Source organism: Qipengyuania vesicularis (assembly GCF_019711415.1).
GTDB lineage: Bacteria > Pseudomonadota > Alphaproteobacteria > Sphingomonadales > Sphingomonadaceae > Qipengyuania > Qipengyuania vesicularis.
The window spans coordinates 559631-673908 of the sequence record NZ_JAIGNJ010000001.1; the positions used below are offsets into that span (position 1 = coordinate 559631).

A 114278-nucleotide genomic window follows, 5' to 3' on the forward strand; every position below is an offset into this window, starting at 1 on the left:
CGTCCTCGGGATCGCGGAAGGCGTGCACCGCCCCGATCGCGGGCGTATCCTCGCGCGAGGCATCGACCGCGCCCCAGGCGATATGGTCATGCCCGTCGACATCGGTCAGCCGCTCGATCACCCAGTCGGGCGGGGTCCGCGCGCCGGAGAAGAAGCGCAGGTAGCGCGACTGCGCACTCATCTGCGCGATCCCCAGCCGCATCCGCTCCCCGTCATCCTCGCGGATCGTGCGGATGCAGACGGGATGCCCGTTCTCGAGCCGCGTGTGGATGGTGATGTCCTGGGGCCGCTTCATGAGTAGCCACATACCACATCTGCGCGTGGGTAAAGGGGGCGGTGAAAGAAGGCGGAGCCCCGCTCGCGCCGCTATTCCTCTTCCTCGTCGAATTCCTCGACAATCCCCGCCTCGGCCAGCACTTCCTCGCGGATGCGTTCGTAGACCGGATGCCCGGGCACGATGAGGCGCACGTCCTCGCGGTATCGGCTGCGATAGGCGAGCATGAAGCAGAGCAGCGAATTGGCGCGCGGGTTGGACATCCCCTCGGCAATCGCCCGCTCGGCGGCACAGTCCTCCAGCCGCCAGAGCCCGTATTCCGCCGCCTCGTCCCAGGCCTCCGCAAACCCCTCCGCCCCGGGGAGCTTCCGCAGCTTGTAGAGCGCCTCCATGCTCTTCCCGATGGAGCGCGCCGCCTGCACGACGATCCCGGTGGCCGCGAGCGTGGAGACGAACTGCCGCTGGAGGTCGGGCGTGATCGAATTGCGGCGGGGCTGTTTGTGGATGTAGGGCGCAAACGCGAGGAGGGGATCGTCGTCCTCGGGCTCGTCACCGATATAGGCAACGGCGGAGGTGGCCTGGCGGGCGATCTTGCGAGTGCTTTCGGTCATGGCCCACCGCAGGTTGCAAATTTCCGGCAAGTAGGAAAAGAATTTCGCGATACAAAGAGACCGGGGTCGCCTCAGAAACGAGGGGACAGAAATTGAAACTTCCGAATAAAGAGCAGAGCGAAGTTCTGAAGAACTTAGTTGCGGCAGCGGCGCTCATCGTTGGTGGCGGATGGACCCTTTACCAATGGAACACCATTTTTCCTAAGCAAGATGCCGACGTAAAGCAGGCTGCATCAACAGTTCGAACAGACGTTTCTGGGAGTTTCGAGTTGTCGACAGGGGGGATGGGCCTACTTGAAGTTTCTGATGAGGGCGAGAGTGGTGGCTCGAACGGGGTCGGAAATCTCTACTTCTATTGCTCAGAAAATCCGAGATCGCCACTAACAGCGAAGATCCCGTTCTTTGGGACGCTCAACCTGAAAAGTGCGAGCAAGATTCCAGTCATGGCTCGGATAGATACGATAGAAGTCTCAAAACTGGCTGTTACTAAAGTCCAGTTCTCTGCCCAAAGCGTGACTGATCCATCGGCCTCCGCCTTGCCGTCAACGGTTGTAGCGACACTTGACGACGATGACGTGTTTCTTGGCGGCCTTCGGGAGAATCGTGTCGAAGCTGGTCAAGAAATCAAGGCGGCGATGGCCTTCGAGACTACGATCCCCATTGGCTGTAGTCCCTTTACGAACATGCTGCTTGTACAAGCGAATATTTCACTGCGACCGATTGACCCGGTTAGCGGTGATATCGGCGATAGTGTGAACAAGGTGTTCGTGAGTAACTGCCAAATTGCGCACTATGGCGAGATCGAATGCAATGTCGACGGACCCGAGGCACTTGGTCAGTAGAGGCTTTGGACGCTTTTTACTTGCAGACGGCAGCAGCTACTCAGTCAGAATGATCTAGGCCAGTTGCAGTTCGATAAGGTGGTCTCACCGAGCCGCTCGCAAGCCAAGGAGCGTAGACGCGTTTCGTCCGGCGTTTGAAGGCGAAACAAGAGGATCGAGACTAGAAAACAGCCCTTGGCTGGAGATTGCTGGTAGCCGGCCAACGCAGGTGACAGGGAAAGACGAGGGGGGCATTCGCCGAAGGACACGCACTCTCAACGGGATAACCAACTCCAAATATTGACGAATTTTCCGTGGAGAGGTGAGGGATTCCGGTTGCAAATCTGACTGAGCAGAAGAATTGATCCTCGGCTTGCATCAGTTTTGAGGAATGAAATGAAAACGTGGGATGAAGACCTCTTTGACCGTCGCCCCCTTGCGAGGGATCTTATCTCCTATTGTGATTCGGTTGCCAAGAATGGGATGCTAATTGACGGTGATCGCTCGATCGTAGTTGCGGTTGATGCGGATTATGGAATCGGAAAGACATACTTCCTGCGTGGGCTCCAGTTGGAATTGGGAGGTAAGCAACCGGTCGCATACATCGATGCTTGGAGTAGCGATCTCTTGGATGATCCGCTGACTGCAATTGCTTCGGTACTCAGGAAATCGGTGGAGCCTCTGATCGCGCAAGACGATGACGTGAAAAAGCGGTGGGTCGAGTTTGCTTCGAAGACCGGCAAAGTTATGGCCATCGGTGGCAAGGGGTTGCTCAAAAGGGGAGCTCAATTGGCTATCACCGGCGGTGCTGTAGAAGGCATCTCCGAGGTTTGGACTGGCGCCTCCGAGGATGAACTTGAAGATGTCCGGGAAGAAATCGATAAAGCTGTCGAAGATGCAATCGACGATATGGATGAGGAGCTTAAAGCGCTGAAATCCAACAAGCTGGTCTCGACTAGGATTGCGGAGTTCGAAATTGGCGTTGCCGCGATCGAAGATATGAAGCGCTCATTGACAGCCCTAGTCTCTTCGTTAGGCAGCGAGAAAGAAGAAAGGGTCGTTTACATAATTGTCGATGAGTTGGACCGCTGCCGTCCATCCTACGCGATCAAATTTCTGGAAGAAATAAAGCATCTATTTGGTGTACCGGGTGTCGTGTTCATTTTAGGAGTTAACTCTGATCAATTGGGGAAAGCGGTTTCGGGCATTTATGGTGATCAGTTTGATGGTGAGGCGTACCTCAAGCGCTTCATAGACCGAAAAGTTGTTCTCCCCTTTCCGTCGTTGAATGCCTTAGTTTCGAAGCTTTATGGCGATTTGACGGGCACCGAGCGCCTAAAATTCCCAAAGATGAATGACAGCAGCAAGAAGCAGATGGGTCCTACCGATTATTTGGCAAATCTCCTCGAGTTTCATGAAATTTCGCCCAGGGAGACCTTCAAATTTTTTGACCTTCTGCAAACGTCCATGATCCTAATTGGGGATCAGGATATCGAGGCGATCTTTCTGACCGAGGTAATATGCGATCATTTGACTGGCCTTCATGACAAAGTTGGAAGATCTTGGTCGTTTGGGTACGGAAACGATTTCGGCCAGTTCAATTGGATCGAAGCTGACCCCGCAGTTGCTACCATCAAGAGCATTTACGGACTTGGCGAACGCGAGGCTCTGAAGCAGGCCGGACAATCCGAAGATCCTATGTATGAATATCTGTCATGGTTTCTCGGTGGTCCGAGAGTGCGATCCTCTCCGACCTCTTACCGAAAGCTAATGAACGACGTTGCTGCGATAGCTGCACAAGGCTGAGCCCCCCTTTCCCTTGACCAATCCCCCCTCCCGCACTAAGTGCGCGCCCATCCGGCGTAGGATTCGTCCAACGGGCTGATTTGACGCTGGCCAGATAGAGCTGAACATTGCCGGTCATGACCCGGGGGCCTGTCGCAGATGCGACGAGGCTCTTTTCTATTGCAGCGAACCTCATGGATCGCTCGGGGCAGCCGTCAAAGTAACCCGGTGGCCGTGTGGGCCGATGGGTGGAGCGTTTCAGGCTCGCTCGTACATGATCCTCCGCGCAGGCGGAGGTCTCAGGCCGCTGGCGCTTCGCCCGATAGCCTGAGGTTCCCGCCTCCGCGGGAAATCACGAAAAGAGCGAACCCGATACACCACCCGATCACCCGCTAGTCGCCGCCATCCAAACGGTGAAGAGAGAACTCATGCCGACTATTAACCAGCTGGTCCGCAAGGGCCGCGTTCCGCAGAAGGCCAAGAGCAAGGTCCCTGCGATGGAGCAGAACCCGCAGAAGCGCGGTGTCTGCACGCGTGTTTACACGACGACCCCGAAGAAGCCGAACTCGGCACTTCGTAAGGTTGCCAAGGTTCGCCTGACGAACCAGCGCGAAGTCATCTCCTACATTCCGGGCGAAGGCCACAACCTGCAGGAGCACAGCGTTGTGCTTATCCGCGGCGGCCGTGTTCGCGACCTTCCCGGCGTTCGCTACCACGTCCTTCGCGGCGTGCTCGATACGCAGGGCGTCAAGGATCGCAAGCAGTCGCGCTCGAAGTATGGCGCGAAGCGTCCGAAGTAATCTACGGGACTAGGAGATAATCAATGTCACGTCGTCGTCGTCCCGAGAAGCGGGAAATCCTGCCTGATCCCAAGTTCAATGATCAGGTCCTTTCGAAGTTCATGAACAACCTGATGTATGACGGCAAGAAGGCCGTTGCCGAAGGTATCGTCTACACCGCGCTCGACACTGTCGAAGCCAAGGCGAAGTCGAACCCGGTCGAGCTGTTCCACGCAGCGCTCGAAAACATCAAGCCGCAGGTCGAAGTGCGTAGCCGCCGTGTCGGTGGTGCGACGTACCAGGTTCCGGTTGAAGTGCGCCCCGAGCGTGCCCAGGCGCTGGCTATCCGCTGGCTGATCGGTGCGGCTCGCGGTCGTCCTGAAACGACCATGGCTGCACGCCTGTCGGGCGAGCTGATGGATGCTGCGAACAACCGCGGCAACGCCGTCAAGAAGCGCGAAGACACGCACCGCATGGCGGACGCGAACCGCGCCTTCAGCCACTACCGCTGGTAATTTTAACGGGGGGCTCGCCCCTCATGGAGACTTAACATGGCACGCGAATATCCGCTCGAGCGGTACCGCAATATCGGCATCATGGCTCACATCGATGCCGGCAAGACCACGACTACCGAACGTATCCTCTACTACACCGGCAAGTCCTACAAGATCGGCGAAGTCCACGACGGCGCTGCGACCATGGACTGGATGGAGCAGGAGCAGGAACGCGGCATCACGATCACCTCGGCTGCCACGACCACGTTTTGGACCGCTGAAGATCCGACCAAGGATCCGATGAGCTCGCCCGAAGAGATGCGCGAAGGCATGCCCAAGCACCGCATCAACATCATCGACACCCCCGGCCACGTCGACTTCACCATCGAAGTCGAACGCTCGCTCCGCGTCCTCGACGGTGCTGTTGCAGTTTTCGACGGCGTCGCCGGCGTTGAACCCCAGTCCGAAACCGTGTGGCGCCAGGCCGACAAGTACGGCGTCCCCAGGATGTGCTTCGTCAATAAATTGGACCGCACCGGTGCCGACTTCTATTACTGCGTCCAGTCGATCATCGACCGCCTCGGCGCGAACCCGCTGGTTCTCTATCTCCCGATCGGCGCGGAGAGCGATCTCCAGGGTGTTGTCGACCTCGTCAACAACCGCGGCATCGTGTGGCAGGCTGAAGACCTCGGCGCAAAGTACGAGTTCGTCGAAATCCCCGCCGACATGGCCGACAAGGCTGCCGAATACCGCGAGAAGCTGATCGAGACCGCCGTCGAACAGGACGACGATGTCATGGAAGCTTACCTCGAAGGTGAAGAGCCCGATGCGGCGACGCTCAAGCGTCTTATCCGCAAGGGCACTATGGCGCGCGACTTCGTTCCCGTGCTGTGCGGTTCGGCGTTCAAGAACAAGGGCGTCCAGCCCCTGCTCGACGCGGTTGTCGACTACATGCCGTCGCCGCTCGACGTTCCGGCCATCAAGGGCGTCCTGCCCGACAGCGACAAGGAAGACACCCGTCCGTCGTCGGACGAAGCCCCCTTCGCTGCGCTCGCGTTCAAGATCATGAACGACCCGTTCGTCGGCTCGCTCACCTTCACCCGTATCTATTCGGGTCACCTCACCAAGGGTTCGGTCCTGAACTCGGTGAAGGACAAGAAGGAAAAGATCGGCCGCATGCTGCTGATGCACTCGAACAACCGCGAGGACATCGATGAAGCATTCGCCGGCGACATCGTCGCTATCGCAGGTCTCAAGGAAACCACCACCGGCGACACGCTGTGTGCGTCCTCCGCTCCGATCATCCTCGAGCGTATGGAATTCCCCGAGCCGGTGATCGAGCTTTCAGTCGAACCGAAGACCAAGGCCGACCAGGAGAAGATGGGCGTCGCCCTCAACCGCCTGGCTGCCGAAGATCCGAGCTTCCGCGTCAGCACCGACCACGAGTCGGGCCAGACGATCATCAAGGGCATGGGCGAGCTTCACCTCGACATCCTCGTCGATCGCATGAAGCGTGAGTTCAAGGTCGAAGCAAATGTCGGCGCACCGCAGGTCGCTTATCGCGAATACCTCGGCAAGTCGGTGGACGTCGATTACACCCACAAGAAGCAGTCGGGTGGTTCCGGTCAGTTCGGCCGCGTGAAAGTCAAGGTCACCCCGGGTGAGCGCGGCCAGGGCTTCGTCTTCGAAGACAGCATCAAGGGCGGTAACATTCCGAAGGAATACATCCCGGCCATCGAAAAAGGCTTCCGCGAGCAGGCCGAAAGCGGCCACCTTGTCGGCTTCCCGATCATCGACTTTACTGTCGAACTTTACGACGGTGCTTACCATGACGTCGACTCGAGCGCGATTGCGTTCGAAATTGCTGGTCGTGGTGCAATGCGCGAAGTCGCCGAACGTTCGGGCATCAAGCTGCTCGAGCCGATCATGAAGGTTGAAGTCGTGACGCCCGAGGATTACCTCGGCGACGTCATTGGCGACTTGAACTCGCGTCGTGGCCAGATCCAGGGCACCGACACGCGCGGCAACGCACAGGCTGTCGAAGCCAACGTGCCGCTCGCGAACATGTTCGGCTACGTGAACGAGCTGCGTTCCTTCACCCAGGGACGTGCTCAGTACTCGATGCAGTTCAGCCACTACGACGAAGTTCCGGCGAACGTGGCACAGGAAGTCAAGGAGAAGCTTGCGTAAGGCAGCTTCACCGTCTAGGGGCGGCGCCTGATTCCGCGGGCGCCGTTTCCATCCCGCAGAAATTCACATTCAAGTTAGAGGTTATTGGAAAATGGCGAAGGAAAAGTTCGAGCGTAATAAGCCGCACGTCAACGTTGGCACCATCGGCCACGTCGACCACGGCAAGACCACGCTGACCGCAGCAATCACCAAGGTTCAGGGTTCGGCTGTCGATTTTGCAAACATCGACAAGGCTCCCGAAGAGCGTGAGCGCGGCATCACCATCTCGACCGCACACGTCGAGTATGAAACCGACGCACGTCACTATGCACACGTCGACTGCCCGGGTCACGCCGACTACGTGAAGAACATGATCACCGGTGCAGCCCAGATGGACGGCGCCATCCTGGTTGTGAACGCAGCTGACGGCCCGATGCCGCAGACCCGCGAGCACATCCTGCTTGCCCGTCAGGTCGGCGTTCCGGCCCTCGTGGTCTACATGAACAAGGTCGACCAGGTCGACGACGAGGAAATCCTCGAGCTCGTCGAACTGGAAGTTCGCGAACTGCTCAGCTCGTACGACTTCGACGGCGACAACATTCCGATCATCAAGGGCTCGGCTCTGGCCGCTCTTGAAGGTCGCGATCCGGAAATCGGCGAAAACTCCATCAAGGAACTGATGGAAGCCGTCGATACCTACATCCCGACCCCCGACCGTCCGGTCGACAAGGACTTCCTGATGCCGATCGAGGACGTGTTCTCGATCTCGGGTCGTGGTACGGTTGTCACCGGCCGTGTCGAGACCGGCGTCGTGAACGTTGGCGACGAAGTCGAAATCGTCGGCATCAAGGACACCACCAAGACGACCGTTACCGGCGTTGAAATGTTCCGCAAGCTGCTCGATCGCGGCGAAGCTGGCGACAACATCGGTGCCCTGATCCGCGGCGTCGGCCGTGACGAAGTCGAGCGTGGCCAGGTTCTGGCGAAGCCGGGTTCGGTTACGCCGCACACCGAGTTCAGCGCAGAAGTCTACGTCCTGTCGAAGGACGAAGGCGGCCGTCACACGCCGTTCTTCGCGAACTACCGTCCGCAGTTCTACTTCCGCACCACCGACGTCACCGGCGAAGTGATCCTTCCCGAAGGCACCGAGATGGTGATGCCGGGCGACAACGTGACGATCGACGTCAAGCTGATCGCTCCGATCGCCATGGACCAGGGTCTGCGCTTCGCAATCCGCGAAGGCGGCCGCACGGTCGGCTCGGGCGTTGTTGGCTCGATCAAGAAGTAAGCTCTCAGCTGAAACTTTCAGGGGCCCGTCCTCCCGTTAGTGGAGGGCGGGCCCTTCGCTTTAAGTGTGAGCGGAAAAACCGGCAGAAATGCACGGTTCGCCGCACCCGATGAATGCCGGTTCAGGCTGGCGGAAATCGGGGGTTGCCAGAAGGGGGTCTCCCCCGTATATGCGCGCCCACAGACGGGGATTCGTCCCCGGCACGAGAAATTCATGGAAGGTCGCCCGCTCCGGGAAACCGGGCTCACAAGTGGGGTCAGACCTTTCTTTTTGTTTGCGGGCCACCCGCTGGTCCGCTTGGCTCTTTCGCATCGGTGTAGGTAATGGAAGCACAGAATATCCGCATTCGCCTCAAGGCGTTCGACCATCGCGTTCTCGACCAGGCAACTGGAGAGATTGCAGACACCGCGCGTCGCACGGGTGCCCTTATTCGTGGTCCCATTCCCATGCCGACGCGTATCGAGAAGTTCACCGTGAACCGCGGCCCGCACATCGACAAGAAGTCGCGCGAGCAGTTCGAGGTGCGCACCTACAAGCGGTTGCTCGACATCGTGCAGCCCAACGCCCAGACCGTCGACGCCCTTATGAAGCTCGACCTCGCTGCTGGCGTGAACGTTGAAATCAAGCTCGCCTAAGCGCCTTTGATTTCGGTCCTCCTGCCGGACTGTAAACGGCAGGGAAGTTTCAGGGGCACTCGATAGCCCCGCCGGATCGCAGGATCTGGCAAGACATCGGGATACCGCCGGGCAATCGCCCGGGACTGCGTCCCCCGTCTGCTTCCTTCGGGAGGCAATCAGCCCGGACGGGGGCACGCATCGCACAATCGGGCTGGCATGCACCTTGGGGATGAGCTCCTTGGTGCCTCTGTTGAGGAGTTTGACGATGCGCACAGGCGTTATCGCAAAGAAAGTCGGGATGACCCGCCTCTTCCAGGAGGACGGACGGCACGTACCCGTGACCGTTCTTTCGCTGGAAGACTGCCAGGTCACCGCACATCGCACGGAAGACCGTGACGGCTATTATGGCGTCCAGGTCGGTTCGGGCGAAGCGAAGCAAAAGAATGTGAACAAGCCGCAGCGCGAAGCCTTTGCCAAGGCTGAAGTCGCGCTGAAGATGAAGGTCGGTGAATTCCGCGTGGACAGCGAAGAAGCCCTGCTTCCCGTTGGTGCCCGCATTTCGGCCGAACACTTCGTCGCAGGCCAGAAGGTCGACATTACCGGCCACACCCAGGGTAAGGGCTTTGCCGGCGCCATGAAGCGTTGGGGCTTCGGCGGTCTGCGCGCCACCCACGGTGTTTCGATCTCGCACCGCTCGCACGGTTCGACGGGTAACCGTCAGGACCCGGGTCGCGTGTTCAAGGGCAAGAAGATGGCTGGTCACATGGGTGACCGCCAGCGCACCCAGCAGAACCTCGAGATCGTGCGTACCGACGCCGATCGCGGCCTGCTCTTCGTCAAGGGTTCGGTCCCGGGCGCGAAGAACGGCTGGCTGATGGTTCGCGACGCTGTGAAGGTCGCCATGCCTGAGAACCTCCCGTTCCCGGGTGTGATGCGCCGCAACGAAGACGAGTTCAAATCGGAAACTGCCGATGCGGGCCTCATCGAGAGCGCAGCAGAACACGAAGTCGGCACCGAGGTCTCCGCTGAGCAGCAGGAAAAGCTGATGCAGCAGCAGGAATCGGGTGCGGACGCCGAAACCACCACCGACGGTGCGGCCGATGCTGCGACCGAAGGTGAAAGCAAGGAGTCCTGATCGTGAAGGTCAAGGTCCAGAAAATCGACGGCAAGGCGTCGGGCGATATCGAGCTGAACGACGATGTGTTCGGCGTCGAGCCGCGCGCCGACATCCTGCACCGCGTTGTCACCTGGCAGCTCGAGAACCGTCGCGCCACCGCACGCCCCACGCGTGAGCGTTCGGACGTTGCCCGCACGGGCAAGAAGTTCGGTCGCCAGAAGGGTTCGGGCGGCGCACGTCACGGCGATCGTGGTGCTCCGATCTTCATCGGCGGTGGTAAGGCTCACGGTGCGCGCAAGCGTGACTTCGAGCAGTCGCTCAACAAGAAGATCCGTGCGCTCGGTCTCAAGATGGCTCTTTCGACCAAGGCAAAGGACGGCCTCGTTGTCGTCGACAGCCTTGAGCTCAAGGATGCCAAGACCAAAGCGCTCAAGGGTCACTTCGACAAGAATGGCTGGGCAGGCAAGGTCCTGATCATCGACGGCGAAAGCGTGAACGACGGCTTCAAGAAGGCCGCCGGCAACCTGCCGGGCGTGAACGTCCTCCCCGCGATGGGCGCCAATGTCTACGACATCCTGAAGCACGACACGCTGGTCCTCACCAAGGACGCGGTCGCGAAGCTGGAGGGCCGTTTCAATGGCTAAGAAGCAGGCAATCGAAGCCCGTCACTACGACGTGATCCTCGCACCGCACATCACCGAAAAGTCGACCCTGGCTTCGGAGAACAACGCGGTCGTGTTCAAGGTCGCAGGCGACGCCACCAAGCCGCAGATCAAGGAAGCGGTTGAAGCGATCTACGCTGACCAGAAGGCCAAGGTCGTCTCGGTCAACACGATCAACGTGAAGGGCAAGACCAAGCGCTGGAAGGGTAAACCTTACAAGCGCAACGACGTGAAGAAGGCGATCGTCACTCTCGCTGAGGGTTCGATGATCGACATCACGGAAGGTGTGAGCTGATGGCACTCAAGAACTACAAACCGACGAGCCCGGCGCGCCGTGGTCTCATCCTCGTCGACAAGTCGGGCCTGTACAAGGGCAAGCCCGTCAAGTCGCTGACGGAAGGCAAGCGCAAGACCGGTGGCCGTAACAACAAGGGCCATGTCACCTCGCGTGGCATCGGCGGCGGTCACAAGCAGAAGTACCGCTTCATCGACTTCAAGCGTCGCAAGTGGGACGTCGAAGGCACCGTGGAACGGATCGAATACGATCCCAACCGCACCGCTTTCATCGCACTCGTGAAGTATGACGACGGTGAGATGGCCTACATCCTCGCTCCGCAGCGTCTCGCTGTCGGCGACAAGGTCATCGCGGCTGAAAAGACCGACACCAAGCCCGGCAATGCCATGCTGCTCGGTCAGATGCCGGTCGGCACCATCTGCCACAACGTCGAAATGAAGCCCGGCAAGGGCGGTCAGATCGCACGTTCGGCAGGTGCTTATGTGCAGCTGGTCGGTCGTGACCGGGGCATGGTTATCGTGCGTCTCAACAGTGGCGAGCAGCGTTACCTGCGTGCCGACTGCATGGGCACCGTTGGCGCCGTGTCGAACCCGGACAACCAGAACCAGAACCTGGGCAAGGCCGGTCGTCGTCGCTGGATGGGCATCAAGCCGCTTACGCGCGGTGTCGCCAAGAACCCGGTCGACCACCCGCACGGTGGTGGTGAAGGCCGCACCAGCGGTGGCCGTCACCCGGTTACCCCGTGGGGCAAGCCGACCAAGGGCGCCCGCACGCGCAAGAACAAGCAGACGGACAAGATGATCATCCGTTCGCGTCACGCCAAGAAGAAGAGGTAATCCGACATGGCTCGTTCCGTCTGGAAAGGTCCGTTCGTCGAACTCAGCCTTCTGAAGAAGGCCGAAGAGGCGCAGGACGCCAACAATGCCAAGCCGATCAAGACCTGGTCGCGCCGCAGCACGATCCTCCCTCAGTTCGTCGGTCTCACGTTCAACGTGTACAACGGCCACAAGTTCATCCCCGTATCCGTTTCGGAAGAAATGGTCGGCCACAAGCTCGGTGAATTCGCGCCCACGCGCACCTTCCCGGGTCACGCTGCCGACAAGAAGGGCAAGCGCTGATGAGCAAGCAGAAAGCACCCCGTCGCGTCGCCGACAACGAGGCTCTGGCTGTGGGCACCACCATTCGTGGTAGCGCACAGAAGCTGAACCTGGTTGCCGAGCTCATCCGCGGCAAGAAGGCCGAAGAGGCCCTCAACATCCTGGCCTTCTCGAAGAAGTCGATGGCCAAGGATGCCACGAAGGTTCTCGCTTCGGCGATTGCCAACGCGGAAAACAACCACAACCTCGATGTCGACTCGCTGGTCGTCGCTGAGGCTTCGGTCGGCAAGTCGATCACGATGAAGCGCTTCCACACCCGTGGACGCGGCAAGTCGACGCGCATCCTGAAGCCGTTCAGCCGCCTGCGCATCGTCGTCCGCGAGCAGGAAGAGGCGTAAGATGGGCCATAAGAGCAATCCGATCGGTCTGCGCCTGCAGATCAACCGCACCTGGGACAGCCGCTGGTACGCCGAAGGGCGTGACTATGCCAAGCTGCTGGCCGAGGACATCGAGATCCGCAAGTACATCCTCGAGAACGCAGCCCAGGCCGCTATTTCGAAGGTTGTGATCGAACGTCCGGCAAAGCTGTGCCGCGTGTCGATCTATGCTGCGCGTCCCGGCGTCATCATCGGCAAGAAGGGCGCGGACATCGAAAAGCTGCGCGCCAAGCTGGCGACCATGACCGAAAGCGAAGTGAAGCTGAACATCGTCGAAATCCGCAAGCCGGAAGTCGATGCCAAGCTCGTCGCCCAGGGCATCGCCGATCAGCTGATCCGCCGTGTGGCATTCCGCCGTGCGATGAAGCGCGCCATGCAGTCGGCCATGCGCCTTGGTGCCGAAGGCATCAAGATCATGTGTGGCGGCCGTCTTGGCGGTGCGGAAATCGCGCGCGTCGAACAGTATCGTGAAGGCCGCGTGCCGCTGCACACGCTGCGCGCCAACATCGATTACGCTGAAGCTGAAGCGCTGACCGCTTACGGCATCATCGGCATCAAGGTGTGGGTCTTCAAGGGTGAGATCCTCGGCCACGACCCGACCGCGCAAGACCGTCTCATGATGGAATCGCAGACGTCCGGCGTCCGTCCGGCTCGCTGATTGCAGGTATAGGAAAGAACCATGCTGCAACCGAAGAAAACCAAGTACCGCAAGGCGTTCAAGGGCAAGATCCATGGCAACGCCAAGGGCGGCACCACGCTCAACTTCGGCTCGTACGGGCTGAAGGCTCTCGAGCCCGAGCGTATCACCGCGCGCCAGATCGAAGCGGCTCGCCGCGCGATCACGCGTCACATCAAGCGCCAGGGTCGTCTCTGGATCCGCGTTTTCCCCGACGTGCCGGTTTCGAAGAAGCCTGCTGAAGTCCGTCAGGGTAAGGGCAAGGGTTCGGTCGAATACTGGGCCGCTCGTGTGAAGCCGGGCCGCATCCTGTTCGAACTCGACGGCGTTGCCGGTCCGCTGGCTGCCGAAGCGTTCAGCCGCGCAGCCATGAAGCTGCCGGTGAAGACCAAGGTCGTGGCCCGCCTGGGCGACACCTCGCACCTCGGAGGCGAATAATGAGCAAGATCGAAGATCTGCGTCAGAAGAGCGACGACCAGCTGGACGAAGAGCTGACCACGCTGAAGCGTGAGCAGTTCAACCTGCGTTTCCAGGCTGCGACCAACCAGCTCGAAGCCCCGGCGCGCATCCGTGAAGTCCGTCGTTCAATCGCCAAGATCAAGACCCTGCAGGGCGAACGCGCCCGTGCAGCGGCAGCCAAGGCGTAAGGAGTAGACCATGCCCAAGCGTATCCTTATCGGCACCGTCACCTCCGACAAGACCGACAAGACCGTAACCGTGCTCGTCGAGCGTAAGGTGAAGCATCCCCTCTACGGGAAGATCATCCGCCGTTCGAAGAAGTACCACGCCCACGACGAGAAGAACGAGTACGCCCTCGGCGATGTCGTTCGTATCGAAGAAACCAAGCCGATCTCGAAGACCAAGACCTGGATGGTCAAGGACCGCGTGACGGCAGGCGGAACCCAGGCTGTCGAGGCCGACCTCGAAGTCGAAGCCGCAGGCAACTGACGTTTTAGGAACTGCCGGGCACTTGTCCCGGCAAGCCAAGAGAAGGAACCGGATCAATGATCCAGATGCAATCCAATCTCGACGTCGCGGACAACAGCGGCGCAAAGCGCGTCCAGTGCATCAAGGTACTGGGCGGCTCCAAGCGCCGCACCGCGTCCGTCGGTGACGTGATCGTGGTTTCCGTGAAGGAAGCCCAGCCGCGCACGAAGGTGAAGAAGGGCGATGTCCATCGCGCTGTCATCGTGCGCACGAAGAAGGACGTACGCCGCCCCGATGGCAGCGTGATCCGCTTCGACAGCAACGCCGCGGTTCTCGTCAACAAGAGCGAAGAACCCATCGGCACCCGTATCTTCGGCCCGGTCGTCCGCGAACTGCGCGGCCGCGGCTTCATGAAGATCATCTCGCTTGCTCCGGAGGTGCTCTAAGATGGCATCCGCTAAGATCAAGAAGGGTGACACCGTCGTGGTCCTGTCCGGCAAGGACAAGGGCAAGACCGGCACCGTGTCGAAGGTCAGCCCCAAGGACGGCAAGATCGTCGTCGAGGGCGTGAACATCGCCGCACGTCACCGCAAGCCGACCCAGCAGAACCCGCAGGGCGGTATCGATCGCTTCGAAGCGCCGATGCCGATCAGCAAGGTTGCTGTGGCCGATCCCAAGGATGGCAAGCCCACCCGTGTCCGCTTCGAAACCTCGAAGGACGGCAAGAAGGTGCGCGTAGCCGTAAAGAGTGGGGAGACCATCGATGGCTGATTACACCCCCCGTATGAAGCAGCGCTATGACGACGTGATCGTCAAGGCGATGACCGAAAAGTTCGGTTACAAGAACCGTCTTGAAGTCCCGAAGCTGGAAAAGATCACGCTCAACATGGGCGTTGGCGAAGCCAGCCAGGACAAGAAGAAGGTCCAGGTAGCTGCAGAAGAAATGGCGCTGATCGCCGGCCAGAAGCCGGTTATCACCCGCGCGAAGAAGTCGATCGCACAGTTCAAGCTGCGCGACGGCATGCCCATCGGCTGCAAGGTGAACCTGCGCCGTGACCGCATGTACGAATTCCTCGACCGTCTCGTGACCATTGCAATGCCCCGCATCCGCGACTTCCGTGGCCTCAACGCCAAGTCGTTCGACGGTCGTGGCAACTATGCAATGGGCCTGAAAGAACAGATCATCTTCCCCGAAATCTCTTACGACCAGATCGAGAAGGTTCGGGGCATGGATATCATCATCACCACCACGGCGAAGACCGACGAAGAAGCACACGAGCTTCTGAAGCTGTTCGGCTTCCCGTTCCCGGCTGAAAAGTCGGAAGAGAAGGAGGCGGCGTGAGCCGCTTCCGGATCGCAGGATAAGGAAGGAACTTAAGTCCAATGGCGAAACTGAGTTCGATCAACAAGAACGAGCGTCGCAAGAAGCTCGTGAAGCAGTACGCGGACAAGTATGCGAAGCTGAAGGCTATCGCTAATGACGAAAGCTTGGACGAAGGTGAGCGCCTGATCGCCCGCCTCAAGATGGCCGAGCTTCCGCGTAATGCGAACCCGACCCGCGTGCGCAACCGCTGCGCCACCACCGGCCGCCCCCGCGGCTACTACCGCAAGTTCGGCCTCAACCGTATCGAACTGCGTGACCTCGGCAACAAGGGCCTGATTCCGGGCCTCACGAAGTCGAGCTGGTGAGGTAAAGACAGATGGCTATGACCGATCCCCTGGGTGATATGCTCACCCGTATCCGCAACGGCCAGCAGGCGAAGAAGGACAGCGTCCTTTCGCCCGCTTCCAAGCTGCGTGCGAACGTCCTCGAAGTGCTCCAGCGCGAAGGCTACATCCGTGGCTACAGCGATGATGCATCGGGCAAGCACCCGCAGCTGCGGATCGAACTGAAGTATTTCGAAGGCGAGCCTGCGATCAAGCATGTCGCTCGCGTCTCCAAGCCTGGCCGCCGCGTCTACGCGGGTTCGAAAGAACTCCCCGTCGTGCGCAACGGCCTCGGCATCACCATCGTCTCGACGCCGAAGGGTGTGCTTTCCGACGCGGAAGCCCGCACCGAAAACGTCGGCGGCGAAGTGCTGGCGGAGGTGTTCTGATGAGCCGCATCGGCAAGAAGCCGGTAGCGATCCCCAGCGGGGTCACTGCCAATATCGAGGGCGACACGCTTTCGGTCAAGGGTCCCAAGGGTACCTTGACCATGGGTTTGTCGGATCTCGTGACCTACAAGCTCGAGAATGACGAAATCACCGTCACTCCGGCCAATGACACGCGCCAGGCTCGCAACCACTGGGGTATGCAGCGTACGCTCGTGTCGAACCTGGTCGAAGGCGTGACCGAGGGTTTCACCAAGGTTCTCGAAATCAATGGTGTCGGCTACCGTGCACAGGCGCAGGGCAAGAAGCTCAAGCTTCAGCTCGGCTACTCGCACGACGTCGATTTGGACGTTCCCGAAGGTATCGAGGTGAAGACCCCGGACCAGACGACTGTCGAAATCAGCGGTTCCGACAAGCAGGCCGTGGGCCAGTTCGCGGCGAATGTCCGCAAGTGGCGCAAGCCCGAACCCTACAAGGGCAAGGGTATCAAGTATCGCGGCGAGTATATCTTCCGCAAGGAAGGGAAGAAGAAGTAAGATGGCAAAGCTTTCTCTTTTCGAACGTCGCCGTCGCCGTGTCCGCACCGCTCTCAAGAGCCGTGCCGGCGGCAAGCCCCGCCTCTCGGTGCACCGCACCGGTAAGCACATTTACGCACAGGTCATCGACGATGCGGCCGGCAAGACCGTCGCTTCGGCTTCGACCCTCGGCGTGAAGGGCTCGGGCGCGAATGTCGATGCCGCCAAGCAGGTCGGCACCGATATCGCGGCTGCCGCCAAGAAGGCAGGCGTGACTACCGTCGTGTTCGATCGTGGCGGTTTCCTGTTCCATGGCCGCGTCAAAGCGCTGGCCGACGCCGCTCGTGAAGGCGGGCTGGAGTTCTGATGATGGCTGACGAAAACAAGACCGAAAACGCAGAAGCGCAGACTGAAGAAAAGGTTGCGACTGCGGAAACCGAGCATGCTGTGACCAAGGAAGAGCCGGCCATCGCCGATACTCCTTCGGAAGCCGCTGCCAACCAGGATCCCGCACAGGGTGCCGAAGGCCAGCCGCGCCAGCGTGGCGGCCGTGGCGGCAACCGTGACGGTGGCCGTGGCCGTGGTGGTCGCGACAACCGCCGGAACAACCGCCGTGAGGAAGAAGACGACGGCATCATTGAGAAGCTCGTCCACATCAACCGCGTCAGCAAGACGGTGAAGGGCGGTAAGCGCTTCGGTTTCGCTGCACTCGTGGTCGTGGGTGACGGCTCGGGCCGTGTCGGCTTCGGCAAGGGCAAGGCCCGCGAAGTGCCGGAAGCGATCCAGAAGGCTTCGGCCGCTGCGCGCAAGAAGATGATCCGCGTTCCGCTGAAGGAAGGTCGCACCCTCCATCACGACGGCAACGGTCGGTTCGGCGCCGGGAAGGTCACCGTGCGTACGGCGCCTCCGGGTACCGGTATCATCGCCGGTGGTCCGATGCGTGCCGTGTTCGAGAGCCTCGGCGTTGCCGACGTGGTGACCAAGTCGGTCGGCACCTCGAACCCCTACAACATGATCCGCGCCACCTTCGACGCACTGACCGACCAGACTTCGCCGAAGTCGGTTGCCCAGCGTCGCGGCAAGAAGGTTGCAGACCTTCTCGGTCGCGGTGGTGCTTCCGAGGCAGAGGCTGAAGCCGACGCCGCGGCAGTCGTGGAGTAATTACGATGGCCAAAGCAAAAACCATCAAGATCAAGCAGATCGGTTCGCCGATCCGCCGTCCCGAAGGCCAGCGCAAGATCCTCATCGGTCTTGGCCTGAACAAGATGCACAAGGTCGTCGAGCGTCAGGATACTCCTGAAGTGCGCGGCGCCGTGGCCAAGGTCCCGCATCTGGTGACGATCGTCGAAGACTAAGGTCTTCACGAGATTACAATTTGACGGGGGCGGCCTGCTGCTTTAGCGGGCCGCTTCCATTTTACAGCGCGAACCAAAGCGAAAGCGAGTGCAGACTATGAAACTTAACGACATCCGCGACAATCCCGGCGCCCGCAGGGAGCGCATCCGTGTCGGCCGTGGCATCGGCTCGGGCAAGGGCAAGACCGGCGGCCGTGGCCAGAAGGGCCAGAAGAGCCGTTCGGGCGTCGCCATCAAGGGCTTCGAAGGCGGCCAGATGCCGCTTCACATGCGCCTGCCGAAGCGCGGCTTCAACAACCCGTTCGGCAAGGATTATGCCGAAGTGAACCTGGGCATGGTCCAGAAGTTCATCGACGCGAAGAAGCTCGACGCCAAGAAGGACATCGACCACGCAGCACTGAAGGCCGCTGGCCTCGCACGTGGCGGCAAGGACGGCGTCCGTCTCCTCGGCAAGGGTGAACTCAAGGCCAAGGCCAAATTCGTAGTCGCCGGTGCCTCGAAGGGCGCCATCGAGGCGGTCGAAAAGGCTGGCGGTTCGGTCGAAGTGATCGCCAAGGGCGAAAGCGAAGCCGAAAAGAAGGCCAAGCGGACCGAAGCCAACAAGGCCAAGAAGTCCAAATAATTTGATGGAAATCGGGGAGCGGGGTTCGACAAAGGTCATCCCGCTCCCTATCTGTCCGGTCTAAGCCGGGACGGGCCGGCGACAAACCAGGATCGAAGGCGACCAATGGCATCAAGCGCCGATAGTTTTGCGAGCAACATCAGTCTCGCCAATTTCTCCAAGGCCACCGAGCTGAAGAACCGCATCTGGTTCACTATCGGGGCGCTTATCGTATTCCGCTTCCTGAGCTTCGTGCCGCTGCCGGGTATCAATGCCCGCGCGCTGAGCCAGCTTGCCGACCAGACCCAGGGCGGCATCGTGGACATGTTCAACATGTTCACCGGCGGCAGCCTCGAGCGCATGAGCCTCATCGCACTCGGCGTCATGCCCTACATCACCGCGTCGATCGTGGTGCAGATGGCCTCGGCCCTGCATCCCACGCTCGCCGCGCTGAAGAAGGAAGGCACTGTCGGGCGCCAGAAACTCAACCAGTACACCCGTTACGGCACGGTCTTCCTGTGCACGATCCAGGGCTGGTTCCTCGCCGCCGGCCTCGAAAGCTACGGTGCATCCTCCGGCATCGCGGCCGTGGTCGACCCGGGCTATATGTTCCGCGTGGGCGCTGTCATCAGCCTCGTGGGTGGCACGATGTTCCTGCTGTGGCTGGGCGAGCAGATCACCAGCCGCGGCATCGGCAACGGCGTTTCGCTGATCATCATGGCGGGCATCGTCGCCCAATTCCCGACCTTCGTCTCGAACATGGCTTCGGGTTACAGCGAAGGCTCGATCGCAACCGGCATCCTGCTCGGCTTCATCGTGATGGTCGTCGGCCTGATCCTGCTGATCAGCTTCTTCGAACGCGCGCAGCGCCGCCTGCTGGTCCAGTATCCCAAACGCGCCACGCAGCGCGGCATGATGCAAGCCGACCGTTCGCACCTGCCGCTCAAGCTCAACACCGCCGGCGTGATCCCGCCGATCTTCGCCAGCTCGCTTCTGCTGCTGCCGCTGACGATCACGCAGTTCGCCGGCAATTCGCTCGATCCTGAGGGCGGAGTTGGCGGTAGCTTCAGCACCGTGCTGCAATACCTCCAGCACGGTCAGCCGCTCTACATGTCGCTGTATGCGATCGGCATCATCTTCTTCTGCTTCTTCTACACCGCCGTGGTCTTCAACCCTGAGGAAACGGCCGACAATCTGAAGAAGAATGGCGGCTTCATCCCGGGCATCCGTCCGGGCAAGCGCACCGAGGAGTATCTCGATTACGTCCTCACTCGCATCACCGTGATCGGCGCGATCTACCTGACGTTCGTCTGCGTGGTGCCCGAGTACATGATCGCCCAGACCGGCGTTCCGCTGTTCCTTGGCGGCACCAGCCTGCTGATCGTCGTGAACGTCACCGTCGATACGATCAGCCAGATCCAGTCGCACCTGCTGGCACACCAGTATGGCGATCTCATCAAAAAGGCTAAGTTGAAGGGCCGCCTGCGTTAAGGCAGGACATCCGGGCAAGGGGACCTTACTCGATGGATATCATTCTTCTCGGCCCTCCGGGCGCAGGCAAGGGGACGCAGGCGCAGCGCCTGGTCGAGCATCACGGAATGCTCCAGCTGTCGACCGGCGACATGCTGCGCGAGACGCGCAAAGCCGATACCGAGCTGGGCCGCAAGGTCGCAGACATCATGGATTCGGGTGGACTCGTTTCCGACGACATCGTGTCGGCGATGATCGATGCCAAACTCGAAGACATGGGTCCCGACGTCGGAGCCATCTTCGATGGGTATCCGCGCACCGCAGCGCAAGCTGACCAGCTGGATGCGATCCTCGCCAAGCATGGCCGCAGCCTCGACCACGTGATCGAACTCGAAGTGAACGAGGACGCTCTGGTCGAGCGCATCACCGGACGGTTCACCTGTGCCAATTGCGGTGCGGGCTACCACGACACCTTCAAGCAGCCCAAGGTGGAGGGCGTGTGCGACGAATGCGGTTCGACCGAGTTCAAGCGCCGTCCTGACGACAACGAAGAGACGGTCCGTCACCGCATGTCGGTCTATCGCAACGAGACTGCGCCTATCCTCCCCGGCTATGAAAAGCGCGGGATCGTGAAGCGCGTGGACGGCATGGGCGCGATCGACGAAGTCACCCACGCCATCGACGCAATTCTTTCCTGAGCCTTCCCAAGTCCGCGCCGCGACCTTAGAAGTCGGGCGTGATCCGGGAGGGAAGCATGAGAAACTCGATTGTTCTGGCCGCGGCGCTCGCCATGGGTGCGAGCATGCCCTTGTCCGCCGAAGTGGTGGAGCAGGGCGAGGCGGCATTTGTCACACGTGACAGCGCCACGGTTGCCGCGACCCCGCGGCAGGCCTGGCTGGCGCTGATCAAGCCGGGCGAGTGGTGGAACGACAGCCATACCTGGTCGGGTGATGCCTCCAACATGACGCTGGTTCCTTCGGCGGGAGGTTGCTTCTGCGAGAAAATCCCGGGCAGCGGCGATATCCCGCTCGATGGCAGTGTCGAGCACATGGTGGTGATTCAGGCCTCGCCTGATCGCGCCTTGCGCATGAGGGGCGCTCTCGGCCCGCTCCAGGCGGTTCCAGCCATCGGCATCCTGACGATCACGCTCGAAGAGGTCGAGGGCGGGACCAAGATTGGCTGGGAGTACAACGTTGGCGGGGTCTCCGGCTTTCCGATCGAAACAATCGCCGCGGCAGTCGACGGTGTCATGACACAGCAGCTGCATGGCCTTCGCGACCAGCTTGGCCCGCTCGAAACCGACGAGGACAGCGAAGCTGACGAGGGCGAAGACGAAGTCGGGAAAGAGGACGAGAGCGAGGATTAACGCCGGGCTTTTGACCCGGGGCCGAGCCTGTTGTATGCCGGACTTGAAACCCGCCAGAGACCGCCCATATCGGCGGCCTCGGCTGTTTGCGTGCGCTGGAGGTTGACGCTTCGGGCGAATCCTACTAAGCGCGCCCTTCATTCGATATTTCGGTAAGTCCGGCAGGCGGCAGCCCAATTGCGCGCCATCCGGGCTTTTTGCGCTAGCTGCGTCCGGCAATATCAATGAAAACAAAGCGTTGAGATGGGGTCCCGCTTCAAGAGACCCTGTGGAGCATGGAGAATTAAGTGGCTCGTATTGCCGGGGTAAACATCCCCACAAACAAGCGCGTTATCATCGCGCTCACCTATATTCACGGAATCGGCCGTACCACGGCTGTCCAGATCGCCGACAAGCTCGGTATCGATCACGCGCGCCGTGTGCAGGACCTCACCGACGAGGAAGTGCTGCGTATCCGCGAGACGATCGACGCCGATCATACCGTCGAGGGTGACCTTCGTCGCAACACTGCGATGAACATCAAGCGCCTGATGGACCTCAAGTCCTATCGCGGCCTTCGCCATCGTGCCGGCCTGCCCGTTCGCGGCCAGCGCACCCACACCAACGCCCGCACCCGTAAGGGCAAGGCCAAGCCGATCGCCGGCAAGAAGAAGTAAGCCTCGGCTAGTCCGAGAGCTTTTCCCTTCTTGAGAATATAGAGGAAGATACATCATGGCACGCGAACCCGGCCGCGTTAGGCGCCGCGACAAAAAGAACATTTCGAGCGGCGTTGCGCACATCAACGCCAGCTTCAACAACACGATGATCACCATCACCGACGCACAGGGCAATGCCATCAGCTGGTCCAGCGCCGGCATGATGGGCTTCAAGGGCAGCCGCAAGTCGACTCCCTATGCCGCGCAGGTTGCTGCCGACGACGCAGGCCGCAAGGCCGCCGAACACGGCGTGCGCACCCTTGAGGTCGAAGTGAAGGGCCCGGGTTCGGGCCGTGAAAGCGCGCTGCGCGGTCTCGCCGCAGTCGGTTTCACGATCACCTCGATCCGCGACGTGACGCCGATCCCGCACAACGGGGTCCGTCCTTCCAAGCGTCGCCGCGTCTGATCCGTACCTGCCTGGTGGCCTGGGTTCTCTAGGTCACCGACACCCACATCGGACCGGACGCTCCTTAGAAAGAGCTCCGGTCCTGCCCGCATCCACACCAGGGGAAATCCATGTCCGTCAACATCAAGAACTGGCAGGAACTCAAGAAACCCAACACCCTCGACATCAAGGACGGTGGCGACAAGGCGCGCAAGGCGACCTTCGTTGCAGAGCCGCTCGAGCGCGGCTTTGGCCTGACGCTCGGCAACGCGCTGCGTCGCGTTCTGCTGTCCTCGCTGCAGGGTGCAGCCATCACCTCGATCAAGATCGAGAACGTGCTGCATGAATTCTCTTCGCTCGCAGGCGTGCGCGAAGACGTCACCGACATCGTCCTGAACGTGAAGCAGATCGCGCTCAAGATGGAAGGTGAAGGCATGAAGCGCCTCCAGCTCTCGGCCACCGGCCCGGGCGAAGTGAAGGCTGGCGACATCGCCGTTTCGGGCGACATCGAGGTCATGAACAAGGATCTCGTGATCTGCCACCTCGACGAAGGCGCAACGCTCAACATGGAGCTGACCGCCGACACCGGTAAGGGTTATCGTCCTGCCGTGATGAACCGTCCGGCCGATGCGCCGATCGGCCTCATCCCGGTCGACAGCCTGTACTCGCCGGTCCGCCAGGTGAGCTACAAGGTCGAGAACGCCCGTGTTGGCCAGGAACTGGACTACGACAAGCTCTCGCTGACCATCGAAACCGACGGCACCGTCACCCCGGAAGACGCCGTGGCCTACGCCGCGCGCATCCTCCAGGACCAGCTGACGCTGTTCGTCCACTTCGAAGACGGCATCCCGCAGCCTACCTCCGGTATGATCGGCCAGGCTGCAGAGCCGCAGGAAAGCGACACCAACCAGCTCAACCGTTACCTTCTCAAGAAGGTCGACGAGCTGGAACTGTCGGTCCGTTCGGCGAACTGCCTCAAGAACGACAACATCATCTACATCGGCGACCTGGTCCAGAAGACCGAAGCCGAGATGCTCCGTACGCCGAACTTCGGCCGCAAGTCGCTCAACGAGATCAAGGAAGTGCTTTCGTCGATGGGTCTGCGCCTCGGCATGGACATCCCGGGCTGGCCGCCCGAGAACATCGAGGAAATGGCCAAGAAGCTCGAACAAGAGCTGCTGGGCTAATCAGGGCAACGGCGGCGGGCCCTAACCGCCGCCAGCACTGGGCTACCTAGAACGGGCCCTTTTCGAACGAAGAAGGAAATACAATGCGTCATAAAATTGCAGGCCGTAAGCTTCAGCGTAAGACTGGCCACCGCAAGGCCCTGTTCCGCAATATGAGCGCCGCGCTCATCAAGCACGAACAGATCCTCACCACGCAGGCGAAAGCCAAGGAACTGCGTCCCTACATCGAAAAGCTGATCACGCTCGCGAAGCGCGGTGGCCTTTCGAACCGCCGTCTTGCCATGAGCAAGCTGCAGGACGAAACGCAGCTCAAGAAGCTCTTCGACGTCCTTGCGGAACGTTATTCGGACCGTGACGGCGGCTACACCCGCGTCATCAAGGCCGGCTACCGCGGCAGCGACGCGGCTGCCATGGCCGTCATCGAATTCGTCGATCGCGACGTCGATGCCAAGGGCCAGGACAGCGGCCCCGTCATGACCGACGAGGAAATGGAAGACGCGTAAGCGTAGTCCAGCCAAGAGAGACTTGAAGGGCCGGGGGAGAGATCCTCCGGCCCTTTTGCTTGCGCGCTTGACTCTTGGCCGCGTATGTCAGATATTTCTGTCATGACAGAACAAAGTGACAGGATCGAATTATCGCCCTCGATCGCCCGCTTCGTGCTGCATTGGGGCGATCTCGGAAGCCAGTGGGGCGTTAACCGCTCGGTGGCGCAGATCCATGCGCTCCTGTTCATCTCTGACGAACCCCTCAATGCCGAGCAGATCGCCGCGACGCTGGGATTGGCACGATCGAATGTCTCGAATTCGATCCGTGAACTGCTGTCCTGGAAACTGATCCAGCGCGTGCCCGTGCTGGGCGAAAGGCGCGATCATTTCACGGCGGAGGCGGACATCTGGGAGATGGCGACGCGTATCGCCCGTGGCCGCAAGGAGCGCGAGATCGACCCGGCAGAGGCCGCCCTCAAGCTTTGCAACGAGGAGGCCGCGCATGATCCGCATATCACTCCCCAGGCACGCCAGAAGCTCGCCGACATGCTCGAGTTCGTGTCGACAATGTCGCGCTGGCACGACGACATGCTCAACGTGCCCAAGGGGGCGCTCATGACGCTGATCTCCATGGGATCGGGCATCGTGAAGGTTATCGGATGGAGGCCCGGCAAAGGGCAGAAGAAATAGGGTTCAGGGAAGACCCGAGCGAAAGGGGAAGTGCGATGCAGGCGCAGCTGCAGGAAGTCGGAAGGATCGGGCCACTCTGGGGCGGCGAGGCTTACGATACGCGCTTCCGGGCCCTCGTCGGCGAAGATGCATGGCGTGGGCTGCCCCTCGCAGTCCAGCAGCGTTTCTCCAAGCGTCTCGCAGAGGCCGAGGTCGCGATTTACCCTGGCATTATCGAGGAGGTTCGCTTCAGCCGTGCTGGCTGGTTGCTGTCCCAGCTGTGCCGCCTGATCGGTGCGCCGCTCCCGCTCCACGCAGACAAGGGCGTGCCCGCCACGGTCTCGGTCAGCGAAGACGGAGCGAGCGGCGGACAGTGCTGGACGCGTATCTATGGCCGCAAGCGCGGTTTCCCGCAGGTCATCCATAGCGCCAAGCGGTTTGCCGGCAGGACGGGGCTGGAAGAATATCTCGGCCGCGGGATCGGCATGGCGCTGAAGGTCGAGGCGATCGAGGACGGACTGGAGTTCCGCAGCGACCACTACTTCCTCGACGTGGGACCGATCCGCTTGCGTCTTCCGCATTGGATCGGCCCGGGCCGCACGGTGGTCCGCCACCGCGACCAGGGCGAGGGCCGGTTCGAGTTTTCGCTCTGCCTCACGCACCCCCTGTTGGGCGAATTGGTGTACCAGTCGGGAGTATTCCGCGATGGCTGAGCCGCTCAAGGTGCTGCTCGTCGGTGCGAGCGGTGTGTTCGGATCGCGCCTCGCCGAGCTGACGGTGAAGGAACCTGGTGTCGCGCTCACGCTGGCTGCGCGCAATCTCGGGAAGCTCGAGGCGCTGGCCGCCCGACTGCCTGCGAGGGTCGGTCTGGCCCGAATCGACCGCGACAAGGTCAAGTCGGTTGACCTCGTAGGCTACGATCTCGTGATCGATGCCGCCGGACCCTTCCAGCACTCGCATACGCGTTTGATCGACGCGGCCATCGGGGCCCGGGTCGACTATCTCGACCTAGCTGACGGGCGCGAGTTTGTCGCCGCATTCGCCCGCTTCGACGGTCCGGCACGCGAGGCGGATATCTGTGCCATCACGGGTGCCAGCTCGATCCCGGCGCTGAGCCATGCCGTCCTCGACGCTATGACCGCCCATTGGCAGGCAATCGATAGGCTGCGCATCGGGATCTATCCCGGTAACCGCGCGCCGCGTGGTCGCTCGGTCGTGGAGGCAATCCTCTCCTACGTCGGGAAGCCCGTCCGCGTGTTTCGCGAGGGCACATGGCAGGAAGTCCCGGGTTGGGGCGGGCTCCACCGAGAGGACATCCCTCGGATCGGGAAACGCTGGGCCTCGGTCTGCGACACCCCCGAGCAGGATCTCCTCGTCGCGCGCTACAAGCCGCGGCAATCGGCCGAGTTCTTTGCTGGGCTGGAGATTGGCCTGCTGCACCTCGGCCTGTGGCTCTGCTCGCTGCCCGTAAGGTGGGGATGGCTGCGCAGCCTCAGGCCCTTCGCTTGGCCCATGCTCAAGCTGGCAGAGCTGGTGAGGCTGGCCGGATCGGACCGCGGCGCGATGACGGTGCGGGCGGAGGGCATCGATGGCGCCGGACATGAGGTGACATCGCGCTGGACGCTCAGGGCGGATGAGAACCGCGGGCCCTATGTCCCCGTCCTTGCCGCGCTCGGCATGATACGGCGCTTCCGTGATGGAGCCGCCCCGGAAGCTGGCGCTCACGTGTGTTCGGGCTTCCTTTCGCTCGAGGATTTTGCGGAGGACATGCGCGAACTTGGGATGGAGAGCTGGTGGAGCGAGGGTTCGCAATTGGCAGATCGGCGGGCCGGTATCGATGAGAGGCGAGTCGCTTGATGTTCAGAAAAAGGGCGGGGTGGCTGAACAAGCGTCAGCAATTTCACGCCATTTGGCGGCGAATCTTTTAGCCTAGGGATTGGGGGATGGAGATCTAACCATCGGAAATTGAGGGGGAAATTACGTTCAGAAAAATACACCATAAGCTGAACGTGGGCTGCAACCCAAATTCAGCGTTATCTCACCACGAGCCGCCTAGAACCTCAATCAACCGAGGCAATCCCGCCACGGAGGACATGAGGAGAGCTACCATGCTCAACAACATCAAGACTTTCGCGAAAGGTGGGATCGCGACGGCAACTGTTGGTGCAATGGCACTCGCAGGCGCTACTCCCGTTCAAGCTGGCGACCGTCACCGCGACCGCGACGGGATCTCTGCCGGTGACGTGATCGCTGGCGCAGTGATCATCGGCGGTATTGCTGCAATTGCCAGCGCTGCAAGCAAGAAACGTGATCGCGACTATTATCGCGACGGTCGCTATTACCGCGATGGACGCTACTATCGCGACGGGCGCGAGTATCGTGACCATCACTATCGCAATCGTGGTAATCCGCGGGCAGCTGTCGAACGCTGTGTCCGTGCTGCCAAGAAAGATGCTCGTCGCTATGGTGGATATCGCTGGGCCCAGGTGACCGAGATTCGCGATGTGAAGGACACGCGCTATGGTTGGCGCGTGAAGGGCCGGATCGTCGTCGATGGTCATCGTGGCAGTCGCTATGACCGCTACGACCGTGGCAGCCGCTACGACCGCTATGACCGTTACGATCGCTACGACCGCCGCGACCGCTGGAGCGACCGGGATGGCGGCAAGTTCACCTGCTACATCGAACGCGGCCGCGTGAACCACGTCGACTTCAAGGGCATTCGCGGCCTCCGCTAAGCCCTGTTACCAACCACACCAGAGGCGGTCCGGGTCGAACCCGGGCCGCCTCTTCTCTTGCACCGGTTCAGCCCCGTGAAATGCGGCGAAGCGCAAGGACTGAGGCACTATCAGACGACTCGCGCCAGGTGGGGGTGCGGGCAAACGGGGACCGGCCAATGCCGACTATCAAGAACCTTGCCGCTGCGCCTGCCATGATCGCAGCGCTTTCGCTTGCCGCAACGCCTGCCGCTGCTGCCGAGCTTCCGCAAATCCGCCAGGCACCGACCTTCGCGGTGCCGGCCCTCGATCAGGCGATCGAGGATGCGCAAACTGCTGAGAAGCACCGCCATCGCCGTTATCACCGCTATCGCCACCACCGCCGCGGCCCGGGGCTGGGCGACGTGATTGCCGGCGTCTTGATTGTCGGCGCGATCGCCCATGTTGCGAGTTCGGCTTCGCGCAATGATCGCCGCGACAGGGATCGGGATCGCGATTATCGCCGCGATGTCCGCTGGGACGATGGCCGCGGGATCGATCGCGCAGTGGGCATGTGCATCGACGCGGTCGAACGCGATGTCCGTGTCGAAACCGTGGATCGTGTCGACCGCACCGCGCGTGGCTGGCAGGTCGCCGGCACCGTTTACAATGGCGATGGATTTACCTGCCGCATTGGCGAGAACGGCCGGATCGAAGACATCGATTACGGTCGTGGCGGCGCGCGCTACGATGACGATGATCGCAACGACGATGACGACCGCTACGAGGATATCGACTATCGCTCGGACCCTGATGTCGAGGACCGGCAGTGGGACGATGACCGCTATGCATCCGAATGGACCCGCGTGGACCAGGGTGCCGCACAGCGAACTGACCAGCCCGCAGCTGCCTATCCCGGCGGTCCGGTGGAAGGCGAAGAAATCGACGCTGACCTCGAAGTGGGAACAGGTTATCCCGGCGCAGACACCTAGTCCGTCTTGTCGGCCCGCTCGTCATACGAGGGCAGGGCGAGATTGAACTGGATCGCGGCGAGGCGCAGGGCAAACCCTGCCAGCGCGGCTGCGATCCAGACCCACCAGCGCGTCAGGCCGGCAAGGTCGCCTATCACCGTTATGCTGGCTGAGAAGGCGGCTGCGGTAACATAAAGTTCCGGACGCATCAGGATCGAGGGACGCCCGGCGAGCACATCACGGATGATGCCGCCTGCTGTACCAGTAATGACGCCCATGAGGATCGCTGGAACAGGCGGGACCCCATACTGGAGCGCCTTGGCCGCACCGAGTACGGCATAGGCGGCAAGCCCGGCTCCGTCTGCGATGGACAGGAACTTGCCTTCCCACCAACGAGTGGGGGTGAACCAGGCAAAGAGCGCAACTCCCAGACAGATCGCCGCGACCCAGGGATCGGCAATCCAGAACACGGGCGCACCGATTAGCAGGTCTCGGATTGTGCCGCCGCCCACGCCCGTGATCAGCGCGAAGAAGGAAAGCGTGACCAGCGTCTGCTTCTCCTTGGCGGCCACCAGCGCTCCGGTAAGGGCAAAGATGGCCACACCAGCTAGATCGAGCCAGTCGAGGACCGGGGTGAGGATTTCCGCGTTCACGCGCTCGCCTGCACGCGAGCCTTGCGGCGTCGGAACATCAGGATGCAGCCGAGCAAACTGCCGAGGACGCCGAGTCCGGCGAAGAGGATCAGGATCGGGTGGCTCGTATCCTCGCGCGTTTGCAGGTCCATGATGTGGAGGCCCCACATGAAATCAAAGGTCCGCCACCATTCGGTCCGCACGGCCTCGATCTCGCCGCTCTCGATGCCGACATAGACATGCGTGCCGTCGGCCAGCGCCACCTGCCAGACCGGGATCGGTCGGCGGAAATCGAAGGGGACGGCCTCGGCTTCGAAACGGGTTGCGTTGACCACTTGGTCACCACCGTGGATGGCCCTTTCCACGATCATCCGCGCCTCGATTTCGGATAGGGGAGACATCTTGGCACCATTGGCCCGGAAGCGTTCGCTGGTCCCGTCCATATAGGTAATGCGCGTGACGGTTTCCCCACGCTCGACCTGTGTGGTGACGCTGCGAACAGGCGCGGTGCTTTCCGAAGGCAGCGAAACAGAGATATTGGTGTCACGCGGAAGCGCCAGCTCGGCGACGTCCTTGCGCAAATGATTGCCGCGCACTTCCTCGATCGGCTTGATGACCATGATCAGCCCGGTCACCGTCCACATGAGCACCGGCACACCGACCAGCCAGCCCAGCCAGATGTGCCACTTCGCGAACTTCTGCATCACGCGCTGCTGCGCCATTCGAATGTGCTCCCGTCCAGTTGCCCGTGCATGGGCAGCTTCGCTCAGGAGTGCAATACCCGCCCGATTTCCTCCGCAGCTTCGATGCAGGCGAGGTCCGACCAGCGGGGACCCATTACCTGCATGCCGCAAGGCAGGCCGCCGCTCTCGCTGATGGGGAGGACGGTGGCGGGCAAATTGGGGAAGGTGGCAAGGCCCGCCCAGCACAAGCCGGCGGCGCCCGGCACGTCCTGCGAGTTGATCGCAATCGTGCCGTCGAAGACGCGGCCCTCCTGATTGGGCACTGCCAGGACCGGGGCGGGCGGTGCGAGTACGAAGTCGTAGGTCTCGAACAGGCGCGCCCAGGCCATCTCGTTGCGGGCCTGCAGATCCAGCATGTTGAACCAATCGGTAGCGCTCGCTCGCTTGCCGTCCTTTGGCGGCGCTCCGCGGGCCATGGCGACATTGAGCATGCGCATGTAATCGCCATGCTGTTTCTCGAGATCGGGGACCAGATCGCTCGAACGCTCTACGGACACGCCAGCCCTTTCCAGTTCCGCCGCCATCGCTTCCATCGGGCCGCGCACGGCATCGTCGGTGGGACAGGAGGGGTGGTCGATCATCACCAGCACGCGGCAGTCCCTGAGCTTCTTCGATCGCTCGGACAGGGGGAAGCTGGCTGTCAGGCGCAGCAGCGTTGCAAGATCCGCCGCATTGCGCGCGAGCGGCCCTGCAATGGAGAGCGCACCATCATGCGCGCCGCGACCGGCCATCAGCGGGTGGTCGTGACCCTCCTTGCTGATCAGCCCCCAGCTCGACTTGTGTCCCCAGACGCCGCAGAAATGCGCGGGCACGCGGACCGATCCGCCGATATCCGTGCCGAATTCGCAAGGCACCATGCCGCTAGCGACCGCTGCGGCGGATCCGCCCGAGGAGCCGCCGGGCGAGCGCTCATGATCGTGCGGATTATGCGTGCGGCCATAGACCGGATTGGCCGATTGCCAGTCGGCAAGGTCGGGCGGAACATTGGTCTTGCCGAGGAGAACGACCCCCGCCTCCTTCAGCAGGCGCACCACGCGCGAATCCGCTTTGGCGATATTGTCGCGATGTGCCTCGTGACCCCAGGTCGTGGGCAGGCCTTCGATATCGAAGCTCTCCTTGATCGTCATTGGCACGCCGAAGAGCGGCTGCTTCGATTTGGCGCCTGACCTGGTCATGGCCTTGGCGGTGGCGATGGCCCGCTCAAAATCGCAGACCACCACCGCGTCGATATGCGCATCGAGTTGTTCGATCCGCGCAATAGCGGCATCGACGGCCTCCGACGGCGACAAATCGCCGCGCGCTACCATCGCTGCGGTTTCGAGCGCCCCCGGCTCGTCGGTCAGTATCGGATAGGCCATGCGATCTCCCCAGTCGGGCAGGCTTATCGCGAGGCGGACACCTTATCAATCTCGTCCTCCTCGTCTCTGGCAGTGTGGGCTAGTCCCAGAGCCAGTCCGTAACCGAGGATGGGCGCTGCGCCGTATCCGATGAGGACGCTTGGGTAGTTGTTCATGAGCGAGAGGATGGTGAAGCCGAAGAGACTGCCGGCAAGTGCGAAGCGGGTCGATCTTGGTGCCGGGATTGCGCGCAGAATGAGGAAGGAGCACGCAACGAGTGACAGGAACAGGGCCGACATCATGGCCAAGGAGAAACTGCCCGCGCTCACGAGTACGCGTTCGACGAACTCCTGGGGCGGAGGATTACCTCTCACTGCCATGACGAGCGCGGCCACGAAGCCCAAGATGCAGACGAGGCCCAAGCGCCAATCGCGCGTTACATCGTGCAGGCCTACGGCCGCGAAGACGATTGCAAAGCCAATTGCTGCATCGGGCTGGAGCAGGCCGGCGAAGATGCAAGCCAGGAGGATGGGCGCCATCGAATTCCGGTGATGGGTCATCAGCGCCAGGATCGGCGGGAGTAGGAGACTGCCGCTGTGCAGCTGGAAGGGGCCGAGCGGCAGCCACCGGTTGACGCCATCAATTGTGGGCCCTGTCACTAATGGAAGGAACAGCGCGGCCAGCATGACGATGATGACAATGCGCCTGACCTGCATCGAGGCGGGCGCGCGCAATAGGCCCGCAAACAGCAGGCCGATGGCCAAGGCCGCTGCGTTGACCAATATAAAGCGCTGAGGGGCGCCGGCGAAGTAGAGGTAGGCCAGCCCTGCCGAGGTTGGCAGGGCGAGGGCAAACAGGGCTGGCAGCCTGCTGCGCATACCTCGCCCCATGTCGCCCGCTCCTGCCTAAGTCATCAGATGTGGATCGGCTTGCCCTGAACTGCCATCGCCGCTTCCTTGACCGCTTCCGAATGCGTCGGGTGGGCGTGGCAGGTATAAGCGATGTCTTCGGATGTAGCGCCGAATTCCATCGCCTGTGCTGCCTGCGCGATCATCGTGCCGGCGACGCTGGCAATGCACCAGACGCCCAGCACGCGGTCGCTTTCAGCTTCGGCGATGACCTTCACGAAGCCATCGGGCTCGTGGTTGGTCTTCGCGCGGCTGTTGGCCATCATCGGGAACTTGCCGACTTTGATCTTGGCCTTGTCGCCGCCCATCTTCTCGATAGCTTCTTCCTGCGTCAGGCCGACGCCGGCAAATTCGGGCAGGGTGTAGACCACGCCCGGGATGATGTCGTGGTTCACGATACCCGTCTGGCCCGCAATGTTTTCAGCGCAAGCGATGCCTTCATCCTCTGCCTTATGGGCGAGCATCGGGCCGGGGACACAGTCGCCGATTGCCCAGACACCATCGACCGAGGTGCGGAAATCGTGATCGACCTCGATCTGACCGCGCTTGTTGGTTTCAAGCCCGATGTTCTCGAGGCCAAGGCCTTCCGTGTTGGGACGACGGCCGATCGAGACCAGCACGCAATCGGCTTCGAGCGTTTCCGCATCGCCGCCCGCAGCTGGTTCGAGCGTCAGCGTGGCCTTCTTCCCCTTGACGCTCACGCCGGTGACCTTGGTCTTGAGCTTCAGCTCCATGCCCTGCTTCTTGAAGATCTTGCCCGCTTCCTTGCGAACGTCGCCGTCCATGCCAGGCAGTAGTTGGTCGAGGAACTCAACCACGGTAACGTCCGCGCCAAGACGGTTCCAGACCGAGCCAAGCTCCAGCCCGATCACGCCGCCACCGATGACGACCATCTTCTTCGGCACCGATTTCAATTCGAGCGCACCGGTGGAATCGACCACGACCTGCTTGTCATTATCAACTTCGACACCCGGAAGCGGAGTGACCGAAGAGCCCGTGGCGATGAGGACGTTCTTGGCAGTGACCGTCTCGTCGCCAACCTTGACCGTATGCGCATCCTGGAAGGTGGCATGGCCCTTTTTCCAGTCGACCTTGTTCTTCTTGAACAGGAACTCGATGCCCTTGGTGAGTCCGTCGACTGCGTCGAGGCGCTGGGCATGCATCTTGTCGAGGTTGAGCTTGGGCTTCACCTCGATGCCCATGTCTTCCATCGCACCATTGGCGGCCGCGTCATAGAATTCGGACGCGTGCAGCATCGCCTTCGACGGAATGCAGCCCACGTTGAGGCAGGTCCCACCCAGCGTCGCGCGACTTTCTGCGCAGGCGGTCTTCAGTCCCAGCTGCGCAGCGCGGATCGCGGCAACATAGCCACCCGGGCCAGCACCGATGACGAGGACGTCGTAGTCGTATTCTGCCATGTTATCCCTCCGCAGGCGCGGCTTCTCCGCTGTCCTGCACACAAATCTTGAGTACTTCTTCGATCCGGGCCTGGTCGACTTGCAACTGCCCGTCCGCTTCTAGGTCTTCGGCGAACTCGTCAGCTGAACAATCGCATGCCGCACCCACGCGTTCGGCAGCGATACCCGAATTTTCGGCGATGCCTTCGCATTGCGCGAGATATTGGGTCCGGATCTCGCCCTTGATCGCTTCTCCGGCCATGTCGGTCGCCACGTCGCAGCCGGTAAGCGCGGTCAGGCTAATCAGGGTGAATACGAGCTTTTTCATGAGCTTTGCCCTTAGAGGTCGATCAGCATCCGGGTCGGATCTTCGATCGCTTCCTTGATGATCTTGAGTGCGGTCACAGCCTCGCGGCCGTCGATCAGGCGGTGGTCGTAGGACAGGGCGATATACATCATCGGGCGGATGACGATCTCGCCGTTTACGACAACGGGGCGGTCCTCGATGCGATGGAGGCCGAGGACGGCGCTCTGCGGCGGGTTGATGATCGGGGTCGACATGAGCGAACCGAACACGCCGCCGTTGGAGATAGTGAAGGTTCCGCCCTTCATGTCTTCCATCGTCAGCGTGCCTTCCTTGGCGCGCTTGCCGAAGTCCGCGATGTCCTTCTCGATACGGGCGAAACCCTTGTCCTGCGCGTCTCGGATAACCGGAACCACGAGGCCATTGGGGGCCGAAACGGCGACCGAGATATCGACGTAGTCGTGATAGACAATCTCGTCGCCCTCGATATAGGCGTTCACCGCGGGCACGTCCTTCAGCGCAAGGCAGGCGGCCTTGGCGAAGAAGCCCATGAAGCCGAGGCGGATGTCATGCTTCTTGGCGAAGAGGTCCTTGTACTTCGTACGCGCCTCGATCACCGCGCTCATGTCTACATCGTTGAAAGTCGTGAGCAGCGCGGCATTGTCCTGTGCGCCCTTCAAACGCTTCGCGATAGTCTGGCGCATGCGCGTCATCTTGACGCGTTCCTCACGGCGTTCGCCACTCGCAGCCGGGGCGGGAGCTGAAGCTGCAGGTGCCGGAGCCGATGCAGGCGCCGGATCGCCCTTGGCTTTGGCGGCGGCGATCACGTCTTCCTTGGTCAGGCGGCCGTCCTTGCCGGTGCCCTTGATGGTCGAGGGATCGACCCCGTGCTCGAGCACGGCGCGGCGCACCGCAGGCGACAACGTTTGCGAGGCGTCGGAGGTCGCGGCTTCGGCGCGCTCTTCCTGGCCCTCTTCACGCTGCTCGGCGGCACGCCCGGCTTCTTCGCCCTTGGCGGCAGGGGCGCCGCCTTCCTCGACGATAGCGAGCACTGCGCCGACTTCGACCGTGTCACCCACGGCAACCTTGAACTCGGTGATCACGCCGGCAACCGGCGAGGGCGCTTCGACGGCGACCTTGTCGGTCTCGAGGCTGACGATCGGTTCGTCCACCGCCACAGCATCGCCGACATTCTTCAGCAATTCGCCGATGGAGGCTTCGGTAACGCTTTCACCGAGAGTGGGGACTTTGATTTCAGTGGCCATGATGGTTGCTTTCCTCTTCGGGCCTAAATCAGTTGCTGTCGCCGCCGTTCAGGCCGAGCGCGATGTTCACGAGCGCTTCCTGCTGGACTTGGTGGCGGCTGGCATAGCCGGTGGCGGGCGATGCGGCGACTTCGCGACCGGCGTAGGTCGGGCGCATGCCCTTCTTGCCGGCTTTTTGGGCCGCTTCCTCGATCAGGCGATCGACGAAGAACCACGCGCCGTTGTTCTTCGGCTCTTCTTGGCACCAGACGATTTCTTCCAGATTGGTCATGCGCTCGATACGCACGGCCAGCGGTTCGCCGGGGAAGGGGTAGAGCTGTTCGATGCGCACGATGGACACGTCCTCGAGCTCCGCCTCGTCGCGCCGCTGCATGAGGTCGTAGGCCACCTTGCCGCTGCACAGGACCAGACGTTTCACCTTCTTGTCGTCGATGTCCTTCATGTCGGACTTGATGCGCATGAAGTGATGGTCGCCCATGAACTCCTCGGCACTCGACTTCGCCAGCGGGTGGCGGAGCAGCGACTTGGGCGTCATGATGACCAATGGCTTGCGGAACGGGCGCAGCATCTGACGGCGAAGCACGTGGAAGTAGTTCGCCGGCGTGGTGATGTTGCAGACCTGGATATTGTCGTTCGCGCACAGCTGCAGGAAGCGCTCGAGCCGCGCGGAACTGTGTTCCGGGCCCTGACCTTCGTAGCCGTGCGGCAGGAGCAGCACGAGGCCGTTCGCGCGCAGCCATTTCACTTCGCCTGCCGCAATGAACTGGTCGATCATGATCTGCGCGCCGTTGGCGAAATCGCCGAACTGCGCTTCCCACATGACGAGGCTCTTCGGGTCCGCCATCGCGAAGCCGTATTCGAAGCCCAGCACGCCGTATTCGGACAGCGGGCTGTCGTAGACCTCGAACTTGCCGTGCGGCAGCGTGGTGAGCGGAATATACTTCTGCTCGGTATTCTGGTCGACCCAGACGGCATGGCGCTGGCTGAATGTGCCGCGACCCGAGTCCTGGCCCGACAGGCGCACCCCGAAACCTTCGGTCACGAGGCTGCCGAAGGCGAGCGCTTCCCCGGTAGCCCAGTCGAAGCCTTCGCCGCTGTCGAACATCTGGCGCTTGGCATCGATCACGCGGCCGAGCGTCTTGTGGATCGTCACGTCGTCGGGGACAGTCGTCAGCGTGCGGCCGAGGCTGTCGAACAGCTTCTGGTCGATCGCGGTCTCGACATTGCGGCGCGCCGTTTCGGGATCTGCGGGCTTGTTCAGACCCGCCCAGCGTCCGCCGAACCAGTCGGCCTCGTTGGGCTTGTAATCCTTGGCGGCAGCGAACTCGTCTTCCAGGAGCTGGTCGAATTCCTTGCGCAGCGTGTCCACATCGCCCTTGGAGATCACGCCCTCGCTTTCGAGGCGCTTGGAGTAGATCTCGCTCACCCGCGGGTGCTTGCGGATCTCGTCATACATCAGCGGCTGGGTGAATTTCGGTTCGTCGCCTTCGTTGTGACCGAAGCGGCGGTAGCACCACATGTCGATCACGATGTCGCGGCCGAACTTCTGGCGGTATTCGATCGCCAGCTTGCAGGCGAAGGTCACCGCTTCGGGATCGTCGCCATTGACGTGGAGGATCGGCGCCTGGACACCCTTGGCGACATCGCTCGGATAGGGCGAAGAGCGCGCGAACTGCGGGCTGGTGGTGAAGCCGATCTGGTTGTTGATGACGAAATGCAGGCAGCCGCCGGTGTTGTAACCGCGCACGCCCGAGAAGCCGAGACACTCCCACACGATGCCCTGACCCGCAAAGGCCGCATCGCCGTGGAGGAGGACGGGCAGGACCTGCTCGTGCTTCTTCAGGTCGTCGCGGATAGCCTGCTGCGCGCGGCTTTTGCCGAGCACGACCGGGTTCACTGCCTCGAGGTGCGAAGGGTTGGGCACGAGGCTCATGTGCACGTCGATATCGTCGAAGGTACGGTCGGTGCTGGTGCCGAGGTGGTACTTCACGTCGCCCGAACCACCGACATCGTCCGGGTTGGAAGAACCGCCGGAGAATTCGTGGAAGATGACCTTGTAAGGCTTGCCCATCACGTTCGCGAGCACATTCAGGCGACCGCGGTGGGCCATTCCGTAGATGATCTCGCGCACGCCGAGCTGGCCGCCGTACTTGATCACCGCTTCGAGTGCCGGGATCATGGATTCGCCGCCATCGAGGCCGAAACGCTTGGTGCCGACGTATTTCTTGCCGAGGAACTTCTCATATTCCTCGCCGCGGATCACCGAGGCGAGGATGGCGCGCTTGCCTTCGTCGGTGAACTGGATCGTGTCTTCGGGGGTTTCGAACTTGTCCTGCAGGAAGCGGCGCTCGGTCGTGTCCGAAATATGCATGTATTCGAGGCCGACGTTGCCGCAGTAGGTCTCGCGCAGCACGCGATAGAGCTCGCCCACGGTGACCCACTGGAAGCCGAAAACGCCGCCGACATAGACTTCGCGCGCTTCCTGTCCGGCGAGCCCGTGCCATTCGAGCTTGAGGTCTTCGGGCACTTCGCGGTGCGAGAGGCCGAGCGGGTCGAGATCCGCCGCCAGATGGCCACGAACACGGTAGAGCCGCACGAGCAGCATCGCCTTGATGCTGTCGTCGGCCGCCTGTTCGATCGCCTTGGGATCGGTCGCCTTGCCCGCCTTCTCGGCAGCCACGCGCACGGTTTCGCGCATTTGCGTGGGGTCGAGCGCGGCGGTCAAATCCGCCTCGCTGTCGACCACCTGCTGCAGCCAGTTGGGATTGCCCCAGCTGGGGCCTTGTTGCGGCCCTTCCTGATCGCCCATTTCGGGCAGGAAATTCTGGCTCTCGTTACCCATTATCGTACCTTTCGGAGAAGGAGCGCTTGGCGGTTACGCCAGTTCCTTCAACATCGCGTCGAGCGTGGTGCCGAGTTCGCTGGGCGAGGGCGAGACGCGGATGCCCGCGGCTTCCATTGCGGCGATCTTGTCGTCCGCGCCGCCCTGGCCGCCCGAGACGATCGCACCTGCATGGCCCATGCGGCGGCCCGGAGGCGCCGTGCGTCCTGCAATGAAGCCGACCATGGGCTTCTTGCGGCCTTTGGCAGCTTCCTGCTTGATGAATTCGGCCGCTTCTTCTTCCGCGCTGCCGCCGATTTCACCGATCATGATGATCGACTTGGTCGCGTCGTCGTCGAGGAAGAGGTCGAGCACGTCGATGAAGTTGGTGCCGTTGACCGGGTCGCCGCCGATACCAACCGCGGTGGTCTGGCCGAGGCCAACCATCGTGGTCTGGTGGACGGCTTCATAAGTCAGCGTGCCCGAGCGCGAGACGACGCCGACGCTGCCCTTCTTGAAGATCGAACCGGGCATGATGCCGATCTTGCATTCTTCGGGCGTCAGCACGCCGGGGCAGTTCGGGCCGATCAGGCGCGAGTTCGAACCGCGCAGCGCGGCCTTTACGCGCACCATGTCGAGCACGGGAATGCCCTCGGTGATGGCGACGATGAGCTCCACCTCGGCATCGATCGCTTCGAGGATGGCGTCAGCCGCGAACGGTGGCGGCACGTAGATGCACGAAGCGGTCGCGCCGGTTTCGGCCTTGGCCTCGCGCACTGTGTTGAACTGCGGCAGGCCGATGTGGTCCGTCCCGCCCTTTCCGGGAGTCACACCCGCAACCATCTGCGTCCCGTAATCGAGCGCCTGCTGCGTGTGGAAGGTGCCGGTGTTGCCTGTCATCCCCTGGGTGATGACCTTGGTGTTCTTATCGACGAGGATGGACATTCTTCAGGCTCCTAAGTCAGTGCCGGTGTGTCTTGGCTCGGGGAATGAGCAATTTGATGGTCAAGATGGCGAGGCCGAAGGCGGTCGAGCCAAAAGCAATAAGGGCGTAAGCGAGCTCTCTCCAGGCGCCGTCGACCGCATTCACTGCCGGGTCGAGGGCCGAGACCAGGCCAAACTCTAGCGTCGCGAGAACGGCTAAGCCGACGCAGAGAAAGACGCCGGCCGTACCGATTGCAATCCGGCCATTAGCCCGGGTCGCGAGGACCCAAGCTGCAGCGCCGATCGCTGCCAGGATGAGCACAAGCTCGATCACGCCAGCGAGCTGTCCAGGCCCTTGCACGCCTCCAGCAGCTCTTCGACCGCGTCGGTCGAGACCTTGAGGTTGGCCTTCTCTTCGTCCGACAGTTCGATCTCGATCACTTCCTCGGTGCCGCCTGCGCCGATCATGGTCGGGACGCCCACATACAGCCCGTCGAGGCCGTACTTGCCTTCGACAAAGCTGGCGCAGGGCAGGATGCGCTTCTGGTCGCCGAGGTAGGCTTCCGCCATTGCGATCGCGCTGGTGGCAGGCGCGTAATAGGCCGAGCCGTTGCCGAGCAGGCCGACGATCTCGCCGCCGCCCTTGCGGGTGCGGTCGACGATTTCATCGATGCGGCTTTCCGACACGCCCTTGATCTTGGCGAAGTCGTTCACCGGGATGCCGTTGATCGTGGTGTAGCTGGTGACGGGGACCATGGTGTCGCCGTGGCCGCCGAGGACGAAGGCGTTCACGTCCTTCACCGAAACGTCGAATTCCCAGGCGAGGAAGGTGGCGAAACGCGCGCTATCGAGCACGCCGGCCATGCCGACGACCTTGTTGTGCGGCAGGCCGCTGAATTCGCGCAGCGCCCAGACCATCGCGTCGAGCGGGTTGGTGATGCAGATCACGAAAGCGTCGGGGCAGTTGTTCTTGATGCCTTCGCCGACCGCCTTCATCACCTTGAGGTTGATGCCGAGCAGGTCGTCGCGGCTCATGCCGGGCTTGCGGGGCACACCGGCGGTGACGATCACGACGTCCGCGCCAGCGATGTCGGCATAGTCGTTCGAGCCGGTGATCTTCGCGTCGAAACCTTCGATCGGGCCGCACTGCGACAGGTCGAGCGCCTTGCCCTGCGGCATGCCCTCGGCGATGTCGAACAGGACGATGTCGCCCATTTCCTTCTTCGCGGCGAGGTGGGCTAGGGTGCCGCCGATCATGCCGGAGCCGATGAGCGCGATCTTCTTGCGTGCCATGTGGGAAAAGCGTCCTTCCGAGCTTCGCGGGACGAATTATCCTGACCGCTGGTGGCGCACGCATGCCCCGCGTGGGTACGCGCGCCCGGTGTTACGCGAGGCGGCCTAGGCCCGGGGGAAGGGGATTGCAACCGTCAAAAGGTCGTAGCGGCCAACTATCTTTGCAAATGGTTTGCAATAGCAATAAGGGTGAAAAGCCGCAGCGCTATTATGGAGACGCGTGGGCGTACGCTCTGGTTCCTCCAGCGCGATATCTTCGATGATCCGGGAATGGGCGCGGGGGCTACCCTTGCTGCCGCTATCCGATCAGGTAGCTTTCGCTGGCTCCGCGCCCGGCTTCGAACCGGGTTGCTGCATTCGCATCGAGCTCGCGGCAGATGCCCACCCAATAGCGGTAGTCGTCGTCATGCGAGGCAGTTGCGGCGATCAGCGCGTTGTTGAGCGCCACCGGAACGGCCCTGAGGCCATGTTCGGCGAAATGGCGCAGCGCGGCCTTGGTCGTATCACTCATCGGTCCCGTCCCCTCCGGTCCATCGTGATCATTGGCGACCGGGCCGATTTCTCCGCGCGTCAGGATCTTCGCGATAGGCGAACGCGCGGCAGTGCGCGCAGGCGCAAAACGTACGGACATCGGCTCGGGCTCCCCATTGTTCTTGCTGGTCTTTGCCAGCGCTCCGGCTCGTTCCATCAGGTATAAGGAGAGGGTGCTAAACAAGCGTTCCGCGGCATGCTTGCAGATGTATTAAAATGTTGCTCGGGGCTTTGCGAAGCTTGCTCTCTTGCCTCAATCGGACGCCGGGCGTATTGGTCGCGCCTCGGTAAGGGTTAAGGGAACGCGGTTCGATGCCGCGGCTGCCCCCGCAACTGTAACCGGTGAGGCGCGCTCCATAGTGCCACTGTCCGAAAGGGTGGGAAGGCGGGGCGAGGCCGGTGATCCGGAAGCCAGGAGACCTGCCCCTACCAGTCGTTCGGCCGCGGGCGGGGTGTACCGATGGCAACGGGGAAGGGGCAATCCCGCCTCCTCCCGTCATGAGCGGCATAGCTTGTGACTGGAGGAAATGTGACCAAATATCTGTTTTTATTGAGTGCTTCGGCGCTGTGCGTTCCCGCGCAGGCGCTGGCACAATCCTCGACCGAGGATGCGCTGGCGGAGATTATCTCAGCGCAGGAAGGCGAACCTGTCGATTCCGGCGAGCTGGATGACGCCGGTTGCTGCTACTTCTCCGGTGAACGGATCCAGCCTTCGACCATTACAGTTACCGCCACCGGCCTCGGCACCGATGTCCGCAACACTGGTCAGGCCGTGACCGTTATCGGCTCGGACGAGATCGATGCTGTGCAGGGTGCGGATATCTCCCGCGTTCTGCAGCGTTCGCCCGGCCTTACCTTGTCGCGCAATGGCGGCACAGGCAGCTTCACCGGAGTAAACATCCGTGGGGCCAATTCCGAACAGGTGCTGGTGCTGGTCGACGGTGTGCGCGTGGCCGACCAGGCTTCCCCCGCAGGAGGATTCGACTTTGGCAATTTGCTCACCGGCACGGCGGGCAAGCTCGACATCCTGCGCGGCTCGAACAGCACGATCTGGGGTTCGGATGCCGTCGGCGGGGTGATCGACATCAGCACTCGCGCGGAAACGGGCCTGAAGGGTTCGATCGAATATGGTGCGCGTGACACGCTGTTCGCCAGCGCTGCGGCGGGCGTGGACGAGGACGGGCTCTACCTGGGCCTGACCGGCTCATGGTTCGAAACCCGCGGCTTTTCCGCCGCGGCCGACGGCACCGAGGACGACCGCTTCGAACAGTTCGCGCTCGGCGCGGTGGCCTTCGTCGACCTCACGCCCGAACTCGAGGCCTTTGCCCATGCCAATTTCAGCGAGGGCGATCTGGAAATCGACGGCTTCTCCTTCTCGCCGCCTTTCGGCCTGGTCGATAGTGACGACACCCAGAAAACGACGCGGCATTGGGGCGATGTGGGTCTGGCCTACTACGGCAACGACCTGACCCTGCGCGCGAGCTTCAGCCTGTCGGATACCGAACGAACCAATCGTACCGGCGATGGCTCGGTCAGCTTCGCCAGCGAAGGCCGCAGCGAACGGCTCGCATCTCGAGGCGAATACCGATTGCTCGGCGGCCTCGCGCTGGCGTTTGGCGGCGAACACGAGTGGAGCGATTTCGACACAAATTTCGATGCTCCCGCCGAGACCAGCACGACCGGAGCCTATGCGCAGCTCGGCTGGGTCATGGGCAATCTCGCCGCCCATCTGGGTGCGCGCGTCGACAGTCCGGAAGACTTCGATACGGTCGTGAGCTTCGGGGGCGACGTGAGCTACGGCTTCGAAGGCGACTTGCGCGTTCGCGCGAGTATCGGCGAAGGCTACAAGGCGCCTACGCTCTACCAGCTGTTCTCCGACTTCGGGAATTCCGAACTTGAACCCGAAAGCAGCACCAGCTTCGATCTCGGTATCGAGAAGGGGCAGCGAGGCAGAGGACTTCATTTCGCGCTTACGGGATTTCGCCGGGATAGCGAGGAGCTGATTGGCTTTGCCTCCTGCTTCGTCGCCACTCCTCCCGCGATCTGCAACGATGGCCGGTTCGGCTACTACGACAACACGGGCAAGGCCCGCGCACAGGGCATCGAAGCCGAGCTCGGCGCGGATATTGCCGAGGGGCTGCGGTTGTCGGGTGTCTACAGCTTTGTCGACGCCGAGGACCGCGAGACCGGCAATCGCCTCGCGCGTCGACCGCGGTACTCCGGCACGCTGTTCGCCGACTGGACCAGCGATTTCGGTTTGTCTCTCGGTGCAGACCTGCGGGTCGTTGGGGCCAGCTTTGACGAGGCAGGGAACTTCACGCGGCTCGACGGATACGAAGTGCTCGATCTGCGCGCGTCGCAGGATGTGGGCGAGCACCTCGAGCTGTTCGGCCGGGTCGAGAATGTCTTCGACGAAACCTACCAGACCGTCGCCGGATACGGCACGCCCGGACGCGGGGTATTCGTCGGCGTGAGGGCGCAGATGTGATCAGGCTGGCGCCCCTGCTCGCCATCCTGCTCGCCGGGTGCGCGCAGGGCGAAGCACGCGAGCGCACGGGGCACCATCCGACCATCGTCAGCCTCAATCCCTGCACCGACGCCATCCTCGCCGAGGTCGCTGCGCCGGGGCAACTGCTCGCAATTTCGCATTACAGCAAGGACCCGTCTTCGAGTTCGATGGAGCCGGAGGACGCGGCACGCTACCGGGCGACAGGCGGCACGGTGGAAGAAGTGCTCGCGCTCGACCCCGATGTGGTCGTGGCGAGCGCTTTCATCGGCCCTGCAACGCGCGCGGCGCTCGAAGACCTCGGCCTGCGGGTCGTGACCTTCGGCGGCACGGCGACGGTCGAGGACAGTATCGCGCAGATCCGCGAGCTCGCTGCACTGGCAGGCCGGGCGGAAGAGAGCGAAGACCTCGTCCGCGATATCGAACTGGCGCTGGCTTCGGCTTCGGTTTCCGGCCAGCCAATCGAAGCGGCACTGTGGCAGCCGGGCGGGATCGTCCCGGGCGAAGCCTCGCTGGTGAGTGACCTTCTGCGGCGCACTGGCTTCTCCAGTTATGGATCTGCGCGGGGCCTAGCGCAGGCAGACTATCTCTCGCTCGAGCAGGTCGTCGCCGATCCACCTGAAGTCCTGCTTGTCGCTGGAAACGAGGCGGGGCAGCGGCATCCCGTTCTCGACCAGATTTCGGACATGAGACGCGAAGGATTCGATACCCGCCTGATCTACTGCGGAGGCCCGACGATCATCCGCGCGGCCGAGAGGCTGGCGAAAATTCGCGAGAATGCCTCGTGAACCGCGCGACGCTTACCTTCGCGGTGCTGCTTGCGCTAGCCCTGCCGCTCTCGCTGCTCGCGGGGCGCGTGTGGATCGACCCGGCGAGCACGCCCAATGCCGCGCTGATCCTAGGGGAATTGCGCCTGCCGCGGGCGCTGCTGGCGATCATCGTGGGTGGCGGGCTGGGTGCGGCAGGCGCCGCGATGCAGGGTTACCTGCGCAACCCGCTTGCCGATCCCGGCCTGTTCGGCATCGCGCCGGGAGCAGCGCTGGGTGCGGTAGTGGCGCTGTGGTTCGGTTACACTGCCAGTGCGTGGCTGCTCCCGCTCTTCGCCCTTATCGGCGCCGGCGGGGCGATGGCGCTGCTCGCTGCGATTGCCGGACGCACCGGCGGTATTGCGCTGTTCACCCTCGCGGGACTGATGGTGGCGAGCCTCGCGGGGGCGCTCACGGCTCTGGCGATCAGCATGGCACCCAATGCCTTTGCCATGAGCGAGATCGTGCTGTGGCTCAACGGCGCGCTGACCGACCGCAGCTGGCGGGAGGTCTGGCTGGCCGCACCGCTGGTCTCGCTGGGGATCCTGCTGCTCTGGCGCACGGGCCGCTCACTCGACGCGCTGACGCTCGGGGAGCCGGTTGCGCGCTCGCTCGGCATCGATACATCGCGCCTGCTCTGGCTTCTCATCCTCGGAATTGGCCTGACCGTGGGCGCGAGTGTGGCCGTTGCGGGCATCATCGGCTTCGTCGGCCTGATCGTCCCGCATCTCGTACGCCCGCTGACCGACCGCAGGCCCTCGCAATTGATCGTGCCGAGCGCGCTCGCGGGTGCGCTCCTGGTGCTGGTTGCAGACAGCGTGGTGCGCATCCTGCCGCTGGTCACCGAACTGAGGCTCGGCATCGCGCTCAGCCTGCTCGGCGCGCCCTTCTTCCTCTGGCTGCTGCTACGCATGCGGAAGGGGCTGGCATGACGCTAGAAGCGCGCAATTTGGTGCTGACGGAGCGGCTCGCGGGTATTTCGTGTTCGCTCCAGGCGGGACAGATCACGGCAATTTGCGGACCGAATGGTGCTGGCAAGTCTTCGCTCCTGCAGGCTCTCGCAGGCTTGCTGGAGATTGATGCAGGTGAAGTTCGGCTCGACGGCGCAGCTTTGCCGTCCTCACCAGAACGCGCGCGCTGTGTAGGCTATCTACCGCAATCGCCGGAGATCGCATGGGACGTGAGCGTTCGTTCGATTGTCGAGTTGGGTCGTATTCCATGGCGCGACGCTGCAGTCGAGCCGGTCGAGGCCGCACTGGACGCGCTGGACCTTAAAGGTTTCGAGCACCGCCGGGCGCAGACGCTCTCCGGAGGAGAGCAGGCGAGGGTCCTGCTGGCGCGCGTCTTGGCAGGCGAGCCCGGTTGGATCCTCGCCGACGAACCCCTCGCAGCCCTCGATCTCGCGCATCAGGCGGCGCTGGTCGGGCATCTGCGCAAGGCTGCGCAGGCGGGTAGGGGCGTTGTAGTGGTGCTGCACGACCTTGCGGTGGCGATGAACCACGCCGACCGCGTGCTGGTGCTTAACGAAGGCAGGCTGGCCGCCGATGGCGCACCCGAAGAGGCCTTGTCCTCCGCACTGATCGGCAAGGTTTGGGGCGTCGAGACGCGCTGGCTCGGCGACGCAGGAAGGAAAGCCCTCGCGACATCCTGAGGGTCGCGGCGAGGGAAATCTATCCGCGCAAACAAAAAGGGCGGACCGCAAGGCCCGCCCTTCTTTCAGCTTTCGCTGCGCTTACTTCGTCGCGGAAGCGGGCAGCTGACCGTCCGAAACCTCGCTGTCCGAAGCCTCGTCGCCGGCAACAAGGCCGCGCGCTTCGAGCATCGGGGTCACGTCGGGCGCACGGCCCGCGAAGTTCTGGAACATCTGGAAGTAATCCATCGTCCCGCCGCGGCTGAGCACGGTGGCGCGATAATGATCGCCGTTTTCGCGCGTCAAGCCGCCGTTTTCGATGAACCACTTGCGGCTGTCACGGTCGAGCATCTCGGTCCACAGGTAGCTGTAGTAGCCTGCCGAATAGCCGGTCGGATTGCTGAAGACGTGGTTGAAGTAAGTGCTGCGATAGCGCGGCGGCACGAGATCGATCTCGAGACCGAGCTCTTCCAGCGACCGGCGTTCGAAGGCAGAAACCTTCTCCGGCGTGTCGAGCGCTGCAGCCTCTTCCTTCGACAGCGCAGCCCACTTCATGTCGAGCAAGGCGGCTTCGACCACTTCGCCGAAATCGTAACCTTGGTTGAACTTCGACGCGGCTTCGATCTTCTCGATCATCTCGACCGGGATCGGTTCGCCGGTTTCATAGTGGAAGGCGTAGTTCTTGAGGATCTCGGGCCAGGTCGCCCACATCTCGTGGACCTGGCTCGGATATTCAACGAAGTCGCGCGCCGTTGCGGTGCCCGAGAGGCTTTCGTAGCGCTGGTCGGCAAAGAAGCCGTGCAGTGCGTGGCCGAATTCGTGGAAGGTCGTATTGACCCAGTCGTAGCTCATCAACTGGACTTCGCCTTCGGGCGCCTTGGGCACGTTGAGCACATTGTAGATTACCGGCTTGGTGCCCCATTCGTGGCTCTGCTCGACGAAGTTGCTCATCCATGCGCCACCACGCTTGGAGGGGCGCTGGAACGGGTCGAAGTAGAACAGGCCGAGTTCCGAACCGTCACGGTCGAACACGGTGTAGGTCCACACGTCCGGGTGATAGGTCGGCAGGTCGGTCCGACGCTCGAAGGTCAGGCCGTAGAGCTTCTCGGCCATGTAGAACACGCCGTCTTCCAGCACCTTGTCGAGCTGGAAGTATTCCATCATCGCATCTTCATCGAGTTCGTACTGCTCGGCCTTGATGCGGTTGGCATAGCGATACCAGTCCCACGGCTTCACTTCGTAATCGCCGCCATCGGCTGCAATCGCGGCGTTGAGCATGGCTGCTTCGCGGCGCTGCGTCGCGGCGAGGGCAGGGACCATGGCTTCCATGAAGCCGAGCGCAGTTTCGGGCTTTTCTGCCATGCGATCCCACATGGTGTAGCTCGCCCAGTCGGGCTTGCCGAACAGGGCAGCCTTCTCGGCGCGCAGCTCTGCGATCTTGGCGATCAGCAAGCGCGTGTCGATGTCGGTCGTCCCGTCTGCGCGGTGATAGCTTGCCTTGAACAGCTTCTCGCGAGCGGCGCGGTTCGTCATGCTCGGCAACAGGGGCTGCTGCGTCGTGTTCTGCAGCGCGATGGCGTATTTGCCGGGATGGCCTTCCTCGTCGGCCAGATCGGCTGCGGACTTGATGTCGGCATCCGACAGGCCGGCAAGATCGCTGCGGTTGTCGAAGATGACCGGCTGGTCCGACATGGCGGCGCGTGCGGTCTGGCCGAACTCGGTGGTCAGCGTAGAAAGCTCTGAGTTGATTGCCTTGACCCGCTCACGCTGGGCTTCGGTCAGGAGGGCGCCTGCCTGGACCATGCTGTCATATGTATTTTCCAGCAGCGTCGCGTCTTCCGGCGTCATCGTCATTGCGGCGCGGTTGTCGTAGACGGCCTTCACGCGGGCGAAGAGTTCCGGATCGAGCGTGATGCTGTCGTTGTGGGCCGTCAGCTTGGGGCTGATCTCGGTGTTGATCTCGTCCAGGCGGTCGGTGGTGTTCGAACCGGTCAGGGCGAAGAACACGCGCGCTACGCGGCCGAGCATACGGCCGGACTTTTCCATGGCGACGATGGTGTTCTCGAATGTCGGCGCGGCGGGATTGGCCTTGATCGCCTCGATCTCGGCCTTGTGGATCGCCATCCCCTGCTCGAATGCAGGCAGGTAATCGTCTTCCGAGATCGCGTTGAAATCGGGCGTCTTGAACGGCAACGTGCTGTCCGACGCGAAGTATCCGGTGCCTTCGGGAATGGCGACATCGGCTGCGACGTCAGCGTCGGCGATCGGGTCCATTTCTCCTCCCGGGGCAGTGGTGCAGGCTGAAAGAAGGGCGGCTGCGGCAGTCGTGGCCAGGATGTGGGCCTTCATGATGTCTCCAATTTTCTATGCTTCTGCGATAACCAACGTTTCGCGGCACGAGTTGGTTGCATTTGCGACCAGCGGCTTGAAGCGCAAGTGAACGCTTTGCGCAAGTCGTAGTCAGGAAATGATCCGGACCAATCGACGGACGACTTCGACGGCTAGTCGATTGGCTTGCCTTCACCGCGCTCTGTCTGGTCCCGAGCGGCAATCGCCGCTTCTTCCAGCGCCTGCCGGTTTACGGTCATCACTCGCGGTCGACCGGTATCGTCAACCACCAGCCATAGCGATCCCAGTTCGAAGAATGCGCCCTGGTCCCTTTCGACGGTCATCTGCGACAGATCGAGTCTCTGCAGCATGTCCATCACGCGGTCGTCGAAGACCTCGTCGAATAGCTCTTCAACCTGATCCTCGCTCAGTTCGCGCCGCTCGCCGGTGCTGTCGATGTAGAGCAGCGGGATTCCGATCTGCTCGAGCACCCGAGCCTTGTTACCGCTTTGTGCGGCATCGCGCAGGGCGGAGATCGCAGCCTCGAACTGGCTCGGGCTGGTGCCGGTGGCGCAGGAAATGGCGCCGCCCTCCACGCTGTCGTGGGCGCGGTCGAACTCGACATCGGGTTCCTCCTGCCCGGACCACACCATCAAGAGGCAGTTTTCCGCCGGATCGGGGCTTGCCGCGGCTTCTACGGTCGCAAGCAGTTCTTCCCGGTCCGGATCAGCATCCGCAACCGGAGAGCAGGCCGAGAGAGAGCCTCCGAGAAACAGTGCATAAGTGGCGGTTCTTGCTATCATTTTCCGGCGGCAGTGTAGGTGACGACAGGTTCGTAGAGAGAACCCTCTTCGCGCAGGGTGCTCTCGTAGAGAACGTACTCTTCCACAGTCCAGGGACCAAGCGCGACATCGACGTTTCGGGAAAGGAATGGTCCGACCGGTCCAGCGGAGCTGTTGAGGCGTGCAAGGGTGATATGCGGCACGAAGGGGTGGTCCAGAGGCTCCGCCCCGGCCTTGGTGCAGATGCGGTCGATCTTGCGATGCAGCCGAACGAGCGGCTCGCACGAAGTTATCGTGGCATAGGCGATCCGCGGGACACCCTTTCGTTCGAAAAATCCGCACCCTGCGATGTGAAGCTCGAACGGTTCGAAGCGAATGGCCTGTGCGGCTTCGGCGATATCGTCGGCCCGGTGGGTCTCGATCTCGCCGATATATCTGAGGGTCAGGTGCAGCTGGTCGTCATCTTGCCAGCGGGCATTGTCGATGCCGACCATGAGGTCGAGCAGCTTCTCGCGGATTGTAAGCGGAGGGCGGATACCGAAAAAGAGGCGGTGGCTCATGGGTCATGCCCGTCGGGCGGGCCGTCTGGTGTTGGGCGGGCTCTTTGCACGACGAGCGGGCTGCGCGCCAGCCCGCTCGTGATGTTGGCTCAGGAAGATGCCGTATCGGCGGCTTCTCGCGGATCTTCGTAAGAGGCATTCATGAAGATCTTGGCCCTGCGTTCGGATCGGAATTCCAGGCCGCGCGCGACCTTACCGGCGGCATGCGTGTAGTCGAGCTCGCTGGCGATGGCTTCGTAGTCGCGCGCCTCGATTGCGGCGTTGAGGCGCGGGCTCTTCCGTTCCGAAACATTCCCGAGACCGACATTGTAGACAAGGTCGAGAAGGGCATCGAATTCGTGCTGGTGGAGCGGCAGATCCCCCACTAGGGTGCGCACGCCCCGTTCGGCAGTCGCAAGATCCTGTTCGAGGAACTCCAGTACCTGTTCGTCGCTGATCCGGTCGCCCACGCGCAGATTATCTGCCGGGCGGACCAAGTGTCCGACCCCGACCGTGGGATAGCCTGCTACGTCTCGGTAAACCGTGTAGCGCACGCCTTCTTCCTCGATCAGCGCCTGCTTGAACTCGTCGCTTGCAGATAGACGGGCGGCATTCATGCGCAAGTCTTCAGCGGGGGCAGCCACGGTGAAGCGGGTCATGTCGACGGAAGCGGCACTCTGGGTGGGTGGTGCGGTGAAAGCGGCAAGGCTCATCGCGCCCGCGCCCATCATCAGCGACGCGCGCTTGCGTGTGGAGAGCCGGGGTTTGACCTTGTACACGCTCGCCGCAGCGCGACGCGCCCGCTTCAATTCGCGCCGATGTGCGCGATGCCTGCGAATGCGGCGCAGGAAAGCGCGCGCACCTTTTTGCTGGCCTGCATGCGGGGTGGATGTCCACTTTTCGTCGTCCAGCGGCCGTCCCAGGTCCTTGAGCAGTGCCTTTAGTCGCTCGCTCTGGATCGGGGGCTGTGGTTGCGGACTGTATTGCGGATCGCGTGGCGGTGCGCCCGAAATGGCTTTGTCCTGGTCTGACATCGTGTTGTGCGCCTTCGAATCGTCTGAATTGCAGCCGGTGGAGCGCGATTTCGCTCCCCGGGAGGGCCGGTTCCGCCATTCACACGGGAATGCGCGGGTTTTGCCCTGTTTGCCTATTCAACGGTTGGATGGGCCCGATAGGTCCACGTTTCGTCGCCCCTGCGCCACATATCGCGGGCTCGGAGCGGTGGATCAGGCAGCCGCGCGGACCTGGTTGCGGCCGGCGTGCTTGGCCTCGTAGCAGGCAAGGTCGCTGCGCTGGAGTGCCTCGTCGAGTTCCTCGCCGGGATACCAGCGCGCGATGCCGATCGAGGCGGTGATCGTGGCGGCTTCGAGACCATTCTCGCGCTCGGAGAGTGCTGCGATTTTCTCGCGCAGGCCCTCGGCGAAGCTGCGAGCCTGGTCGCTGTCGATCTGGTCGAGAATGATCAGGAATTCTTCCCCGCCCAGGCGAAAACCGAGGTGCTCGTCGCCGTCCAGGTTCCAGATCTGCTCGCGGATGAGATCGGCGGTCGCCACGAGGACCCTGTCGCCTGCGCTATGGCCGAACCTGTCGTTGATGGCCTTGAAACGGTCGAGATCGATCGTGAGGATCTGGCGCTGGCCGCCACGTGCCGCGTTCTCGCGCTGTTCGAACAGCTTGCGGCGGTTGAATAGTCCGGTCAGCGGATCGCGGGCACTGAGATATTCGGCATGCGCCAGCGCCTCTGCAAGATCTTCGGACAATTGGCGGTTCTCCACCAGGACGCGCGCCGCGGCGACGATGTGGTGTCCGGCATTCTCGGAATAGACGCGGATCCCGATCACCACCAGCACGGCCACAAGTGCGATGGCCGGTTCTGCCACCTCCGGGAATACCCACAGCGAGGCGCAGACCGTCCCGCAAAAGCTGAGCAACATCGCATCGCGCGGAGCTCGCATGGCCGCCAGCGTCACAGCGATGAGCGTCACCGCGATCAGCACGGTTGCGCGCGCCATCAGCGTCGCCCCGAAGGGGGAGCCGGGCGGGGGCGGGACCAGCAGGAGGCCCAGCGTGACGCCCGTGAACGCCATCGAGACCACCATCAGCGCTTGCGGCCAGAATGGGTCGCGCTTGTGCCGGACGGAGTCGAGAAGGTGGCGTGCCGCATTGCGGGTTATGAGGAACGACAGCAAGCGCAGCGCCAGAAGGCCAAAGAAGAGGCCCGGCGCGGAGTAGAATGCGAAGGAGGCGGCCAGGATGGAGAGGGCCAGCAGGCTGGATGTCAGCGAGCGACGCTCGCGCTCGAGCATGGCGATCATTGTCTCCTGCCGAACCTCGTGCGGATCGACAGCATGCGCTCCCTCGCCGGGGCGGGGAGTGACAGGATTGGACGGTTCGGCCACGGCCTTCTCTCGAGATCTCCTTTCGTCAGGGTCGAGGTAAGCCGAAATCCTTAACAAAATGCCGCATGCAGTTAATTTTTCGCCGATCCCCAAGGAGAGCGGGGACCGGCGAATTTGTTAACATGATGGAGGGATCAGAGCACGAAGTCGCCCGCCGAAAGGTCGTATTGGCCCTCGAGCCTGATCTGGAAGTCGGCCACACCATCGCCATTGGTGTCGCCTGCGACATAGGTCGCATCGCCATCGACATAGAATGCGAGCTCGCCTGCCGTACCGCTGAAGGCGGTATTGCCGATGAAGGTGAAGGCATCATCCCCGCCGCCAATGATGGCATCGATCGCGGACAGGTCGATTACGTCGCCTTCCGACTGGTTGAAGTCCGTGATCGTGTCGGCATTGCCCATCCAACGGCCGGTATGGCCGGTCTCGAAGAGGAAGGTGTCTGCGCCGGTTCCGCCGGTAAGGCTGTCGACACTCCAGCTGCCGATCAGGACATCGTCGCCAGCGCCGCCGATCAAGACGTCGTTCTGGCCACCGCCATTGAGCGTGTCGTTGTCCGCCCCTCCATCGAGCATGTCCGCACCCGACGAGCCGACCAGTTCGTCATCGCCATCCTCGCCGAGGAGCTGGTCATCGCCCGCCTGGCCGTTGAGGAGATCGTTGTCGGCGCCGCCGAAAGCAACGTCGTTGCCATCATCGAGATAGGCCCGGTCGGTACCGTCATCGCCATGGATCGTGTCATCGCCGAGACCGCCCTTGAACAGGTCGCCGCCATTGCCGCCGACCATGACATCGTCGCCATCGCCGCCATTGAGCTGATCCCAGCCATCGCCGCCGTTGAGAGTGTCGCTACCGTCCTCACCGAAGAACAGGTCTGAGCTGCCTCCGCCAGTGATCGTATCGGCACCAGCACCGCCATGTATCATGGTAGCAGACCCGGCACCGCTCAGTACGTCATCATGCGCGGAGCCGACCAGGCGCTCGATGCTGACGAGCGTGTCGCTGCCCGCACCGACCGTGTCCTGCACTCCAGCAATGGTGAGGTCGACCGTTACACCCGAAGACGCGGAGGCGTAGCTCGCTGTATCGGTCCCGTTCCCGCCATCGAGAAGGTCGTCGCCCGCGCCGCTGGACAGCGTGTCCCAACCCGCTTCGCCATAGAGCGCATCATTGCCGTAAACGGCGTGGAGATGGTCGTTGCCGGACCCCCCATACACCGTATCGTTGGCATGGGTGCTCGATGACAGTGCGGAACCCTCGACATCGGCGTAGATGGTGTCATTCCCATCCAAGCCGCTCAGCGTCTCGTTTCCATTCGAGCCGGTGATGATGTTGGCCACCTCATTGCCCGTGAGTGTCCGGCCGTTGGCGAACAGGAACTCGCGATAGGAAAGATTTTCGAGGTTGTCGCCCAGCGTGTAGTCATAGCTGACGAGAACGGTATCGATACCTTCGCCGGCATTCTCGATGATAGTGCCGGTATCCCAGACCCGATAGGTATCGTTGCCAAGGCCGCCAATGAAAGTGCCATCCTGCCCGGTCAAGAAATTGTCCTGATCATTCCCGTGGAGCGTGCTGATCGAGCCGCGAATACTGGCTTCTTCGACGTGGATCGGAATGTAGTAGTCGCCGTTCCCAAAGAAGGAGATTCGATCGTACCCGCCATCGGCCTCCTCGACGATCGAGGTCAGGGGGCTATCAACATAGTAGTAATCGTTTCCGCCGCCGCCGACCGCGGTATCGAGCGCTTCCATCGACCGGAAATGGTTTGTGCCCTCGTTGCCGACGATCGTCTGAGCAACCCCATAAGCTTCAAAGGTGATGTCGAAAATTCCAAGTGGCGCCTCGAAATAGGGCGCGGCCACGAAGAGATAGTTGGTCGGGTTTCCGGAGTAGGATTGCGTACCGGTTCCGGGGATTACGATGTCGTTGACGTCGTCCACGTAAAAATAGGTGTACCCGGTGGTTCCGCTGCCATCGAGGACGTCGGCACCTGCTCCACCGTCGAGAATGTTCGAGCCGTTGCCGGTGGCAAAAAGCTGATCGGCATCGTCGCCGCCATAAAGCGCGTTATTGCCGTTCACATTGCCGACGAGAGTGTCCGAGCCTTCGTTGCCGTTCAGCGTTATCGTCCAAGTTGGGCTATAGACGTTGAAGCTCAGCAGGCCGCTGACATCGATCGTATCGTCACCGGCGAGCCCCGAAGCAGTGAATACTGACCCATAAACGGCCGAAATATCCATGATGTTGTCGAGTGCATTGCCGGTGAGCGCCATAGTATCGGCATCGCCGGTCACATCGACGTTCTCGACATTGTCAGGCAGGGTGTAGCTTGCCAGGCTGGTGATGACGGTATCGTCACCTTCATCGAGCCCTTCAATTACGCGATCGCCGAAGTTGTCGACGTAGTAGGTATCGTCACCAAGAAGACCGGTCATGACATCGGCACCGTCGCCACCGTCAAGAATATCGTTACCCGAGGTGCCGACCAAGTCGTCGCTGTTTGCAGGGTCCCCACCGCCGCCTCCAAGGTCAATCGAGACGATGCCCATCGTCGTATTGAGCAGTGCCTGGGTCCCATCGGGCGAGATCGCCATCTCGATCCCATACGGCAGGATATCGATGACCAACTCATTGAGCGCAATGCTGCCGTTCTCGACGATCTGCGGGCCTTCGAATTCGTCAATGGAAATGGCGTAGGTCGTGATGGTGCCGGCAAGATTATCCAGCGCGTAGAGCGTGGAACCGTCTGCACCGAAGGCGAGGGCTGCAATCTCACCACTTATGCCGTCATAGCTAACCACGGTGCCCAGAAGGTAGAACTCCTTGTCGAAGACCTTGAGCTGTCCATCGGCGAAAACGGCGATGTAGCCATCGTATGTGCTGCCGGAAACGGCATCCACGCCAGAGGAGAAGTCCAATTCTCCGGGTGCCCAAATGCTGTTGTCGGAGAAGGTAAAGCCATCGGGAGTGACAAGGCTGAACTGGCTGTCTTCCTGGCCCAGCTCGCCCACCAGCGCGATGCCGTCATTACTCGTCGGTGTAAGCGACAGCGCCGTACCATCGCCAGCCACATCGCCCAGGTCGTTCAGCGTCATGCTGCCCAGATCGAAGCTGAAAAGCGAGGCCGATGTCTCGCTGACGCTGTGGAGCGACAACAGCACTTCGCCATAATCGGAAATGGCAAGATCCGCGATACCCCGATCTTCTCCGGAAACGGCGACATCAAATGTGCCGAAGTAATATTCGCCGGTGATAATGTCGGGGCTCGTCAGGTCGAGCAGGGCGATCTGCGCGGTGGCGGTGTATCCGGCACCGGTGCCGCTTTCATTGGTCAAACCTGCGAAAGATACGACCAGAGTTGAGCCGTCAGGGGAAACCGCGATGGCGTCCAGGTCACCGCCGAGAAAGGTCTCACCAATGAGCTTGCCGGTTTCAGCTTCGTAGCTGCGGACGTAACCATCATTGCACGCCATGTGGATTGTCGAGCCATCGGGACTCAAAACCCAATTCTCGTCTGCTTCTTTCTCAATCAAAAATTCGGCCATTCTGCGTCCCTCAAGCCAAGTATAAATACGTGTTTGTCGAGGGAGTTACTGCTGAATTCTTTAAGAATGATCACCAGATTAGATGGCAAACGCAACGGGAAAGTCAGCGAAGAAGACCACACGAAAGTCTCATGGCTGAATCAATGCGCAGGACGGTCGGGCCCCCATTGGCATTCAGCGAGCGAATTCCCACTTAGTCGGCACACCTTGCCGCCACGACTGTTGGAGTGGCAGGGCCCTCGCTTGACACCAAAGAACATTTGCGGAACACGCTTCCTCCATGGCACTTACCACTATCTCCGTCCGCGGCGCGCGGGAGCATAATCTCAAGGGCGTCGATATCGACCTGCCGCGCGACAGTCTCATCGTCATCACGGGGCTGAGCGGCTCGGGCAAGTCGAGCCTCGCGTTCGACACCATCTATGCCGAGGGGCAGCGGCGCTATGTCGAAAGCCTCAGCGCCTATGCGCGCCAGTTCCTCGAGATGATGCAGAAGCCCGATGTCGAGCATATCGACGGGCTGTCTCCTGCTATCTCGATCGAGCAGAAGACCACCAGCCGCAACCCGCGTTCGACCGTGGCGACGGTGACCGAGATTTACGACTACATGCGCCTGTTGTGGGCGCGGGTGGGGGTGCCGTACTCGCCCACAACCGGCCTGCCGATCGAGGCGCAGACGGTCTCCAACATGGTCGACCGGGTGATGGCTTTGCCCGAAGGCACGCGGCTCTATTTGCTCGCGCCGGTGGTTCGCGGGCGCAAGGGTGAATACCGCAAGGAATTGGCCGAATGGCAGAAGGCGGGTTTCACCCGCGTGCGCATCGATGGCGAGATGTATCCGATCGAGGAAGCGCCCGCGCTCGACAAGAAGTTCAAGCACGACATCGAAGTGGTGGTCGATCGCCTCGCGGTGAAGGAGGGGCTGGAAACGCGCCTCGCCGACAGTTTCGAGACTGCGCTCAAGCTCTCTGATGGGCTCGCCTATGTGGACCTCGCCGATGGCGTGGTGCCGGGGCGCGAGGACGAGGCTCAAGGCGGTGGCGCGATGAAGGGCGCGGGGCTGCCCGCGAACCGCATCGTGTTTTCCGAGCGTTTCTCCTGCCCGGTTTCGGGTTTCACCATCGAGGAAGTCGAGCCGCGACTGTTCTCCTTCAACGCGCCGCAGGGGGCCTGCCCGACCTGTGACGGGATCGGCGAGAAGCAGTTGTTCGACCCGCAGCTGGTCGTGCCCAACGAAGCGCTGAGCCTGAAGAAGGGCGCCGTGGTGCCGTGGGCGAAGAGCAGCCCGCCGAGCCCCTATTACATGCAGGTGCTCGCCAGCCTCGCGAAGGAATACGAGTTCAGCCTCGAGACGCCGTGGGAGGATTTCGACAAGGAAATCCGCGAGATCATCCTCTACGGCACCAAGGGCCGCGCCATCCCGCTCACCTTCAAGGACGGGCGCAAGGAATATACGGTCAAGAAGCCCTTCGAAGGCGTGATTGGGAACCTCAACCGCCGCATGCTGCAGACCGAGAGCGCGTGGATGCGCGAGGAGCTGTCGAAGTTCCAGACCAGCCAGCCGTGCGAGACCTGCCACGGCAAGCGCCTCAATGAAAAGGCGCTGGCGGTGAAGATCGCGGGCACGGACATCGCAACGCCCACCAAGATGAGTGTCGCCGATGCGAAGGTCTATTTCCTCGCGCTGCCCGATAAGCTGAATGACACGCAGCAGCAGATCGCCAAGGCCATCCTGAAGGAGATCAACGAGCGGCTGGGCTTCCTCGACAATGTCGGGCTCGACTACCTCAATCTCGACCGGACTAGCGGCACGCTGAGCGGCGGGGAGAGCCAGCGCATCCGCCTCGCCAGCCAGATCGGCTCGGGCCTCTCGGGCGTGCTCTACGTGCTCGACGAGCCCAGCATCGGCCTCCACCAGCGCGACAATGACCGGCTGCTCGAAACATTGAAGCGCCTGCGCGATCTCGGCAATACGGTGATCGTGGTCGAGCATGACGAGGACGCGATCCGCACTGCCGACCATGTGGTCGACCTCGGCCCGGGTGCAGGCGTCCACGGGGGCGAAGTGGTGGCGCAGGGCACGCTGAAACAGGTGCTCAAGGCGAAGAACTCGCTAACCGCCGATTACCTCACCGGGCGGCGCGAAATTGCCGTCCCGCAGACCCGCCGCAAGGGCAATGGGCACAAGCTCACCGTCCACGGCGCGCGGGCGAACAACCTCCGCGACGTCACCGCCTCCATCCCGCTCGGCACCTTTACCTGCATCACCGGCGTCTCGGGCTCGGGCAAGTCGTCCTTCACCATCGACACGCTCTACGCATCCGCCGCGCGCCAGCTCAACGGCGCACGCGTGGTCGCGGGCGCGCACGACAAGGTCACCGGCCTCGAATATTGCGACAAGGTGATCGAGATCGACCAGTCGCCCATCGGCCGCACCCCGCGCTCCAACCCGGCCACCTACACCGGCGCCTTCACCCAGATCCGCGACTGGTTCGCCGGCCTCCCCGAAGCGCAGGCGCGCGGCTACAAGCCCGGCCGCTTCAGCTTCAACGTCAAGGGCGGCCGCTGCGAGGCGTGCCAGGGCGACGGCCTGATCAAGATCGAGATGCACTTCCTGCCCGACGTCTACGTCACCTGCGAGGAATGCGGCGGCAAGCGCTACAACCGCGAAACGCTGGAGGTGAAGTTCAAGGGCCACTCCATCGCCGACGTGCTCGACATGACGATCGAGGATGCGGAAGGCTTCTTCAAGGCCGTCCCCCCGATCCGCGACAAGATGCACATGCTGAACGAGGTGGGGCTGGGCTACGTCAAGGTCGGCCAGCAGGCGACCACACTGTCAGGCGGCGAGGCGCAGCGCGTGAAGCTGGCCAAGGAACTGTCCAAGCGCAGCACCGGCCAGACGCTCTACATCCTCGACGAGCCCACCACGGGCCTCCATTTCGAGGATGTCCGCAAGCTCCTCGAAGTGCTCCACCGGCTGGTGGACCAGGGCAATTCGGTGGTGGTGATCGAGCACAATCTCGACGTCATCAAGACCGCTGACCACATTCTTGATCTCGGTCCGGGCGGAGGTGTGCGCGGCGGGGAGGTTGTGGCGCAGGGCACGCCGGAGGAGGTGGCCGAGGTGACGGAGAGTTATACGGGGCAGTATCTCAAGCCGATGTTGGAGCGGCAGCGGGAGGCGGCGGAGTAGGGCCAGTTTGGTCCCGACTTCCACCTCAATTGAGTCCGATTGAGGTCACGATCAAGAAGGCCTGCCCCAAAGCTTCGTCCAAGTTGCCTTCTTCGATGTTCGCCACAAAGAGAGGCAGATCGTTCACGTCGTTCGATGCGCACAGAAGCCTTTGTTCCGGTTCGTTCTCAAAAACTGCAAGCGAGCGTTTATCGCCCGAGATGCTAACACTCAAGGCAGTCTTCGATCCCCCGATTTGGAGGTGGCCCAGCTTCCGGTAGATCTCCAGCCGAGCGAGCATGAACATCAAGGCCGCCACGCGACAGACCTTATCGGGACGCTTGGCGTTGGCCGGATAGATGCGGAAAAAATACTGGATGGAATAGAACAATGCGCGCTGATATGCGTCATGGAATTCAGCCGACGACGTGCTTTTGGCTTTCGTGGCAGCAAGTGCCACTGCAGCATCCCTATCGGCCTGGATATCGAAGGTCGCAATCCTTGCACGGCCATCAATCGCTTTCAGCAGCTGAACGGTCGAGAACTCCTGGACTCCCTGCGTTCGGTGGCGCAGCTCGTGAAGGGCAAAAAGGGAAACGGCCTCTTCGAGCGTTTCCCTTACGTCATCCTTCGTGATGCAGATCAGATTGTCGCCCAGTTGGGATTTCATGTCGTCGAGCACGTACGCGATCAATCTCGCCACCTCGACTTCGTTCAGCCGGACTTCGCCTTCAGCGATGCTGAAGGCGCCGAATTCCTCATCAATCGGCGCGATTTCGATCCTAACAAGATCGGAGAGGGCCGGTTCAAACTTCCGGCCGAGTTCAGCCTTGATGGCATCGTCTGTCGAGATGAGGTCTAGAAGGATGCTGCATGTCTCAGCAACAGCCTGGGACAGCGCTAAATCCCTTATTACGCGCTCTGCAACACCGGCTTGATTATCGTATTCGCTCACGACGCCCCCCTTTTCTGAGGCATTGAACCAGTCCCTTTCCCCCGTCCAAAGGAAGTTTCGCAGGATGGGGTTAGCACCCCTAATGGGGTCCTACAACAGGACGAACTTTCTGTTCGTCGCAAAAAAAGCACCAATTATCGCAAGGAGGGCTTGCCAAGGTGGTCCTATAGGAGGACTAAAGAAATACAATGACTCGTTTAAGGGGTCCGTCAAGCCTTTTTATATGTTGAATTTTATGTCCGTAAAAGTGGGTGCGTCTCTATGAGCAATATTACAGAACGAGGGAGTGAGGGCGCTGTACAAAATAACGCAAAAGGAAGCGCGAATCGAAAAGGTGAACGGCGCCAATATACTTTAAAAGGTGTCGAGCAGGAGGCTGTTGATTTAATGCGGCTGGCTGCTGATGCCAAGGGAATGAAAATCGGGCATTGGGTGTCCGATCGAATTAAGGATGCTGCTAAAAAGGCTCTTACTGAAAATGAAAAGCAGCGAGAACTGCTTCAAGGAGTTGTCGGGGAGGAGCGTGATACGTCTTGTCTCCGGACGCTAAGTTTTTCGGAATCCGGGATGTCTCCGGCCGAAATGGAGGAGCGACTTCGTCGTGTTGAACTTGAGATTCAAGATTTGCTCAAACAGCAACGTGATATCTTTGCGCTGATGGCTCAAAAAGCGATGAGTTAGAATTTTGACTGGCGCTTTGGGTAGAAGCGCGAGTTATTTCGCTCTGTTTGTTGGCCTTCTGGACTTCTTTGTCGGGTCCAGAAGGTCTCTCATTCCTAAATCATAGGCATCGGATGATTTCTCCGGATTACTCAGACCCACGAGGCGAACTATGAACTCGGGTTTGTTTAAGCCGACAAGCTCCGGGCGTCATACGCACGTGCGCATTGTCTCCCTCCCGGAAGCCCAAGTTGCCGGTCGGCCTTTCGTTGGCCGCGCCTCAGTACATTTGGCCAGCCAGCCGTGCGGCAGGTGCTGTACAGAAAGGCTCTTACCGGTCTAGCAGCTTGATCAATTGTAACTGCGTCGGCGCTAGTTATGGGCTGTGCCATATTCCTTCTCGATCAAGTCTTGGCTTCGTTCAATCAGGCCCCAAATCTCGATACCCTGTCCGTCTGTGAAACGGATTGCTCCAGATTGGATAAGCATCTTCCGAAGCTCGTTGTCTTCAAAGCCTCCCAAATGGTGCTGAAGGGTCTTAAATGTGCGTTGCTTCCACTTCGGGTGTTCCAAGAATTTTCGAATGACTGCTTCGGTTTGAAACTGAAGCTTAAATTCCCGCTCCATACGTTTCCTCGCTAGATGAAGACCCGTCAGCAGCGTCAAAAATGATGTCACCAACGCTGTGACAATCGTCGTAACGAACTCTCCAAACTCCAAAGTTCATCCTTTCGCCTCTGTCCTACTTGGAAGTCACCTTATAGTTGGCTCGGTTTACTGCAACTTCTTAAGGTGAACCATGAACGCTCTCGTCACTATCGAAGCCGCCCCCACCGCCGGTCCTCACGGGGAGGGGCACACCGTCTTCTCGGCCCGGCGGCAGGCCGAGTTTCTCCAGAACCTCCAACTGTTCGGCAACGTCCGGCTCGCCTGCCACACGCCACTAACCTACGCCCCCTTTCCCCTACATCAAATGATAGCGCGCCATTCTGCCAGCCTGCTACAACCCGCCCATCTCCGGACCCTGTTGTGGCTTTCCGGCGACTGAGAGAAGCTTCGGCATTGCTCCCGCCCAAGTGCATTGGAGCTGTTTCTTGCCTGACTGGCTGTTTGTAATCCTGGCCGTTTTCACAACGCTGGTGGTCGTCTCGATCTTCGGCGAGTGGCTGGTGAGCCGCCTGCGCCGCTGAGCGCGCGGCATTTCCCTCTTCCTGGCGCGCGGTGGGTCCGCGCTGTCCTACAGGGACTTTCCCGAATACATGGTCCGGTTCACTCGTTTTCTGGGCGCTCAAACGCCGCGCGGCGCACCTCCGTGCGCCTTGGGTTGGCACTTCGTGCCTACTCCGCCTTCGGCTCCGAATCCCTCGCATGTGCTCGGGCGGCCGCTTGGCCTTGCCGTCCGCTGGTCGCGGACGGAAATTGCGCTGTCCTACTTGATTGGCGCCCTATAGTTGGATCGGTTCACTCAAACCCATGAGGTGAACCATGAACGCCGTATTTTGTTTACGCCCTCAAATGCCGGGTGGCGCACGTCCGTGCGCCTTGGCTTTCGGCCTAACCGGCCGACGGGCGGTCGCCCTTGCGGTGCGCTGGTCGCGCACCGGAATTTCGCCAATCGCCGGCGTGGGAGGTGTCGTATGAATGCGCTTGTGACTGTGGAGCAGGCCCCCACCGCCGGTCCGCACGGGGAGGGGCATACGCTCTTCTCGCCGCGGCGGCAGGGCGAGTTTCTCCAGAACCTCCAGCTGTTCGGCAATGTCCGGCTCGCCTGCCGGGCGGCGCGGGTTTCGGCGCAGACGGCCTATCGCCAGCGGCGGGCCTCTCCCGCCCTGCGCCAGGCGTGGGATGCGGCGTTGCTCGCGGCGCGGGACCATGCCGAGCAGGTGCTCGCCGAGCGCGCGCTCGAGGGGTGGGAGGAGGCGGTGTTCTACCATGGCGAGGAGGTGGCGCGCCGGCGCCGCTATTCCGACCGCCTGCTGCTCGCCCACCTCGCGCGGCTCGACCGCTTGGAGGAGCGCGGGGAGGTGGCGGAGGCGCTCACGCGGCTCGATGCGGTGATCGACGGGTTGCGGGAGGGGGAGGCGATCGAGACGTGCTTCCCCGCGCAGGCGGGGACCTCAGTCGGAAGTACCGGACGGCCTGAGGCCCCCGCCTGCGCGGGGGATCACGAATTACCCCAGGACCGTGTTCCATCCGTTCCATCCTGTAGGGACTGCGGAGGGCAATGCGACGATCCGCGCGCCGATCTGGGGCCCGAGGATTGCCAATGGCTCGGCAACCGGCTTGCGCGCAGGGAGGCCACGCGGCCTCTGCATGCGCTTTCGCCCGCGAAGCAATGCGATGGCTCGGCAGAGGAGCGCGACATGATTGACGCGTGGCAGCTCGAGGCGTTCGAGGCGGGAGTGGAGGAGTGGTGGCTCGTCACCAGCGAGGAGGAGCTGGTGGATGCTGCGGCGGCGGCCTACGAGCGCGATACGCGATCTTAACCGTATCGCGCTATGCCGAGACCCGCAAACTGGAGGGTTTGGCAATGAAGGTACTGGTATTCATCGCGGCGGGGTTCGTCGGCTTCATGGTGGCCTTCGGCTTCAGCGCGAGCGACGAGATCGGCGCAGAGGTCGACCGCAAGCTGGACGAGGATTTCGTGCCGCAATGCGTCGCGCGGGCCCAGTTTCCGGCCGAACTGTCCGACAGCAAGCACGAGATCTGCGGCTGCATGAAGCGCGAATTCGACAATCGCGGGCTGAAGCTGACCGACGCCTTCGGCGCCAAGCGCAGTGAGATGCAGGAAATCACGCAGGACTGCGCGATGGTCTATCGCTAGTCCAGGAGGGCGAGTTCCACCGTACCGTGACCGCGGCGGACCAGGCCGATTTCCTCGGCCGCGGCGCGCGATAGGTCGATGGTGCGGCCGGGCGTGAAGGGGCCGCGGTCGTTGATGCGCACGATGACGCTCTTGCCGGTGCGCGGATTGGTCACGCGGACCCTGCTGCCGAAGGGCAGCGTCTTGTGGGCGGCGGTCATGGCATGCATGTCGAACCGCTCGCCGCTGGCGGTGCGGCGGCCGTGGAAGCGCTTGCCGTAGTAGGAAGCGACGCCGCTGCCGAGATCGGTGCCCGTGGCCTCGGGTTCGATCGGCGGGTCGAAAGTTTCGAGATCGACGACTTCCGGCCCCGGCTCGGGCGTGTCGGGAAGCTCGCGGAAAGGCGCGAATTCGGACTGGAATGTTGCTTCGGTGGCAGCGGCGCCATCACTCTCTTCGGTGTGCCCGGCGGTTCCGGGCAGCGCCAGGACGGCGATGAAAATCAAGCTGCGTAACGCGCGTTTGGCCATGGATGGACCTCCCGTTCGGATCGCCAGCATATAAAGCAAGCAATTGCGGGAGTCCTTAACGCGAACAGCAATTGCCCCATTTCGGGCACGACTGGACGCGGATCGAAGGGCCGCCGCGATGGTAACTGTGGGGGAGGGTGCCGACGAGCAAATGGGGCCGGCATCGCTGCCGACCCCACTCTCACCGATGCGTGGCCGTGTTCCTTTCACCGAAGTTCCAGGGACGCAGACTTGGCATCCGATGTTTTCCCTTCCGCTCCGTCCGAAGACTTTGCTTCCGGTTCTGTCACCGGCGCTCGCACCGGCATCCGGATCTACCCTCCACTCGGCCCGGTGTCGGTCGCGTCGCGATCCGAAGATCGTTCGCTTACCTTGCCCAGCCGCGCTTCAACGGGCGGTTCCGCAGCCTGACCTTCCGTTTGTGGTCGGGGCCTCGAACGGTCACATCGCCTTCCGGTCCGAAGACCTTTATACGACGCCACCTTCGGCATCCGACCGGGCTGGCCCGGCTCACAATGAGAAACCTTCGTACCTCTGTCATCGACCCGCCTTGCGTCCGGCAGAAGCCTTCGGCACGAGGGTCTCGAGATGCACGTGGACAGATCCCACTGCGTCTTTCCGGTTCCGAATTTCCGTTGTCTTTCAGGTCGTTAGACCGTCTGGACTGGAAGGTTTCTTCGCCGTTCCGATGAATTGAAGCTGCGCCTGATCGGGTGATTCTTCAAGCTTGCAAGAGGCGAGTTATCCACTTTCCACCCAATTCGCTGTGGAGGGGGGTGGATAAGTCAACGGTTCGTCGCATAATTCGGAACGCCATTTCCGTGGCCGCGTAATTTTCAGCCTCCGAAGCGAATTCCGCGCGACATTTTCCTACCGGTCGCGCCCGTGATCTCTCTGGGCCAGCAGCCTCAGGCGAAGCGCGTTGAGCTTGATGAAGCCTTCCGCGTCCTTCTGGTCGTAAGCGCCGGCATCGTCCTCGAAGGTCACGTGGGCTTCGGAATAGAGCGAATTCTCCGACTTGCGGCCCACCACCATCGCATTGCCCTTGTAGAGCTTGAGCCGGACGGTGCCGCTCACCTTTTCCTGGCTGAGGTCCACCGCCGCCTGCAGCATCTCGCGCTCGGGGCTGAACCAGAGGCCGTTGTACACCAGCTCGGCATAGCGCGGCATGAGCTCGTCCTTGAGATGCGCTGCGCCGCGATCGAGCGTGATCTGCTCGATACCGCGATGCGCACGGGCGTAGATCTCGCCGCCCGGGGTCTCGTACATGCCGCGGCTCTTCATGCCGACGAAGCGGTTCTCGACGAGGTCGAGGCGGCCGATGCCGTGCTTGCGCCCAAGATCGTTGAGCGCGGTCAGCAGTTCCGCCGGGCTCATCGCCTTGCCGCCCAGCGAGACGCCATCCCCCTTCTCGAAGCCGATCTCGATATATTCGGGCGTGTCCGGCGCATCTTCGGGATGGTCGGTGCGCGAATAGACATAGTCCGGGGTTTCTTCCCACGGGTCCTCGAGCACTTTGCCCTCGCTGGAGGTGTGCAGGAGGTTCGCGTCGGTGGAGAAGGGGCTCTCGCCGCGCTTGTCCTTGGGTACGGCGATCTGGTGCGCTTCCGCCCAGGCGATCAAAGCGGTTCGCGAAGTCAAATCCCACTCGCGCCAGGGGGCGATCACCTTGATATCCGGATCGAGCGCATAGGCAGAAAGTTCGAAGCGCACCTGGTCGTTGCCCTTGCCGGTCGCACCGTGGGCGATGGCATCGGCATTCGTCTCATGCGCAATCTCGACGAGGCGCTTCGAAATCAGCGGGCGCGCGATGCTGGTGCCGAGCAGGTAATCACCCTCATAGCGCGCATTGGCGCGCATCATCGGGAAGACGAAGTCGCGCACGAATTCCTCGCGCAGGTCCTCGATGAAGATGTGCTGGTCCGGAATGCCCATCGCCCGGGCCTTCTCGCGCGCAGGCTCGATCTCCTCGCCCTGTCCGAGATCGGCGGTGAAGGTCACTACCTCCAGCCCGCGCTCCACCTCGAGCCACTTGGCGATCACGGAAGTATCGAGGCCGCCGGAATAGGCGAGGACGACACGCTTGATATCGGACATGGGATGCACCTTCGCTAGCTTGGCCGCGCGGCTAGCAGCAGCGCGACGCTGTAGGCAATCAAGAAGCGCTAGGCCGGGGGAAAGTCCCTCCCTTTACTGGTTGTTGGGAGGACGCGTGCCTACATCTGTGCCGTAACCGCATGGGGGAGGGCGCATATGGGGCTGTGGAACAAGGCTAGATCGCTGGCGGACCAGGCGCCGCCCGAGCGCAACCGCTATGTCGATTTCCTGCGCGCGCTGTCGATCATGGCGGTGGTGGTGGGACACTGGCTGGTCGCCGCGCCTTATATCGGCAGCGACGGCGAGGTGGTCGGCGGGCATCTGCTCGGCATCCTGCCGTGGACGCAGTGGCTCACCTGGGGTTTCCAGGTCATGCCGATCTTCTTTCTAGTCGGCGGTTATTCGAATGGGGTGAGCTGGGCCTCGACCCGCGCCAAGGGCGGCCACTACTCGGACTGGTTTGCGAGCCGCATCCAGCGCCTGATCAATCCCGTGTTTCCAGTGCTGCTGGTGTGGGCGGCGTTCGCATTCATCGCCACGCAAGTGGGGATGGACCGCGAGACGGTGCGCATGGCGGTGTTCCTCGCGCTGATCCCTGTGTGGTTCCTTGCAGTGTATCTGCTGGTGACTGCGCTTGCGCCGATTACGCTGAAGCTTTGGGAGAAAACGGGCGGGTGGAGCACTGCGATACTTTTGGTCGGCGCAGCGTTTGTCGACTGGCTGACATTCGAGCGCGGCGTTCCCTACGTCAACTTCCTGAATTTCTTGTTTGTTTGGCTCTTTATCCACGATTTGGGCTACTCTTGGCAACGAGGACAGCTAACCCCCGGCCGCGGCCTGTGGATGTTCGCGGTTATGGGGGCGACGCTGGTCCACATGACAGTATTCGGCCCCTATCCTACCGCCATGATCGGGGTGCCGGGAGCCGAGTTCAGCAACTCCATGCCTCCGACATTCGCCTTGCTTGCTCTGGGCATGATGCAAACAGGACTGGTGCTGGCGCTGGAGCCGTGGGGCAGGAAGCTGCTCGACAACCTCTCGGTCTGGACCGCGACGGTGCTGATGAACGGCATGATCATGACCGTCTATCTCTGGCACCTGACGGCCTACGTGCTGGTGATGGTCGCCGCATGGCTCGCCGGAGGGATCGGCCTGCGCGTTTTTCCGGGATCAGCCGAGTGGTGGTGGAGCCGACCCTTGTGGTTCGTGCTCTGGATCGCCGCGCTGCTGCCGCTGATCGCCGTCTTCGCCCGCCACGAGCGAGGAAGCGGCCCCGCCGATCGCGAGCGCCCCGTCCCGCGCCTGCGCCTCGTAATCGGCATGATCGCGATCTGCGTAGGGCTCGCCATGACCGCCGCCATCAGCATCGCCAGCCCCGAGGGCGTGACCGGCGTGCGCCTTTGGGTCGTGGCACTGCCCTTCGTGGGAGCCGCGCTGGTGGGTTTCGGGCCGGTCTATCGCTGGGTGAAAGAGCGATGAGCAGAATGCGCACTTGGGTTGGTATGGCGATAGTTGGAGCCATGCTAGCCTCGACCGGGTGCTCATCGAACGAACATCCACCGACCTATCGTTATCGCCTGACGGTGGAAGTCGACACGCCAGAGGGCCTCAAGACCGGATCGAGCGTGATCGAGGTCGAGCAGCGATTGGGAAGGGCGGGAGGTAGCCCCGCACATAGTGCAATCCGACGGCGGGCGCGCGGAGAAGCGGTCGCTATCGAGCTGCCGGGCGATCGCACGCTGTTCGCTCTGTTGCGCTCAGAGGACAGCGCAGATTGGGCTGCATATGTGGTGCAGGCCGTATCGCCCACAATCCGCGGTGAGCCTTGGGAGGAGCAGTTCGACAACATGCTTCAGTTGCGGGGCGAAAGGATCGTGCCCCGTTACTTCAAGCGAATGGTGCGTGGTCGCAGCTCCGGTTACCCCCTGCTCGTGACCTTCACCGATCTAGATGAGCCGAGCAGTCTTCAATTGGTCGATCCCGACGATCTGGCCACCACGTTTGGGGAGGACACCTCGATAAGCCGCGTAACGGTGCAGATGACGGAGGATCCCGTCACGACCGGCATCGAACAACGATTACGCTGGCTTCCCAAAGTATATGAGTTGGGTTTGGTCAAAGAAGATTTCCCGGACGGGTTCCCGGTGGGCGATTTCAAGGGTCTATTTGAGAGAGACTTTGATTGAAGGCCCAGCCATGACCGCCGCCATCAGCATCGCCAGCCCCGATGGCGTGACCGGCGTGCGCCTATGGGTCGTGGCACTGCTGTTTGTCGGAGCCGCGCTAGTGGGCTTCGGGCCGGTCTATCGGTGGGTGCGGTCGTAGGGGGAGGAGGTGTCCGTGAAACAGTGTTCGTTCTTCACGAGATTATAAATCAGCCATCGTAGGATTGTGTCGGTCATGTTCTAGGGGCACCAATTTGTTCTTCCAAAGCAATCCGATATCAGGTGGCGAAAAGTGGGCGGAGATTTGCTGGCTTAGTGACGAGCTTTGCGACTGGCTCACGGAAGTCCTTCAAGATCTTGAGGTCGAGGGTAAAATCGGCACCGTATGGTATCGTCCACTTTGCTTGCCAAAGGAATTTTCCCATTTCGAGGAGTACTTCGGGGTTCGGGAAGGCGGTACCGTACTGACTATCTCCCCGAAGGTAGATTACGATAAATTCAGTTGCGATGACCGAGCCTCGGCCTCACGGTTGCTTCTCGCAGGACTTACGGACGGACTGCGAAAGTTCCTTGAGAGGGGTCGGTACAAGAAGCCATTGGCGGCGATGATCTCTCAAATTGAACAGGTGAGGATCGAAGACTTCGTCGCCTCCATACGCACAAAGAAAATGGACCGGCCCAGGCCGAAGGACAAAGATCCGCTGACAGTGGAGAAACTTGAGGCAGTTCTCGCCGACTGGCCGGATCATAGGACCAAGGCCGAACGAAAGCTGATCGAGCGACATCTGGTAAGGCTGAAAGAAGAGGAAGCTCGTACAGAAGACCAAGGTTAGCGAGTGATGGTGCCATCAGCATCGCCAGTGCCGACGGCGTGACCGGCTGCGCCCACGGGTCTTAGCGGTGCCCCATCTAGGGCATTACTGCCAGACGGTGCGCCACTTTCCCGAAGAAGAGAAAGAGATTTCCTACCCCAACCGGAGCATGCAAGTTGCCGGCTAGCTCTTTCCTAGTGTCCAACCCCTCATTGTACGAGGCTGCGCGGATCAATCCGCGCCCCGAAGGAATCTTCTCTAAGACCGTGTTCCATGTGTTCCATCCTGTCGGGATCCGCGGGTACAAACCCATCTCGGGACCCGCACCCCGCTGTCATTCCATTAAGCTCGGGCCAGCACCACCTGAGGAACGCGTCTGACGGCTCAATTTGGGTGCATTCTCACCGTAGAATCGCGAGTTGTCCGCCGGGAAGAAGTGGCTGTCGTTGTCGCCGTGATCGAACCAGCGAATGATCTCGACGGCCTCCTTCTCGAGGTTTTTGATGGAAGATTCGACTGCCATATCGCCACGCTTGGACGGATTCAGCCTGAAGTAACCGATCCAGTGCGCGTCGGGGCACCAGGCTGGATCGAAATCGCTTTGCTGGACCGGCTCCTGGTTTTCCCAGAATCTGTGTCCTCCCGGAGGAGCATTGCCGATCGTGATATGGAACTCGGGGCTCCCGTACTTTTCGAACTGGAAGGTCAGAAGTTGCGACCAGTCTCCGTACGGCCTTTCCAGCAGACCGAAGGGATACATCGCTCGATGACTGTAGTTCTTGCTGTCCGATCGGGAGAACCCGGCTTTCTCGAAGATGGGAATCATCTCTGATCGGATTGCCTCGACAAGTCGCGACCTCAGATCCTTCCGTCGCGCGTTGTTAAAGCAGAAATAGAGCTTGTTGAGGGTTCCTGCCAAAGTGTCAGTTACCGGCGGACCGATCCGCTCCCTCACTCCGCCGCTTCCCGCTGGGCAAAGCGCCACTCGGGCACCTTGTCGGCGTCGGCGGCGCGCAGGCGGGCGCTCTCTTCCATGATCCACTCGCGGGTCATCGGGATGGCATTGCGGTCCTTCACGTAGATCAGCTGCCAGTTGACCATGTCGCCATGTCGGAAGCTCTGTTCGGCGCCAGCGAGGTAGTAGAGCCACATGCGGTAGAATGTCTCGTCGTACATATCGACGATCTCGGCGCGGTGCTGGACCGTGCGGTTGTACCATTCCTCCAGCGTGTGGCTGTAGTGGAAGCGCATCGCCTCCACGTCCATCACCTGCCAGCCGTATTGCTCGGACTGGCTGACCAGTTCGGAGAGCGCCGGGATGTAGCCGCCGGGGAAGATGTAGGTGCGCGTCCAGGCGTCGGTAAAGCCGGGAGGGCCGGCGCGCCCGCAGCAATGGCTCATCATCACGCCGTCGGGTTTGAGCAGGCGGGCGGTGTGCTCGTAGAACTGCGGGTAATGCGGCGTGCCCACGTGTTCGAGCAGGCCGACCGAGCTGATGCGGTCGAACTGACCGGTGACGTCGCGGTAATCGGTGAGGCTGAACTTGACCCTGTCCGCCACGCCCGCTTCCTCCGCGCGCTCCTTGCAGAAGGCGATCTGGTCGGGGGCGAGGGCGACGCCGTGGACCTCCACGTCGTAATGGCGGGCAAGGTAGAGCGCGAAGCCACCCCAGCCGCAGCCGATATCGAGGATGCGCTGACCGGGCTTGATGTGCATTTTGGCGGCAAGGTGCGCCTTCTTGTCGAGCTGCGCCTTCTCGAGCGAGGTCGTTTCCGGGTCCTCGCGGTAATAGGCCATGGTGTACTGGCGGTCCTCGTCGAGGAAACGCTCGTAGAGTTCGCGCGTGAGGTTGTAGGTATGCTCGGCGTTCTTCTTCGCCTTGCCGCGCAAATTGATGCTGTCGGCCTTGGCGATGAGTTTCTGGGCGGCGGTGCGCAGCTTGCCCTTGGGTTTCAGCGCCTTGTCGCCCGGCTTGCCTGCCTGCTCGGTGACGAAGAGGATGAGGTCGCGGATATCGTGGGGCTCTTCCACCCTGAGCCAGCCCCACATGAACGCCTCGCCCGCGCCCATTTGCGGATAGCGGGCGATGTGGTTGGCGGCCTTCTTGTGGGTCAGCGTGATGTGGATCGGCGGGTGGGCGGCGTCGCCCGTGCCGTAGTCATAGGTCTTGCCGTCATGATCGGTGACGGTGAGGCGTCCATGCTTCACCGCAGCCTTCAGGAACTTGTCGAGCAACCACATACACTTGTTCTCCCCCGTGGAAGGCCGGAGAATGGCATGCGTTGGCGGCGAGTCAATCGAGTGGTAGGATTGCCCACATGGCAGAGGCGAAAACACAGATCACCAAGGTCGACCCGAAGGACTTCATCGCCGGGGTCGAGCCGGAGAAGAAGCGCGAGGAAGCGAAGGTGCTAGACGCGCTGTTCCGCAAGGTGACGGGCGAAAACCCGCAGATGTGGGGGGCCAGCATTATAGGTTATGGCGAATACCGCACGACCTATGAAAGCGGGCGCGACGTCCACTGGATGCGGAGCGGTTTCAGCCCCCGAAAAGCCAAGCACTCGCTCTACCTGATGGGTGGCTATTGCGATGAAGTGGCGGGCAAGCGGCGCGATGCCCTGTTGGAGAAGCTGGGGAAGTACAAGACCGGCAAGAGCTGTCTCTACATCAACAAGCTCGACGATGTGGACATGGATGTGTTGGCGGAACTGCTCCGCAACGACTGGGAAGCGATGGCGCGCAAGTATCCGGAATAGCGCCTAAATACCCGCATACCACTGGTATCCGGCACGGTCCTCCCAATAGCCGCCTTGCCCGCCGCCGATGTCCTCGAGGCTGGCCACCGCTTCGATGGCGGTGAGGTATTTGGGATGTTTGTAACCCAGCTGCCGCTCGACCCGCATGCGCAAGGGCGCGCCGTTCTTGATTGGCAGGGGTTCGCCATTGAGAAGGTGGGCGACGATCGTCTGAGGGTGATAGGCGTCGATGAGGTCGATACTTTCGTAATAATCCTGCCCGTTCAGATTGTCGGCGCAGCGGAAAACGATGAACTTTGCCTCCGGCTTCAATTCAGCCGCATCAAGAAGAAGCGATAGTTGCGGTCCGGTCCACTCGCCGATCGCGCTCCATCCCTCCACGCAATCGTGACGCGTGACCTGCGTGCGTTGGGGGAGCTTGCGGATGTTGTCGAGGCTGAGGCTCATCGGGTTCTCGACCAGCCCCCGCACTTCGAGCCGCCAGTTGGCGAAGCTTTCCGCCGCCTGCTGCTGGTAATCGCCGTTCTGGGGATCGATCGAGCCATTGCCGCGGAAATAGGGAGAGATTGCGCTGCGCGGATATTCGGGCGCAAGTGCCTCGCGATCGGTAAGCAACCGGTGCGCGCCCTGGTGCCATTTCTCCGCGGCGCCCAGCAATTTCGAGCCGGCATTGCTCTCCGCGACCTTGTTGCAGCCCGCTACGAAGGCCGCACTCGCAACTGCGAGGAAACCCCTACGCTTCATCGCTCTTGCCTCCCGTGATCATGTCGCGGATTTGCCCGATCGGCCCGGCCAGAAGCACCAGCACGACGTGCACCACGAAGAAGCCAAAGATCGCAAAAGCGAAGATGAAGTGCAGGCTGCGCGCAGATTGCCGTCCGCCGAGCAGGTCGAGCAGCCATCCGAATGTCGGCTCCATCCCGGGGCTGATTGCAATGCCGGAGAAGATCATCATCGGCAGGATAACGCCCAGCACCAGTCCATAGGCCAGCTTCTGGAGGAAATTGAACTTGCCGCCCTCGTGATCGAAGTTGAGTTTCAGATGCTCCACAATGTCGTGCCAGATCGCCTTGGGTTGCCATTCCTTCCGAGTGGTCACGAGATCGCGCTGGAAATGCCTGTTCACGAGCATCGCCACCCACATGAAGAGCAGCAGGAGGGCAAAGGGCCAGGCCATCAGGATATGCCAGTCTCGCGCTACGGCGAGGCTGTAGTAGCCCGGGATCGTCATCCAGTCGGGGAAGCGTGGCACGACAAGCCATGCTTGTTCAGGTGCGAAGCCCCAGTCGCCCCAGTATAGGCGCCGGTGCGCGTTCGAAATTGTCAGGCCGGACATGAAGAGGACGACCACGCAGACGAGGTTCAGCCAGTGCCAGATCCTCGTGCTCAGTGCGTGGCGCTTCATGCCGTTCTCCCCTCGCGCGCAAGGTAAATCACATCGCGCGACTGGCGCAAGAGATGCTGGCCGCTGTCGCAATAGAGTGTTTGCCCGCTGGCGAGCTGTCCCTTCGCCAGGAACAGTGCGGCATCAGCGATCTCCTTGGCTTCGGTCCGGCGTTCGAGCAGGTTCAAGCGGTGCGAGACTTCGGCCTCTTCGCTGGTCTGGTCATGGCTCGGCAGGATGGCGCCCGGCGCAAGGCCGTAAACGCGGTCTTCGGCACGTGCGACGCCCGTCGACAACATGGCGATAGTGGAGTGCAGCGCGTGCTTGCTCATCGTATAGCTGAAGAAGTCGGGATTTGGGTTCCTGAGCTTCTGGTCGCTTACCTGGATCACGCGCCTGCCGACCGGCGTTCGGGCGTGGGCAAGATAGGCCTGAGCCATGCGGGCAGGGGTGCGAGCGTTGATCTCCATCGCCTTCCGGTTCGTTGCCGGATCGAGCGCGGTTACATCATCGGGTTCGAAAACCGCGGCGCTGTTCACCAAGGCGCGCCAGTCCGGCAGGCGTTCGGCGAGCGACTGGACCATGGCAACCGCGGCGTCGCCGTCGGCAAGGTCGCACTGGATCGTCTCGGCGCTCGGCAGGGTTGTTGCGAGCGCCTCCGCAGCACTTGCGGAACTGCGATAATGGATAACGATATGCCAGCCGGCTTCCGCAAATCCGCGCACGATGGCTGCGCCGATGCGCTTCGCGCCGCCGCTCACGAGTATGGAAGGTCTGGTCTCGGTCATCCGTCCGCGACCATATCAAGGCCATGACCGTAGGAAAGGCCTAATCGAAAACGGCGCCGCCACCGCTTGGGTGACGACGCCGCCGGGTTCGAAGGTGCGACCCTTGAGACTTAGCGACAGCTCAGGCTGCCGCGATCGATTTCCCGTCCGATGATGGCGCCGACGGCACCGCCGAGGACTGCGCCGAGAACCTTGTCGCCGCGGCCTGCCAATTCATGGCCGGCAAGGGCACCGACGCCTGCGCCGATCACGAGGCCGGTCGTGCCATTGTCGCGCTTGCAGTAGTAGCGACCGTCACGGCCACGCCACATGTAGCTGTTGCGAGTGATGCGACGCGGTTCGATGTAGTGGCCGCGGTCGTTGTACATGCGATCCTTGGCGCGTTTGCCATGAGCGGGAGCCCATGACGGCGGATCGGCGGCAGCAGGAGCCGAGGTGCCGATGCCGGTCAGAGCCAGCGCGCCCGCAGCAAAAGCGATTGCAAACTTCTTCATTCCGAGTCCCCTCTGAGAAGTGGATTGCGGGCGAGAATGCGCTCAAGAATACAACCGTGGCTGAACGAACTGCCTTAACTGGAAATTAGCGATAAACCGAGGTGCTGTGTGCGACGAATTGTCACGAATTCAGTGCTTTTCGTGCTTTCTCGCGCCAGGTGCCGCTGAGCCTGTCGAGACTCGCGAGCTCTTCGAGTTCCTGACGTGACGCGCGACTACTGGGATCGTAGAGCTTGGCGAATGTGCGGGACACCGACCAGTCGCCATGTCCCGTCTCGACTTTCTCGAGCGTATCGCCGGGGCTTGCCGCGCCTTCCTCGATCACGCGGTAGTACCAACCGCAATTGTGCTGCTCGATAATCCGCGCAACCATGCCCTTGTGGCCGAAGCGGTGCTCGATCTTCCAGCAGGGCTGGCGGGCCTGGCTGACTTCGAGCAGTGCGGTGCCGAGCCGGAAACGGTCGCCGATATGGACTGCGTCCTCGGTAAGACTGGAAACCATCAGGTTCTCGCCGAAGGCTGCAGGGCCGCCGAGCAATTCATGTCCGCCAAGCCAGTGGTCCCAGCCGGCATAATGATCGCGAGGGTATTGGTGCACGGCCATATCGACGCCGCCATGATGCTTGGTATCCGCAACCATGTCGCCTTCGATCCCGAAGCTGCGAATGGTGACCGGGCCTTCTACCGGCTTCTTGTCGATGGCGCTGAGTTCGGCCCCGTTAAAGGGCTTGGGAAGGCCGATGCAGATGGCTGTCACCGTGTGCATCGCGCAATTGCCTTTCCAACAGGATGGAACGGATGGAACACGGTCCAGGGCGAAAAAGCCGATCCGCACGAAAACCGCGGGATCACATGGGCTAGAGGGCGGTTGCAATGCGTCATCCGGCCCTTTCAGCACAGGGTGCAAATGTAGGAAAGTGTCATCGCCGCGTCAGGCGCGCGGGCGCTGCACCGTAAGGGCAAGCCAATCGCGCATAACGCCGTCGGCCCCTTCGCCCGGATACTCTTGTGTCTCGATTATCGCGAAGCCGCACGAGGCATAGACCTCCTCCAGCCAGTCTGCGTTCGGCAAATTGGTCAATCGGCCGAGCGGATCGCGACCCTCTGCAGCACCCAGCTTGTAGTTGGCGAAATGCCATCCGCCGGGCCGGAGCGCACGCAGGATCGCGGTCAGAACTCCGGGCAAGTAGTCCCGCGCCACATGGAGCAGGCAGGCGTGGGCCCAGACCGCGTCATAGTCGCTGTCCGCGTCGAGCTGATGGAATTTGAGCACGCGCGCGCCGACATCGAACCGCTCGTTCGCCTTGTGCACCATGGCCGGGGTTCCATCGGTCGCGTCGAGATCGAAGCCGCGTTCGACAATCCGCGCAGAATCGCGTCCTCCCCCGCAGCCGAGTTCGAGAATGCGCGAGCCGGGTACCAGCCGGTCGAGAAATCGATCGAGATGGCGGCTCGGAGCCTGCCCGAAACTCAGCGTGTAGCGCGGCGCGTTTGCCTGGTAAAAGGCAATCGTCGCCGGGTCCTCACTCACGCGGAGGCGGCCTCGGCGGCTTCTCGATCCCGCTGGGCGCGGCTCTTCTTCTCGGCCGCCGTCTTGAGCTGGCCGCAGGCTGCGTCGATGTCACGGCCACGCGGTGTGCGTACGGGTGCGGAGATTCCGCCTTCGAACACGATGTCGGAGAAGCGCTTCACCCGCTCGGGCGTCGAGGTTTCGTATTCCGCGCCGGGCCAGGGATTGAACGGTATCAGGTTCACCTTGGCGGGAAGCTTGTAGTGCTTGAGCAGCCGGACGAGTTCATGTGCGTGCTCGTCGGTATCGTTTTTGTCCTTCAGCATCACATATTCGAACGTGATGCGGCGGGCGTTGCTTGCGCCGGGATAGGCAGCGCAGGCCTCGAGCAATTCCTCGATGCCGTATTTCTTGTTGAGCGGCACGATCTCGTCGCGGATTTCCTTGGTCACAGCGTGGAGCGAGACGGCAAGGTTCACACCGATCTCTTCGCCGCACTTGTCCATCATCGGGACCACACCGCTGGTCGAGAGCGTGATGCGGCGCTTCGACAGGGCGAGGCCGTCGCCGTCCATGACCAGCTTGAGCGCGCCCTTGACGTTGTCGAAATTGTAGAGCGGTTCGCCCATACCCATCATCACGATATTGGTGAGCAGGCGACCGTCAGAGGTGTAATGACCTTCGTCCTCGGCATCGTCGAGGCCGGCCATCGAACCCTTGGGCCATTCGCCCAGCGCATCGCGCGCCAGCATGACCTGTCCGACGATCTCGCCCGGCGTGAGGTTGCGCACCAGTTTCATCGTGCCCGTGTGGCAGAAGCGGCAGTTCAGCGTGCAGCCGACCTGGCTGGATACGCACAGCGTTCCGCGATCCGCATCGGGGATGAAGACCATCTCGAACTCGTGTCCGTCGGCGGTCTTGAGCAGCCACTTGCGCGTGCCGTCGGTCGAATGCTGGGCCTCGACAACTTCGGGGCGGCCAATGACGAAGCGTTCCGCCAGCCATGGGCGCATGGTCTTGGCGATATCGGTCATCGCCTCGAAGTCGGTGACGCCGCGGTGGTAGAGCCAGTGGAACACCTGCTTGGAGCGCAGCTTCGCCTGCTTGGGCTCCAGCCCGGCAGTTTCGAACAGTTCGCGGATGCGGTCCTTGGGAAGGCCGATCAGGTCTACGCGACCGTCTTCGCGCGGCGTGATGTCACGCGCGACAGGAACCGGGTCCACTTGCCCGGGAATGCTCATCAAATTCGTATCTGCCATGGGAGCGGCGCATATAGGCGCAAGCTTGCTCAAAGGGAAGCCCGTGCGCGGGCGCGTAATAATCCGTCGCATCGCGTTCGGTTCCTTTCAATCATCGAGAACTTGCAACCGTTCGTCGACGGATCGCAGTTCCCGCTTTTCGTCGCAACAATTTGGCGGCTCGCCGCAGATTATGTGTCTAAAAAACAACGGTTTTTTGTTGTGAAAGGTTCAGGAAACCGGATCGGCTCATGCCCCGTTTGGGAGGTCCACGCGGTCGCCAATCGCGACTGCGGACAACAAGAACGGAGCAACAAAGATGAAAACCACCGCAACCCTTCTCGTCGCAGGTTCCATGCTTGCGATTGCCAGCCCCGCAATGGCGCAGGACGCCGAAGAGTTCGACGGCTTCCGTGTCGAGGCCCTTGCCGGTTACGACGTGACCCAGGCCGGCAGCAGCGTCGACACCGAGGGCGAAAACGACGAGTCAATCGAAGGCCTCAGCTATGGTGTCGGCCTCGGCTATGATTTCGACGCTGGAGGTGTCGTCATCGGCCTTGAAGGCGAATACGTCGGATCGACCGCTGAAGTGGAGGTCGACGAAGGCGACATCGAAGCTTTCGGCATCGGCAACGTCAAGGCTGGCCGCGATCTGTATCTCGGCGCGCGCGTCGGTGTGAAGGCGAATGACGACCTGCTCGTCTATGCCAAGGGCGGCTACACCAATGCCACCTTCGACATCCGCACGACTGACGGAACAACCGAGTTCGAGGCCGACATCGACACCGATGGCTGGCGCGCCGGTGCGGGCATCGAATATGCGCTCGCGAGCAACACCTTCGCCAAGGTCGAATATCGCTATTCGAACTACAGCAGCGCGGAGATCGATTACGAGGGCGACACGCCCGACACCGACCTCGGCGAGATCGATCTCGATCGTCACCAGGTCATGGTCGGCTTCGGCATGCGCTTCTAAGCCGGGACGCCAATAACAGTGGAGAGGGTCGGGGGCCGCTTGGCCTCCGGCCCTTTTCCTATCTGCGCATGGGGCAGCCGAGCGTCGCCGCGTCCATCGCGCTGGCTGCCCCGGCCAAGGCGTATGTGTCCGAGAAACGCCGCCCGCGCGTATCGGTGGCGAAGACGCGCATGGTATCGGCGGATCTCATGGCCGCCACGATGGCCGCATCGGTCGTCGTATCGCGAGCCCAGGCATCGGCCTTGCCGCCGGTCATCGGGAAGTTCCGCCGTCCAATGCGCAGGACCACGCTGGTGGCTTCGCGCCTTTCGCGCGAGAGCCGGAAATGGACCTGCCCCCTGATGCGGCGCGCGGGCCAGGTCGCCACGGTGGCATAGGGTTCGAAAGAACGGGATGCGGCGCTCGGCTGAGCCTGGGCAATGGCATAGCACCGCGGCACGGACGCATCGCGGAATGCCCCCCAGCCGGAGAAGATCCCGAGGCTGTCCTTGGCGACGGCCGGTGCAGCGAGGGCGAGCAGGGCAAGGGCGGCGAATTTACGCATAGTCGATTGCCATCACCTCCCATTCCTTGTCGCCGGAGGGAAGGCGGACGACACGCAAATCCCCGATGGATGCTCCCTTCAGCGCGCGGGCGAGGGGGCTCGACCAGCCGATCATGCCGGAGCTCGCATCCTGCTCGTCATCGCCGACGATGGTTACTGTCTTGCGCACATCGTCCTCGTCGGCGAGCTCGACGCTCGCTCCGAAGAAAACGCGCGATTTATCGGGCTGTTCTGCGGGCGAGATGACGCGTGCCGCTTTCATCCGGCGGGCGAGGTGACCCAGCTCCCGGTCGATCTCGCGCATGCGCTTGCGGCCATAGAGATAGTCGCCATTCTCGCTGCGGTCGCCGTTTCCGGCCGCCCAGCTGACGATCTCCACGATCTCCGGCCGCTGTGTGCCGAGCAGATGGTCGTAGCGCGCCTTGAGCGCGGCATAGCCGGCCGGCGTTATCGGATTGGTCTTGCCCTGCATTGCCGGGTAGCGCCTAGCAGGCGTTACGGGCTGACGTAATGGCGAATGTCGCGCTGGTAGCTGGCCGATTTGTCAGGGTGCATATTGGCATAGGTCACCGCATTGCCGATCACCCGCATCACGTAGTAGCGGGTCTCGAAATTGGCGGGGATCTGCTCCACCCAGGTGACCCAGTCGACCGCGCCGGTGCGCGGATCGCCGTTGAGCCGCAGCCACTCGTTCACCCGGCCAGGTCCCGCGTTGTAGGCGGCAATCGCCAACGGGTACGCCCCGCCATAGCGGTTCATCAGGCGAGCGAAATGCTGATCGCCGAGGCGGATGTTGTAAGCCGGATCGCCGGTCAGGCTGGCCGACATGTACTGGATACCCGCCTTGCCCGCTTCTTCGCGCGCAGTGCCGGGCATCAGCTGCATCATGCCACGCGCGCCTGCATGGCTTACGCGCGTACGGTCGAATTCGCTTTCCTGCCGCGCAATCGCATGGACCATGGTCCAGTTCGCGCCCGAGTGGGTGGGGACGGTGGGGAAGCCCAGCCGCTCGAACCCTTCGACCCCGATCTCGCCCGCCACCATGCCTGCAACAACGGCCATCTCGTCGAGACCGGTCTCACGCGCGAGTTCGGCGACCAGCGCCATCTCTTCCGGCGTTTCGGCATGTTCGGCCAGCGTTTCGAAGAAAGCGCGCTCGGTGCGCCAGTCGCGCCGGTTCTTCGCCATGTCGCGCAGGGCTTCGGTAAGCGGTTCGGCGTTGAACTTGCGCCGGACCTCGCCATCGATCCCGGCGGTCAGCAGCGGCGCGAAGGTCGGCATGGACTTGCCAAGTTCGCTCAGCGCAAGCTGGCCGTAGTAATAGTCGGGATGGGCGGCTGCCATCTCCCAATAGCGCTGCGCCTCGGCACGATCGCCCGCGCGTGCGGCAGCGCGGCCTGCCCAATAGAACCCCTTGGACCGTGTCAGCGGAGTCCGGCCGGCGGCGCCGTATCGATAGAACAGCGGCGCGGCGCGTTCGCCATCGCTCAGCGACCACAGCGCCTTGGTCCCGCCAAGCCACATCAGGTCGGTGTATTTGTCGCGCAGGGTGAAAGAACCCTCGGAAATGTCCGCATCGGGCGCGAACAAATCGTCGACCCGCGAAGCAATATTGACCGCGCTTCGTGCATCGGCACCCTGCGCGACGCGCAGTGCCTCGGTGACGAAATTTGTGCCGTCGAATGCCGGCGAGGCGGCCTTGGCCCTGTTTGCGAGCAGGTTGATCGCCGAGGACAGTTGCCCGCTGCTGCGATAATGGCGCGCGAGGTTGAAAACATAGCCGCTGTCCGCGAGCGCGCCCTGCGGAACTGTCAGCCCTGCATCGCTTGGTGTGTCGCCACGCAGCAGGGCGAGGCGGGCCTGCGCCATGGGCCTGTAGGAGGCCGAAACATTGACCATCTGGCGGGTCGCTGCCTCCAGATCGCCCTGCCACAGCAAGGCATCCATGCGCGCGTCATGGTCCTCGGGCGCGAAATTCTGGCCGAAAAGCCCCTGCATGTAAGCTTCTGCCGGACCGCTCATCGAGCCGCCACGCCAGGCCTTGCGCGCTACATCGGCCGCTTCCGGCCGGTTCATCGAGGCGAGGGCGAGCGCATAACGTGCACGGGCGCTGTTGGTGATCGGTGCGTTCGTGTCGAAGAACTCCACCAGCGCCTGCGGCGTCACCGCATCGCGGTCAAGCGCGGCTTCGGCTCGGCGCTGCAGGAGGTCTTTCTTCGGGAAAGTCGGATAGTCGGTGACGAAACCGGCATATTCCGCAAAGCCCCGGTCATCCGCCTTGGTAAGATATTCCCAGCGCGAAATCGCCTGCGCGATGCGCGAGGGCTGCTGGGCCACCATAGTGGCGTTGCCATCGGGCCAGCTGGTGGGCGTTTGCGCCTGTGCCGAAAGGGAAATAGCCAGCGCGGTGCCGGTCATAAGTGCAAGCGAGAAAACTGTTTTTCGGCCCATACTGGACATTATGCCCGGCCCCTCCTTATCAGGCGGTGAATGAATTGTGTCGGCGGGTGCCCAAATTCCCCGCTTTTCATACCTCTAACGCAGGACTGACGTAAATGTTCTCAGGCTCGATTCCGGCTCTGGCGACTCCTTTTCGCGACGGATCGTTTGACGAGGCTGCTTTCCGCAAGCTGGTCGACTGGCAGATCGAGAATGGCAGCAAGGGCCTGGTACCCTGCGGGACGACCGGTGAGGCATCGACACTGTCGAATGCCGAGCACCATCGCGTCATCGAAGTCTGCATCGAGCAGGCCGCCGGCCGCGTGCCCGTGATCGCCGGTTGCGGGTCCAACGACACGCGCAATGCGCTGCTGCACATGCAGTTTTCGAAGAAGGCAGGGGCGGCTGCAGGGCTGTGCGTCGCGCCCTATTACAACCGGCCGAGCCAGACGGGTCTGATCGCGCACTTCAGTTTCCTTGCGGAAAACAGCGACCTTCCGATCGTTCTTTACAACGTCCCGAGCCGTACCGTGACCGATATCGAGGACGAGACGGTCGTCGAACTGGTCCGCAAGTACCCCGATCGGATCGTGGCCATCAAGGACGCCAGCGGTGACTTGTCGCGCGTGGCCGACCACCGGATGGGTCTCGACCACGAATTCTGCCAGCTATCGGGCAATGACGAGTTGTGGCTCCCGCATTCGGCAGCCGGCGGGGCGGGATGCATCTCGGTCACCGCCAATGTCGCGCCTGCGCTGTGCGCCGAATTCCACGAAGCGATTGCGGCAAACGACCTCGTGAAAGCGCGCAAGCTGAACGACCGCCTCTTCCCGTTGCATTACGCCATGTTCTCCGACGCCAGCCCCGCGCCGGTGAAATACGCCCTCAGCCGCGTCCACGACTGGTTCGCCTGCGACGTCCGCCTGCCGCTGGTCAATGCGAGCGAATCCAGCCGCAAGGCGGTCGACGAGGCGCTGGAGCATGCAGGGTTGGTCTGACCCTGCATTGTCGCGCCGACCTAGTCGGCTGGGTTGTGTTTCTCGACAAAGCCGACTGCGGCTTCGAGCATTTGCAGGCGTGTGCTGGAAAGCGAAAGCCAGTGATCTTCGTCCTCGAGCTCCACGAATTCGAAGGGCTTGCCGTGGTCTTTCAGCCGGTCGGCCATCTCGGTGGAGTGTGAATAGCGGACCACAGTGTCGTCCCGGCCGTGGATCAACATGATCGGCGCATCAGCTCGTGAGGCGAGCCTGCGCGGAGAGACCTCCGCCCATCGATCTTTCGGGCCGAACCGGTCGAGGAGGGCGGCCTTGGTGATCCGACTGCGATAAGACCTTTCTTCGTACCCTTCCTCGAACAGGGCGTGCAGATCGCTCACGGGCGCTACCGCGACCGCGCAGCGATACAGACCGTTCTGCACCGTCACCCCGGCAAGTGCGGCGTAGCCGCCATAGCTTGCTCCCGTGATGCAAGCGCGCTCGGGATCGACAATGCCTTTGGCGGCAAGTGCAGCGAGGCCGTCGGAGATATCGGTCTGCATTTTCCCGCCCCATTCGCCATACCCGGCCAGCATGAACGCCTCGTCGCGGTTGGTGGAGCCACGGAAATTGGGCTGGAAGACGGCGTATCCGCGCGAAGCGAAGGCCTGCGCCCACCAGTCGAATTGTTCCCGGTCATGCGCGTGGGGGCCCCCGTGCGGCAATAGGATAACGGGAAGGTCCACCGGCTCCTTATGCGGCGGCAGGGTAAGGATGCCGTCGAGATCGAGCCCATCGGATGCCTTGTAGGCGAATGTCGAAACGGGACCGACCTTATCCGCCTTGATCTGACGTCTCTCAAAGGCAATCGCCGACGCGCGCTTGCTCTCCGGCTCGAAGATGTACCAGGTGCCGCTGTCGCCATTCCCGCTCGTTCTAATGAGGATTTTGGTAAAGTCGGCGCTCCAGTCGACGAGGGTAACGTGGTAGCGTGCAAATGCCCTTGCCGCCATGTCGACCGCTTTCTGGTGCGCCGGGTCGGCGAAATGCGCGCGCCCACCAAGATCGCGGTGGCCGATCAGTCGACCGCTGGACTCGTCGAAGTACAAGCGATCGACGTCGACATCGTCGAGAAATGGCTGCGGCTCGCCCCCCGAGAGGGGAACCTCGAACCAGCGTGAATACCCGTCCTCTCCGCGTTCCGAGTAGATAACGGTATTCCCGGAATAGCCGAGGCCGAGGATGGCGGCAGCGCCGTCGGCCTGCTTGCCTTCGGCGATGCGGTCTGCGGAATCGTTCGTGATCGACCACTTGCCGCTATTCCTGTCGAGATCGAAGGTGGCAGCGATCGTTCCGTTGGGGGCTATCAGCCAGTTGCGGTGGTCTTCCCTGTTGCCCTTGAGCGCAATCCGCCTTGACGAGCCGGTTTGGACATCGACTTCGTAGAGGTAGATCCCGCGCCATGGGAAACCCTGGACCTGGTCCCTTTCGCGCTCCCACGCGCCGAAATAGGCCTTCCATTGACCGCCCACCTTGCGCGTCCCGAAATTGCCGAACACGCCATCGAAGAGCCCGCTTTCCTTGTCGAAGACCGTGATGAGTTCGCCATCGAAGGTCGCAGGCACGATATGCGCGTTGTAAATCTCTGTTCGCGGGATGTTGAAGCCCCACAGATCCTCGGTCACGCTGGTGCGCAGCAGGATGCGGTCGTTTCCGATCCAGTCCATGCTTCGGACCTTCACATCGCCGAGTTCCATCTTGCGCATCAGCTGCATGTCGGGACCGACGAACAGGATCAGCCGCTCGTCACCGATCGTTGTAATGAGCGCAAAATTGTTGCCATCCGGCGATATCGCGGCGTCTTCGACATCCGGCAGGGCGCCGTAGGCGGAGAGGGGAGGGTGCCCCTCTTCCGCCAGCACCGGCATGGCGGGTAGGCACAGCAGCAAGGCTGCGAGGAGCGATAGGATGGTTCGGGCGTGGCGCATTTGATCCTGCCGGTCAGATAGGCTTGCAGCAGTGGGCGGAAAGCTCGCGGAGTGAGAAAATATCCATCAATCCGCCGGGTTGTGCTTCTCGACGAAACCGACAGCCGCCTCGAGCATCCGAAGTCGGGTTTTGGAAAGGGAGAGCCAGTGATCTTCACCTTCGAGCTCGACCAACTCGTACGGCTTGCCGTTGTCCTTCAGCTTGTCCGCCATCTGGGTCGAATGAGAATAGGGCACTACGGTATCGTCGCGGCCGTGGATGAGCATGATCGGTGCATCGGCCCGGTCGGCCAGACGGCGCGGTGACACGTCGTCCCAGCGATCTTTGGGACCGAGCTGGTCGAGAAGTGCCTCCTTGGTCATTCGTTCGCGTCCGGATGCCCGGTAATCTTCGTTGAACATCGCTCGAATGTCGCTGACAGGGGCGACGGCCACTGCACAACGATAGATGCCTTGCTGGATGGTGACGCCTGCCAATGCTGCATAGCCGCCATAGCTTGCACCAACTATGCAGACACGAGCCGGATCGACGATGCCCTTCTCGGCGAGCGCTGTCAGGCCATCGGAAATATCGGTCTGCATCGCACGGCCCCATTCACCAAATCCGGCCAGCTTGAAGGCTTGGGTCTTGTTGGTCGATCCACGAAAATTCGGTTGGAACACAGCATATCCGCGCGAGGCGAAGGCCTGGGCCCACCAGTCGAACTTTTCCCTGTCGTAGGAATGGGGGCCGCCATGCGGCAGCATAACTAGGGGAAGGTCCTTCGCTTCGCGGCCAGGCGGTAGAGTCAATATGCCGTCGATGTCGAGACCATCACCTGCCTTATAGGCAAAGGTCGAAACCGGGCCGACCCTTTCCGGCCCGATGGCTGCTCGTTCATAAGCAATTGCGTCGGCCTTTCCCTGCTCGAGATCGACCACGAACCATGTCCCGCTATCCAGCTTGCCGCTGGTGCGCACCAGCACCTTCGTGAAGTCGGGAGTCCAGTCTACCATCCTGAAGTCGTAGCCGTCGAATGCCTTGCGGATTCCGGCGGCTGCTTTCTGGTCATCCTGATCGAAGAATACGGGCCCCTTGTCCGCATCGAGATATCCCATCAGGTAGCCGGAGACCTTGTGGAAGTAGAGCCGATCGACATCTGTGTCGGCGAGGAAAGGCCGGGGGGTGCCGCCGGCAAGCGGGATTTCGAACCATTCGTTGATCCCGTCTTGCCTTCGCGCAGCATACAAGAGCGTGCTGCCGTCGCTGCCAAGGCCGATCAGGCCGATCGAAGCGCCGAGCGCAGTACCGCTCGCAATCCGCTTGCCGGTCGGTCCTTCGATCTTCCAGTCGCCATCAGCACCACTGGCATCGAGCGTTGCGGCAATCCGGCCTTCGGCATCGACCACCCAATCTCGATCGTATCCCTGCCGCGCTGAATCCGACATCTTGCTCGCGCGATTGGTGTTCACATCAATGGAGTAGAGGAAGGGGCGACCATGATCGAAGACATATCTCGAACGGCTTTGGGCGGAGCGCTGCAGTCTAAGGCCACCGAAATGTGCAACCCAACGACCGTCGATCTGGCGTAGCCCGTAATTGCCATACAAGGCATTGAGGACGTCCTTCGAATCGCCGAAGATGGTTTCCACAGGCAGGCTGTTGTCGATGGGCAAGAGGTGGCCGACGTTGACTTCGATCTTGTCGGTGGTGAAGCCCCATACTTCTTCGGTTTGTCCGGTCACCAGCAAGATGCGCTCGTTCCCGAGCCATTGCATGTAGCGTACCTTGGCATCTCCGACCTGGAGGCGATTGACCGGCTTCAGGTTGGAGTCGACGATCAGCAGTATTCGCTGTCCGCTGGAGGACAACAGCATCGAAATCATCTCGCCATCCGGCGATATCGCGGCGTCTTCGACATCGGGTAGCGCGCCATATGCCGACAAAGGCGCCATTTCTTCAGCGAGAGCAGGCTGACCAATAGTCGCCAGAAACAGCGCGAGCAGAATAGTTCTAGATCTTGTGAAAAGCGACATGCGACCCCAAAATATTCAAGCCAATCCTAGCCTGTTGCGCCGCCAGTACAATATGATCGGTTAAAGCCTTGGCGAATTTGTCCCCATGCCCTAGAGGCGCGCACCGTCATGGCACGTCCCAAACCCGCCACCTTCGACAAGCAGAATACCGTCGCCGACAACCGGCGTGTGCGGTTCGATTACCATGTGGAAGAAACCTTCGAGGCGGGGCTGGCCCTGCAGGGGACCGAGGTGAAGGCGCTGCGTGCGGGCGAGGCTTCGATCAAGGAAAGCTATGCCGAGGTGCGTGACGGGCAGGTGTGGCTGATCAACGCCAATATCCCGGAATATTCGCACGGCAACCGGCTCAACCATGAGCCGCGACGGCCGCGCAAGCTGCTGCTCCATGCGCGCGAAATCGACAAGCTCTTCGGCGCGGTGGAACGCAAGGGCATGACGCTGGTGCCGCTGTCGATCTACTTCAACTCGACCGGACGGGCCAAGGTCGAGCTGGCGTTGGCCAAGGGCAAGCAGGCGCATGACAAGCGCCAGACGATCAAGGATCGCGACTGGAAGCGCGACAAGGCCCGGCTAATGCGCGAGAAGGGATAAATTCCCGCGTTACCCCTTTCGCAAGGTGCATCGGCTAACCACATCGGCTGACATGCCCGCATCGCCGCCAAATATTCTCATCGTCCGCTTGCAACGCACGCCTGTGCGGAGCATGGCAGGGGCGTGGCGATGACTAGTTTTCGATCAAAGACTTTCCTGGCGGATTTCCTTCGCAAGCATATGCCCACGCGCGAGGAAATGGCGAAGAACCGCTTCCTCAAGCCAATCGCGCACCGGTTCCTTTCGCCCGAGTTGTGGCGCTTTACCCGGCGTAGCGTACCGCGCGGTGTTGCTCTCGGCCTGTTCGCAGCCTTCATCGTGCCGATCGGACAGATATTCCTTGCTGCATTCATGGCCCTGCCGGCGCGCGCCAACGTTCCGCTCGCGGCGCTGGTCACCTTTGTCACCAATCCATTCACGCTGCCGTTCTGGCTGGTCATCGCCAACCGCACGGGCAAGATCGTCCTTAATATCGATGCCGCTATGGGTGCAGGTGCAGGCCAACTGGCCGAGGACAGCGGTGCGCTCGCACGGTGGCTCGAAGTGGGCGGGGTGACCGCTTTCGGCTTCCTCGTCCTCGCAATCGTGACGTCTGCGGTGGGATATCTCGCGGCGAGCTTCACCTGGCGCTTCGTGGTTGCGCGCAAGCGTGAGCGCCGCCTTTCGCGGATGGAAAAGCGGCTCGACGAACGGCTCGGTGGAGGGGCTTCGTGAGCGTACCTGGCGATCGGGAGGCAGACGGCCTGCCGCCAATTCCGCTGATCTTCGGTATCGTCCTTGCTTTTGCCGTATCGGTCGGGCTTGTGTGGCTGGCGGCGGGAACAAGCCTTGCGGCTGTTGCCTATGGCGGCGCCTTGGTCGCGGTGATCCTCGCGCTATTGCTCGCCCCACGCTTCGCTCCGAAGTCGAGCGAGGAAGTTCTCGCCCAACCGGACTGGAGTGTGACCGCTGCCGCGATTGAGAACCGCCGCCGCGGGGTCGCTGTGGTCGATCGCGCCAACCGGCTGACATGCTCCAACGCCACCTATGAAAAATGGTTCGGCGCCGATCTAGCCCCGCACCAGCTTCCCTTCGATGAGGACGCCCAGACCCGGATAGCCGAGGCGGCCCGGCAGGCTTGGCGCGATGGCTACGCCAAATGCGGCGAGCTGGCGATGGAAGTGGGCGGAAGCTCCTACAAGCTGAAGATCGAACGGGTCGGGCGCGGCGAAGACTACCTCGTCTGGCGCTTCGGCGAGATCGTCAAGGAGCGCAGCTATGACGGGATGCAGGAGCGCATCACCGGCTCGCTCGGGCAGATCCTCTCGCGTTCGGGTATCGAACTGGCTTTGGTGGCGCCCGACGGAATCGTTCAGGCGGCCACTCCCGGGCTTGCCGAACGGGCAACGGGTTCGCGCGGCGAGACCCTGGCGGGACAGGAATTCGTGCAACTCCTGCGCTCGGACGACCGCGACCGGATATTCTTCGCCAACGAGGGGCAGCAGGGCTCGCCGCAGACACTGGTGCATGTCCCCCTCGATCCGCCTGCAGGACGCGAGGGCGAGCAGGCTCCCAATCTGATGCTTCTCGTCGACAGCACAGTCGGCATAGGTGGCGGCTGGCAAGGGAGCGGCAAGGCAGCGATCCCGCAGCTCGAGGCGCTGTTGTCCGCCCTTCCTCTCGGACTTGCACTGACCGACCGCGACGGGCGTTTTCTGTTCGCGAACAAGGCATTCCTTCGCGCCGTGGAGCGGGAGGAACAGGGCCTGCCGCAGTTCCCGTCGGACCTGGTCGTACGCGAGGACAAGGCCGCGATTGCCGATACCGTCCGGCGCTTTGCCAAGGGCGCCACCGCGAGCGGCGACATGGCCGTGCGTCTCGCCAACGACAAGGAGGAGCCGGTTTCGATCGGCCTTGCCGGAGTACGCGGGCTGGGCGATGCGGCGGTCCTCCTTTCGATCAGTGATTCTACCGAGGAAAAGCGTCTGCGCCGCCAGGTTGCGCAGGCGACCAAGATGCAGGCCGTCGGCCAGCTCGCCGGGGGTGTCGCGCACGATTTCAACAACGTGCTGACAGCGATCATCGGCTATTGCGACCTCATGCTGCTGCGCCACACGCCGGGCGACAGCGACTATGACGATATTCAGCAGATCAAGGCGAATTCGAACCGCGCCGCCAGCCTGACGCGGCAACTGCTTGCCTTCTCGCGCCAGCAGACGCTGCGCCCGGTCGTGCTCCAGATGCCCGACGTGGTGAGCGAGGTCAGCCAGCTGCTGAAGCGCCTGATGGGCGAGAAGATCGAATTCTCGGTCCGCCACGACCGCGAGCTCGGCCCGGTGCGCGCCGACCCTCAGCAGCTCGAGCAGGTCATCATCAATCTCGCCGTGAATGCGCGCGACGCGATGCAGAGCCACGCCAACAAGCTCGGCAAGCAGGACTGGAAGGGGCGGCTTACGCTGGCAACCCGGCGCGTGTCGGCCCGCGATGTGCGCAAGATGGGCATCGATATCATGCCCGCCGACGACTACACTGTGCTCATCGTGCAGGACACCGGCGGCGGCATCCCGGTCGAGCATCTCAACAAGATCTTCGAGCCGTTCTTCACGACCAAGGAGCAGGGCAAGGGCACCGGCCTCGGCCTGTCGACCGTCTACGGTATCGTGAAGCAGTCGAACGGTTTCATCTTCGCCGATAACGTTACCGATGCCAGCGGCCAGGCTGCGGGTGCGCGCTTCACCGTCTATCTCCCCGTCCACAAGGGCGAGATGCCGATATACCTCAAGGGCGAAGACGGCGGAGAGGAGCCCAAGGCCAGCGAATGGTCGGGCGGCGGCAAGCTGCTGCTGGTCGAGGACGAGGACATGGTCCGTGCCGTTGCCGAGAGGGCGCTCACCCGTGCAGGCTATGCCGTCACCACCGCCTCCGACGGGGAAGAGGGGCTTGCCGCGATTGCCAATGGCGATGTCGAATTCGACCTGATCGTATCCGACGTCGTGATGCCTGCAATGGACGGGCCAGCTATGGCGCGCGCCGTGCGCAGGGTGAAACCAAAAATCCCGATCCTGTTCATGTCGGGCTATGCCGAAGAGCAGTTGCGCAACGAGATCGATATCGACAACATGCATTTCATACCTAAGCCCTTCAGCGTCCAGCAGATTAATGCCAAGGTGTCTGAAGTCTTGGGAGAACAAGCCAAGGTCGACGCCTGAATTTTCGGCAGCGACCTGCGCCACTGACTAGGGGAGCTGCATCATGGGTCGTTTCGTTTCCGGTCTTGCCATCTCGGCCGCGGTCCTGGCCGCACCACTAGGCGCGCAATCTCAGGCCGATGCGCTGGCCGATCCCGATGCCACGGCGCAGGGCGATGTCTCGATCACCATCTACAACGGCGACAGGAGCCTGGTGCAGGATGTGCGCCAATTGTCCATTCCTGCCGGACAGAGCACGGTGTCCTTCCCCGATGTTTCTGCACGGATACAGCCCGAAACCCTGAGCTTCTCCGCCGACGGGACGGCAATCGTCGAACAGAATTTCGACTTCGACCTGCTGACTCCGACCAAGCTGATGGAGAAAGCCATCGGCCAGACCATCACGCTGATCCGCACCAATCCTGCCACGGGCGCGGAAACTCGCGAGCGCGCGACCGTGCTCTCGACCGCCGGGGGCGTGGTGGTGAAGATCGGAGACCGGATCGAGGTCCTGCGCGACGATGGCCTTCCGGTCCGCGCGATCTTCGATCGGGTACCTTCCAACCTGCGGGCGAGGCCGACGCTTTCGGTGACGCTCGATTCGACGCGTTCGGGGGCGCGTGCCGCCGCGATCCGCTACCTCACGAGCGGTCTGGGCTGGACATCGGACTATGTCGCGCTGTTCGACGAGGCTGATAATACGGTCGACATGCAGGGTTGGGTCACGCTTACCAACCAGACCGGCACGACATTTCATGATGCGGACCTTCTATTGGTCGCTGGCGATCCAACCGGCGGGAACGGGCGTGGCACGCGCTCGAGGTCGATGGTCACCCCCGGAACCGAGGCCGCCGATCGCGAATCGCTGGGTGATTTCTACCTCTACCCTCTCGAGGAGCGCACCACGGTCGCCAACGCGCAGACCAAGCAGGTCAGCTTCCTCGACGTGCAGGGCGTGCCCGCGCGCCGCCGCTACGAACGGCGGGTTGGCTGGCTCGCGCGCGACAACCAGCCGGTTGCTGTGAGCAGCGCCATTTCGTTCAACACCTCGCGCTCTCAAGGTCTAGGCGATGCGCTCCCTGCAGGCACGGTCCGCTTCTACCAGCGTGACAGTCAGGGCACTCCGCAATTCATCGGCGAGGCGCGGATCGGCCACACGCCGATGGGCAGCGAGTTGTTCCTCCGCACGGGCGACGCTTTCGACGTCTATGTCCAGGCAGAGGTGGAGAAGCGCGAGCAGATCGACAGCGGCGAGTGGCGAAGCACCGCCCGCTACCGCGTGGTGACGGACGACGAGGTCGTCCAGACCATCGAGCAGGAGCGCGAGATCAAATACTACCGCACGACGATGCGGTATACTTTCTACAACGCCAAATCCGTGCCGGTCGATGTCGAGTTCTACCAGGACGGGCTCTATCGCGGATGGTGGTCGCGGGATTACCGGGTGATATCGGAGGACGTCGAGGGGGAGCAGCAAAACCCATCTACCCGCAAATGGATCGTGCGCGTGCCTGCCGAAAGCGAGCGTATTGTCCGGGTGACCTACGAAACCAAGTACTGATCGGGTGACGTCGGCCATGCGCCCGCCAGCAACCTGGATCGCCCTTCTGACCCTGTTCACTGCCGGTCCGCTGGCGGCGCAGGAAGAGCGTGAGCGCGTCTTCGCATCCGAACCGACCCATTATGCCGTCACCGTCTATCGCGACCCGGAACGCGTCCCCGGTGAGCGGATGGAGCGCGACTGGCCGCAAGGCTATGCCATGATCAGCGAGACGCGCACGGTTACCCTGCCGCCCGGCCGCTCGACCATTCTGTTCGAAGGCGTGGCGGAAGGCATGGTGGCTGTCAGCGCCATCGTTACCGGGCTGCCAGGCGGCACGATCGAGAAAAACCGCAACGCAGACCTGTTGTCACCCGCCGCGCTCGTCGACCGTACGCTCGGCAACCGGGTGACGATCACGCGGACCAATCCGGCCACGGGTGAGGGGCGCAGCGAAGAGGCGATCGTGCGCACGCGCGCCGATGGCGGCCTCGTTCTCCAGACGCGCGACGGCTTCGAGGCTGTGCGCTGTTCCGGCCTGCCCGAGAAACTCACCTTCCCTTCGGTCCCTCGCGAGCTGTCGTCGAGGCCCATCTTCAACATCGATACCCATGATGAGACGGGCGGCACTTACGAAGTGACCCTGACTTACCTGTCCTGGGGCTTCGACTGGGAGGCGAACTATGTTGCGCAGCTGGGCGAGGGCAGGGGAGACGGCACTTTCGAGATGGGGCTGATGAGCTGGCTCACCGTGCTCAACGACAACGGCCAGTCCTTTCCCGATGCGCAATTGATGGTCGTCGCCGGCGAAATCGCGATCGAGAGCGATTTCGAGGAACTCGCCGAAGCGCCCCTGGCAAGGGGGTTGTCTCTCACCTGCTATCCCTTCGGCAGCACGGCGCGCGGTTCTCCCACCTATGGCTATGGAGTGCCGCCGGCACCTCCACCGCCTCCCACGATGTCCGATGGGTTCAACGGGGATGCGATCGTCGTGACCGGAGCGCGGAGGCGGGTGTCGGAACTCGCCGAAGTCGCCCCGGCAATGACAGTTTCCGAGGGAGCGATGGCGTCCGAGGAACAGCTCGCAGACCTCAAGCTTTACCGCGTCCCGCGTGAAGTGACCGTCTCGGCCAAGGGTCTGAAGCAGATCGCATTTCTCGCGCGCGATGCCGTGCGCACCCGCTGGCTCTATCGCGCGGAATGCGACGCGACGCAGCGTTGGTACAAGGTCGAAGACGAAATCGATCTCGATGAAGCCTCGATCAAGCTGTTCACTCAGAACAAGGAAGAATTCGGCCTGGGTGCCTCGCTGCCCATGGGCACGCTCAATGCCTTCGAGGCCACGTCTCTCGGTCCCCAGCTGGTCGCACAGGTTGAGCTGCGCGATTACCCCGTCGGGCAGGAAGTAGAGCTCGATCTGGGTGAGAGCGCGCGTGTCTACGCCTCGTGCGGATATGCAGGCAATCAAGAGCCCGACGCCAGGGGGCGCCGCTGGACCAGGATCAACGCGGTGCTCTGGAATGCCAATGACACGCCCGCAAAGGTCCGGCTCGTCCTCGGCTATCCCGATTATTGGGAAGTGCGCAGCTGGGGCCCCGATCCATATGTCAAGAATGGCGAGCTGGTGATCGACGTCGAAATCCCCGCCAATGGGCGGCTCGACAAGACCTTCCGGATGCGCCGTTCGGAGCTGTTTTTCAGCCGGCGATAGGAAAGTTGGAAAAAAATTCGTTCCACTCTTGTTCTATTGGAACAAACACGGTACATGCCTTCGCAGTTGATGAGTTGGAAACGGCTCTGGATATGCGAAAGGGGAATATGTCATGGCGGCCAGTCTGAAGCTTGTAGAGGATAAGAAAGTGGACGCAGACCGCCAGAAGGCATTGGACGCCGCACTTGCGCAGATCGATCGCGCATTCGGCAAGGGCTCGGCTATGAAGCTGGGCCAGAAGGAAGCGATGAATGTGGAGGCGATCTCCACCGGCTCGCTCGGCCTCGATATCGCACTTGGCATCGGCGGCCTGCCCAAGGGCCGCGTGATCGAAGTTTATGGTCCGGAAAGCTCGGGCAAGACCACGCTGGCGCTGCATGTGATTGCCGAAGCGCAGAAGGCTGGCGGTACGGCCGCCTTCGTCGATGCGGAACATGCGCTCGATCCGGTCTATGCCAAGAAGCTGGGCGTCGATGTGGATGAACTGATCGTCTCGCAGCCCGATACCGGCGAACAGGCACTCGAAATCACCGATACGCTGGTGCGCTCGAATGCGATCGACGTTCTCGTGGTCGACTCGGTGGCCGCGCTTGTGCCGCGCGCCGAAATCGAAGGCGAGATGGGTGACAGCCACGTCGGCCTGCAGGCTCGCCTGATGTCGCAGTCGCTGCGCAAGCTGACCGGCTCGATCAACCGTTCGAAGTGCATGGTGATCTTCATCAACCAGCTGCGCATGAAGATCGGCGTGATGTACGGCAATCCCGAAACCACGACCGGTGGCAACGCGCTCAAGTTCTATGCCTCGGTCCGCCTCGACATTCGCCGCACGGGCCAAATCAAGGACCGCGACGAGGTGATCGGCAACTCGACCCGCGTGAAGGTCGTCAAGAACAAGGTCGCCCCGCCGTTCAAGCAGGTCGAATTCGACATCATGTATGGCGAAGGTATCTCCAAGATCGGCGAAATTCTCGATCTCGGCGTGAAGGCCGGCGTGGTGGAGAAGTCGGGCAGCTGGTTCAGCTATGACAGCGTCCGCATCGGCCAGGGCCGCGAGAATGCGAAGACCTTCCTCAAGGAAAATCCCGAAATGTGCGCCAAGTTGGAAGCTGCGATCCGCGGCAAAACCGACGAGGTCGCCGAAGAGATGATGACTGGTCCGGACGCGGAAGACTGATCACGCCTCTTCAAGCGGGAGCGCGTGCGGCACTCTCCATTCCCCGCCGCACGTCATAGCCGGACTGTCCCCCGGCGCTCCCGGAAACACGGAAAGCCGGTGCGCGCGCTCTCTCCCATTGCCGCCGCACCGGCTTTTCGCGTCTGGTTGCGGGATTGGGTGAAATCTCGCTGGCTTCCAGCGCGTGCGATGCCTAGGCAGGTTCGCAAAGAGGAGATCCTGCATGACCATCACCGTCCACCATCTCAACAACAGCCGCTCGCAGCGCATCCTCTGGTTGCTCGAAGAACTGGGCGCGGATTACGAGATCGTCTCCTACCAGCGTGACGGTGAAACCAACCTCGCACCGCCCGAACTCAAGCAGGCCCATCCGCTCGGCAAATCTCCCGTGATCGAGGACAATGGCCGTCGCGTCGCCGAAAGCGGCGCGATTATCGAATATCTGTGCGAGCGTCACGGCGGTAAGAGCTGGCTCCCCGACCGCGCCAGCGATGCCTGGATCGATCACCTCGAATGGATGCAGTTCGGCGAGAGCTCCTTCTTCGTACCTGTCATGCTCAAGATCATGGCCGGTCGCCTGGGCGCCGCTGCAGCCCCGATGATGCCCCGCGTCGAAGAGCAGCTCGAGGCACACATCCTCTTCGCGGAAGAAAACATCTCCGACGATCTCCATTTCGTCGGCACCGACTGGAGTGCCTCCGACGTCATGATGAGCTTCCCCGCGGAGATCGCAGTCATGCAAGGCTATGGCGAGAAGGCCCCCAAGCTGGCGCGTTTCGTCGAGGCCATTCACGCGCGCCCGGCGTGGCAGCGTGCCCGCGAGCGTGGTGGGCCATACTTCGTCTGGTGACCGCGCGCTCCTAGAATCCGTTCGCAACGTTTTCGAGCGCGGCATCGAGCTGCGCCCGCGAATAGCGGCGCCCATCGACAAAAACTGCCGCAATCCGGGTCGAGTTGGCGATATCGACGCTGGGGTCGGCATCGAGCAGGATAAGGTCAGCCTCCAGACCTGATACGACCCGCCCGATCCTTGCCTCGAGCCCAAGGAGCCGGGCCGCTCCGCTGGTGGCCCAGCGCAAGGCGTCCATCTCGCTCAATCCGGCCGTGACATAGTGTTCGAGTTCTTCATGCATGGAGAATCCGAAGAGGACATAGGGATTACGCGCATCGGTCCCGGTCGGGATCTCGACCCCGGCGGCGAAAAGGTCGGCGAGGATCCGGTAATCCTCATCGTGCTGCAGGTCGAACAGCTCCAGTTGCTCGTCGGTATAGCGGGCAAAGAAGGCATCGGCAGCGGCCGCCCATTCGGCGCGAACCGAGGGATGGATAAAGCGCATCTCGGGTCGTGCCTTCTGCGCCGTCACCTCGGCGCGGGTAAGGTAGCGCTGCTGCCAGAAACTGAGGGTCGGCACATGCGCGGTGTCAGCCGCGAGGCTGACCTGGGCGAGCCGCGCCCTTTCGCTTGGCGAATAGAGGTCCGATGCAGGTCGTAATCCATCGCGGATGTCGCGCAGGATGGCGAAAAGGTCCTCGATGCTCGAGCTTCCCGGCACGTATCCCGATGCCGGGTTGACGATGGCGCTCAGATAGCCGTCGAGATGCTCGACCGACCAGATTTCCGATCCATAGACTTCCTCGACACCGAACGCTCGCGGAGCGTGCCCGGCATAGCGCAAGCCCTGCTGCCCGGCTTCGTCCGCGATTGCTGCGAAAGTGTTGGCATCGAGGCCGAAGTAGACCTTGATGAAATCGTAGCCGGCTGCCTTGTGCGCCTGCACCAGGGCGCGCCCCTCGGCAGGCGAGGTCGCCACGTCAGAAGTTGCCCAGAATTGCGGGTTTCCGTCGATAATCGGCCCGGAGGTTACAATCTCCGGACCCAGAAGCGACCCGCTCCTTATCCGCTGGCGCAGCGTGAGCAGTTGCGGCGTCCCCCACATGTTGCGGACTGTCGTCACTCCATTCGCAGGGAAGAGCGGCATCTCGTAATCGTCGTAGACATGCACATGCGCATCGATCAGCCCAGGCATCAGGACCTTGCCGGAGCCGTCGATCACCGTCGTCGCGTCGGCGGGGGTCGAAGCGGTGGTTGCCACTTCCAGGATCAATCCGTCCTTGATCCGCACGGTCATTCCGTCGGACGCTCCGCTGCCGTCCATCGGCAATACGCGAACATTCGTGATGGCGATGTCCGCACCGGCGGCGGGAGGAGGGGTAGGCGTGGGTGTGGGACCTCCGCCGCCCCCTGACGAATTGCTACCGCCTCCGCAGCTCGACAGTCCGAGGAACAGCGCGCCCGCCAGGGCGATTGGCGAAAGCATGCGACCGGGCTTCATGGTCGTGGCATAGCATCGCTGCAGTCGCGCGGGCAATCGGGATTGGAAATCGGCGGCTGCGAAGCGTCATTGAAGCTTGTCGCGCGCGTGCCGATTGCCTAACTGCGCCCGCATGACGTCGACCAATGAAATACGCCGCTCCTTCCTCGACTATTTCGGGAGCAACGACCACGCCGAGGTGCCGAGCGCACCATTGGTGCCGTTCAGCGATCCCACGCTGATGTTCGTTAATGCGGGAATGGTCCCGTTCAAGAACGCCTTCACCGGTCTTGAAACCCCGCCCGCACCGCGCGCCGCGAGCTCGCAGAAATGCGTTCGGGCCGGTGGCAAGCACAACGATCTCGACAATGTGGGCTACACTGCACGGCATCACACTTTCTTCGAGATGCTCGGCAATTTCAGCTTTGGCGACTATTTCAAGGAACAGGCGATCGACCACGCCTGGACCCTGCTGACCAAGGAATGGGGCCTCGACAAGGACCGCTTGCTGGTTACCGTCTATCACACCGACGACGAAGCCTTCGACCTGTGGAAGAAGCGCACCGGCTTTGCCGACGAGCGCATTATCCGCATCCCGACCAAGGACAATTTCTGGGCCATGGGCTCCGACGGCCCATGCGGACCCTGTTCGGAAATCTTCTACGACCACGGCGACCACATCTGGGGCGGACCTCCGGGAAGTCCGGAAGAGGACGGCGACCGTTTCGTCGAGATCTGGAACCTCGTCTTCATGCAGTTCACGCAGGAAGCGGACGAAATCGTCGGCGATTTGCCCAAGCCGAGCATCGACACCGGCATGGGCATCGAGCGCGTCGCTGCAGTCATGCAGGGCGTGCACGACAACTATGACACCGATACCTTCAAAGCCTTGATTGGTGCCAGCGAGGCGCTCACCGGCGTCAAGGCTGAAGGCGACCAGACCGCTAGCCATCGCGTCATTGCCGACCACCTGCGCTCGACCAGTTTCCTTCTCGCCGACGGTGTTCTGCCAAGCAACGAGGGCCGCGGCTATGTGCTGCGCCGCATCATGCGCCGCGCCATGCGTCACGCGCATTTGCTTGGCGCGAGCGAGCCGCTGATGCACCGTCTCGTGCCTGCACTTGTCACTGAAATGGGTGCCGCCTATCCCGAACTCGTCCGTGGTCAGCCGCTCATCCAGGAAGTGCTCGAGCGCGAGGAGACGCAGTTCCGCCGCACGCTCGACAAGGGATTGAAGCTGCTCGACGAAGCCACAGGCGACATGGGCGAGGGCGGCACGCTCGACGGCGAGACTGCCTTCAAACTCTACGACACCTACGGCTTCCCATATGACCTCACCGAGGATGCGCTGCGCAACCGCGGAATCGGCGTCGACAAGGACGGTTTCGATGCGGCTATGGCACAGCAGAAAGCTGCTGCTCGCGCTGCGTGGAAGGGCTCGGGAGAGGCGGCCAGCGAGGAAGTCTGGTTCGACATCGCCGAGCGCGAAGGCTCGACCGAGTTTACCGGCTACACCTCCGACACGGGCGAGGCCGAGGTGGTCGCGCTGGTGAAGGATGGCAAGGAAGTCGACAGCGCAGGTGAGGGCGATGACGTTATCATTCTCACCAACCAGACGCCCTTCTATGGCGAAAGCGGCGGCCAAACGGGCGATGCCGGACGCATCTGGACGCCCGAGGGGTTCGAGGCATCGGTCTCGACCACCAACAAGCCGCTCGGCCGCCTGCACACGCATATTGCGAAGATCGCCAAGGGTAGCGTGAAGGTGGGTGATGCCGTCCATCTCGAAATCGACGCTGAACGCCGCGACCGCATTCGTGCCAACCACTCGGCCACGCACCTCGTCCATGCCGCGCTACGCAACCGGCTCGGCGGCCACGTGACGCAGAAGGGCTCGCTGGTTTCCGACGATCGCTTCCGCTTCGACTTCTCGCACCCCAAGCCGCTGGGCGATGACGACATCGCCGCGATCGAGGCAGAGGTGAACGAGGAGATCCGCGCCAACGAAACAGTCGGCACGCGCCTGATGACGCCCGACGATGCCGTGGCTGCCGGCGCGCTCGCGCTGTTCGGGGAGAAGTATGGCGATGAGGTTCGCGTGCTCTCGATGGGTCGCAAGGGCGGTGAGGGCAAGAACTACTCGGTCGAACTATGCGGCGGCACCCACGTCGAGGCGACCGGCGATATCGGCCTGTTCAAGATTGTCAGCGAAAGCGCGGTCAGCTCGGGCGTGCGCCGTATCGAGGCGCTCACCGGAGAAGCGGCCCGCCAGTGGTTGCTCGCTCGTGATGAAACCGTCCGTGCCATTGCCGGAGCGCTGAAGACCTCGCCGGACGAGGCGGCGGCCCGTGTGTCTGCGCTGGTCGACGAGCGCAAGCGGCTCGAAAAGGCATTGGCCGAGGCCAAGCGCGCATTGGCGCTGGGCGGCGGTGGTTCCGGCGACGAGGCGAGCGCCGATGAAGATGTCGGCGGCGTGACTTTCTCCGGACAGGTGATCGATGGCCTCAATCCCAAAGAATTGCGTCCGCTGCTCGACGAAGCCAAGACACGCATGGGTTCGGGCATAGCCGCGATCTGCGCCGTGAATGACGGCAAGGGCGCCTTTGCCGTGGCGGTGACCGACGATCTCACCGACCGCTTCAGCGCGGTAGACCTCGTGCGTGCCGGCGTGGAAGCGCTGGGGGGCAAAGGAGGCGGCGGCCGTGCGGACATGGCGCAGGGCGGCGGGCCTGACGGATCGAAAGCCGATGATGCGATTGCCGCCGTGCGTGGGGCTCTGGCCAAAGAAAACGCCTGACCGGCACGAAGCTGGTCAGGCGCTGCTTCTCCTCTCTCAGGAGATAATCAGGCGTTGGGCGTGCTTTTGGTTACGCCGCTCGAGCCCTGCTCGATATCGTAGCCCTCGGTGTCGCCGGGCGCGCCGCGCTGGTCGGTCGGTGCCTGGTCCATCTGCGGCTCAGCCACATTCTGCGGCTTGAACTTCTCGTCGTTGGGTGTCGGCTTTGTCGGATCGATGTCACTCATTTTACTCTCCTTTTGCCTTACCAACGCATGGGGAGAGGCAAAGGTTCAACCATCCGCCGCGCTCGAGCGTAGCTTCGGCTTGTAGTCGAGCGCGCCGCGTTCCTCGATCTGCGCGCGGAACTCGTCGCGCTTCTCGTGGATCGACGCGATAACAGGGCCCATCGCGACGCCGATATCGACCAGCACCGCCTCGGTCAGCTGGAGCGTGGCCTCAAGCGTTTCGGGCACGGCATGGCTCGCCCCGGCCCGGTAGAGTTCCGCCGCATGGCCTACATCGCGCGCACGTGCGACGATCAGCAGGTCGGGGTATTCCTGTCGCAGTTTGGCGACGAGGCGCTGGACCAGCACGGGTTCGTCCATGGTCAGCACCACGGCGAGAGCCTGCTCTATGCCCAACCGGTGAAGGGCGTCACCGCGAGAGGCATCTCCGAAGACGGCGCGATAGCCCTTGCGCTTGGCGCTTTCGATCATGTCGGCGTCGGCATCGAGCGCAACATAGGGCTTATCATGCACGGTAAGCATCTGCGCGATCAGCCGTCCCACGCGTCCAGCGCCGATGATGATGACCTTGCGCTCGCCTTCATCTTCCTCGGGCAACTCGGGCGCGGGCTCGACCCGGCGGGCCACGATCCGACCGAGACGGGCGAGCAGCGGTGTGATGGTTAGGCCGATGGCGGTCACGATCTGCCAGAACTGCGCCGTGCCGGGCTGGATCAGGAGCGCGGAACTCGCTGCGGCGAGCACGATCAGCGTGGTTTCCGAAGGGCTCGCCATCAGTATGCCCGTCTCGGCCGCCGTGCTGCGGCGAGCACCCATCAGACGTAGCAGGACGCCTGTCAGCACCGCCTTGAACACCAGCACGCCGACCACGGCGACGGCGATCGACCCGAGATATTCCCAGATAGTGGCGAGATCGATGCTCATGCCCACGGTGATCAGGAAGATACCGAGAGCGAGGCCCTTGAAGGGCTCCATGATGCTTTCGACCTCGGTGTGATATTCGGTTTCGGCGATGAGAAGGCCAGCGATCAGCGCGCCGACGATGGGCGAAAGGCCGACCGCGGCAGTCGCAAGGCTGGCACCGATCACGACGAGCATTGCGGCGGCAAGGAATAGCTCGGGGCTCTTGGTCCGTGCGGCCTGGGCGAAGAGGCGGGGAAGGGCAAAACGCCCGACGATCATCATGACCGCAATGACGAGCGCGCCCTGCCACATGGTCGTGAGCAAGCCGTCCCACCCCTCCGACGCGGCATTGGGGGCCATGGCGCCGAGAATGAAGACGATCGGTACGATCATGATGTCTTCGAACAGCAGCATGGAGAGCGCCGCGCGCCCGACCGGGCTGGTGCTGCCCGAAATCGGCAACACGATGGCGGTGGAGGAGAAGGCGAGCGCAAAGCCGAGCGCCAGCGCACCGATCCAGTACTGCCCCATCATCGACAGCACGACCGCGAGGCACAGCCCGCCAATCAGGAGTTCCGCCGCACCCAGCCCAAAGACGAGCCGCCTGAGCTGCCACAGGCGCTTGAAGGAAAGTTCCAGCCCGATGGCGAACAGCAGCAGGATGATCCCGAACTCGGCGAACAAGTCGAGCGCGTCCGGGTCCGATATGGTTATGTGTTCAAGCCATGGTCGTTCGAACACCAGCTGGCCGAGACCATATGGCCCGACGAGGATGCCGATCAGGATGAACCCGATCACCGGCGTGATGCGGAAGCGGGTGAAAACGGGAATGACGAGCCCCGCGGCGCCCAAAATGACGAGCGCGTCGGAGAGTGCCGGAGATGCAAGTTCGCCCGATGCCATGGTTTGGGTCTAGCCAGCCGATATTACGAAGTCACGGCGCTTGTTCGGCTTAGCCACCGCCTGGTCCGGTCGGCCCCAATGGTTCGCGGCGCGGGCGCGGCTTTCCGGGGTGTTTCCCGTCTTCGTCCCACTCGATGCGGTAAAGGTCGAAGCGGCGGTCTGCGAGATTGCGCACCGTGCCTTCCGCGCGCGCCCATTGGAGGTCGGCAAGGTTGATGTCGCTGATGGTCAGCGTCTCGACATTCTCGCTGGCTTCGGCAGCGATGCCGTCGCGCGCGAAGGGGAAGTCGCAGGGCGTCAGGATGCAGCTTTGCGCATACTGGATGTCCATATTGGCGACATTCGGGAGGTTGCCGACATTGCCGGACAGCACCACGAAACACTGGTTCTCGATCGCCCGCGCCTGCCCGCAATAGCGCACGCGCAGGTATCCTTGCCGGCTATCGGTGCAGAAGGGCACGAAGATGATACGCGCGCCCTCGTCGGCGAGGCGGCGGGAGAGTTCGGGGAATTCGCTGTCGTAGCAAATCTGGACGCCGATAGGGCCGCAGTCGGTTTGGATCACTTCGACCTTGTCGCCGCCCTTGATGTTCCACCAGTACCGCTCGTTCGGGGTGGGGTGGATCTTCTCCTGCGCATGGACCGAGCCATCGCGAAGGCAGACATAGGCGATGTTGTGGATGTCCCCGTCGTCCATGCGGGTGGGATGGCTGCCGGCGATGATGTTGATGTTGTATCGCATCGCCATCTCGGAAATGTCGTCGCGCAGGCGGGGTGTGTATTCCGACAGGCGCTCGATCGCCTCGACGGGAGAGAGCTCCTTCGGCTCGAAGCTCAGCAGCATCAGCGTGAAGAGTTCGGGAAAGACGATGAAGTCTGCTTCGTAATCGCTTGCAACATCGACGAAATATTCGATGGCTCGCATGAACTCATCATAGTCCGCCACCTGGCGCGCCTGCAGTTGGCAAGTGGCCACGCGAACCGATTCCACGCCCCGGGGCAGGCGTTTCTTCACCGGCTGGTCGCGCTCCACATAGGGGTTGCGCCAGACCATCATAACGGCATTCGCCATGCTGGCCTTGTCCTCGGGCAGATAGCCCTCGATGATCCGCTCTGGTTCGAACCCGTTGGCCATCTGGAAGCGCAGGACGGGGTCGTGCAGCTTCTTTTCCAGTACCTGCTCGAGATAATCCTTCGGCCCCGTCACACGGCGGCGGTAACGACGATAATTCGGCATGCGGCCGGCAAAGACGATGCCGGTGAGGTCCTTTTCCTCGGCCAGCGCACGCCGTTCTTCGTAGAGACGACGGCCGATGCGGACACCGCGCACCTTGGGATCGACGCACATCTCGTAGCCATAGAGCCAGTCGCCGGTTGGATCGTGGCGGCTGCCGTAGCCATTGCCGGTGATCTCGTCCCAATCATGGTCCTGGAAGGCGAGCGCCTCGGCGACCTGCATGGTCGCGCAATATCCGACCACCTCGTCATCGAGCAGCGCGACGAAGCAGCCTTCCTTGAAGTTGTTGATCTGCCCGCGGATTTCGCCGTGGGTATAGGCGGGCATATCCTCGTAAACCCGGCGCACCAGGTTGGCGATGCCCGGGATGTCCTTGATCATCGCGTTGCGAACGTCGAGCCGCTTCTGGCCGAACTTTTCGCTGCCCTTGCGGCGGACACTACGCTTTGCTGCTGGCTGCTTGGCCATTCAAACCCCGTCTAAATTCTGGCGACCCCAAACGAAAACGGGGTCGGCTTCACGCCGACCCCGATGATCTGGCTTATCCGGGTAATGCCCCAGATGCGCTGAAGTTTCAGCCCCAGTTCGCCATTTCGGCTTCGAGGTTCTCGACGATCGCCTCGAAGAACTGTTCGGTGGTCATCCAGCTCTGTTTCGGACCGATCAGCAGCGCGAGGTCCTTGGTCATCTTGCCGCTTTCGACGGTCTTGATGCAGACCTGCTCGAGAGTCTCGGCGAACTTCACCACGTCGGGCGTGTTGTCGAACTTGCCGCGATACATGAGGCCGCGCGTCCAGGCGAAGATGCTAGCGATCGGATTGGTCGAGGTAGCCTTGCCCTGCTGGTGCTGGCGATAATGGCGCGTGACGGTGCCGTGGGCGGCTTCCGCTTCCACGGTCTTGCCGTCGGGTGTCATCAGGACCGAGGTCATCAGGCCGAGCGAGCCGAAGCCCTGAGCGACGATGTCCGACTGCACGTCGCCGTCGTAGTTCTTGCAGGCCCAGACGAACTTGCCGTTCCACTTGAGGGCGGCGGCGACCATATCGTCGATCAGACGATGTTCGTAGGTGAGGCCGTGCTTCTCAAAGTCGGCCTTGTATTCGGCGTCGAAGACTTCCTGGAACAGGTCCTTGAAGCGGCCATCGTACTTCTTGAGGATGGTGTTCTTGGTCGACAGGTAGACCGGCCACTTGCGGTCGAGACCGTAGGCGAAGCTGGCGCGCGCGAAGTCGCGGATGCTGTCGTCGAGGTTGTACATCGCCATGGCGACGCCGGGGCTCTGGAATTCGAACACGTCGAGGTCGATGTTCTCGCCGTTCTCGCCTTCGAAGACGAGGCGCAGCTTGCCGGCGCCCGGGATCAGAGTGTCGGTGGCGCGATACTGGTCACCGAATGCGTGACGGCCGACAACGATGGGGTCGGTCCAGCCGGGGACGAGGCGCGGTACGTTGTCGATCACGATCGGCTCACGGAAGACCACGCCGCCAAGGATGTTGCGGATCGTGCCGTTGGGCGAGCGCCACATCTTCTTGAGGTCGAACTCTTCAACGCGCGCTTCATCGGGCGTGATGGTGGCGCATTTCACGCCGACGCCATGTTCCTTGATCGCATTGGCCGCATCGACGGTGATCTGGTCGTCGGTCTCGTCGCGCTTCTCGATCGAAAGGTCGTAATATTTCAGGTCGACGTCGAGGTAAGGAAGGATCAGCCGCTCGCGGATCCACTTCCAGATGATCTTCGTCATTTCGTCGCCGTCGAGTTCGACGACCGGGTTGGCTACCTTGATCTTGGCCATGCTTGTCCTGTTGGTTCGAATGAAGTTGGGCGCGCTTTAGCAGAGACGCGGGCGAGGGCAAGGTGGGCGGAAGGCACGCCGGAAACGTCCTATCCTTAAATGCTTGTTAACCATAAACCCCTATCGCGATCATCATTGCTTTGAATGGGGGCTTTGGACTATGCGCAGCAGCAACCGGCAGGCCAGTGCCGCCCGATCCGTTTACAATTCGAACAACGAGTAACTAGCGCTAGCGCGTCGGCCAATAAATCCATGCCCTTGAAGGATTATCTCGAGAACAGCCTGCGGCAGCCGATGGAGCATCGGCGCATCCAGCTATATGCCATGCTGTTCCTGTTCGACATCGCGATCCTGTTCGGCAGCTTCTGGCTGGCCGCATCCCTATACCTTGAGCAGGCACCATCGCTGCGCTCGATCCAGGTGATGCAGTTCACGGTGCCGATCTTCGCCGTGATCGCCATCTATAACAAGGTTTACTCGGTCGAGGCGCTGGAGAACCTCAAATACTCCGTCTTCCGGATGGTCCTCTCGGTGCTGATTGCGGCGATGGTCTTCCTTGTGATGACTTTCTACGCTCGCTCGAGCGCCGATTTCGCCCGTGTCACCTTTTCGCTCGCCATCGGAATCTCGTTGGCCGGAATGGTCCTGCTGCGGGTTTTGACCTATTTCAGTGTGCGGTCGCGTTTTGGCGGTAAGGTCAGGAACGTGTTGCTGATTGACGACGGCGGTCCGAAGGTAGATCTGCCCGGCGCCGATCTTGTTGCCGCCGACGCAGACCTGGTCGAACAGGCCGGTTCCGATCCTGAAAAGCTCGACATTCTTGGCCGGACCATGCGCAACATGGACCGGGTGATCGTGAGCTGCCCGGTAGAACGACGCGTGTTCTGGACGCGCATCATGCGTGCGGCCGGGGTGCATGGCGAAGTGATTTCCGAAAGCCTGCAGGAACTCGGCGCGATCGCGCTGGAGCGGGAGTACGGCTGGAGTTTCCTGGTTGTGTCCGCCGGCCCCCTGGGCTTGCGCGACCGTTTGACCAAGCGGGTGATCGATCTTGCCGTCACCATTCCTGCGCTGATCCTCCTTTCGCCGGTAATTGCGATCGTGGCCTTGCTGATCAAGCTCGAGGACGGCGGGCCGATCTTTTTCGTTCAGCCGCGCATGGGGCAGGGCAACTGCATGTTCGACATGCTCAAGTTCCGCTCGATGAAGGTCGCCAAGCTCGATACGGACGGCGCGCGCTCGACCTCTCGCAACGATGATCGCGTAACCCGTATCGGCAGTTTCATCCGCAAGACGAGTATCGACGAGATACCGCAGCTCATCAATGTGCTGCGTTCCGAGATGAGCCTCGTGGGTCCGCGGCCGCATGCCCTCGGATCGCTCGCAAACGAGAAACTGTTCTGGGAAGTCGACAGCGATTACTGGCAGCGCCATTCGCTCAAGCCCGGCCTGACCGGCCTCGCGCAGGTGCGAGGCTTCAGGGGCGCAACCGAGACCGAGGGGCACCTCACCGACCGGCTGCGGGCCGATCTGGAGTATATTCGCAACTGGTCGCCATGGGGCGACTTGAAGATACTGTTTGCAACGGTTCGGGTGCTAATTCATCCCAACGCATATTGAGCACGCTTCAACGTTGTCAGGAGCGACTTAGTCCATATTTCAAAAACTTAGGAACCAAGGGGGAATAGCATCATTGGCCACTTGTGCACCCGCGAAGGAATTGTGTTCATCCACATTTAACCGGTTGCAAGTAGGTCGAATCGTTGCTAGCCAGAGTTTCGAATTCTCGCCAAAGAAGAATATCAGGAGATTACTTATGAAGACCAGCCGCCTTCTTATGGGCCTCGGTGCAGCTGCCATGGCAGTGGCTCCTGTTGCCGCACAGGCCGGTACGCGTGCTGCTGACGCTGGTGCCATCGCTGTTCAGCCGGTCAAGATGTCGGCCGTTGAGCGTGGTACCGAAGGTGTCACCACCAAGAGCGAAATCGGCGGCACTTCGGCTGTCATCGCGGTTCTCGCAGCTATTGCTGTGATCGTCGGCATCATCATCGCAACGGATGACGACACCACCGACTAAGATTGTAAAATCTTACGGAAAAATGGCCCCGCCGGGTATACCGGCGGGGTTTTTCGTGTCAGCAGCGCAGTTCACGGCTAGGGGTTATGCGTGGCTAAGCATTCGAAATTGGCGATCGGCCGCCAGGCGCAGGACGCGTTTCGCGAGTTGGGATGGCCGTCCTTGTTGCTTCTGGTGGTCGCTCTCATTCTCGGGGGCGGGGGTGTCCGGCACGGATTGACCAACCTCGTCGTGCAGGGCGTTGCGCTGGGCGTCATCCTGATCCAGCCCGGTTTGGTGAGGGATTTCCTGTCCCGCGCTCCAAGGGTCCTCGTTGCCCTCGTCGTTCTCACGCTCCTGCTGCCCCTTGTTCAGCTCATCCCCCTTCCGTCGGGCGTCTGGCAGGCATTGCCCGGACGCGAGATGGCCGTGGAGGCGCGCGACATGCTGGGAGAGGCAGAAGGCTGGTTCCCGATCACGCTCGACAGGGCGCGCACCGCCGTCGCGCTGTTCGCACTGCTCGGGCCACTGACCGCTATCCTTTGCTTCTCCTCCAAGCCCGAAGCCACCTTGCGACACGGCCTGCTGCTGCTCATCGGCCTCGCGCTCGTCCAGTTCGCATTCGGCGTCCTGCAGTTCGGCGCAGGCGATGCACTCAAATTCTACACAACCAACGAAACGGGTCGTTTCTACGGTTTCTTTGTTGGGCACATTTCAAGCGGGCTGTTCATGGTGCTGGGGCTCTGCGCCCTGGTCGGCCACTACGTCGGATCGAAGCGCGACACCATTACTGACTTGCTCTATGTCTTGTGCGGCGCCCTGCTCGTGATCGGTATTATCCTCACCAATTCGCGATCCGCCGTCGCACTGGCGCTGATCCCGCTCGCCTGGGCAGGGCTTATCGCCCTGCGGAGCTTGCGCAACCAATCGCGCAAGGTGAAACTGGGCTTTGCCATCGGTGCGGTCGTCGCGTTGCTGGGGATCGGTGCGATTGCAGCTACCAACGAACGACTGGCCACGACCTGGGAGCGCTTCAACGATCTGGAGGACTCGCGCCCCGATATCTGGAATGACACCATGTCGGGCATCGATCGATACTGGCCGATCGGCAGCGGCATGGGCACATTCGACGAAGTGTTCCAGGTCGAGGAATCGCTCGAGACACTGTCGGTCAAGAAGGCTGCGCGCGCGCACAATGAATACCTCGAGATTGCGCTCGAGGCGGGCCTTGCCGGCTTGCTGCTGGTCGGTGGCTGGATCGCCTTCCTTCTCTACGCCTTCATTCGCGGCATCAGGAGCGTTCACGCCCCGGCCATACTGGCTGCGGCATTGGCTTTGCTCTGCATCGGACTCCAGGCCCTGATATATTTTCCGCTGCGAAATATGGCGGTCTTATGCGTTGCAGGACTGCTCGTGGCTCTGCTAACGGCACCCATCACGATCAAGAGGGACAGGGTCATTGATTAGGTACTGCGCAGCCATGCTTTCGGCTGCAACTCTTCTGCTTGCCGGTTGCTTCAGCCCGTCCGACGGCCTACCCAAGGGTGAGGATGCCTACCGCATCGTCCCTGCGGTGGATGCGAATACCACGGCTGCCGAATACCGGATTGGCGTGCTGGACGTGATCTCGATCCGCGTGTTCCAGGAACCGGAGCTGACCTTCGAGGAACTGTCGGTCAATTCTGCCGGGACGATCAACTTCCCCTTCATCGGCGAAATGACCGCGATCGGGAAAACCCCGATCGAATTCAGCCGCGAAATCGAGGAGGGCCTTGGCACCCGCTACATCCGCAACCCGCAGGTGGTTGTCGGCGTGGTCAGCTCGGCGGGTCAACGTGTGACGGTCGACGGCGAAGTCGAGCAACCGGGCGTCTATGAAATCGCCGGAACCTCCTCGCTCGTGGAATCGATTGCGCGCGCCCGCGGTCTCAAGTTCACAGCTGTCGATGACGAAGTGATCGTATTCCGCATGATCGACGGCCAGCGCTACGGTGCCGTGTTCGACCTCCGCGCCATCCGTGAAGGCCGCGCCCCCGATCCTCAAATACTTGGCGGCGACCGGATTGTCGTCGGCTATTCCACCCTCCGCGGTGCATGGGAAGACTTCAAGGAAGCTGCTCCCATCTTCAATGTTTTCAGAAGGTTCTAATCAGTGTCGAGTGGCTTTCCCGATCGCGGATCATACGAAATCTCCCAGCCCGGGAGACCGCATGACAATGGCGACCGGTCCTATCCCAATGGCGACAACGACGGTTTCCTGGATATCGACCTGCGCCGTGTAGAAGCGGCGATACGGCGCAACCTCCTCGGCATTCTAGCCATCCTCGTGGTTGCACTGGGCGCAGGCGTCCTGGTGACCTTGCTCATGCGTCCCCAGTTCGAGGCGACGTCGCAGCTGCTGATCGAGCAGCAGGCCGATGCGATCATCGAAGGCGCCGAAACACAGGCCTATACCCCGCCGCAGGAAACCGAGAGGTTCCTGCAGACGCAGGTCGACGTCATCGAGAGTCGCAGCCTTGCCGAACGCGTCGTAGAATCCGAGAACTTGGTCGATCGCGAGGACTTCTTCCTCGCTCAGGGTGCCGAACTTCCGCAGCTGGACTCGCTCGAAGGTGGCGAGGTTACCGGCCCCGACGCTCTGACGAGGATCCGCCGCGAAGCCGCGATCGAATTGGTGATGGGTGCGCTCTCTGTCGACTTGCCGGTCGACAGTCGACTGGTTTCGATAACTTTCTCGAGCGGCGACCCGCAGATCGCTGCGGAGCTTTCGAACTCGATCGCGCAGAACTTCCTTGAGAGCAATCTTGCGCGCAAGTTCGACAGCAGCGCCTATGCGCGCGAATTCCTCGCGCAGCAGCTCGAGGATGCGCGGACCAAGCTCGAACAGAGCGAGAAGGACCTCAACGCCTTCTCGCGCGCCGCAGGTCTCATCCGCGTTTCGGGGCAGGGGCAGAATGCCGACCAGGAGACGACGCTCTCGGTTACGAACGAGATGCTCCAGCAGCTCAACGAAGCGGCGTCGATCGCCACTGCCGAGCGCATCCTTGCCGAAAACACCTGGAAGAACATCGCCAACGAGCCGATTTCCTCGGTACCGCAGGTCCTCAATAATTCCGCCTATAGCCAACTCGTCCGCGAACGCGCGGTGATCGAGGCCAATCTGGCGCAGGAGCGCGCCCGTCACCTCGACGAACATCCCAATGTGCAGGCGCTGCAGGCGCAGGCCGATCGGGTCGAGGCGCAGATGCAGCAAGTGGGCAATTCGATCAAGAACTCGGTGCGCCTCACCTTTGAAGCCACGCGCGACCGCGAGCAGGATATCCGCCAGCAGGTCGACCAGGTCCGCGAAGCCGCGCTCGACGAGCAGGATCGCGGCGTCCAGTACGCCGTGCTCAAGCGCGTCGCGGAGACCGACCGTGCGCTCTACAATACGTTGCTGACGCGGTTCAACGAACTCAATGCCACTGCCGGTGCGACTTCGAACAATGTCTCGCTCGTCGATATCGCGCAGGTGCCGCGCAAGCCCGCATCGCCCAACCTCGGGATTAATCTGATCGTCGCGCTGATGGGCGGTTTCCTCGTGGCTGGCGGCTTCGTGTTCCTCCGCGAGCAGTTCGACGATGTCCTGCGCACACCGGAAGATGTCGAGCGCAAGCTGCAGATACCGCTGCTCGGCCTGGTCCCGCTCACGCAGGGCGAAAACCCGACCGAGGACCTTGAAGATCCCAAGTCGCCTGTCAGCGAAGCCTACCAGTCGCTCGTCACAAACCTGCGCTACAGCACGGGCGAGGGCATTCCGCGCACGCTCACGGTTACCTCTGCGCAGGCAGGCGAGGGTAAGACCACGACCGCGGGCAAGCTGGCGCTGGAATTTGCCGAACTCGGCCGCAAGACGCTGCTGATCGATGCCGACCTGAGGCGCCCGACGCTGCACCGCAGGTTGTCGCAGAAGAACCAGGAAGGTTTCACCACCGTTCTCGCCGGCGAGCGGACGATCGACGAGGTCCTCGTTGTCTCGGGCGTGCCGAACCTGACCTATATGACCGCGCTGCCGATCCCGCCCGATCCGGCGGCTCTCCTTGGCACGACGCGGTTCGACGAGCTGATCGCGGACCTCCTGACACGCTTCGACACGGTGGTCTTCGATGCCCCGCCGGTGCTCGGGCTCTCGGACGCTCCGACGCTTGCCGCTCACACCGATTCCGCGCTGATGGTGATCGATGCGGTCAAGGGACACCGCGGTGCGGTCAAGGCTGCGCTGCGCAGGCTCGGGATGGTCAAGGCGAACGTCATCGGTGCCGTTCTCACCAAGTTCAACCCGAAGAGCGTGAGCGGAGAGTACAGCTATTACGGCTCCGACTATTATACCTACGATCCGTCGGATGAGACGCGGTGACGCTGGGCAAGACGTCGATCTTGGGCTGGGTCGTCCGGTTCATTGTTTTCCTTGCGCTGTTCGCGCTCGCTGCCGTTTTCCAGCTTGATCGCCATGCGCGAACGCAAACCCGGCTGATACCTTATGTGCCTGCCGGGGTCGGGGGTTTCGCCGATGCGAATGTAGCTCGCCTGCTTGCAATCGCTGCTCCGCAGACAGCGATGGACCGCGCTGCCGCTTCGCTCAGGCATCGCCCCGTAGATGGTGGCAATCTGTCCGCCTTTGCACTTGCCGCAGCGGAAGCCGATGAGCTCGACATTGCGGGCGAGGCGCTGACACTCGCCGCCCAGCGCGGATGGCGCGATACATATACCCAGGTAATGGTGATCGGCAGTGCCATGACGGGGGGAAACTACGAGGTTGCAGCGCAGCGGGTCGATGCGCTGGCTCGTCTCCGGCGCGAGGAAGAGGCGGTGTATGGCACGCTCAGCCTGCTGCTGGTTGAAGAGCAGGGCCGCGAAGAACTCGCCAAGCGACTGTCGCACAGCATTCCGCTAGCCAGCGAGATCCACGAGTTCCTGCGCGCCTACCCCGATTACGGGCCCGAAGTGGCGCAGACATTCTCTCTCGCGCTGAGTGATCGCGGCATCCTCGAATGCGAGCTTTTGGCACCTGTGGCTTCGGCCTTGCTGCTCAACGAGATGGGCGCAGATGCGTTGCGGATGTGGCCTGAAGATTGCCAGCGCCAGGAAACTGGAAGCTATGCTTTCGCACCTGCGAGCGCCGAGCGCGATCCGTTCGCCTGGACATATCCGTCGGCAGCTGCGGTGTCCGTTCGGACGGGTTCGGAACCTAATCTGGTCGAAGTGCGCAACCGCGATCCCCTCCGGCGTCCCTTCGCCTCGCGCTACGTCGTGCTGGACGAGGGCGTGCACAGGCTGACCCTCGATGCGAAGGTCAGGGAGACGCGCCCGGGAAGCCTGCGCGCACGACAGGCCGAAATTACCGTCCTGCTGCGGTGCGATCGCAAGGGAGGCAGGTCCGCAGGCGCACTTATCTCGCAAACCTATGAATCGCAGATCGAATTCACCGTGCCGGAGGATTGCCCGACGCAGTATCTTGCACTGTCACTGGGACAGGGACGGGTCGAGGACCTGTCGATTACCATCGATTGACCTTCGGCAAACCACACTGGATTGGCCATAAGGTCACCTCCGGATTATAGCATTGAGGCCCCGCCGCGACGATTGGCGATCTGCAGAGACACCGATTGAGAATCCCGACAGCCATTCCATTTGCCCTCGCGATGAGCATTCCGCGTACGGCCGCAAGCTATGCGGCCTATGTCGCCACGCCCGTGCTGATGGTGAATTGGCTGGCCTCGCGATCCTATACCAAGGCGCTTGCCCTCGTCGTGTTCTTTGCAATCGCTGCCGGTCTCAACTGGGGACTTGGGCTGTTGATTTCGCCGACTGCATGGGTGCTCGAACTGGCACTGGTACTACCATTCCTTGCTGCAGCACTGGGTTTCGTCCCGGCGAGCTATTTCAATGGCCGGATGCTGATCCGCACACTGAACGTCGTGTTGTTCGCAACCAGCCTGATCAGCCTGACCGAAGAAGGCTTTCCCTTCCTCCTGCCCTACATCCACTTCCTGCCCGATCTTTATAACGGCGGCTTCGGCGACGGGGGCGCAAAGATCGTTACGGTCGTCGGTTTCTTCGGCCTGGCAGAAGCACTTTCGCGGGAAGGGCGGCCGACGCTGTGGAACCGGGCGATCGTCACCATTGCCGGGCTGAACTTCCTGATGCCCAACTTCATCCTCGGCATCGCGGCCGGGGCCTTCGCGCTGGCGATTTTTGCACGCCGCAACCGGGCTTTGATCTTTGCCGCAGCTGCGGCGGCGATGGTGGTCGTGCCCTATCTCCAGTATCGCGCGGAAACCATCGATAACGCCTTCACCGAGTATTACGGGGCCCACCCCAAGCTCTATGCCGTGGGGCTGGTCGGGCAGGTCTATTACAACGAACCCCATGCCATCTTGGTCGGAACGGGTATCGGGCAGTTTTCCAGCCAGCCCGCGCTCTGGGCCAGCCCGATCAACAACTGGGTGAATACGCACAAGCCGCCGTTGCTACCAGGCCTGTTCTCGTCGGAGGCGCATAGCGAGTATCTCGCGCCGCTGCTCTTGCGCTTTCGCGACCGTCGTTTTGCGATCGAGTCCTCAGCCAACAAGCCCTACAGCGGCGTTACGCAGCTCCTGATAGAGATGGGCCTGCCGCTGACCGTGCTGATCCTCTATTCGGCCTATGTCCTGTTCTGGCGGCGCGGCGGGGGCGATCTCGGGCGCTCTGTGTTCCTTTTCCTGATCGCCATCAACATGCTCGATCCGCAGGTCGATTCACCATGGTTCGGGGTGATGCTCTTCGCAACGCTGGAGGCCATCCGGCGCGATGCCAGAATCAGACTGACACGGCGGCGCGAAGCGGATGACGACGGCGGCGCCTTCCTGCCACGTCCGCCCGATCCACATGCTCGCCCGATCCCTGCCGAATAGATCCAGCCCGATCGTGACCAACTCGCGCTATCCGGACTTCTTCATCGTCGGTGCCGCCAAGGCCGGCACGACCTCGCTCGTCGAGATGCTCCGGGGCCATCCCCAGGTGTTCTTCCCGCATGAGAAAGAACCGCACCATTTCTTCCTGCGTGAGGATGACCGGGAATGGACCATCCGCGACGGGAAGCGCGAACTCAGGCTGCAGGACAGCCTGCCCTACGGCGAAGAGCGCCGCTATCTGTCACTGTTCGACACGGCACCTGCAGATGCTCTCGCCGGCGACGCCAGCACACAGTATCTGGTGAACGAGACGGTACCGAGCGCGATTCATGCGCTGCGGCCCGATGCGAAGATCATCGTAGCACTCCGCAATCCCTCGGAGAGAGCCTATTCGGCCTATCTGCATGCCCGTGCTCGTGGAGAGGAGCCATGCGAGAGTTTTTCGCAAGCGCTCGACGAATGCGAGGCAGGCAAGCGCAGGCTGTCCTTTGCAACGAATTACCTCGAGGAAGGCCTCTACGGCCGCCATCTCGAGCATTGGAAGGCGCATTTCGCCGAGCGCCTGCACGTGGTCCTTTTCGAGGAACTGGTGGACCAACCCCAAGGCACTTTCGATCTGATCGCCGATTTCCTCGCCATCGATAAAAGGCCGCTTCCCCGCGAAGAGGCATCGCACAAGAATGCCAGCATCGAACTGACAAATCCGCTCGCACGCGCCTTCCGGCTAGGTGCGAAGCGATTGCGGCGTTGGGCACCGGCGGTATTCGAGAACGGCCTCATCAGGCGTCCGTATGAGTGGTTGCTCGGCAAGTTGGGGAACAAGCCTGCCAGCCTTTCCGAAGCTGACCGGGCGCGGCTCGACGCCTATTACGCGCCGCATATCGCGGCCATCGAGTCCGTGACAGGTCGCAATCTTCCGGCGTGGCGACCATGAACGAGCGGCAGAAGGACAGGCGCCAGGTACTTAGCGCCATCACGGCCGTGGCAGCGAGCAGGGCGCTCGGCTTCCCGCTGGCACTGGCCGTAAACATCTGGCTGGCGCGCACGCTGGAACGCGAAGACTTTGCCTTCTTCGGCGTGCTGACGACATTCTCATTGCTGTTCGCCCTGTTTGCGCAGGCCGGTTTCCAGACCGGGGTTGTCCGGATGCTGGGCGAAGCGGAGGCCGGCGTGGAGAGGTTCGGCAAGGCAGCGATATTCTACAGCTCCCTGCTCGTCACCTTGGCGGTGGGGGGATTGCTGGCTTGCGGGTTCTTTTTCGTCGGCCCTGTAATCCTGCCGGACATCTCCTCCGCCACTCCCTGGCTGTTTTTTCTCGCCGCCGTCCTCCTTGTCGCCAGGTCGACGAATACCGTGACCGCCCAGGCCCTGCGCGGGGTCGGCAAGGTGGGTGCCTCAG

114 protein-coding genes and 1 riboswitch (2 of these 115 running past the window's edge) are annotated in these 114278 nt (G+C 61.9%); of the genes, 71 read left to right on the forward strand and 43 right to left on the reverse strand.

What is annotated here, in order from left to right; translation table 11 throughout:
- Window positions 1-295, reverse strand: partial view of a GNAT family N-acetyltransferase gene (locus K3146_RS02815; protein ID WP_247710990.1) — the 5' end (the start) only. Its footprint begins 308 nt before the window's first position; only the first 295 of its 603 coding nucleotides appear in the window; the start codon lies at window positions 293-295; its stop codon lies beyond the left edge, outside the window.
- Window positions 296-366: 71 nt separating this feature from the next.
- Entirely contained in the window at window positions 367-885 is a 519-nt protein-coding gene (locus tag K3146_RS02820) for a hypothetical protein (RefSeq protein ID WP_221544673.1), read from the reverse strand.
- 92 nt (window positions 886-977) lie between these two features.
- Here K3146_RS02820 and K3146_RS02825 point away from each other — a divergent pair, with 92 nt between their 5' ends.
- The 39 genes from K3146_RS02825 (at window position 978) to K3146_RS03015 (ending at window position 28558) form a co-directional block, all read left to right on the forward strand.
- The gene (locus tag K3146_RS02825) at window positions 978-1727 is read left to right on the forward strand and encodes a hypothetical protein (RefSeq protein ID WP_221544674.1); all 750 of its coding nucleotides are present in this window, start codon (window positions 978-980) and stop codon (window positions 1725-1727) included.
- Window positions 1728-2102: 375 nt separating this feature from the next.
- Window positions 2103-3512 carry a KAP family P-loop NTPase fold protein gene (locus tag K3146_RS02830; RefSeq protein ID WP_221544675.1) on the forward strand — a complete coding sequence of 470 codons (1410 nt, stop codon included), beginning with the start codon at window positions 2103-2105 and terminating at the stop codon, window positions 3510-3512.
- 407 nt (window positions 3513-3919) lie between these two features.
- Window positions 3920-4291 carry a 30S ribosomal protein S12 gene (rpsL, locus tag K3146_RS02835; RefSeq protein ID WP_006831873.1) on the forward strand — a complete coding sequence of 124 codons (372 nt, stop codon included), beginning with the start codon at window positions 3920-3922 and terminating at the stop codon, window positions 4289-4291.
- Between the two features lie 23 nt (window positions 4292-4314).
- The gene (gene rpsG / locus K3146_RS02840) at window positions 4315-4785 is read left to right on the forward strand and encodes a 30S ribosomal protein S7 (RefSeq protein ID WP_221544676.1); all 471 of its coding nucleotides are present in this window, start codon (window positions 4315-4317) and stop codon (window positions 4783-4785) included.
- 36 nt (window positions 4786-4821) lie between these two features.
- Entirely contained in the window at window positions 4822-6954 is a 2133-nt protein-coding gene (gene fusA, locus K3146_RS02845) for an elongation factor G (RefSeq protein ID WP_221544677.1), read from the forward strand.
- A 91-nt stretch (window positions 6955-7045) separates the two neighbouring features.
- Window positions 7046-8221, forward strand: coding sequence for an elongation factor Tu (gene tuf, locus K3146_RS02850; RefSeq protein WP_221544678.1), 1176 nt, complete (start codon window positions 7046-7048; stop codon window positions 8219-8221).
- Window positions 8222-8544: 323 nt separating this feature from the next.
- Window positions 8545-8856 carry a 30S ribosomal protein S10 gene (gene rpsJ / locus K3146_RS02855; RefSeq protein WP_006831877.1) on the forward strand — a complete coding sequence of 104 codons (312 nt, stop codon included), beginning with the start codon at window positions 8545-8547 and terminating at the stop codon, window positions 8854-8856.
- A 247-nt stretch (window positions 8857-9103) separates the two neighbouring features.
- Complete coding sequence (gene rplC / locus K3146_RS02860) at window positions 9104-9973, forward strand: 50S ribosomal protein L3 (protein ID WP_221544679.1); 870 nt, start codon at window positions 9104-9106, stop codon at window positions 9971-9973.
- Between the two features lie 2 nt (window positions 9974-9975).
- Window positions 9976-10599 carry a 50S ribosomal protein L4 gene (rplD, locus tag K3146_RS02865; RefSeq protein WP_221544680.1) on the forward strand — a complete coding sequence of 208 codons (624 nt, stop codon included), beginning with the start codon at window positions 9976-9978 and terminating at the stop codon, window positions 10597-10599.
- Window positions 10592-10912, forward strand: coding sequence for a 50S ribosomal protein L23 (locus tag K3146_RS02870; protein ID WP_221544681.1), 321 nt, complete (start codon window positions 10592-10594; stop codon window positions 10910-10912). The genes rplD and K3146_RS02870 overlap by 8 nt, the downstream gene beginning before the upstream one ends.
- A complete protein-coding gene (rplB, locus tag K3146_RS02875) occupies window positions 10912-11748 on the forward strand; it encodes a 50S ribosomal protein L2 (protein WP_221544682.1) in 837 nt (278 codons plus the stop codon). The genes K3146_RS02870 and rplB overlap by 1 nt, the downstream gene beginning before the upstream one ends.
- Before the next feature lie 6 nt (window positions 11749-11754).
- Window positions 11755-12030: a 30S ribosomal protein S19 gene (gene rpsS / locus K3146_RS02880; RefSeq protein ID WP_221431380.1), complete on the forward strand. Its 276-nt coding sequence runs from the start codon at window positions 11755-11757 to the stop codon at window positions 12028-12030.
- Window positions 12030-12407 (forward strand): 50S ribosomal protein L22, encoded by a 378-nt coding sequence (gene rplV, locus K3146_RS02885; protein ID WP_006831883.1) that lies wholly within the window; start codon window positions 12030-12032, stop codon window positions 12405-12407. The genes rpsS and rplV overlap by 1 nt, the downstream gene beginning before the upstream one ends.
- Window position 12408: 1 nt before the next feature.
- Entirely contained in the window at window positions 12409-13104 is a 696-nt protein-coding gene (rpsC, locus tag K3146_RS02890; RefSeq protein WP_221544683.1) for a 30S ribosomal protein S3, read from the forward strand.
- Window positions 13105-13125: 21 nt separating this feature from the next.
- On the forward strand, window positions 13126-13560 hold the full coding sequence (gene rplP, locus K3146_RS02895) for a 50S ribosomal protein L16 (protein ID WP_040963569.1): 435 nt from the start codon (window positions 13126-13128) through the stop codon (window positions 13558-13560).
- Complete coding sequence (rpmC, locus tag K3146_RS02900) at window positions 13560-13769, forward strand: 50S ribosomal protein L29 (RefSeq protein WP_221544684.1); 210 nt, start codon at window positions 13560-13562, stop codon at window positions 13767-13769. Before rplP ends, rpmC begins: the two co-directional genes overlap by 1 nt.
- A gap of 10 nt (window positions 13770-13779) precedes the next feature.
- On the forward strand, window positions 13780-14070 hold the full coding sequence (rpsQ, locus tag K3146_RS02905; RefSeq protein WP_221428659.1) for a 30S ribosomal protein S17: 291 nt from the start codon (window positions 13780-13782) through the stop codon (window positions 14068-14070).
- A gap of 56 nt (window positions 14071-14126) precedes the next feature.
- The gene (gene rplN, locus K3146_RS02910) at window positions 14127-14495 is read left to right on the forward strand and encodes a 50S ribosomal protein L14 (protein WP_067464754.1); all 369 of its coding nucleotides are present in this window, start codon (window positions 14127-14129) and stop codon (window positions 14493-14495) included.
- Window position 14496: 1 nt separating this feature from the next.
- On the forward strand, window positions 14497-14820 hold the full coding sequence (gene rplX / locus K3146_RS02915; RefSeq protein ID WP_221544685.1) for a 50S ribosomal protein L24: 324 nt from the start codon (window positions 14497-14499) through the stop codon (window positions 14818-14820).
- Complete coding sequence (rplE, locus tag K3146_RS02920) at window positions 14813-15391, forward strand: 50S ribosomal protein L5 (RefSeq protein ID WP_221544686.1); 579 nt, start codon at window positions 14813-14815, stop codon at window positions 15389-15391. The genes rplX and rplE overlap by 8 nt, the downstream gene beginning before the upstream one ends.
- Window positions 15392-15432: 41 nt before the next feature.
- Entirely contained in the window at window positions 15433-15738 is a 306-nt protein-coding gene (gene rpsN / locus K3146_RS02925) for a 30S ribosomal protein S14 (protein WP_221428656.1), read from the forward strand.
- Window positions 15739-15749: 11 nt separating this feature from the next.
- The gene (gene rpsH / locus K3146_RS02930; RefSeq protein ID WP_221544687.1) at window positions 15750-16145 is read left to right on the forward strand and encodes a 30S ribosomal protein S8; all 396 of its coding nucleotides are present in this window, start codon (window positions 15750-15752) and stop codon (window positions 16143-16145) included.
- Entirely contained in the window at window positions 16145-16678 is a 534-nt protein-coding gene (rplF, locus tag K3146_RS02935) for a 50S ribosomal protein L6 (protein ID WP_221544688.1), read from the forward strand. The genes rpsH and rplF overlap by 1 nt, the downstream gene beginning before the upstream one ends.
- 1 nt (window position 16679) lies before the next feature.
- Window positions 16680-17024, forward strand: coding sequence for a 50S ribosomal protein L18 (gene rplR / locus K3146_RS02940; RefSeq protein WP_006831894.1), 345 nt, complete (start codon window positions 16680-16682; stop codon window positions 17022-17024).
- Window positions 17024-17818 carry a 30S ribosomal protein S5 gene (gene rpsE / locus K3146_RS02945; RefSeq protein ID WP_247710991.1) on the forward strand — a complete coding sequence of 265 codons (795 nt, stop codon included), beginning with the start codon at window positions 17024-17026 and terminating at the stop codon, window positions 17816-17818. Before rplR ends, rpsE begins: the two co-directional genes overlap by 1 nt.
- 5 nt (window positions 17819-17823) lie before the next feature.
- Window positions 17824-18012: a 50S ribosomal protein L30 gene (gene rpmD, locus K3146_RS02950; RefSeq protein WP_221424870.1), complete on the forward strand. Its 189-nt coding sequence runs from the start codon at window positions 17824-17826 to the stop codon at window positions 18010-18012.
- 97 nt (window positions 18013-18109) lie between these two features.
- A complete protein-coding gene (gene rplO, locus K3146_RS02955; RefSeq protein ID WP_221544689.1) occupies window positions 18110-18634 on the forward strand; it encodes a 50S ribosomal protein L15 in 525 nt (174 codons plus the stop codon).
- 105 nt (window positions 18635-18739) lie between these two features.
- Window positions 18740-20104: a preprotein translocase subunit SecY gene (secY, locus tag K3146_RS02960; protein ID WP_221544690.1), complete on the forward strand. Its 1365-nt coding sequence runs from the start codon at window positions 18740-18742 to the stop codon at window positions 20102-20104.
- 32 nt (window positions 20105-20136) lie between these two features.
- Window positions 20137-20781 (forward strand): adenylate kinase, encoded by a 645-nt coding sequence (locus K3146_RS02965; protein WP_221544691.1) that lies wholly within the window; start codon window positions 20137-20139, stop codon window positions 20779-20781.
- Between the two features lie 56 nt (window positions 20782-20837).
- Window positions 20838-21449, forward strand: a complete 612-nt coding sequence (locus K3146_RS02970) for an SRPBCC family protein (protein WP_221544692.1) — start codon at window positions 20838-20840, stop codon at window positions 21447-21449.
- A 287-nt stretch (window positions 21450-21736) separates the two neighbouring features.
- Window positions 21737-22105 carry a 30S ribosomal protein S13 gene (rpsM, locus tag K3146_RS02975; RefSeq protein WP_221544693.1) on the forward strand — a complete coding sequence of 123 codons (369 nt, stop codon included), beginning with the start codon at window positions 21737-21739 and terminating at the stop codon, window positions 22103-22105.
- Window positions 22106-22160: 55 nt separating this feature from the next.
- Window positions 22161-22550: a 30S ribosomal protein S11 gene (gene rpsK / locus K3146_RS02980; protein WP_006831904.1), complete on the forward strand. Its 390-nt coding sequence runs from the start codon at window positions 22161-22163 to the stop codon at window positions 22548-22550.
- Window positions 22551-22660: 110 nt separating this feature from the next.
- Window positions 22661-23716: a DNA-directed RNA polymerase subunit alpha gene (locus K3146_RS02985; RefSeq protein ID WP_221544694.1), complete on the forward strand. Its 1056-nt coding sequence runs from the start codon at window positions 22661-22663 to the stop codon at window positions 23714-23716.
- Between the two features lie 83 nt (window positions 23717-23799).
- Complete coding sequence (rplQ, locus tag K3146_RS02990) at window positions 23800-24219, forward strand: 50S ribosomal protein L17 (protein ID WP_221544695.1); 420 nt, start codon at window positions 23800-23802, stop codon at window positions 24217-24219.
- A 102-nt stretch (window positions 24220-24321) separates the two neighbouring features.
- Window positions 24322-24891 carry a GbsR/MarR family transcriptional regulator gene (locus K3146_RS02995; protein ID WP_221544696.1) on the forward strand — a complete coding sequence of 190 codons (570 nt, stop codon included), beginning with the start codon at window positions 24322-24324 and terminating at the stop codon, window positions 24889-24891.
- A gap of 35 nt (window positions 24892-24926) precedes the next feature.
- Complete coding sequence (locus K3146_RS03000; RefSeq protein WP_221544697.1) at window positions 24927-25583, forward strand: DUF4166 domain-containing protein; 657 nt, start codon at window positions 24927-24929, stop codon at window positions 25581-25583.
- On the forward strand, window positions 25576-26727 hold the full coding sequence (locus K3146_RS03005; RefSeq protein ID WP_221544698.1) for a saccharopine dehydrogenase family protein: 1152 nt from the start codon (window positions 25576-25578) through the stop codon (window positions 26725-26727). Before K3146_RS03000 ends, K3146_RS03005 begins: the two co-directional genes overlap by 8 nt.
- Window positions 26728-26978: 251 nt before the next feature.
- A complete protein-coding gene (locus K3146_RS03010) occupies window positions 26979-27608 on the forward strand; it encodes a hypothetical protein (protein WP_221544699.1) in 630 nt (209 codons plus the stop codon).
- Between the two features lie 158 nt (window positions 27609-27766).
- Window positions 27767-28558, forward strand: a complete 792-nt coding sequence (locus K3146_RS03015) for a hypothetical protein (protein ID WP_221544700.1) — start codon at window positions 27767-27769, stop codon at window positions 28556-28558.
- On the opposite strand, the gene K3146_RS03020 is transcribed toward K3146_RS03015, so the two are convergent.
- The 12 genes from K3146_RS03020 to K3146_RS03075 form a co-directional block, all read right to left on the reverse strand.
- On the reverse strand, window positions 28555-29190 hold the full coding sequence (locus tag K3146_RS03020) for a trimeric intracellular cation channel family protein (RefSeq protein WP_221544701.1): 636 nt from the start codon (window positions 29188-29190) through the stop codon (window positions 28555-28557). The genes K3146_RS03015 and K3146_RS03020 overlap by 4 nt on opposite strands.
- Window positions 29187-29891, reverse strand: coding sequence for a PepSY domain-containing protein (locus tag K3146_RS03025; protein WP_221544702.1), 705 nt, complete (start codon window positions 29889-29891; stop codon window positions 29187-29189). The genes K3146_RS03020 and K3146_RS03025 overlap by 4 nt, the downstream gene beginning before the upstream one ends.
- Before the next feature lie 44 nt (window positions 29892-29935).
- Window positions 29936-31270 carry an amidase family protein gene (locus tag K3146_RS03030; protein WP_221544703.1) on the reverse strand — a complete coding sequence of 445 codons (1335 nt, stop codon included), beginning with the start codon at window positions 31268-31270 and terminating at the stop codon, window positions 29936-29938.
- A gap of 23 nt (window positions 31271-31293) precedes the next feature.
- Complete coding sequence (locus tag K3146_RS03035; RefSeq protein WP_221544704.1) at window positions 31294-32127, reverse strand: hypothetical protein; 834 nt, start codon at window positions 32125-32127, stop codon at window positions 31294-31296.
- A gap of 35 nt (window positions 32128-32162) precedes the next feature.
- Complete coding sequence (gene lpdA / locus K3146_RS03040) at window positions 32163-33575, reverse strand: dihydrolipoyl dehydrogenase (RefSeq protein WP_221544705.1); 1413 nt, start codon at window positions 33573-33575, stop codon at window positions 32163-32165.
- A gap of 1 nt (window position 33576) precedes the next feature.
- Window positions 33577-33882, reverse strand: coding sequence for a hypothetical protein (locus K3146_RS03045; RefSeq protein WP_221544706.1), 306 nt, complete (start codon window positions 33880-33882; stop codon window positions 33577-33579).
- A gap of 11 nt (window positions 33883-33893) precedes the next feature.
- On the reverse strand, window positions 33894-35123 hold the full coding sequence (gene odhB, locus K3146_RS03050; RefSeq protein WP_221544707.1) for a 2-oxoglutarate dehydrogenase complex dihydrolipoyllysine-residue succinyltransferase: 1230 nt from the start codon (window positions 35121-35123) through the stop codon (window positions 33894-33896).
- Window positions 35124-35151: 28 nt separating this feature from the next.
- On the reverse strand, window positions 35152-37965 hold the full coding sequence (locus K3146_RS03055; RefSeq protein WP_221544708.1) for a 2-oxoglutarate dehydrogenase E1 component: 2814 nt from the start codon (window positions 37963-37965) through the stop codon (window positions 35152-35154).
- A 33-nt stretch (window positions 37966-37998) separates the two neighbouring features.
- Window positions 37999-38889, reverse strand: a complete 891-nt coding sequence (sucD, locus tag K3146_RS03060) for a succinate--CoA ligase subunit alpha (RefSeq protein WP_221544709.1) — start codon at window positions 38887-38889, stop codon at window positions 37999-38001.
- A 16-nt stretch (window positions 38890-38905) separates the two neighbouring features.
- Complete coding sequence (locus tag K3146_RS03065) at window positions 38906-39202, reverse strand: hypothetical protein (RefSeq protein WP_221544710.1); 297 nt, start codon at window positions 39200-39202, stop codon at window positions 38906-38908.
- Window positions 39199-40161 carry a malate dehydrogenase gene (gene mdh / locus K3146_RS03070; RefSeq protein ID WP_221544711.1) on the reverse strand — a complete coding sequence of 321 codons (963 nt, stop codon included), beginning with the start codon at window positions 40159-40161 and terminating at the stop codon, window positions 39199-39201. Before mdh ends, K3146_RS03065 begins: the two co-directional genes overlap by 4 nt.
- 298 nt (window positions 40162-40459) lie before the next feature.
- Complete coding sequence (locus K3146_RS03075; RefSeq protein WP_221544712.1) at window positions 40460-40792, reverse strand: hypothetical protein; 333 nt, start codon at window positions 40790-40792, stop codon at window positions 40460-40462.
- Window positions 40793-40966: 174 nt separating this feature from the next.
- A riboswitch (cobalamin riboswitch) is annotated at window positions 40967-41134 on the forward strand.
- Between the two features lie 87 nt (window positions 41135-41221).
- Here K3146_RS03075 and K3146_RS03080 point away from each other — a divergent pair.
- Genes K3146_RS03080 through K3146_RS03095 form a run of 4 tightly spaced genes read left to right on the forward strand, consistent with a single transcriptional unit; the run spans window position 41222 to window position 45655 of the window.
- On the forward strand, window positions 41222-43180 hold the full coding sequence (locus K3146_RS03080) for a TonB-dependent receptor plug domain-containing protein (protein ID WP_345723610.1): 1959 nt from the start codon (window positions 41222-41224) through the stop codon (window positions 43178-43180).
- Window positions 43177-43986, forward strand: coding sequence for an ABC transporter substrate-binding protein (locus K3146_RS03085; RefSeq protein WP_221544713.1), 810 nt, complete (start codon window positions 43177-43179; stop codon window positions 43984-43986). Before K3146_RS03080 ends, K3146_RS03085 begins: the two co-directional genes overlap by 4 nt.
- Window positions 43983-44936 carry a FecCD family ABC transporter permease gene (locus K3146_RS03090; protein ID WP_221544714.1) on the forward strand — a complete coding sequence of 318 codons (954 nt, stop codon included), beginning with the start codon at window positions 43983-43985 and terminating at the stop codon, window positions 44934-44936. The genes K3146_RS03085 and K3146_RS03090 overlap by 4 nt, the downstream gene beginning before the upstream one ends.
- Window positions 44933-45655, forward strand: coding sequence for an ABC transporter ATP-binding protein (locus tag K3146_RS03095; RefSeq protein ID WP_221544715.1), 723 nt, complete (start codon window positions 44933-44935; stop codon window positions 45653-45655). The genes K3146_RS03090 and K3146_RS03095 overlap by 4 nt, the downstream gene beginning before the upstream one ends.
- A gap of 81 nt (window positions 45656-45736) precedes the next feature.
- On the opposite strand, the gene K3146_RS03100 is transcribed toward K3146_RS03095, so the two are convergent.
- From K3146_RS03100 to K3146_RS03125, 6 genes are all read right to left on the reverse strand, one after another.
- Window positions 45737-47983 carry a M3 family metallopeptidase gene (locus K3146_RS03100; RefSeq protein WP_221544716.1) on the reverse strand — a complete coding sequence of 749 codons (2247 nt, stop codon included), beginning with the start codon at window positions 47981-47983 and terminating at the stop codon, window positions 45737-45739.
- Between the two features lie 152 nt (window positions 47984-48135).
- Window positions 48136-48765 carry a hypothetical protein gene (locus K3146_RS03105; RefSeq protein ID WP_221544717.1) on the reverse strand — a complete coding sequence of 210 codons (630 nt, stop codon included), beginning with the start codon at window positions 48763-48765 and terminating at the stop codon, window positions 48136-48138.
- Window positions 48762-49304 carry an RNA 2',3'-cyclic phosphodiesterase gene (gene thpR, locus K3146_RS03110; protein WP_221544718.1) on the reverse strand — a complete coding sequence of 181 codons (543 nt, stop codon included), beginning with the start codon at window positions 49302-49304 and terminating at the stop codon, window positions 48762-48764. The genes K3146_RS03105 and thpR overlap by 4 nt, the downstream gene beginning before the upstream one ends.
- Window positions 49305-49393: 89 nt before the next feature.
- Window positions 49394-50317 (reverse strand): lysozyme, encoded by a 924-nt coding sequence (locus tag K3146_RS03115; RefSeq protein WP_247710992.1) that lies wholly within the window; start codon window positions 50315-50317, stop codon window positions 49394-49396.
- Between the two features lie 192 nt (window positions 50318-50509).
- Window positions 50510-51682, reverse strand: coding sequence for a GGDEF domain-containing protein (locus K3146_RS13605; protein ID WP_221544719.1), 1173 nt, complete (start codon window positions 51680-51682; stop codon window positions 50510-50512).
- 134 nt (window positions 51683-51816) lie between these two features.
- Entirely contained in the window at window positions 51817-55230 is a 3414-nt protein-coding gene (locus K3146_RS03125) for a calcium-binding protein (RefSeq protein WP_221544720.1), read from the reverse strand.
- Between the two features lie 280 nt (window positions 55231-55510).
- Between K3146_RS03125 and uvrA the strand changes: the two genes are divergently transcribed.
- Window positions 55511-58426: an excinuclease ABC subunit UvrA gene (uvrA, locus tag K3146_RS03130; RefSeq protein ID WP_221544721.1), complete on the forward strand. Its 2916-nt coding sequence runs from the start codon at window positions 55511-55513 to the stop codon at window positions 58424-58426.
- Window positions 58427-58451: 25 nt separating this feature from the next.
- Here uvrA and K3146_RS03135 read toward each other — a convergent pair whose 3' ends face one another.
- Window positions 58452-59360, reverse strand: coding sequence for a hypothetical protein (locus K3146_RS03135; RefSeq protein ID WP_221544722.1), 909 nt, complete (start codon window positions 59358-59360; stop codon window positions 58452-58454).
- Window positions 59361-59621: 261 nt separating this feature from the next.
- On the opposite strand from K3146_RS03135, the gene K3146_RS03140 reads away from it, so the two are divergent.
- Entirely contained in the window at window positions 59622-60041 is a 420-nt protein-coding gene (locus tag K3146_RS03140; protein ID WP_221544723.1) for a hypothetical protein, read from the forward strand.
- A 351-nt stretch (window positions 60042-60392) separates the two neighbouring features.
- On the opposite strand, the gene K3146_RS03145 is transcribed toward K3146_RS03140, so the two are convergent.
- A complete protein-coding gene (locus K3146_RS03145; protein ID WP_221544724.1) occupies window positions 60393-60740 on the reverse strand; it encodes a hypothetical protein in 348 nt (115 codons plus the stop codon).
- A 917-nt stretch (window positions 60741-61657) separates the two neighbouring features.
- Between K3146_RS03145 and K3146_RS03150 the strand changes: the two genes are divergently transcribed.
- Window positions 61658-62506, forward strand: coding sequence for a hypothetical protein (locus tag K3146_RS03150; protein WP_221544725.1), 849 nt, complete (start codon window positions 61658-61660; stop codon window positions 62504-62506).
- Window positions 62507-62550: 44 nt separating this feature from the next.
- Window positions 62551-62844 (forward strand): hypothetical protein, encoded by a 294-nt coding sequence (locus K3146_RS03155; RefSeq protein WP_221544726.1) that lies wholly within the window; start codon window positions 62551-62553, stop codon window positions 62842-62844.
- Here K3146_RS03155 and K3146_RS03160 read toward each other — a convergent pair.
- The gene (locus K3146_RS03160) at window positions 62841-63353 is read right to left on the reverse strand and encodes a septal ring lytic transglycosylase RlpA family protein (RefSeq protein ID WP_221544727.1); all 513 of its coding nucleotides are present in this window, start codon (window positions 63351-63353) and stop codon (window positions 62841-62843) included. The genes K3146_RS03155 and K3146_RS03160 overlap by 4 nt on opposite strands.
- Before the next feature lie 870 nt (window positions 63354-64223).
- The gene (locus K3146_RS03165; RefSeq protein WP_221544728.1) at window positions 64224-65450 is read right to left on the reverse strand and encodes an argininosuccinate synthase; all 1227 of its coding nucleotides are present in this window, start codon (window positions 65448-65450) and stop codon (window positions 64224-64226) included.
- A 156-nt stretch (window positions 65451-65606) separates the two neighbouring features.
- Here K3146_RS03165 and K3146_RS03170 point away from each other — a divergent pair, with 156 nt between their 5' ends.
- The 4 genes from K3146_RS03170 to K3146_RS03180 all read left to right on the forward strand — a co-directional run bounded on the left by K3146_RS03170 (window position 65607) and on the right by K3146_RS03180 (window position 68448).
- Entirely contained in the window at window positions 65607-66929 is a 1323-nt protein-coding gene (locus K3146_RS03170; protein ID WP_221544729.1) for an acyltransferase family protein, read from the forward strand.
- Between the two features lie 41 nt (window positions 66930-66970).
- The gene (locus tag K3146_RS03175; RefSeq protein ID WP_221544730.1) at window positions 66971-67636 is read left to right on the forward strand and encodes a hypothetical protein; all 666 of its coding nucleotides are present in this window, start codon (window positions 66971-66973) and stop codon (window positions 67634-67636) included.
- A gap of 10 nt (window positions 67637-67646) precedes the next feature.
- Window positions 67647-67775, forward strand: a complete 129-nt coding sequence (locus K3146_RS13540; RefSeq protein WP_282098454.1) for a hypothetical protein — start codon at window positions 67647-67649, stop codon at window positions 67773-67775.
- A gap of 94 nt (window positions 67776-67869) precedes the next feature.
- Window positions 67870-68448, forward strand: coding sequence for a hypothetical protein (locus K3146_RS03180; protein WP_221544731.1), 579 nt, complete (start codon window positions 67870-67872; stop codon window positions 68446-68448).
- Window positions 68449-68761: 313 nt separating this feature from the next.
- Here the strand turns inward: K3146_RS03180 and K3146_RS03185 are convergent, their stop codons facing one another.
- Complete coding sequence (locus K3146_RS03185) at window positions 68762-69382, reverse strand: hypothetical protein (protein ID WP_221544732.1); 621 nt, start codon at window positions 69380-69382, stop codon at window positions 68762-68764.
- The gene (locus tag K3146_RS03190; RefSeq protein ID WP_221544733.1) at window positions 69379-70668 is read right to left on the reverse strand and encodes an SAM-dependent methyltransferase; all 1290 of its coding nucleotides are present in this window, start codon (window positions 70666-70668) and stop codon (window positions 69379-69381) included. The genes K3146_RS03185 and K3146_RS03190 overlap by 4 nt, the downstream gene beginning before the upstream one ends.
- Before the next feature lie 77 nt (window positions 70669-70745).
- On the opposite strand from K3146_RS03190, the gene K3146_RS03195 reads away from it, so the two are divergent.
- Entirely contained in the window at window positions 70746-71183 is a 438-nt protein-coding gene (locus K3146_RS03195; protein ID WP_221544734.1) for a DUF1801 domain-containing protein, read from the forward strand.
- A 3-nt stretch (window positions 71184-71186) separates the two neighbouring features.
- On the opposite strand, the gene K3146_RS03200 is transcribed toward K3146_RS03195, so the two are convergent.
- The 7 genes from K3146_RS03200 to rlmN all read right to left on the reverse strand — a co-directional run bounded on the left by K3146_RS03200 (window position 71187) and on the right by rlmN (window position 76618).
- Window positions 71187-71927 (reverse strand): molybdopterin-binding protein, encoded by a 741-nt coding sequence (locus tag K3146_RS03200; protein ID WP_221544735.1) that lies wholly within the window; start codon window positions 71925-71927, stop codon window positions 71187-71189.
- Window positions 71917-72588 carry a cytochrome b/b6 domain-containing protein gene (locus tag K3146_RS03205; RefSeq protein ID WP_221544736.1) on the reverse strand — a complete coding sequence of 224 codons (672 nt, stop codon included), beginning with the start codon at window positions 72586-72588 and terminating at the stop codon, window positions 71917-71919. Before K3146_RS03205 ends, K3146_RS03200 begins: the two co-directional genes overlap by 11 nt.
- A complete protein-coding gene (locus tag K3146_RS03210; protein WP_221544737.1) occupies window positions 72585-73355 on the reverse strand; it encodes an SDR family oxidoreductase in 771 nt (256 codons plus the stop codon). Before K3146_RS03210 ends, K3146_RS03205 begins: the two co-directional genes overlap by 4 nt.
- Window positions 73356-73465: 110 nt before the next feature.
- A complete protein-coding gene (locus K3146_RS03215; protein ID WP_221544738.1) occupies window positions 73466-73849 on the reverse strand; it encodes a glycine zipper 2TM domain-containing protein in 384 nt (127 codons plus the stop codon).
- Between the two features lie 121 nt (window positions 73850-73970).
- On the reverse strand, window positions 73971-74615 hold the full coding sequence (locus tag K3146_RS03220; RefSeq protein WP_221544739.1) for an MOSC domain-containing protein: 645 nt from the start codon (window positions 74613-74615) through the stop codon (window positions 73971-73973).
- A gap of 165 nt (window positions 74616-74780) precedes the next feature.
- Window positions 74781-75380 (reverse strand): class I SAM-dependent methyltransferase, encoded by a 600-nt coding sequence (locus tag K3146_RS03225; protein ID WP_221544740.1) that lies wholly within the window; start codon window positions 75378-75380, stop codon window positions 74781-74783.
- Window positions 75377-76618, reverse strand: coding sequence for a dual-specificity RNA methyltransferase RlmN (rlmN, locus tag K3146_RS03230; protein ID WP_221544741.1), 1242 nt, complete (start codon window positions 76616-76618; stop codon window positions 75377-75379). The genes K3146_RS03225 and rlmN overlap by 4 nt, the downstream gene beginning before the upstream one ends.
- A 298-nt stretch (window positions 76619-76916) precedes the next feature.
- On the opposite strand from rlmN, the gene K3146_RS03235 reads away from it, so the two are divergent.
- Complete coding sequence (locus K3146_RS03235; RefSeq protein ID WP_221544742.1) at window positions 76917-77573, forward strand: outer membrane protein; 657 nt, start codon at window positions 76917-76919, stop codon at window positions 77571-77573.
- Between the two features lie 58 nt (window positions 77574-77631).
- Here the strand turns inward: K3146_RS03235 and K3146_RS03240 are convergent, their stop codons facing one another.
- From K3146_RS03240 to K3146_RS03250, 3 genes are read right to left on the reverse strand one after another with little or no spacing between them, the layout of a single operon-like run.
- Window positions 77632-78117 (reverse strand): hypothetical protein, encoded by a 486-nt coding sequence (locus K3146_RS03240; RefSeq protein WP_221544743.1) that lies wholly within the window; start codon window positions 78115-78117, stop codon window positions 77632-77634.
- Window positions 78110-78589 carry a transcription elongation factor GreB gene (gene greB / locus K3146_RS03245; protein ID WP_221544744.1) on the reverse strand — a complete coding sequence of 160 codons (480 nt, stop codon included), beginning with the start codon at window positions 78587-78589 and terminating at the stop codon, window positions 78110-78112. Before greB ends, K3146_RS03240 begins: the two co-directional genes overlap by 8 nt.
- Window positions 78590-78612: 23 nt before the next feature.
- Entirely contained in the window at window positions 78613-80577 is a 1965-nt protein-coding gene (locus K3146_RS03250) for a lytic transglycosylase domain-containing protein (RefSeq protein ID WP_247710993.1), read from the reverse strand.
- 95 nt (window positions 80578-80672) lie between these two features.
- On the opposite strand from K3146_RS03250, the gene dapA reads away from it, so the two are divergent.
- On the forward strand, window positions 80673-81554 hold the full coding sequence (dapA, locus tag K3146_RS03255; RefSeq protein WP_221544745.1) for a 4-hydroxy-tetrahydrodipicolinate synthase: 882 nt from the start codon (window positions 80673-80675) through the stop codon (window positions 81552-81554).
- A 20-nt stretch (window positions 81555-81574) separates the two neighbouring features.
- Here the strand turns inward: dapA and K3146_RS03260 are convergent, their stop codons facing one another.
- Together K3146_RS03260 and K3146_RS03265 are read right to left on the reverse strand one after the other, a co-directional pair.
- A complete protein-coding gene (locus K3146_RS03260) occupies window positions 81575-83518 on the reverse strand; it encodes an alpha/beta hydrolase family protein (protein WP_247710994.1) in 1944 nt (647 codons plus the stop codon).
- A 66-nt stretch (window positions 83519-83584) separates the two neighbouring features.
- A complete protein-coding gene (locus K3146_RS03265) occupies window positions 83585-85453 on the reverse strand; it encodes an alpha/beta hydrolase family protein (RefSeq protein WP_221544746.1) in 1869 nt (622 codons plus the stop codon).
- A 189-nt stretch (window positions 85454-85642) separates the two neighbouring features.
- Between K3146_RS03265 and smpB the strand changes: the two genes are divergently transcribed.
- The 7 genes from smpB (at window position 85643) to K3146_RS03300 (ending at window position 94567) form a co-directional block, all read left to right on the forward strand.
- On the forward strand, window positions 85643-86125 hold the full coding sequence (gene smpB / locus K3146_RS03270; RefSeq protein WP_221544747.1) for an SsrA-binding protein SmpB: 483 nt from the start codon (window positions 85643-85645) through the stop codon (window positions 86123-86125).
- A gap of 129 nt (window positions 86126-86254) precedes the next feature.
- The gene (locus tag K3146_RS03275) at window positions 86255-86839 is read left to right on the forward strand and encodes a DUF2062 domain-containing protein (RefSeq protein WP_221544748.1); all 585 of its coding nucleotides are present in this window, start codon (window positions 86255-86257) and stop codon (window positions 86837-86839) included.
- Entirely contained in the window at window positions 86836-89313 is a 2478-nt protein-coding gene (locus tag K3146_RS03280; protein WP_345723626.1) for a hybrid sensor histidine kinase/response regulator, read from the forward strand. The genes K3146_RS03275 and K3146_RS03280 overlap by 4 nt, the downstream gene beginning before the upstream one ends.
- A gap of 43 nt (window positions 89314-89356) precedes the next feature.
- Window positions 89357-90853, forward strand: a complete 1497-nt coding sequence (locus K3146_RS03285; protein WP_221544749.1) for a DUF4139 domain-containing protein — start codon at window positions 89357-89359, stop codon at window positions 90851-90853.
- A 4-nt stretch (window positions 90854-90857) separates the two neighbouring features.
- A complete protein-coding gene (locus K3146_RS03290; protein ID WP_221544750.1) occupies window positions 90858-92543 on the forward strand; it encodes a DUF4139 domain-containing protein in 1686 nt (561 codons plus the stop codon).
- Between the two features lie 112 nt (window positions 92544-92655).
- Window positions 92656-93717, forward strand: a complete 1062-nt coding sequence (gene recA / locus K3146_RS03295) for a recombinase RecA (protein WP_221544751.1) — start codon at window positions 92656-92658, stop codon at window positions 93715-93717.
- Window positions 93718-93940: 223 nt separating this feature from the next.
- On the forward strand, window positions 93941-94567 hold the full coding sequence (locus K3146_RS03300; RefSeq protein WP_221544752.1) for a glutathione S-transferase family protein: 627 nt from the start codon (window positions 93941-93943) through the stop codon (window positions 94565-94567).
- Window positions 94568-94577: 10 nt separating this feature from the next.
- On the opposite strand, the gene K3146_RS03305 is transcribed toward K3146_RS03300, so the two are convergent.
- Window positions 94578-96035 (reverse strand): amidohydrolase family protein, encoded by a 1458-nt coding sequence (locus tag K3146_RS03305; RefSeq protein WP_221544753.1) that lies wholly within the window; start codon window positions 96033-96035, stop codon window positions 94578-94580.
- A gap of 127 nt (window positions 96036-96162) precedes the next feature.
- Here K3146_RS03305 and alaS point away from each other — a divergent pair, with 127 nt between their 5' ends.
- Entirely contained in the window at window positions 96163-98826 is a 2664-nt protein-coding gene (alaS, locus tag K3146_RS03310; RefSeq protein ID WP_221544754.1) for an alanine--tRNA ligase, read from the forward strand.
- 47 nt (window positions 98827-98873) lie between these two features.
- Here alaS and K3146_RS03315 read toward each other — a convergent pair whose 3' ends face one another.
- The 4 genes from K3146_RS03315 to K3146_RS03330 form a co-directional block, all read right to left on the reverse strand.
- Window positions 98874-99053, reverse strand: a complete 180-nt coding sequence (locus K3146_RS03315; RefSeq protein WP_221544755.1) for a hypothetical protein — start codon at window positions 99051-99053, stop codon at window positions 98874-98876.
- A 45-nt stretch (window positions 99054-99098) separates the two neighbouring features.
- A complete protein-coding gene (locus K3146_RS03320) occupies window positions 99099-100859 on the reverse strand; it encodes a cation:proton antiporter domain-containing protein (RefSeq protein ID WP_221544756.1) in 1761 nt (586 codons plus the stop codon).
- A 49-nt stretch (window positions 100860-100908) separates the two neighbouring features.
- Window positions 100909-102564, reverse strand: coding sequence for a bifunctional GNAT family N-acetyltransferase/carbon-nitrogen hydrolase family protein (locus K3146_RS03325; RefSeq protein WP_221544757.1), 1656 nt, complete (start codon window positions 102562-102564; stop codon window positions 100909-100911).
- Between the two features lie 106 nt (window positions 102565-102670).
- Window positions 102671-103891, reverse strand: a complete 1221-nt coding sequence (locus K3146_RS03330; protein WP_221544758.1) for an NADP-dependent isocitrate dehydrogenase — start codon at window positions 103889-103891, stop codon at window positions 102671-102673.
- 258 nt (window positions 103892-104149) lie between these two features.
- Here K3146_RS03330 and K3146_RS03335 point away from each other — a divergent pair, with 258 nt between their 5' ends.
- The 9 genes from K3146_RS03335 to K3146_RS03375 all read left to right on the forward strand — a co-directional run.
- Complete coding sequence (locus tag K3146_RS03335; protein WP_221544759.1) at window positions 104150-105511, forward strand: exopolysaccharide biosynthesis polyprenyl glycosylphosphotransferase; 1362 nt, start codon at window positions 104150-104152, stop codon at window positions 105509-105511.
- Window positions 105512-105707: 196 nt separating this feature from the next.
- Window positions 105708-105968, forward strand: coding sequence for a hypothetical protein (locus K3146_RS03340; RefSeq protein WP_221544760.1), 261 nt, complete (start codon window positions 105708-105710; stop codon window positions 105966-105968).
- A 90-nt stretch (window positions 105969-106058) separates the two neighbouring features.
- The gene (locus K3146_RS13610) at window positions 106059-107414 is read left to right on the forward strand and encodes an O-antigen ligase family protein (RefSeq protein WP_221544761.1); all 1356 of its coding nucleotides are present in this window, start codon (window positions 106059-106061) and stop codon (window positions 107412-107414) included.
- Between the two features lie 13 nt (window positions 107415-107427).
- On the forward strand, window positions 107428-108096 hold the full coding sequence (locus tag K3146_RS03350; protein WP_221544762.1) for a polysaccharide biosynthesis/export family protein: 669 nt from the start codon (window positions 107428-107430) through the stop codon (window positions 108094-108096).
- A gap of 3 nt (window positions 108097-108099) precedes the next feature.
- Window positions 108100-110343 (forward strand): GumC family protein, encoded by a 2244-nt coding sequence (locus K3146_RS03355; RefSeq protein ID WP_221544763.1) that lies wholly within the window; start codon window positions 108100-108102, stop codon window positions 110341-110343.
- Entirely contained in the window at window positions 110340-111497 is a 1158-nt protein-coding gene (locus K3146_RS03360) for a hypothetical protein (protein ID WP_221544764.1), read from the forward strand. Before K3146_RS03355 ends, K3146_RS03360 begins: the two co-directional genes overlap by 4 nt.
- A gap of 95 nt (window positions 111498-111592) precedes the next feature.
- The gene (locus K3146_RS03365; RefSeq protein WP_221544765.1) at window positions 111593-112879 is read left to right on the forward strand and encodes a hypothetical protein; all 1287 of its coding nucleotides are present in this window, start codon (window positions 111593-111595) and stop codon (window positions 112877-112879) included.
- Between the two features lie 13 nt (window positions 112880-112892).
- Entirely contained in the window at window positions 112893-113813 is a 921-nt protein-coding gene (locus K3146_RS03370) for a sulfotransferase family protein (protein ID WP_221544766.1), read from the forward strand.
- Window positions 113810-114278, forward strand: partial view of a lipopolysaccharide biosynthesis protein gene (locus K3146_RS03375; protein WP_221544767.1) — the start only. It continues 908 nt past the right edge of the window; 469 of the gene's 1377 nt are visible here — the first part of the coding sequence; its start codon is at window positions 113810-113812; its stop codon lies off the right edge, out of view. The genes K3146_RS03370 and K3146_RS03375 overlap by 4 nt, the downstream gene beginning before the upstream one ends.

Coding starts and splice junctions, on each gene's coding strand:
- K3146_RS02820 (WP_221544673.1), bottom strand. CDS start 885: ATGACCGAAAGCACTCGCAAGATCGCCCGCCAGGCCACCTCCGCCGTT.
- K3146_RS02830 (WP_221544675.1), top strand. CDS start 2,103: ATGAAAACGTGGGATGAAGACCTCTTTGACCGTCGCCCCCTTGCGAGG.
- rpsL (WP_006831873.1), top strand. CDS start 3,920: ATGCCGACTATTAACCAGCTGGTCCGCAAGGGCCGCGTTCCGCAGAAG.
- rpsG (WP_221544676.1), top strand. CDS start 4,315: ATGTCACGTCGTCGTCGTCCCGAGAAGCGGGAAATCCTGCCTGATCCC.
- fusA (WP_221544677.1), top strand. CDS start 4,822: ATGGCACGCGAATATCCGCTCGAGCGGTACCGCAATATCGGCATCATG.
- tuf (WP_221544678.1), top strand. CDS start 7,046: ATGGCGAAGGAAAAGTTCGAGCGTAATAAGCCGCACGTCAACGTTGGC.
- rpsJ (WP_006831877.1), top strand. CDS start 8,545: ATGGAAGCACAGAATATCCGCATTCGCCTCAAGGCGTTCGACCATCGC.
- rplC (WP_221544679.1), top strand. CDS start 9,104: ATGCGCACAGGCGTTATCGCAAAGAAAGTCGGGATGACCCGCCTCTTC.
- K3146_RS02870 (WP_221544681.1), top strand. CDS start 10,592: ATGGCTAAGAAGCAGGCAATCGAAGCCCGTCACTACGACGTGATCCTC.
- rplB (WP_221544682.1), top strand. CDS start 10,912: ATGGCACTCAAGAACTACAAACCGACGAGCCCGGCGCGCCGTGGTCTC.
- rpsS (WP_221431380.1), top strand. CDS start 11,755: ATGGCTCGTTCCGTCTGGAAAGGTCCGTTCGTCGAACTCAGCCTTCTG.
- rplV (WP_006831883.1), top strand. CDS start 12,030: ATGAGCAAGCAGAAAGCACCCCGTCGCGTCGCCGACAACGAGGCTCTG.
- rpsC (WP_221544683.1), top strand. CDS start 12,409: ATGGGCCATAAGAGCAATCCGATCGGTCTGCGCCTGCAGATCAACCGC.
- rplP (WP_040963569.1), top strand. CDS start 13,126: ATGCTGCAACCGAAGAAAACCAAGTACCGCAAGGCGTTCAAGGGCAAG.
- rpmC (WP_221544684.1), top strand. CDS start 13,560: ATGAGCAAGATCGAAGATCTGCGTCAGAAGAGCGACGACCAGCTGGAC.
- rpsQ (WP_221428659.1), top strand. CDS start 13,780: ATGCCCAAGCGTATCCTTATCGGCACCGTCACCTCCGACAAGACCGAC.
- rplN (WP_067464754.1), top strand. CDS start 14,127: ATGATCCAGATGCAATCCAATCTCGACGTCGCGGACAACAGCGGCGCA.
- rplX (WP_221544685.1), top strand. CDS start 14,497: ATGGCATCCGCTAAGATCAAGAAGGGTGACACCGTCGTGGTCCTGTCC.
- rplE (WP_221544686.1), top strand. CDS start 14,813: ATGGCTGATTACACCCCCCGTATGAAGCAGCGCTATGACGACGTGATC.
- rpsN (WP_221428656.1), top strand. CDS start 15,433: ATGGCGAAACTGAGTTCGATCAACAAGAACGAGCGTCGCAAGAAGCTC.
- rpsH (WP_221544687.1), top strand. CDS start 15,750: ATGGCTATGACCGATCCCCTGGGTGATATGCTCACCCGTATCCGCAAC.
- rplF (WP_221544688.1), top strand. CDS start 16,145: ATGAGCCGCATCGGCAAGAAGCCGGTAGCGATCCCCAGCGGGGTCACT.
- rplR (WP_006831894.1), top strand. CDS start 16,680: ATGGCAAAGCTTTCTCTTTTCGAACGTCGCCGTCGCCGTGTCCGCACC.
- rpsE (WP_247710991.1), top strand. CDS start 17,024: ATGATGGCTGACGAAAACAAGACCGAAAACGCAGAAGCGCAGACTGAA.
- rpmD (WP_221424870.1), top strand. CDS start 17,824: ATGGCCAAAGCAAAAACCATCAAGATCAAGCAGATCGGTTCGCCGATC.
- rplO (WP_221544689.1), top strand. CDS start 18,110: ATGAAACTTAACGACATCCGCGACAATCCCGGCGCCCGCAGGGAGCGC.
- secY (WP_221544690.1), top strand. CDS start 18,740: ATGGCATCAAGCGCCGATAGTTTTGCGAGCAACATCAGTCTCGCCAAT.
- K3146_RS02965 (WP_221544691.1), top strand. CDS start 20,137: ATGGATATCATTCTTCTCGGCCCTCCGGGCGCAGGCAAGGGGACGCAG.
- K3146_RS02970 (WP_221544692.1), top strand. CDS start 20,838: ATGAGAAACTCGATTGTTCTGGCCGCGGCGCTCGCCATGGGTGCGAGC.
- rpsK (WP_006831904.1), top strand. CDS start 22,161: ATGGCACGCGAACCCGGCCGCGTTAGGCGCCGCGACAAAAAGAACATT.
- K3146_RS02985 (WP_221544694.1), top strand. CDS start 22,661: ATGTCCGTCAACATCAAGAACTGGCAGGAACTCAAGAAACCCAACACC.
- rplQ (WP_221544695.1), top strand. CDS start 23,800: ATGCGTCATAAAATTGCAGGCCGTAAGCTTCAGCGTAAGACTGGCCAC.
- K3146_RS02995 (WP_221544696.1), top strand. CDS start 24,322: ATGACAGAACAAAGTGACAGGATCGAATTATCGCCCTCGATCGCCCGC.
- K3146_RS03000 (WP_221544697.1), top strand. CDS start 24,927: ATGCAGGCGCAGCTGCAGGAAGTCGGAAGGATCGGGCCACTCTGGGGC.
- K3146_RS03005 (WP_221544698.1), top strand. CDS start 25,576: ATGGCTGAGCCGCTCAAGGTGCTGCTCGTCGGTGCGAGCGGTGTGTTC.
- K3146_RS03010 (WP_221544699.1), top strand. CDS start 26,979: ATGCTCAACAACATCAAGACTTTCGCGAAAGGTGGGATCGCGACGGCA.
- K3146_RS03015 (WP_221544700.1), top strand. CDS start 27,767: ATGCCGACTATCAAGAACCTTGCCGCTGCGCCTGCCATGATCGCAGCG.
- K3146_RS03025 (WP_221544702.1), bottom strand. CDS start 29,891: ATGGCGCAGCAGCGCGTGATGCAGAAGTTCGCGAAGTGGCACATCTGG.
- K3146_RS03030 (WP_221544703.1), bottom strand. CDS start 31,270: ATGGCCTATCCGATACTGACCGACGAGCCGGGGGCGCTCGAAACCGCA.
- K3146_RS03035 (WP_221544704.1), bottom strand. CDS start 32,127: ATGCGCAGCAGGCTGCCAGCCCTGTTTGCCCTCGCCCTGCCAACCTCG.
- lpdA (WP_221544705.1), bottom strand. CDS start 33,575: ATGGCAGAATACGACTACGACGTCCTCGTCATCGGTGCTGGCCCGGGT.
- K3146_RS03045 (WP_221544706.1), bottom strand. CDS start 33,882: ATGAAAAAGCTCGTATTCACCCTGATTAGCCTGACCGCGCTTACCGGC.
- odhB (WP_221544707.1), bottom strand. CDS start 35,123: ATGGCCACTGAAATCAAAGTCCCCACTCTCGGTGAAAGCGTTACCGAA.
- K3146_RS03055 (WP_221544708.1), bottom strand. CDS start 37,965: ATGGGTAACGAGAGCCAGAATTTCCTGCCCGAAATGGGCGATCAGGAA.
- sucD (WP_221544709.1), bottom strand. CDS start 38,889: ATGTCCATCCTCGTCGATAAGAACACCAAGGTCATCACCCAGGGGATG.
- mdh (WP_221544711.1), bottom strand. CDS start 40,161: ATGGCACGCAAGAAGATCGCGCTCATCGGCTCCGGCATGATCGGCGGC.
- K3146_RS03075 (WP_221544712.1), bottom strand. CDS start 40,792: ATGTCCGTACGTTTTGCGCCTGCGCGCACTGCCGCGCGTTCGCCTATC.
- K3146_RS03095 (WP_221544715.1), top strand. CDS start 44,933: ATGACGCTAGAAGCGCGCAATTTGGTGCTGACGGAGCGGCTCGCGGGT.
- K3146_RS03100 (WP_221544716.1), bottom strand. CDS start 47,983: ATGAAGGCCCACATCCTGGCCACGACTGCCGCAGCCGCCCTTCTTTCA.
- K3146_RS03105 (WP_221544717.1), bottom strand. CDS start 48,765: ATGATAGCAAGAACCGCCACTTATGCACTGTTTCTCGGAGGCTCTCTC.
- thpR (WP_221544718.1), bottom strand. CDS start 49,304: ATGAGCCACCGCCTCTTTTTCGGTATCCGCCCTCCGCTTACAATCCGC.
- K3146_RS03115 (WP_247710992.1), bottom strand. CDS start 50,317: ATGTCAGACCAGGACAAAGCCATTTCGGGCGCACCGCCACGCGATCCG.
- K3146_RS03125 (WP_221544720.1), bottom strand. CDS start 55,230: ATGGCCGAATTTTTGATTGAGAAAGAAGCAGACGAGAATTGGGTTTTG.
- uvrA (WP_221544721.1), top strand. CDS start 55,511: ATGGCACTTACCACTATCTCCGTCCGCGGCGCGCGGGAGCATAATCTC.
- K3146_RS03140 (WP_221544723.1), top strand. CDS start 59,622: ATGAGCAATATTACAGAACGAGGGAGTGAGGGCGCTGTACAAAATAAC.
- K3146_RS03150 (WP_221544725.1), top strand. CDS start 61,658: ATGAATGCGCTTGTGACTGTGGAGCAGGCCCCCACCGCCGGTCCGCAC.
- K3146_RS03155 (WP_221544726.1), top strand. CDS start 62,551: ATGAAGGTACTGGTATTCATCGCGGCGGGGTTCGTCGGCTTCATGGTG.
- K3146_RS03160 (WP_221544727.1), bottom strand. CDS start 63,353: ATGGCCAAACGCGCGTTACGCAGCTTGATTTTCATCGCCGTCCTGGCG.
- K3146_RS03165 (WP_221544728.1), bottom strand. CDS start 65,450: ATGTCCGATATCAAGCGTGTCGTCCTCGCCTATTCCGGCGGCCTCGAT.
- K3146_RS03170 (WP_221544729.1), top strand. CDS start 65,607: ATGGGGCTGTGGAACAAGGCTAGATCGCTGGCGGACCAGGCGCCGCCC.
- K3146_RS03175 (WP_221544730.1), top strand. CDS start 66,971: ATGCTAGCCTCGACCGGGTGCTCATCGAACGAACATCCACCGACCTAT.
- K3146_RS13540 (WP_282098454.1), top strand. CDS start 67,647: ATGACCGCCGCCATCAGCATCGCCAGCCCCGATGGCGTGACCGGCGTG.
- K3146_RS03190 (WP_221544733.1), bottom strand. CDS start 70,668: ATGTGGTTGCTCGACAAGTTCCTGAAGGCTGCGGTGAAGCATGGACGC.
- K3146_RS03195 (WP_221544734.1), top strand. CDS start 70,746: ATGGCAGAGGCGAAAACACAGATCACCAAGGTCGACCCGAAGGACTTC.
- K3146_RS03200 (WP_221544735.1), bottom strand. CDS start 71,927: ATGAAGCGTAGGGGTTTCCTCGCAGTTGCGAGTGCGGCCTTCGTAGCG.
- K3146_RS03205 (WP_221544736.1), bottom strand. CDS start 72,588: ATGAAGCGCCACGCACTGAGCACGAGGATCTGGCACTGGCTGAACCTC.
- K3146_RS03210 (WP_221544737.1), bottom strand. CDS start 73,355: ATGACCGAGACCAGACCTTCCATACTCGTGAGCGGCGGCGCGAAGCGC.
- K3146_RS03215 (WP_221544738.1), bottom strand. CDS start 73,849: ATGAAGAAGTTTGCAATCGCTTTTGCTGCGGGCGCGCTGGCTCTGACC.
- K3146_RS03220 (WP_221544739.1), bottom strand. CDS start 74,615: ATGCACACGGTGACAGCCATCTGCATCGGCCTTCCCAAGCCCTTTAAC.
- rlmN (WP_221544741.1), bottom strand. CDS start 76,618: ATGGCAGATACGAATTTGATGAGCATTCCCGGGCAAGTGGACCCGGTT.
- K3146_RS03235 (WP_221544742.1), top strand. CDS start 76,917: ATGAAAACCACCGCAACCCTTCTCGTCGCAGGTTCCATGCTTGCGATT.
- K3146_RS03240 (WP_221544743.1), bottom strand. CDS start 78,117: ATGCGTAAATTCGCCGCCCTTGCCCTGCTCGCCCTCGCTGCACCGGCC.
- greB (WP_221544744.1), bottom strand. CDS start 78,589: ATGCAGGGCAAGACCAATCCGATAACGCCGGCCGGCTATGCCGCGCTC.
- K3146_RS03250 (WP_247710993.1), bottom strand. CDS start 80,577: ATGTCCAGTATGGGCCGAAAAACAGTTTTCTCGCTTGCACTTATGACC.
- dapA (WP_221544745.1), top strand. CDS start 80,673: ATGTTCTCAGGCTCGATTCCGGCTCTGGCGACTCCTTTTCGCGACGGA.
- K3146_RS03260 (WP_247710994.1), bottom strand. CDS start 83,518: ATGCGCCACGCCCGAACCATCCTATCGCTCCTCGCAGCCTTGCTGCTG.
- K3146_RS03265 (WP_221544746.1), bottom strand. CDS start 85,453: ATGGCGCCTTTGTCGGCATATGGCGCGCTACCCGATGTCGAAGACGCC.
- smpB (WP_221544747.1), top strand. CDS start 85,643: ATGGCACGTCCCAAACCCGCCACCTTCGACAAGCAGAATACCGTCGCC.
- K3146_RS03275 (WP_221544748.1), top strand. CDS start 86,255: ATGACTAGTTTTCGATCAAAGACTTTCCTGGCGGATTTCCTTCGCAAG.
- K3146_RS03285 (WP_221544749.1), top strand. CDS start 89,357: ATGGGTCGTTTCGTTTCCGGTCTTGCCATCTCGGCCGCGGTCCTGGCC.
- recA (WP_221544751.1), top strand. CDS start 92,656: ATGGCGGCCAGTCTGAAGCTTGTAGAGGATAAGAAAGTGGACGCAGAC.
- K3146_RS03300 (WP_221544752.1), top strand. CDS start 93,941: ATGACCATCACCGTCCACCATCTCAACAACAGCCGCTCGCAGCGCATC.
- K3146_RS03305 (WP_221544753.1), bottom strand. CDS start 96,035: ATGCTTTCGCCAATCGCCCTGGCGGGCGCGCTGTTCCTCGGACTGTCG.
- alaS (WP_221544754.1), top strand. CDS start 96,163: ATGACGTCGACCAATGAAATACGCCGCTCCTTCCTCGACTATTTCGGG.
- K3146_RS03315 (WP_221544755.1), bottom strand. CDS start 99,053: ATGAGTGACATCGATCCGACAAAGCCGACACCCAACGACGAGAAGTTC.
- K3146_RS03320 (WP_221544756.1), bottom strand. CDS start 100,859: ATGGCATCGGGCGAACTTGCATCTCCGGCACTCTCCGACGCGCTCGTC.
- K3146_RS03325 (WP_221544757.1), bottom strand. CDS start 102,564: ATGGCCAAGCAGCCAGCAGCAAAGCGTAGTGTCCGCCGCAAGGGCAGC.
- K3146_RS03330 (WP_221544758.1), bottom strand. CDS start 103,891: ATGGCCAAGATCAAGGTAGCCAACCCGGTCGTCGAACTCGACGGCGAC.
- K3146_RS03340 (WP_221544760.1), top strand. CDS start 105,708: ATGAAGACCAGCCGCCTTCTTATGGGCCTCGGTGCAGCTGCCATGGCA.
- K3146_RS03350 (WP_221544762.1), top strand. CDS start 107,428: ATGCTTTCGGCTGCAACTCTTCTGCTTGCCGGTTGCTTCAGCCCGTCC.